The organism is Methylobacterium sp. 88A (assembly GCF_000376345.1).
In the GTDB taxonomy this organism is placed as follows: Bacteria; Pseudomonadota; Alphaproteobacteria; order Rhizobiales; family Beijerinckiaceae; genus Methylobacterium; species Methylobacterium bullatum.
Genome location: NZ_AQVT01000001.1, coordinates 3316427 through 3431060, shown reverse-complemented (window position 1 = coordinate 3431060; position 114634 = coordinate 3316427). Strand labels below are relative to the sequence as shown.

The window sequence follows — 114634 nt, the reverse complement described above, 5'->3', positions numbered from 1 at the left end:
CGGCTTTCGTCTTCGGGTCGGCCTTGGCCGTGAGCCGGATCCTGATCGGCGGTGGTGCGTCCGCCCCGTCATGGGGCCGCCGCCTCGGGATCTGTCTCTTCCGCTGCGGAACGGGCTTTCTCGCCCTGTGGTTCGCCTTCGCGGTGATCGGGCAGGCCCATCCGGCGGGTTTCGGGCCATGGCCCCGCCGCGCAATGTCGGCCGGCGAGGCAGGGATGGGGATGTCTCTGGTTCTCGCCGCGTTTCTGCCTCATGCCATACTGGTCTGGCTGGCGCTTCGTGACAGATCGCGTCGGAAGAAACCCGATACACTCTCCGTCGCGGATTGATCCGGTGACAGAGTGGCCGAAAAGATAGTTTACATATGAACGAACGCGGCACCAAGCCGCTGCGCGGATAACAATCTGCCGCGCACATCAGAGGGAGGATCGAGATGATCCAAGGCACGGCCCCCGGACCGGTTTCCGTGCGCCCATGGCTCTCCATGTATCCGCCCGGCATACCCGCCGAGATCGACGTCGCGAGCCGGCGCACCCTCGTGGACATCCTGCGCCTCAGCACGACGGAATGTGCCGCCCGTCCGGCGATCCGCTGTTTCGGCAAGTCCATCACCTATGCCGAACTCGGCGCCTCCGCGGACGCGATCGCGGCCTGGCTAGTGGCCGAAGGGTTCGGCAAGGGCGACCGGATCGCCGTCATGATGCCGAACGTGCCGGCCTATCCGGCGGCGATCTACGGGATCCTCCTGGCCGGCTGCGTCGTGGTCAACGTCAACCCGCTCTATACCCCGCGCGAACTGACGGTTCAGATCAACGATTCGGGGGCTCGGGCGCTCTTCGTCCTCGAGAATTTCGCCCATACCGTCGCCAGTGCGGGCGCCGACATCGCCCTCGACCGTATCGTCGTCGCCGGACCGGGCGACGGGCTCGGCCTCAAGGGGCGGATCGTCGATCTCGTCTCGCGCCACATCAAGAAGGCGGTGCCTCCCTATCGTCTGCCCGAGGGTAAGACGCTGCGCTTCGAGACGGTCCTGCGCCGCGGCCGAAGCCTGCCGAAGGCGTCGGTGTCGGTCGGGCCGCAGGATCTCGCGTTCCTGCAATATACCGGGGGGACGACGGGCGCCGCCAAGGCCGCCATGCTGACCCATGCCAACGTCGTCGCCAACGTGGCTCAGTGCCGGGTCTGGTTCTCCGTGTCGGAAACCGACGGGGTCGACCGGGTGATGGTCACGGCCCTGCCGCTCTATCACATCTTCGCCCTCACCGGCTGCTTCTTCCTATTCATGAGCATCGGCGGATGCTGCCTGCTCATTCCCAATCCCCGCGACGTGGACGGGTTCGTGAAGACCCTGAAGGGCAACCGCTTCACCCATTTCTCCGGGGTGAACACGCTGTTCAACCTGCTCAACAACCATCCGAAGATCGCGGAGGTGGATTTCTCCAGGATCCATTTCGTCATCGCCGGCGGCATGGCCGTGCAGGCTCCCGTGGCGGCCAGGTGGAAGGCGATCACGGGCAAGTCCATCGTCGAGGGCTACGGGCTTTCCGAAACCTCGCCCGTGGTCTGCGTGAACGACCCTCGGGCGGATTGGACCGGCACGATCGGCTTCCCGGTTCCCTCCACCGATGTGGCGATCCGCGATGCCGAGGGCAGGGACGTCCTACCGGGCGAGCCCGGCGAGCTCTGCGTGCGCGGCCCGCAGGTCATGGCGGGCTACTGGAAGCGGCCGGACGAGACCGCGCGGGCGACGACCGGTGACGGCTATTTCCGCACCGGCGACGTGGCAATCCTCCAGGCGGACGGGCAGGTGCGTATCGTCGACCGGATGAAGGACATGATCCTGGTCTCGGGCTTCAACGTCTATCCGAACGAGGTGGAGGAGATCCTCGTCGGCCATCCCGGCGTGCTCGAATGCGCCGTGGTCGGCACGCCATGCGAGGAGACCGGCGAAATGGTCGTCGCGCATGTGGTGCTCAAGGACAGCAGCGTCGGCGTCGAGGCGCTGCGGACCTACGCGCGCCAGCAGCTCACCGGCTACAAGGTGCCGAGGCGCGTCGTCTTCCACGACGCGCTGCCGAAGACCAATGTCGGCAAGGTGCTGCGCCGGGCCCTGCGCGACGCGGCGCCGCGCCCCTAACGAACCCGCCGATGTAACCGGCGACGGCGTCTCGCCGAACGGTGACGATAGGCCCCGCTTGCACGGATGGGCGGCGGGGCCGATCTTCGCGGGACAAGGCCGCCCTGTGCGGCCATCCCCATCCTTGTTCGAGGACGCCACATGCACATCAAGCGCCATAGCGGCTGGGAAATGCCTGAGCGCCTCGCCACGCCCGAGAGCGTGTTCCTGAACCGCCGCGCCTTGCTCGGCGGCGCCGCCGGCCTCGCCGCGACGTCCCTCGTGGGCGTCGAGGGCGCCTTCGCCGCCGCCGACCCGACGAGCGGCCTCTACCCCGCCGCGCGCAACGAGGCCTATACGCTGGACCGTCCGCTGACGGCCGAGAAGTTCTCGGCAGATTACAACAACTTCTACGAGTTCGGTACGTCCAAGACCGTGCTGCCGGCTGCCAACGCCCTGAAGACCCGGCCCTGGACCCTCAAGATCGACGGCCTGGTCGAGAAGCCGTTCGAGATCGGGATCGACGATCTCGTCCGGAAGATGGGCCTGGAGGAACGCCTCTACCGCCACCGCTGCGTCGAGGCCTGGTCGATGTCGGTGCCCTGGACGGGCTTCCCGCTCTCGAAGCTCGTGGCCCTGGCAAAGCCGTCATCGGGCGCGAAGTACCTCCGCATGGAGACGTTCATGGACAAGTCCATGGCGCCGGGGCAGCGCTCGTTCCTGTACCCCTGGCCCTATGTGGAAGGACTGACGATGGAGGAGGCCAACAACGACCTCGCCTTCATCGCCACGGGCATCTACGGCAAGCCGCTCGCCAACCAGTTCGGTGCGCCGATCCGCCTCGCGGTGCCGTGGAAGTACGGCTTCAAATCGGTGAAGTCGATCGTGAAGCTGTCCTTCGTCGCCGAGCGGCCGAAGACCTTCTGGGAAGGCCTGCAGGCCTCGGAATACGGCTTCTGGGCCAATGTGAACCCGGCGGTCTCGCATCCCCGCTGGAGCCAGGCCTCGGAGCGCGTGCTCGGCACCGACCAGCGAGTGCCCACACTGATCTATAACGGCTACGGCGAGCAGGTGGCCGGGCTCTACAAGGGTCTCGAGAACGAGCGCCTGTTCGTCTGAGCGGGCTGCCGGTCAGTAGGTCCAGCGCTGGGCCTTGGCCACGAGGAAGTCGCGGAAAGCCTGCACCCGGGCGACGGAGCGCATCTCCTCGGCATAGACGAGGTAGCTTTCCATATGCGGCATCTCGACGTCGCGCAGCACCTGCATGAGGCCGGTCTGCCCCTCCACGGCGTAGTCGGGGAGGATGCCGATGCCGGCACCGGTCTCCATCGCGTTCTGCAGGGCCGCGATGTTGTTCACCGTGAAGTGAATCGTCCTCCGTTCCTGGCCTTCGCGGCCCACCGTCGAGAGCCAGTGGGTCGCCAGCAGGTAGGACGGCTCGTTGCCGCCGAAGGACACGAGGCGGTGGTTGTCGAGATCCGCGATCGCCTTGGGTTCGCCGAACCGCTTCACGTAATCGGCCGAGGCGAAGGCATGGTAGTGGACCGTGAACAGCCGCCGCTGGATCAGGTCGGGCTGGGCCGGGCGCCGCATCCGGACGGCGACGTCCGCTTCGCGCATGGCGAGATCGAGTTCCTCGTTGGTGAGGATGAGTTCGACGCGCACGTCGGGATAGAGGTCGAGGAACTCGGCGACGCGCTGGGCGAGCCACGAGGTGCCGAGGCCCGTCGTCGTCGTCACCTTGAGGTCGCCGCTCGGCCGCTCGCTCGTCTCCACGAGACGCGCCCTGGTGTTCTCCAGGCGCAGCTTCATGTCCCGCGCCGCCCGGAACAGCAGGTCGCCCTGCTCGGTCAGGATGAGGCCCCGCGCATGGCGGTGGAAGAGAGGGGCCTTCAACTCCCGCTCGAGGGCGCTGATCTGCCGGCTCACCGCCGATTGGCTCAGGCCGATATCGTCGCCGGCACGCGTGAAGCTGCCGGCTTCGGCGACGTTGAGGAAGATCCGGATCTTGTCCCAGTCCACGGCGTCCAACCCCCTCACGCAGCCCCGTGCCGATAGCCGGTCGCCCGATGCCGGACCCTGTACGGTCAGGCATCGGCCCTTGCCGTGTCTCGGCGTGCCCGGCCGCCGTTTCATTCGGTTCGGCCGGGCAACATGGGACGCGGAGCCGATGAAACTCGGCTCGTGCTGGTTTTAGGACAACGATCTTGCGATTAGGTTGATGCCCGACGCAAGGCGCCGAACAAAGATTTCCCTATTCCGCTGCAGCCTGCTGTGGGGTTTCGCCGAGTTCGAGGGCCGCGATGTACTTTTCGGCCTCCAGAGCCGCCATGCAGCCCATTCCTGCCGCGGTGATCGCCTGCCGGTAGACATCGTCAGCAACGTCGCCGGCGGCATAGACGCCGGGGATCGCCGTCTCCGTCGTGCCCGGCTTCGTCTCGATATAGCCGCCATGGCGCATGGCGAGCTGTCCCTCGAAAATCCCCGTCGCCGGCTGATGCCCGATGGCGACGAACACACCGTCCGCCTTGAGCTCCGTGATCGTGCCCGAGCGCACGTCCTTCAGGCGCAGATGCGTGACCGAAGGCGGTGACTGGGTGCCGCAGATCTCCTCGATCGCGTGATGCCAGACCACTTCGACGTTGGGATGCTTGAACAGGCGCTCCTGGAGGATGCGCTCCGCACGGAACTCGCCCCGGCGATGCACCACCGTGACCTTCGCGGCGAGGTTGGCGAGATAGAGCGCCTCCTCCACGGCGGTGTTGCCGCCGCCGACGACGACCACCTCCTTGCCGCGAAAGAAGAATCCGTCGCAGGTGGCGCAGGCCGAGACGCCGAAGCCCTGGAACTTGGCCTCGGAGGGAAGGCCCAGCCACTTCGCCTGCGCGCCGGTGGCGATGATGAGGGCGTCGCAGGTGTAGGTCTCGCCGGAATCCGCCTCCAGATGGAACGGCCGCGCCTGCAGATCGACCTTGGTGATGTACTCGGACACGATCTTGGTGCCCACATGCTCGGCCTGGAGCCGCATCTGCTCCATCAGCCACGGACCCTGGATCGGGTCGGCGAAGCCCGGATAATTCTCGACATCGGTGGTGATCATGAGCTGGCCGCCGGGCTGGAAGCCGGAGATCAGCAGCGGCTCGACCATGGCGCGGGCGGCATAGATCGCGGCGGTGTAGCCGGCGGGGCCTGAGCCGATGATGATGAGCTTGGAATGGTGGGGGGCCATGGTTCGGACGTCTCCTACGGCCGCGGCGCAGGTGCCAGCCCGGCGCGGTGCTCGACAAAGGCACGGGCCAGAGCTTCCGCGATGGCCGGTGTCGCGTCGAGGGGGGTGTAATGCAACTCTTCCAGACGACCGGTGAAGGGCTTCAGGGCGCCCGCCATCGCCAGTCCGGCAAAGAGCCGCCTGTGCCGGATGTAGGTCTTCGGGAGATCGAAGAGAAGCACCGGCGCACCGCTGCTCACCGCTTCTCCCACCATGTTGGCCGAATCCGACGTGACCACGATGGCGTCGGCGAGGGCGAGCAGGGAGACGTAGGGGTTCGCCCCCGAGCCGTCCCAGAAGAAGCCGCCCTTCTCCGCGACGAGGCGCTGGAGCGCCGTCCGCAGGGGCGGCGGCGTCCGGCGGGACACCGTAAGCATGAGCGACGATCCGCCATCGGCGAGTTTCGTCAATTTGGCGAGCAGCCGCTTCATGTCGGCGGAACGATAGCTGAGATGGCGGCTGTCGCCGCCGATCAGCACCGCGACGCGAGGCTTCGGCAGTTGCATCAGGCGCGGATCGGGGGAACGGCGCGCCGCCGCCAGCCGCGCCGCCGTCACCTGATGCGGCGCCGTCAGGGTCGTGAACACGTTCGGCCCGCGAAGGTCGTCGTAATCCGGCACCCAGATGAAATCCGCGGTGTCGTGCCCCGTCCGGGGATCCTTCAGGAAGGCGGTGAAGGTCCGGCCCTTCGACGCCTTGCGGATCGCGCGGAGATAGGGGACCGCGCGGCGTCCCGAGGCGATCACGATCTCGGGAAACGGGCCGGCCAGGGCGCCGCCGCGATGGCCGGGTCGGTCGCGCGGGTCGATCGGTCCCCACGGGGCGAGCCAGCCGAAGGGGGGACGGGGCGTGACGCGGTGGATCTCGAAATCGAGGCCGAGGGTCTCCGCGAGGCCGATACACTGGTTCTCGTCACCGGCTTTGCCATCGGTGACGATCCACGCTCCCACATGAGCGAGATCGGGGGCATGGCCGGTGCCGAGTTTCTCTCCAGCAGATCGCATCACGCCGGACGCTCCCGATATCGACATGGCGGCGTCAGTTCGACGGAAATGCCCGGCGCAGCCAGCCGGCATAATGCTGTGCGATCGCGGCGACGCGGCGACGTTCCGAATCCGGATCGTACCACGCCCCGCCCGAGCTCGACGGCAGCGCGGAGAGCTGCGGATGCCGGGCCAGCACCTCGCCGCGTCGACCGACGATCAGGGCTTCCCCGTCGAGATAATCGGATTGCGAGCCGCCGCCGAAGCCGCTGCGGCCTCCTTCGCTCCCGGTATAGGGCCGGAGCGACAGGCTCTTGATCCTCACCACCAGAACCGGTCCGGCGCCCCCGATCCTGTCCGCGAATTCGCGGTTCAGCGCGCCGAGGAGATCGTCACGCAAGGCTTCCGCCGGGGCGCCGCCGCCTTCCGCCAGGAGCGGTCCCACATCGACGCGGATCGCCGACAGCCGCGTGGCGCCGAAGGACGACAGACCCTCGGCCAGGGCAGGGGACGCCATGGCCAGGACGGCGACGAGGCCGATCCATGCCCGCCGCCAGCCCGTGACGGACCGGCGAAATACGGTCTGGCGCATGCTCGAAGCCTCGGGCGTCAAACGCCGTACTGGACCGCGACGACCTCATAGGACTTACCGCCGCCGGGGGTCGTCACCTCCACCGTGTCCCCGACGCCCTTGCCGATGAGGGCGCGGGCGATGGGGGAGGTGATCGAGACCAGCCCCGAACGGACATCCGCCTCAGGCTCGCCGACGAGCTGGTAGGTCTTCTCTTCCTCGGTATCCTCGTCAACGAGCTTCACCGTGGCGCCGAACTTGATCTTGGTGCCCGACAGCTTGGTGACGTCGATGACTTCGGCCCGGGCGATCATGCTCTCGAGTTCCATCACCCGCCCCTCGTTGTGGGACTGGGCCTCCTTGGCGGCATGATACTCGGCATTCTCCGAGAGGTCGCCGAGCGCCCGCGCTTCGGAGATGGCCTGGATGATGCGCTGACGCTCCACCTGCTGGCGATGCTTCAGCTCGGCTTCCAGCGCAGCGAACCCGCGCACCGTCATCGGAACCTTGTCTATCGTCATCGTCTCGCGCCACAATGAATAGGCCCGGTCGGGAGCGGGACGCTCCCTCCGGGCCAGAGTAAGATGGTCTTGAAGCTTGGCATCTGCCGTGTCCGTCAAGACGGACACCACATCAAATGTTAAGCCGCGAAGTATTCCTGCAAGGCGCGCACCTGGAGATCACCCTCGAGATAGGCCTTGATCCCCTCGGCCGCCGCCATCGCTCCGGCTAGAGTGGTGTAGTACGGCACTTTATGCAAGAGGGCCGCCCGGCGCAGGGAGCGCGAGTCCGCCAGGGCGCCTGCGCCTTCCGTCGTGTTGAACACGAGCTGGATGTCGCCGTTCTTGATCGAATCGACCACGTGCGGCCGGCCCTCCAGCACCTTGTTCACCCGCTCCGTCGGGACGCCGTTCTCCAGGAGGTAGCGCTGCGTCCCGCTGGTGGCGACGATGACGAAACCGGCCTCAGACAACTCCCGGATGGCCGGCAGGATGCGGGCCTTGTCGGCGTCACGGACCGAGACGAACACCGCGCCGCTCTTCGGCACGAGGGTGCCCGAGCCGAGCTGGCTCTTGGCGAAGGCGACGCCGAAGCTCGAATCGAGGCCGATGACCTCACCGGTGGAGCGCATCTCCGGTCCGAGCAGGACATCGACGCCGGGGAAACGGGCGAAGGGGAACACGGCTTCCTTGACGGCGATGTGGTCGAGGACCTTGGGCTCGAGCCCGAAACTCGCGAGCGGCTCACCCGCCATGACGCGCGCCGCGATCTTGGCGATGGGCTCGCCGATGACCTTGGCGACGAAGGGCACCGTGCGGGATGCCCGTGGGTTCACCTCCAGCACGTAGATCGCGCCGTCCTTGATGGCGTATTGCACGTTCATCAGGCCGCCGACCTGCAGGGCCAGCGCCATCGCCCTGGTCTGGCGTTCCAGCTCGGCGATGGTCTCCGGCGAGAGCGAGCGCGAGGGCAGCGAGCAGGCGGAATCGCCCGAATGGATGCCGGCCTCCTCGATGTGCTCCATGATGCCGGCGATGTAGACGTCCTTGCCGTCGCAGATGGCGTCCACGTCGATCTCGGTGGCATCCGAGAGATAGCGGTCGAACAGGAGCGGGTTCTTGCCCAGCACCGTGTTGATCTGGCCGGTCTTGTCGTTGGGGTAGCGCGATTTCACGTCCGACGGGATCAGGCTCGGCAGGGTGTCGAGGAGATAGTCGGCGAACTGGACCTCGTCGCGGATGATCGCCATGGCGCGGCCGCCTAGCACGTAGCTCGGGCGCACCACGAAGGGCAGGCCGAGATCGGAGGCCACGAGGCGGCTCTGCTCGACGGAATAGGCGATGCCGTTCTTCGGCTGCTTCATCCCGAGCTTGTCGAGGAGCCGCTTGAACTGGTCGCGGTCCTCGGCGAGGTCGATGGCGTCCGGTGAGGTGCCGAGGATCGGCACGCCGGCCGCTTCGAGGGCGCGGGCGAGCTTCAGCGGGGTCTGGCCGCCGAACTGGACGATGACGCCGTGCAGCGTGCCGGCCTGCCGCTCGGTCTCGATGATTTCGAGCACGTCCTCCTGCGTCAGCGGCTCGAAATAGAGCCGGTCGGAGGTGTCGTAGTCGGTGGAGACCGTCTCCGGGTTGCAGTTGACCATGATCGTCTCATAGCCGGCCTCGGTGAGCGCGAAGCAGGCGTGACAACAGCAATAGTCGAACTCGATGCCCTGGCCGATGCGGTTGGGGCCGCCGCCGAGGATGATGACCTTCTTGGCGTCGGTGGGCTGCGCCTCGTCGACCACGGCGCCGGCGAAGGGGGCCACGTAGGTGGAGTACATGTAGGCGGTGGGCGCCTTGAACTCGGCCGCGCAGGTGTCGATGCGCTTATACACCGGGCGGACGCCCAGCGCCCGGCGGGCGGCGCGGACGCTGTCCTCGTCGGTCTTGGCGAGCACCGCGAGGCGGGCATCCGAGAAGCCCGCCGCCTTGAGCTGGCGCAGGGCGCCGGGTGTGGTGGGGATGCCGTGGGCCTTGACCCGGTTCTCCAGGTCGATGATCGCCTGGAGTTGCTCCAGGAACCACGGATCGATCTTGCACGAGGCGTGGACCTCCTCGTGGCTGACGCCGAGGCGGAGCGCCTGTCCCACCTTCAGGAGACGGTCAGGGGTCGGTGTGCCCAGGGCCGCCTTGATGGCGTTGTGGTCGTCGCCCTTGCCGAGCCCCTCGATCTCGATCTCGTCGAGGCCGGTGAGGCCGGTCTCCAGGGAGCGCAGGGCCTTCTGCAGCGATTCGGCAAAGCAACGGCCGATGGCCATGGCCTCGCCCACCGACTTCATCGCCGTGGTCAGCGTCGGCTCGGCGCCGGGGAACTTCTCGAAGGCGAAGCGCGGGATCTTGGTGACGACGTAGTCGATGGTCGGCTCGAACGAGGCCGGGGTCGCGCCGCCGGTGATGTCGTTGGCGATCTCGTCGAGGGTGTATCCCACCGCGAGCTTGGCCGCGACCTTGGCGATGGGGAAGCCCGTGGCCTTGGAGGCCAGCGCCGACGAGCGCGACACGCGCGGGTTCATCTCGATGACGATCATCCGGCCGGTGGCCGGGTCGATGGCGAACTGCACGTTCGAGCCGCCGGTCTCCACGCCGATCTCACGCAGCACCGCGAGCGATGCGTCACGCATCACCTGATACTCTTTGTCCGTGAGCGTCAGGGCTGGGGCCACGGTGATGGAATCGCCGGTATGGACGCCCATCGGATCGATGTTCTCGATGGAGCAGACGATGATGCAGTTGTCGTGTCTATCGCGAACGACCTCCATCTCGTATTCCTTCCAACCGAGGACGCTCTCCTCGATCAGGACCTCGTTGGTGGGCGAGGCGTCGATGCCGCGCTCGACGATGTCGAGGAATTCTTCCCGGTTGTAGGCGATGCCGCCCCCGGTGCCGCCCATGGTGAAGGAGGGGCGGATGATGGCCGGGAGGCCGACCTCGGCCAGCGCGATCAGCGCCTGCCCGATGGCATGCTCGCCGTAGCGCTTGCGCCGGTCGGACTCGCCCGCATGCCACTTCTTCTCGAACGCCGCGAGGGCGGCCGGGCGGGCGGCCTCGTCGGTGGAGGTCTCGATCCGGGCGATCTCGGCGAGGTACTTCTCGCGATCCACCTTCTTGGCGGCGGACGCGTTGGCGACGGCCGATTTCGGCGTTTCCAGGCCGATCTTGGTCATCGCGTCGCGAAACAATTGCCGATCCTCGGCCTTGTCGATGGCCTCGGCCGTGGCGCCGATCATCTGGACGTCGAATTTTTCGAGGATGCCCAGCTTCTTGAGCGAAAGGGCGCAGTTCAAGGCCGTCTGGCCGCCCATGGTCGGCAGCAGGGCGAAGCCGCCGGGAAGGACGTGGCGCTCCTTCTCGATGATCTTGGCGACGATCTCCGGCGTGATCGGCTCGACATAGGTCGCATCCGCCATGTCCGGGTCGGTCATGATGGTCGCCGGGTTCGAATTGACCAGGACGATCCGGTAACCCTCCTCGCGCAGCGCCTTGCAGGCCTGCGTCCCGGAATAGTCGAACTCGCAGGCCTGCCCGATCACGATCGGACCGGCACCGATGATGAGGATCGTGGAGAGGTCGGTGCGTTTCGGCATCGGGCGCCTTGGCTTGCGGACGCGCGCATCCGTCAAGCGCGGCGCCACAATCTGGAGCGGGCCGGATATGGACGCGAGCGGCGTGAATGATCGTTAGCGCTCGCGTCTACACGCGGCGGGAGGGTTTTGGAAGAGCGCCGAGAGGCTTGGCGTCGATTGTGCCCGCCCCGGAGGGCCGCCGGTCCGCCGCCAAAGACAATCAAAATATAATAACTATAAATCTAAGAAGATACGAAATATTGCGCCCTCGATGGAGCCGTGTAATTGAGACGATCGGCGCCTTGTCGATCTCGAACAAGACTAAATCGAGGATAAGAATGATAAAGCTAGGAACGCTCGTGGGCACGCTGGCCCTGTGCATCGCCGCCGGCCCAGCCGCTTTCGCCGCCGAGATCACCGTGAAGACCCTCAACAGCGGGCCGGGTGGTATGATGGTCTTCGACCCTGCCTTCGTGAAGTTGGCGCCGGGCGACAGCATCAAGTTCGTCCCCCAGGACAAGGGGCACAATGCCGAGCTGATCAAGGGCATGGCGCCCGAGGGGGCGGAGACCTTCAAGACCGTCCTGGGCAAGGAGGAGGTCGTCAAGTTCGACAAGCCCGGGGTCTACGGCATCAAGTGCTCGCCGCATTACCTCATGGGCATGATCGCCGTGGTGGTGGTCGGCGACAAGCCGGAGAACCTCGAAGCGGCGAAGGCGGTGACGCACAACAAGCTCGCCGCCAAGCGGTTCGAGCCCCTGCTCGCCCAGGTTCAGTGACGTGAGAGAGGAGGCGGCGCCAAGCCGCCTCCGACCTCCCGCGTTGTGCCGTCAGAGGCCGATATAGAGGGCGGCCACCGCGCGATCGATGGAGAGATAGAACACGCCGAAGGCCACGGCGGCGGCGGCGGCGAATTCGAGGGCGACGTTGGGCAGGGTCTGCGAGCGGCGCAGGATCTCGCGGCCGAAGAACAGGCTGAGCCAGGCGACGGTGAGGACGACGGGCAGCACGAACAGGAAGGACCAGGTGCTCTCGACGGTCTGGGCGCCGCCGGTCGGGTCGATGAGCGCGCGGATGTTGCGGACCCAGGGGGCGTAGCAGGCCGAATACAGGGCGGTCATCCAGGCGAGGGCGACACCCACGCCGAGATGGAACGTGAAGACCCGATGCAGGCGCGAAAAATCATCGCGCGCGTCGTCGAACGTCATGTGGAAAACCCCGTGCTCATGGCAGCAGGACGATCGTCGCGGCGGCGTCACCGTGCCAATCGTCGTTGGCTTCGGGGAGTGCCGGTCAAAGCCGGGTTTTTTGTGACGGGCGCGGGAACCATTACGCGAATGCCCCGGCGGCGATCCGCCAGGGCTCGTTGGAACGCGCAAAATTGTGCCCGGCGCGGCGAGCGATACGGCCCTACGCGGCGGTGGTGGGGACCGTCTCCGCCTTGCCGCTGCGCATCAGCGCCACGAACCGCTCGAACAGGTAGTGGCTGTCGCGCGGGCCCGGCGAGGCTTCCGGGTGGTGCTGAACCGAGAAGGCCGGGCGGTCGGTGAGGGTGAGACCGCAATTCGAGCCGTCGAACAGCGAGATATGCGTCTCAACCGCCGTCTCGGGCAGGCTGGCCGGATCGACGGCGAAACCGTGGTTCATCGAGACGATCTCGACCTTCCCCGTGGTCTTGTCCTTCACCGGGTGGTTGGCCCCGTGATGGCCCTGAGCCATCTTCACGGTGCGTCCGCCGAGCGCCAGGCCCATGAGCTGGTGTCCGAGGCAGATGCCGAAGGTCGGCACCTTCTCGTCCAGAAGCTCGCGGATCACCGGGACTGCGTATTCGCCGGTGGCGGCCGGATCGCCGGGACCGTTCGACAGGAAGACGCCGTCGGGCTTCATCGCCATGATCGCGGCGGCGGAGGTGGTGGCGGGCACGACGGTGACATCGCAGCCGGCCTCGGCGAGCAGGCGCAGGATGTTGCGCTTCACCCCGTAATCGATGGCGACGACCTTGAGGCCCTCGCCGATCTGGCGGCTGCCGTAGCCGCCCTTCACAGCCCAGGTCGTCTGCGACCAGTCGGACGTCTCGCGGCTCGTGACGGGCGGGACGAGGTCGAGACCCTCCATCGGGGCGAGGGCGGCGGCGCGTGCCTTGAGTGCCTCGCGGTCGAACCGGCCCTCCGGATCGTTGGCGATGACGGCGTTGGGCATGCCGTGGTCGCGGATGAGGGCGGTGAGCGCCCGCGTGTCGATCCCGGTGATGCCGACGATGCCGCGCGCTTTCAGCCATGCGTCGAGATGGCTCGACGAGCGCCAGCTCGACGGGTTGGTGACGGCCGAGGCGATGACCGCGCCGCGCACGCCGGAGGCGGGGGCCGCGTCGAGGCTCTCCAGGTCTTCGTCGTTGGTGCCGGTATTGCCGATATGCGGAAAGGTGAAGGTGACGATCTGGCCGGCATAGGAGGGGTCGGTGAGGATCTCCTGGTAGCCGGTCATCGCCGTATTGAAGCAGACCTCGCCATCGGCGGCCCCGGTCTGGCCGATGCCGAATCCTTCGAGGACGGTGCCGTCGGCCAGCACGAGGAGGGCTGTCGCGACGGGCTCGGCCCAGGGTGCGGGCGTGGAGGAGGATTGCGCCGGGGCGCCTTCGTCTTGCAGCATCGTCGCGATCTCGCTTATGTCCGGCCGACCCATCGACGCCGGTGCGACGGCGCGTGCGGGTGGCGCATTGTGCGGCGCTCATAACGAGCGGGCCGTGATGGGGTCAATGTGGCCCCTGTTCCCGACCGGCTCAACCACCTCGGTCGGCCGATCACAGCAATTCGCAGACCATCCGGGCGCAGAGCCCAGCTATGACATTCCGCAAAGACGATTTTCAGGAGACGACCATGCTGCGCGCGCGCCTCACCACCGAGATGAAGGAGGCCATGAAGGCCGGCGACAAGGCCAAACTCGCCACCGTGCGGATGATCCAGGCCGCCTTGAAGGACAAGGACATCGAGGCCCGTGGCCTCGGCAAGGAGCCGGCCTCCGAGGAGGAAATCCTCGCCCTGCTGCAGAAGATGATCAAGCAGCGCAACGAATCGGCCGGCGTCTACGACCAGGGCGGTCGCCCCGAGCTCGCCGAGACCGAGCGGGCCGAGGCCGCGATCATCGCGGGCTACCTGCCCCAGCAGATGGACGAGGCCGAGACCCGCGCCGCCATCGAGGCCGCCGTGGCCGAGACCGGCGCGGCCGGCCCGAAGGACATGGGCAAGGTCATCGCCGCCCTGAAGGGCAAGTTCGCCGGCCGGATGGATTTCGGCAGAGCGAGCGGTCTGGTCAAGGACGTGCTCAACGCCAAGGCTTGAAGACTTGCGCCGATCGGACCGGACGGTGACGAGGCCCACTCGTCACGGTCCGGTCCGAGGCATGCGCGATGGATGCGTCGAAGCGTTCGGGACTCCTTAAACGCTGTAGGCTAGACTGCCGGCCTGCAAAGGTCTGGTTCACCCGTGCGTTACCCACCCCACATCCTCGAAGAGATCAGGGCGCGGCTTCCCGCTTCCGACGTGGTCGGGCGGCGCGTGCGGCTGAAGAAGGCCGGCCGCGAGTGGCGCGGCCTGTCGCCGTTCAATTCGGAGAAGACCCCGTCCTTCTACGTCAACGACCAGAAGCAGTTCTATCACTGCTTTTCGTCCGGCAAGCACGGTGACGTCTTCACCTTCCTGATGGAGACCGAGGGCCTCAGCTTTCCCGAGGCGGTGGAGCGCCTGGCCGGGGAGGCGGGGGTGACCCTGCCCGCGCCCAGCGCCGATGCGCGGGAGATGGAGACGAAGCGCACCGGCGCTTTCGAGGTCATGGAACTGGCGGCCGCCTATTACGAGGACCAGCTCAAGGGTCGCCTCGGCACCAGCGCCCGCGCCTATCTCGACCGGCGCGAACTCGGCCCCGAGGTCCGCTCGCGTTTCCGGCTCGGCTACGCCACGTCGGAGCGCTACGGACTGCGCGACCACTTGGCCGCCAAGGACGTGGACAAGGAGCTGATGGCCGAACTCGGCCTGCTCGTCAGCGGCGACGACATCGCCGTCCCCTTCGACAAGTTCCGCGACAGGGTGATGTTTCCCATCACCGACAGCCGGGGCCGGGTCATCGCCTTCGGCGGGCGCGCGATGCAGGCCGACGCCAAGGCGAAGTACATGAATTCGCCGGAGACCCCGCTCTTCCACAAGGGGCAGGTGCTCTACAACCTGCATGGCGCCCGCAAGGCCGCCCATGATCGCGGGACGATCATCGCCGTGGAAGGCTATGTCGACGTCATCGCCATGACCATGGCCGGACACCCGAACGCCGTCGCCGGCCTCGGCACGGCCTTGACGGAGGAACAGCTGGCGCTGCTCTGGCGCCATGCCGACGAGCCGATCCTGTGTTTCGACGGCGACGGCGCCGGCCAGCGCGCGGCGTTCAAGGCCCTCGACGTGGCGCTGCCGGGGCTGACGCCGGGCAAGTCGCTTCGTTTCGCCCTCCTGCCGGAAGGGCAGGACCCCGACGACCTGCTCCGCTCGGCCGGCGCCTCGGCCATCGACCGGGTGCTCGACGGAGCCCGCCCCCTCGTGGAGGTGTTGTGGTCGCGCGCCACCGAATCGACGCCGACGGATACGCCCGAACGCAAGGCCGGCCTCGCCAAGAGCCTGCGCGAGATGGTCGCCTCGATCCGCGACGAGACGGTGCGGCGGTTCTACAAGGACGAGATCGAGGGACGCCTGCGCGCCCTTTCTCCCGGAGGCGGTGGCGGTGGCCAGCGCCGGACCGGCTACGAGCCCCGGAGCGGAGGAGGCTCGACGTTCCAGCGCAAGCCGAGGCCGGGAGACCCGCCGCCCTCGCCGCGAATCACCACGAAGTTCAATCCGCTCTTCGCCGGGTCGACGAACTCCGGCGGGACGGCTATGTTCAGGGATCGCGAGGCGATGATCGTCTCCAGTCTCCTCGCCCACCCGGAATTGTTGGGGATAGAAGCCGAGGATCTGGCGGCTCTGGAACTCGACGATCCCGACGCGCAGGCGCTGCGGTCCCTCCTGCTGGACCAGGCGGCGGACGCCGATCAGCCCGATGTGGAGGTTCTGGAGAGCCGATTGCGGAGGGCGGGGCTCGATGGCGCGGCCACGCGTCTTGCGACCCATGTTCGTCCGGGAGACCGCTGGACACTCGATTCGCATGCGGATCGGATGCGTCTGGAAGACGCATTGCGTCAGGCCGTGATCTTGCACCGGAAGTCTGGCGCGCTAAATAGCGAACTTCGCGCTGCCGAGAGAGCACTGGCCGAGGAGGGATCCGAGGCCAACTTCGCTTGGCTATGTGACGTCAAGGAACGTATGGCCGTGGTCGCAGGGGCGGAGGCGGACGCCGAAGTGCCAGAATCGGACGATACGGCGGCCGCGTAACCGCGACGAACCGGAATTTAGGGTGCCGCTCGCGGCACATGGTTAACAGTCGGTCAAGCGTAGCGATTGTAGACCGGGACATGAGATATCGACGCGGTCGCATCGTGCGCGCCGCACATCAAAGAGAATGGCGGCGTGGACGACGCGGAGTGAGCCGAACGCTCCCGCTCAACGCGACCAGGGCAACAATAGGCGGACCATGGCGACGAAGGCAACGGAACGGGACGAAACGGATGCTGCTCCTGAGCAACAGACGGACGGACCGCTCCTCGATCTGACCGATGCCTCGGTCAAGCGGATGGTGAAGCTCGCCAAGAAGCGCGGCTACATCACCTACGAGGAGATCAACGAGGTTCTGCCCGAGGGCCAGTCCGATCCGGACCAGCTCGAGGACGTGCTGTCGCAGCTCTCCGAGATGGGCATCAACGTCGTCGAGGCGGAAGAGACCGAGGATGCCGGTGGCGAGAAGCCGGCCAACGGCGAAGCCTCCGACGACGACGAGGCCGCCGAGGGGACGGAAGTCGCCGAGATCGCGCCGACCAAACCCCTCGCCGTGCGCGAGACCACGGCCAAGGAGCCCACCGACCGGACCGACGATCCGGTGCGGATGTACCTGCGCGAGATGGGCTCGGTGGAGCTTCTCTCCCGTGAGGGCGAAATCGCCATCGCCAAGCGCATCGAGGCCGGCCGCGAAGCCATGATCGCGGGCCTCTGCGAGAGCCCGCTGACGTTCCAGGCCATCATCATCTGGCGCGACGAGCTCGTCGACGGCCGCGTGCTCCTGCGCGACATCATCGATCTCGAAGCCACCTATGCCGGCCCGGACGCCAAGAACGCGCCGCAACTCACCGAGGGTGAGGACGGCGACGAGGCCGAGGCGGAGGCACCGATCCCCGCCGAGGGCGGCGACGACGAAGACGACATGGAGAACAACGTCTCGCTCGCGGCGATGGAAGCTGAGATCAAGCCGCGCGTTCTCGAGACGTTCGACAACATCGCCAACAACTACAAGAAACTGCGCAAGCTCCAGAACGAGCATGCCGACCTGAAGGCCGGCGGCGGCACGCAGACCTCCGCCCAGAGCCAGAAGCAGTCCGATTTCAAGGACACCGTCGTCGCCGACGTGAAGTCGCTGTCCCTGAACTCGAACCGCATCGAGGCGCTGGTCGAGCAGCTCTACGACATCAACAAGCGCCTCATCAGCCATGAGGGCCGCCTCATGCGCTATGCCGAGAGCCACGGCGTCGCCCGCGACGAGTTCCTGCGCCACTACCAGGGCTGGGAGCTCGATCCGAACTGGATGGAGCGTGTCGGCAAGCTCGGCGGCAAGGGCTGGAAGAACCTCGTCGAGAAGGGCGCCAAGCAGGTCGCCGACCTGCGCGAGCAGATCCTGACGCTCGCCTCCGAGACCGGTCTCGAGATCGGCGAGTACCGCAAGATCGTCAACATGGTCCAGAAGGGCGAGCGCGAAGCCCGTCAGGCCAAGAAGGAGATGATCGAGGCCAATCTCCGCCTCGTGATCTCCATCGCCAAGAAATACACCAACCGCGGCCTGCAGTTCCTGGACCTGATCCAGGAGGGCAATATCGGCCTGATGAAGGCCGTCGATAAGTTCGAGTATCGCCGGGGCTACAAGTTCTCGACCTACGCGACCTGGTGGATCCGGCAGGCGATTACCCGCTCCATCGCCGATCAGGCGCGCACCATCCGCATTCCTGTGCACATGATCGAGACGATCAACAAGATCGTCCGGACATCGCGCCAGATGCTGCATGAAATCGGCCGCGAGCCGACTCCCGAGGAGCTGGCCGAGAAGCTGGCCATGCCTCTGGAGAAGGTCCGAAAGGTCCTGAAGATCGCCAAGGAGCCGATCTCCCTCGAAACGCCCATCGGCGACGAGGAGGATTCGCATCTCGGCGATTTCATCGAGGACAAGAACGTCGTTCTGCCGATCGATGCGGCGATCCAGTCGAACCTGCGCGAGACCACCACTCGCGTGCTGGCCTCGCTGACGCCGCGCGAGGAGCGCGTGCTGCGGATGCGCTTCGGCATCGGCATGAACACCGACCACACCCTCGAAGAGGTCGGTCAGCAATTCTCGGTGACCCGCGAGCGTATCCGCCAGATCGAGGCGAAGGCGCTGCGCAAGCTCAAGCACCCGAGCCGTTCGCGCAAGCTGCGGAGCTTCCTCGACAATTGAGGGCGGACCGGCCCTCTCCTTCGTGACGAGGGACTGTCTATCTGAAACGACAATGGCGCACCGAAGGGTGCGCCATTGTCGTTTCAGCTCACGTCTTCACGCCAGGGGAGGCTACACGTCGCCCCCGATCCCTCATTGGTTCCCTGCCCGGGCCGGATCGAAGCCGCGCTTGCGCGAATAGATGCTTTCGGCGTCGGGCATGACGGCGCCCGCCACGGGGGTCACGCGCCCGGCGACGCGCTGCTTCTGTCGAGACCCATCCGTCCTGCAACCCGTGCAGAGAGAGGCGATGGCCCGTTCCCCGCGACGGGCGATCCGCTCGTTGAAGACCGTCTGACGCCGGCTGCTGGCTTCGTTGGACTCCGAAAAGCTCGACGTCGTCGGAATGCCGGCTTCGTCCCGCGATGCGGGGGGAGCCTGCACGGGTGTGTTGGCGGCGGGAAGCAGGACGGGACCGGCCTGCGCGGCCCCGGCAAGCGCCATGGCGATCACGAGGGCGACGGCACGGGGTGAGATAGGCATGGGTGGTTCCGATGACGGGGGATAGAATCTCGGCGTCATGATGAGCCGGTATTGGTCATTTTCACCTTATCATGGCACCAATGGGACGATATTGACCGTCGGACCTGGTGACTAACGTGGCGGCACCCGTTGCCGCCCGCGCCCCTCCGACCCACTTTGGCATCATGCTCGATCTTGGCCCGCCTCATCCCTCGCCGACTGCCGAAGCGGATGGGTCGGAGGCGAACGACGTGCCGTTCGGGTCCCTGCAGGAATGTGTCGCCCTGAGGGATTGGCTCCTGATCGAAGGGGCGCGCCTGCCGCAGGCGGACGACCTCCTGGCGGGGATGTCCGAGCGGCTGATCGCCCTCGGCGTTCCCGTCCACCGGGCATCCACCGCCATCGACACGCTTCATTCCGAGTATTCCGGGGTCGGTCGATTCTGGACCCCCGAGAGCGGATCGACCGTGCGCCTGTTTCCGCACGGGGAAGCGTCCGACAAGGCGTATCACGACAGTCCGTTCTTCACCGTTCATGAGACCGGCGAATGGCTGATGGTCGACCTGAACGACGCGGATGATCTGCGATACTCGATCATCGGCGATCTCAAGGCTGGGGGCTACACGCATTACATCGTGGCGCCGCTGTTCTTCACCAACGGCTCGCGTAACGGCATCACCTTCGCGACCCGCGCCCCGGACGGATTCCGCGATGAGGACATCGCCATACTTCGGTTCGTCATGCCGACCCTGGCTGCGGTGATGGAGATGCGGATCGTCAACAAGACGCTGGATCAGGTCCTGCGCATCTATGTGGGCGACGAGCCGCACCGGGCGATCCTGTCCGGCGACATCCGTCGCGGGCAGGTCAAGCGCATCCGCTCGGCCATCCTGTTCGCCGACATGCGAGACTACACCCAGATCTCCGCCGACATGACGCCCGAGGAAGCCGTCGACCTCCTCAACATCTTCTTCGATTGCCTGGTGCCGGCGGTGGAGCGGGAGGGCGGCGAGGTTCTGAAATATCTCGGCGACGGGCTGCTGGCGATCTTCCGCGAGCGCGGCGACGATCTCGGCGGAGCCGCCAAGGGCGCGCTCATCGCCGCCCGTTCCGCCCTCTCCGCCCTCGACGAGGCGAATGCCACCGGGCGTTTCGCGCAGCCCGTCGTTGCCGGCATCGCGCTCCACCACGGGGAGGCGGCCTACGGCAATGTCGGCTCCGGCGCGCGCCTCGACTTCACCGTCATCGGCCGCGACGTGAATCTGGCGAGCCGCCTCGCACGCCTGAACAAGGTCCTCGGCGAACCGCTCCTCATGTCGAAGCCCTTCGTCGATTTCCTCTGGGACGAATCGGAATCCCTCGGCGAGCACGCGCTCGACGGGTTCGCCGAATCGATGGGCGTCTACCGGCCGGGGCGGACACCGGCGGCACTCTGACACCGGCTGGCATATCAAACGGCGTCGGCGGGGATTGACCGGAGCGTGGTCCTTGCCCACATCTGGGATGTTCCAGGGAGATCCCCGTCAAGGGGCTGAGAAACCGATGAGCGTGGACCTCGTGTTCGCGCGGCGCGGAAATCCTTCGAACCTGAACCGGCTCATACCGGCGTAGGGATTGGACCGTGGGTTTTCTGTTCAAGGAAGCCCGGCACGCTTCGGATCGGAAGCTGAAGGACACCAATCTCTGCGGATCATCGCGGAGGTTTCCCTTGGACGTCTCAGCCACCCCGAATACCCTATCGCGCCGGTCCACCGGTCTCGTCGTCGACGGCAACGCACTGCCCGCGCGAAGCGACGTCGTGATCGTCGGCGCCGGTTTGATCGGCCTGTCCGCGGCATGGCGCCTGGCTCGGGCGGGTCTCACCGTCACGGTGATCGAGCGTGACACCGTGGGCGCCGGGGCGAGTCTCGCGGCCACGGGGATGCTCGCGCCTGCGGCGGAACACGAGCCGGGCTCCGATCCGCTGCTTCCCCTGGCCCTCATGAGCTTGGCGCGCTGGCCGGGCTTTCGCGATGAACTCCAGGCCGCCTCCGGTATCGGCATCGATTACCGGGAGGAGGGAACCCTCGTCCTCGCCATCGGCCGCGACGAGGTGGACCGCCTGCGCTTTCGGCACGACCTCCAGATCCGCTCCGGCCTCACCGCCCGCTGGCTGTCGGGGACGGAAGTCCGTGCCCGTGAGCCGGCCCTTCGCCCTTCGGTCACCGCCGGCCTGTTCTGCGCGGAGGATCATCAGGTCGACCCGCCCCTCGTCATGGCGGCGCTCACCCGCGCGGCCCAGGCGGCCGGAGTGACCATCGTCGAGCGATGTCCGGCGGAAGCGCTGGATTGGGAGGGGGGGCGCGTCCGGGGCGTCGCGACGCCGCGCGGAACCGCATCGGCCGGGACCGTGATTCTCGCGGCGGGCGCATGGAGCGGGGAGGCCGGCCTCCTGCCGGAGGACCTCGCCCTGCCGGTTCGGCCGATCCGCGGCCAGTCGCTGGCGCTGAAGACCACGGCCCGGACGGGCAATCTCTCGCACATGGTGTGGACCGAACAGGTCCACATGGCCCCGAAGGCCGATGGCCATCTCATCGTGGGGGCCACGGTGGAGGATTGCGGCTTCGTTCCGGGCGTCACCGCCGGCGGTCTCTACGCGCTCCTCGAAGGGGCGCGACGTGTCTTGCCCGGCATCGAGGAGATGGAAGTCGAGGCGGTCTGGAGCGGGTTCCGGCCGACCTCGGACGACGATGCGCCGATCATCGACACCCTGGCGCCCGGCCTCGTGGCGGCCACCGGCCATCACCGCAACGGATACCTTCTGGCTCCCGCCACGGCCGACGCCGTCTGTGCCCTTCTCACCACCGGCGCACTGCCCGATTTCGCGCGCGGCTTCGGTCTCGCCCGGTTCCGGCGGCCCGCGCGGGCCGAGAGGAGGGCTTTCGCATGAGGCTCACCATCAACGGGCACCCGCGCGAGGTCGAGGCGGCGGACCTGTGGGCCCTCTTCCGGGTCGAGGCGGAGGAGACGGGGATCGAGAGCCCGCAGGGCATCGCCATCGCGCTGAACGGCACCGTCATCCGCCGTCGCGACTGGGAGACGACCCCGGTGGCCGAGGGCGACAAGGTCGAGATCGTGCGCGCCATGCAGGGCGGATAGTCGAGGGATCGGGATCATGAACGGACATACGATCGAAGCCGCTGCCGACGACGCGCTGGTCATCGCCGGCGTGAGCTTGGGCTCCCGCCTCTTCATCGGCACGGCGGGATATCCCACGCAGAGCATCATGGTCGATGCGGTGGAAGCCTCCGGGGCGGAGGTCGTCACCGCCTCCATCCGTCGCGTTTCCCTCCAGGGCCATGGCTCGGATACGGTGCGGCGCCTGAAGGGGTATCGCTTCCTGCCCAACACCGCCGGCTGCGAGACCGCCCGCGACGCGATCATGACAGCCGAACTGGCCCGCGAGGCCCTCGACACCAACTGGATCAAGGTCGAGGTCATCGGCGACCGCGAAACGCTCTATCCGGACGTGGCCGAGTTGCTGGAAGCCTGTCGCCACCTCGTCGATGACGGGTTCGTCGTGCTGCCCTATTGCAACGACGATCCCGTCGTGTGCCAGCGGCTCGCCGATATCGGCTGCGCGGCGGTGATGCCGATGGGGTCGCTCATCGGGTCGGGGATGGGGGTCGCCAACCCCGCCAATCTCGAATTGATCTGTCGCCGCGCCAGCGTGCCGGTCATCGTGGATGCGGGGATCGGCACCGCCTCCGACGCGGTCGTGGCCATGGAACTCGGCGCCGCCGGCTGCCTCCTCAACACTGCCGTCGCCAAGGCCGACGACCCCGTCCGCATGGCCCGCGCCATGCGCCACGCCGTCGAAGCCGGCCGGCTCGCCCATCTCGCCGGCCGCATCCCCAAGCGGGGACGCGCCGAACCGTCGAGCCCACAGCTCGGACTCGTCGGTTCGTGACGCGTAACCCGTCGGGGCTCCTTCTGGTCACCGACCGGGCCGGGAGCCCGATGGGCTTGGTCGGGAGGATCGAGGCGGCGCTGGCGGGTGGGGCCCGCTGGATCTGGTTCAGGGACCGCGACCTCGACGCAGTCTCACGCCGTGTCCTCGCCGAAGAGCTGATGGGGCCGGTGCGGGAGGTGGGGGCAGGGCTCATCGTCGGGGGGGATGTGGCCCTCGCCCGCGCCATCGGTGCCGATGGGGTGCATCTCGGCGGAGGGGCAATGCCCCCGGACATCGCGGCGGCACGGCGGGATCTTCCGCCCGGATGCCTTCTCGGAATCTCGGCCCATTCACCCGTGGAGGTGATCCGGGCCGCCGAAGCGGGCGTGGATTACGCCACCCTCAGCCCCATCTTCGCGACCCGAAGCAAGCCGGGATATGGGCCGGCCCTCGGCCCGGACGTCTTGGAGCGCGGTCCCGGACCGACAATTCCGGTCTTCGCCCTCGGAGGCGTCACGCCGGCGAATGCGGGAGCGTGCCGCGACGCCGGGTTTTCCGGAATCGCCGTCATGGGCGGGGTCATGGTGGCGGCGGATTCACGAGCGGCGGTGCGCGCCTATCTCGATGCCTGGGAGATCCGGAGCTGAGCAGGCCTCGCAAAGAAGCTCGCCGGTCCCGCGGTACTGGAACCGGCGAACTCCTGGGATTTGTACGAAGCGAACGGGCTCAGTGCCCAGCGGGGCCGTAAGGGGGGCGTGGGATGGCCCGGTGCGCTGCGCGCAGGGCCGCGGACCAACGCTCGCGCAGATCGTGGAAGTAGGATTCTCCCGCCTCGATCCGATGGCTCACTTCGAGGTCGAGCGCATTGCGACGGGCCACGGCGATATCGATGGGCAAACCCACGCCGAGATTCGACCGCATGGTCGAATCCATGGAGACGAGGCTCACTTTCAGGGCATCGTAGAGGTCGGTCTCGAACTTCACGGCCCGATCGAGGATGGGTTTGCCGTATTTGTGCTCACCGATCTGCAGGAACGGCGCATCGGTGCTGCACTCGATGAAATTGCCCGCCGAATAGATCAGGAACAGACGCATGGGCTCGTTGCCGATCTGACCGCCGAATAGCAGCGAGATCGAGAACCGGAGATTGGCCGCCTCGAACCCGGCCTTCTCGATGGCGCGGACGCGACGGATCGCCTTGCCGATGAGCTGGGCGGCCTGGAACATCGTCGTGGTTTCGGTGAGCTTCAGCGTCGGCTCACCGTCGTCGCCGGCAACACCCTCGGCGAGCATGCTGAGCACCGATTGGGTCACGGAGAGGTTGCCGGCCGATGCCAGCATCATCACGCGCTCGCCGGGGACGTTGAAGTGATGCAGCTTGCGGTAGGTCGAGATGTCGTCGAGGCCCGCATTGGTGCGGGTATCGGCAACCATCACGAGCCCTTCCTCGACAAGGAGCCCGACGCAATAGGTCATGATACCGATACCCCTGATGGCCCGAGATTCTCAGGCCATTCCTGATGCTGTGACGGGCTAGACCTGGACGGTCGCCTGAGCCTGTTCGACGCGAAGCTTTACTTCGAGTGTTTCAGTCCCGCCACCCATCCGGCTGCCTCTGATCGGGGCCGCACCCAAATAATCCAGCCCGATGGCGACGCGGATATGCGCCTCCGTCGTAGCGATACCATTGGCCGGGTCGAAACCGACCCATCCCAGACCGGGCACCAGAGCTTCCGCCCAAGCATGCCCCGATCCCTGGTCCTCCTCGCTGTCGGCGTGGAAGAAATAGCCGGAGACGTAGCGGGCGGGAATCTCCAGATGCCGCGCTGCGGCGATGAAAATATGGGCAAGATCCTGGCAGACGCCCTTTCCGGCGGCGAAGGATTGCGCGGCGGTGGTGCTGGCGCTGGCCGGACCCGGCTCGAAGGCGACCGTGTCGAAGACGGCGGCGAGGAGACGGTGAAGGCAGGGAAGAACCGAGGAATCACCCTCGTCGACCACGCTCTTGGCGAAAGCCTGAAGCTCGCCATTGGCCGTCGCGAGATCGGAATCGCGCAGGTAGAACACGTCGGGCAGGCGTTCCACGGTGCCGCGGACGATGCCGTGCATCTCGTTGGTGTCGACTTCGCCGGTCACCCGGATCGTCAGGGCGTCGGCCGGCTCGTCGGCCGTGAACCAGTGGGTGACGTTGCCGAATCCGTCCTCGCGCTCGCTGATCCGCCCATCCACCGAGGGCTCGATCCGCCAGCGGCGGACATATTGCCCGTCATGGTCGCGCGGTCGAAGGCGGAGGAGCTGGATGAGACCCCGTGCCGGCTGCTCGTAGGTGTAGTTGGTCTCATGGAAGACGCGGATGCGCATGGACGTCTCTTGTAGAACTCGGGATTCGACGGAACCCTACACCAGATATTGCTCGATGACCGCCGCGCCGAGACGATTGTTCTCGACGATGAAGGCCGTCACGAACTCGTGCAGACCCGACCGGAACACCCGGTCGATGTTCTCGCCTTCCAGGCGTGCGAGGGTGTTGCTCGCCAGGCGCTGGCTCGCGCCGCGGCGGCCATAGGCGTCGGCGATGAGATCGAGATGCTCCACCAGCATGCCGTAGCAATTGGTCAGGGAGCGCGGCATCTGCCGGTTGAGGATCAGCAGGTCGGCCACCAGCAGCGGTTTGACGCTCTCGCGATAGACCCAGTGATAGGCGTTGAAGGCCGAGACCTCGCGCAGGATCGTGGTCCACTGGAAATAATCGAGGCTGCCGCCGACCTTCTCCGTGGCCGGCAGCAGGATGCGATATTTCACGTCGAGAATGCGGGCGGTGTTGTCGGCCCGCTCGATGGCGGTGCCGAGCCGCGTGAACCAGTAGGCGTCGTTGCGCAGCATGGTGCGGTAGGCCGAGCCGTCGAAGGCGAGGGACACGCCCTTCACCCATTCGAGGAAGCGGCTGAACTCGTCGCGATTGAGGTCGCGGCCTTCGTAGTTCCGCAGTTCGAGCCAGGCACCGTTGATCGCGTCCCACATCTCCGTGGTCAGGGCGGTGCGGACGGAGCGGGCATTCTCGCGCGCGGTCTCGATGCAGGAGCGGATCGAGGACGGGTTGTGGGGCGAGAAGGCCAGGAAGTTGCACACCGTCGCTTCGTTGACGCTGTCATAGAGCGGCTTGAACACCTCCGGGTCGCCCGCGGAGGCCAGGGCCGACGCCCACTCGTTGGTCTCGCCGCCACCATAGCTCGAGGGGAGGGCGGCGAGCCGATGGGCCGCATCGAGGATGCGGGCGACGAACTCGGCCCGCTCGGCGTAGCGCGAGAGCCAGTACAGATTGTCGGCGGTCCGGGACAGCATGGGCTTCCGTTAAGGCGATGGGCGAGAAAACGATCCACCCCGCTTCCGGGGTGGGCTTTGGCGTAGCGTCAGGCGTCCAGCACCCAGGTATCCTTGGTGCCCCCGCCCTGGCTGGAATTGACGACGAGCGACCCTTCCTTCAGGGCGACGCGGGTCAGGCCGCCCGGAACGATCCGGATCTCGTCGGAGCCGCATAGCACGAAGGGCCGCAGATCGACGTGGCGCGGCGCGACGCCGGACGCGACGAAGGTCGGGCAGGTGGACAGCGCCAGGGTCGGCTGGGCGATGAACCCGTCCGGCGCGTGGCGCAGCTTGCGGCTGAAATCCTCGATCTCCCGCTTGGTGGCGTGCGGGCCCACCAGCATGCCGTAGCCGCCCGATCCGTTGACTTCCTTCACGACGAGGTCGGCGAGGTTGTCCATCACGTAGGAGAAGGCCTCCTTCTCGCGGCAGCGATAGGTCGGCACGTTGTGCAGGATCGGCTCCTCGCCGGTGAAGAACTTCACGATCTCCGGCATGTAGCTGTAGACGGCCTTGTCGTCGGCGATGCCGGTGCCGACCGCGTTGGCGAGGGTCACGGTGCCGCGCTCGTAGGCGTTCATCAGGCCGGGCACGCCGAGCACCGAATCGGGCCGGAACACCAGGGGGTCGAGGAAGTCGTCGTCGAGGCGGCGATAGATCACGTCGACCCGGCGCGGGCCTTCCGTGGTGCGCATGTAGACCACGTCGTCCTTGGTGAAGAGATCGGAGGCCTCCACCAGATCGACGCCGAGCTTGTCGGCCAGGAACGAGTGTTCGTAGAACGCGGAATTGTAGCGTCCCGGGGTGAGCAGCACGACGGAGGGGTCGCGCGTCGCCGTCTGCGGGGCGAGACTGCGCAGGGTGGCCAGGAGCGCGTCGGGATAGTTCTCCACCGGCGCCACGCGATGGCGCGAGAACAGTTCCGGGAAGAGCCGCAGCATCACCTCCCGGTTCTCCAGCATGTAGGAGACGCCGGACGGCGTGCGGGCATTGTCCTCCAGCACGAAGAAGTCGTTCTCGCCGGTGCGGACGATGTCGATGCCGGCGATGTGGACGTAGAGGTCGTGCGGGACTTTGAAGGCCCGCATCTCCATCCGGTAATGCGGGTTGCGATAGACCAGATCGGCTGGAATGATTCCGGCCTTGATGCATTCCTGGGCGCCATAGATGTCGCTGAGGAAGGCATTGATCGCGGTGACGCGCTGCTTCAGCCCCCGCTCGAGGAAGCTCCATTCCGGCTTCGTGATCACCCGTGGGATGATGTCGAAGGGAATCAGCCGCTCGGTGGATTCGTTGGCGCCGTAGACGGCGAAGGTGATGCCGATGCGCCGGAACAGCATCTCGGCCTGGCTGCGCCGCGTGTTGAAGTGCTCGGGCGGCGTCGTCTCGAGCCACGATTTCAGGCTGTCATAGGCTTCGCGAACCGAGGCATCGCCCAGGGCGGCTCCCGGTATCCCATTCATTTCGTCGAACGCAGCGAGCGCCATTCGCGCCTCCCCTTTTATCCCGGCGTCTTCGCAAGAGGCGCGCCACCGGGACGATGTGCGCTTCGCAGCAGACCGATGGTGTCGTCCGATCGCCGCGAAGCGAACGATCCGCCGCGATCCGATCGTCAGAGTAGCACGTTCACATCAGCTTCAACCCCTTCAGGCTCGCGTGTCCATCCCGGCCGAGGATGACGTGGTCGTGGACGACGATCCCCAGCGGGTCGAGGATCGCCACGATCTCCCGCGTCATCCTGATGTCGGCCGCCGAGGGCGCCGGATCGCCGGAAGGGTGGTTGTGCGCGAGGATGATGGCGGTGGCCGAGAGTTCGAGGGCGCGTCGGGCCACCTCCCTCGGATAGACCGGGGTGTGATCGACGGTGCCGCGTCCCTGGACCTCGTCGGCGATGAGGTGGTTGCGCTTGTCGAGGAACAGCACGCGGAACTGCTCGCGCGGCGAGAACGCCATGGTGGCCCGGCAATATTCGAGGAGCGCCGCCCAGGAGGAGAGCAGGGGCCGCGCGGCGATGGCGCCCCGCGCCAGGCGATGGCCCGCCGCCTCGATGAGCTTGAGATCGGCGACGACGCCCTGGCTGACGCCTTCCACCTCCGCGAGGCGGTTCGGCTCCGCGCTCACCACTTCGGCGAAACTGCCGAAGCGGCGGATCAGGGCCTTGGCCAGGGGCTTCACGTCCCGTCGCGGGATGGCGCGGAAGAGGACGAGTTCGAGGAGTTCGTAATCCGGCAGGGCATCCGCCCCGGCCTGGGCGAAGCGCGCCCGCAGCCGGTCGCGGTGCCCGAGATAATGGGGGGCGTCCGGGGCCGCCTCGCCGGCGGGCGCTTCGAGGGGGAGGCGCGGCATCGTCTTGCCTCCGGATCCCGGCATCGTCAGGCGGAGGGGGCGATCGGCTGATGCAGGCCCTTGGGCGAGAACGTGAAGACCTCGACCCCCGTCTCCGTCACCGCCACCGTGTGCTCGAACTGCGCCGAGAGCGAGCGATCCCGCGTCACGGCGGTCCAGCCGTCGGAGAGCACCTTCACCGCCGGGCGGCCGAGATTGATCATGGGCTCGACCGTGAAGAACTGCCCCGGCTCGAAGGCCACGTCGTAGCTCGGCTCGACATAGTGCAGGATGGTCGGCGCATCGTGATAGATGCGCCCGAGGCCGTGCCCGCAGAAATCGCGCACCACGGAGCAGCGCTCGGCTTCGGCATAGGCCTGGATCGCACGGCCGATATCCGTGGTGGAGCCGCCCGGCTTGATCGCGGCGATGCCCCGCATGAGGCATTCGTGGGTGATCTCGCACAGGCGTGCCGCCTTGCGCGGCACTTCGCCGACATAGGCCATGCGGCTGCTGTCGCCGTGCCAGCCGTCGACGATGAGGCAGATGTCGAGATTGACGATGTCGCCGTCGCGCAGGGGCTTGTCGTTGGGGATGCCGTGGCAGACCACGTGGTTGATCGAGGTGCAGATCGACTTCGGGTAGCCGCGATAGAGCAGCGATGCCGGGTAGGCGCCGTTGTCCATGGCGAATTCGTAGGCGAGGCGGTCCAGCGCCTCCGTGGTCACGCCGGGGGCGGTGGCCTCCATCAGCACGTCGAGGGCCTCCGCCGTGAGGCGGCCGGCCTTGCGCATGCCCTCGAACCCTTCGGGACCGTGAATCGGCGGCCGAGGCGCGCGGCGACCGCCTTCGACGACGGCCTGTTCGTTCTGGGTCATGGGGAACGTGGTTTCGTAAGAGCGGCTGAGAGACATCCCTCTCTAAGGCGGCATGCGCGGGAGGCCAAGCCTCGACGAGGCGGGCTTTTTGCTGGGCTTGGGGAATCCTCGGCGCTAGGCTTGAGGGCGACGAGCGGGTAGAGAATGGCCCGGACGGAGCAATGGTGCCCGGGCGGGGCTCGGCCCCGGCGGGACGGAGGCAGGATCGGGCGATGGCTGACAAGGCGGTGCCGCATTTCCACAACGACCTCGGAGTTGCCCTGATCGAAGTGGGCTCCAAGGAGTTCATGTGCATCGGCGCCAAGCCGCCCTTCGATCATCCGCATGTCTTCCTCGACATGGGGACCGACGACGAGATCATCTGCCAGTATTGCTCGACGCTCTACCGCTACCGCCCCGGCCTGAAGGCCGGCACGGCCGATCCGGCCGCCGCCGTCTGGGACGACAACGGCGCGAAGGCCGCCTGATCGCACACGATTCGCGAGGGCGAGATCCGCAGGTGTCCGACGGTTCCCATGGGTCCCGAGCCCCTCACACCGCCTCCGGCCTCGCCGTCGCCATCGTCGGCGCGGGCATAGGAGGCCTGACGGCCGCCCTCGCCCTCGATGCCGCCGGGCATGAGGTGACGCTCGTCGAGCGCCGGACCGGGTTCAGCGAGGTCGGCGCCGGCCTGCAGCTCTCCCCGAATGCCAGCCGCGTGCTGATCTCCCTCGGCCTCGGCGCCGCCCTGCGCCGGGCGGCGAGCGAGCCGCCACGGGTGGTGGTGCGTGCCCTCGGGTCGGGGCGCGAGATCGGCGGCGTCGAACTCGGGGCCGAACTGCGCGGCCGCCACGGCGCGCCCTATTACGTCATCCACAGGGCCGACCTGCAGACGCTCCTGCTCGATGCCGTGCGCAGCCGGCCGGGAATCCGCCTGATGATGGGGCGGGACGTCAGGGGGCTCGCCGAATCGGACACCTCCGTCGAACTGACCCTGGAAAGCGGCCAGGGCTCGCGATCCGAGACGCTGACCGTGGACCTCGTGGTGGGGGCCGACGGCGTGCGCTCCACCTTGCGCGGCCATTTCGACGGCCGGCGGTTGCGGTCCTGCGGCGAGGCCGCCTGGCGCGCCACGATCCCGCGCGATGCCGCGCCACCGGAATTGCAGGGCGACGAGACCGGCCTGTGGCTCGGGCGCCGCCGGCACGTGGTGCATTACCCGATCCAGGGCGGGCGGAGCATCAACATCGTGGCCGTGGTGCCCGAACGCCTCGGCAGCGAGGATTGGGGCCAGCTCGGCGAACCCGCCGTCCTGCGCGCGCAGTTCCCGGACGCGACCCCGGTTCTGGCCGAACTCCTGACCGCGCCGGATTCCTGGCTGGTCTGGTCGCTGGTCGACCGGCCGACGGCGCGGCCCATGGCGCGGGGCCGGGTGGCCCTCATCGGGGACGCGGCCCATCCGGTCCTGCCGTTCCTGGCGCAGGGGGCGGCGCTGGCCATCGAGGACGCCGCCGTCTTCGCCCTGACCCTGCGGGCCGACGACGTGGCGGCGTCGCTGGCGGCCTATGCCGGCTTGCGCGCCCCCCGCACCCGGCGCGTGCAATCGGCCGCGCGTGGCAACGGCCGGACCTACCATGCGGGCGGGCTCGTCGGTTTTGCCCGCAACCTCGTCATGCGCCGCCTCGGCCCCGCCGGGATGGGCCGCCGCTACGACTGGCTCTACGGTTGGGCGCCTTGATCTCGGAGCCTCGCCTCGTTACCGCTGATCCCGCAATGCGGACGTGGCGAAACCGGTAGACGCACGAGACTTAAAATCTTGCGGCTGAAAGGCTGTGCGGGTTCGAGTCCCGCCGTCCGCACCATCGCCCGCACCGAACCGCGATGGCCTGAAACGTGCTGAGCCGATCCGGTCATTGATCGTATCGCGCGGCGACCGATCTATCGCCTGCGACACGAGCCCTCTACGTTCCTGACAGCAGGTGGCTTCGCATCAGCGAGGGAAGGATCTGCCATGACCGAGCTTCACCCGGAAGTCGCAGCCGTCACCGAGCGCGTGGTGACGCGCTCCAAGGCGAGCCGGCGCACCTATCTCGACTTGATCGCCCGCGAACGCGATGGCGGCGTGCACCGGCCGATGCTCAATTGCGGCAACCTCGCCCATGGCTTCGCGGCCTCCGGCGAGGACAAGCCGGCGATCAAGGCCGGCCGGGGCATGAATATCGGCATCGTCACCGCCTATAACGACATGCTGTCGGCGCATCAGCCTTACGGCCGCTACCCGGAGCAGATGAAGCTGTTCGCCCGCGAGGTCGGTGCCACGGCCCAGGTGGCGGGCGGTGTCCCGGCCATGTGCGACGGCGTCACGCAAGGCCAGCGCGGCATGGAACTGTCGCTGTTCTCGCGCGACACCATCGCGCTCTCCACGGCGGTGGGGCTCAGCCACGGCATGTTCGACGGGGCGGCCCTGCTCGGCATCTGCGACAAGATCGTGCCGGGCCTGCTCATCGGGGCGCTGCGCTTCGGGCACCTGCCGCAGATCCTGATCCCGGCCGGACCGATGCCCTCGGGCCTCGCCAACAAGGAGAAGCAGCGCATCCGCCAGCTCTATGCCGAGGGCAAGGTCGGCCGCGACGAGCTGCTGGAATCGGAATCCGCCGCCTATCACGGGGCGGGGACCTGCACCTTCTACGGCACCGCAAATTCCAACCAGATGATGATGGACGTGATGGGCCTGCACATGCCCGGCGCCTCCTTCATCAATCCCGGCACGAAGCTGCGCCAGGCGGTGACCCGCGCGGCCGTCCACCGGCTCACGGAGATCGGTGCCGCCGGCAACGATTACCGCCCCCTCGGGCGCTGCGTCGACGAGAAGGCCATCGTCAACGCGATCATCGGCCTCCTGGCCACCGGCGGCTCCACCAACCATGCCATCCACCTGCCGGCCATCGCCAGGGCCGCCGGGATCATCGTCGACTGGGAGGATTTCGACAGGCTCTCGGCGGTCATCCCGCAGGTGGCCAAGGTCTATCCCAACGGCTCCGGGGACGTGAACCACTTCCACGCCGCCGGCGGCATGTCCTACGTCATCGCCAGCCTGATCGACGCGGGCCTGCTGCACGACGACATCCTCACCGTGGCCGGCCGGCGCCTGCGCGACCACGCCCGCGACCCGAAGCTCATCGAGGACGCACTGGTGTTCGAGGACGCGCCCGCTTCCTCCCATGACGAGAGCATCCTGCGCGGCCCCGCCAACGCCTTCCAGCCGGATGGCGGGATGCGGCTGGTGAAAGGCAATCTCGGCCGGGCCACCTTCAAGACCAGCGCCGTCGATCCCTCGCGCTGGACGGTGGAGGCACCGGCACGGGTGTTCGACGACCAGGACGATGTCATGGCTGCCTTCAAGGCGGGCGAACTGGAGCGGGACGTGGTCGTCGTCGTGCGTTTCCAGGGGCCGAAAGCCAACGGAATGCCCGAATTGCACAAACTGACGCCTCAGCTCGGCGTCCTGCAGGATCGCGGCTTCCGCGTCGCCCTCGTCACCGACGGGCGGATGTCCGGCGCCTCTGGAAAGGTACCGGCGGCGATCCATCTGAGCCCGGAGGCCCTCGGCGGCGGTCCGCTCGGCAAGCTGCGCGACGGCGACATCGTCCGCCTCAGCGCTGAGGACGGAACGCTCCAGGCCCTCGTCGACCCGGCGGAATGGGAGGCGCGGGAGGGCGCCACCCCGCCGCCGCCGGCTTTCGGGACTGGGCGCGAGCTCTTCGCCTTCATGCGCCACGGGGCGGACGGGGCAGAGCAGGGCGCGTCCGCGATGCTCAGCGCCGCCGGATTGTAGGACGGTCTTATTGCAGGGTTGTCTTCCGGCCCCTCGGCTCGCGCGTGTCTCCGAGATGGGAAGCAAGGCGCGGGTCCCCCCTTGGAAGGAGAGGGCGCCTGTCGAGAGCGCTCGATCCGGGACAACCGAACGGACACCGCCTCCCTTTCACGACCCAGAGGACGATTTCATGACCACCATCGACGCGCTGATGCGCTCCGTTCCCGTGATCCCCGTCCTCGTGATCGAGGACACCGCCCATGCCGAGCCGATCGCCAGGGCGCTGGTGGATGGCGGCCTGACGGCCCTGGAGGTCACCCTGCGGACCCCCGCTGCCCTGGAGGTGATCCGCATCATGGCGCAAGTGGAGGGGGCCGTCGTCGGCGCGGGCACCGTGCTCAACGAGCGGGATCTCGACGCGGCGATGGAGGCGGGCGCGCAGTTCATCGTCAGCCCCGGTCTCACCGACCCGCTGACGAAGGCCGCCATCGCTCGCGGCATCCCGTTCCTGCCGGGCGTCGCCAATGCCGCCGACATCATGCGCGGCCTCGACCACGGGCTCGACCGGTTCAAGTTCTTTCCCGCCGAGGCGGCCGGGGGCGTCAAGGCCCTGAAGGCCCTCACCGGCCCGTTCGGGCAGGTCCGCTTCTGCCCGACCGGCGGGATCACCGAGGCGACCGCACCGGATTGGCTGAAGATCGCGCAGGTTCTCTGCGTCGGCGGCAGCTGGGTCGTCCCGGCCGGCGAGCCGCAGCCGGAAGCCATCCGCCGGGCGGCGAGGGTCGCGTCGGGCCTGCGCCCGCATTGACCCGCCGTATCGATCCGACGGAGCCTCGGCTCCGCGACGGCGGCGCCCGCCGATTCGCGGCCGGTCCCGTCGAAGGGTGCTTGCGCGGCTAAGAAAAGGGAATAACCTCCTCTCGGATCGACATCACGAAGGACTTGATCTTCGAGGTCGAAGCACCGCCGAAAGTTCGCGCTCACCCCGTATTTGAGGTGATGGGCCGGTCGATCGGATCACCGGGCGTCACGACTTCGCGATGCGACGGTGCAAGGCATGAGGCATGTCGAGTGTGGCATGTGTCATGCAAGACCTAGACAACGTTTCTGCCGGTGAGGAAGTGCGATGCAGTCCAGGCTGACGACTTACATCTTCATCGGCATGCTTCTGGGCATCGCGGTCGGGTATCTCTGTAACATCACATGGCCGGACCCTCAGACGTCCAAGGAAATCTCCGGCTATATCGCCCTTGTCAGTGACGTGTTCCTGCGCCTGATCAAGATGATCATCGCGCCGCTGGTCTTCTCGACCCTCGTCGTCGGCATCGCGCATATGGGCGACACCGCCTCCGTCGGCCGCGTCGGCGGCAAGGCGATGCTGTGGTTCGTCGGCGCGTCCCTGTGCTCGCTGCTGCTCGGCCTGGTGATGGTCAACATCCTGCGGCCCGGCGATGCCCTGAACCTGCCGCTGCCGGATGCCGGCGCGACCACCAACCTCAAGGCCGCGTCGCTCTCGCTCAAGGAATTCGTCACCCATCTGGTGCCGAAGAGCCCCGTGGAGGCGATGGCCAACAACGAAATCCTGCAGATCGTCGTGTTCTCGATCTTCTTCGGCGTGGCCCTCGCGGCTTTGGGGGAGAAGGGCAAGCTCCTGGCCGAGGGCATCGAGGGCCTCGCCGACGTGATGCTGAAGATCACCGGCTACGTCATGGGTTTCGCCCCCGTCGCGGTGTTCGCGGCCATCGCGGCGACGATCACCACGCAGGGCATCGGCGTCCTCGTGACCTACGGCAAGTTCATGGTGGAGTTCTACTTCAGCCTCGCCATGCTGTGGTGCCTGCTGGCCTTCGCCGGCTTCCTGCTGGTCGGAAAGCAGATGCGGCGGCTCCTCAACCTGATCAAGGAGCCGTTCCTCCTCGCCTTTTCCACCGCATCGAGCGAGGCGGCCTATCCGAAGACCCTGCAGAATCTCGAGCGCTTCGGCGTGCCCAACAAGATCACCTCGTTCGTCCTACCGATGGGGTATTCGTTCAATCTCGACGGCTCGATGATGTACTGCACCTTCGCGGTGATGTTCATCGCACAGGCCTACAACATCCCGCTGACCCTCGGGCAGCAGATGACCATGCTGTTGCTGCTGATGGTGACGTCGAAGGGCATGGCCGGCGTGCCCCGCGCCTCGCTGGTGGTGATCTCCGCCACGCTCTCGACCTTCCACATCCCGGAGGCCGGCCTCCTCCTCATCATCGGCATCGACCAGTTCCTCGACATGGGCCGCTCGGCCACCAACGTCCTGGGCAACAGCGTCGCAACCGTCGCCGTGGCGAAATGGGAGGGGCAGCTGGAACTGACCGACCAGAGCCTCGACCGGGACGTGTCGCCCTTGGCCGAGCCGGCCTGAACCGCCGGCGGCATCGCTCGCCGCCGATCGCAACCCCTATGGCATGACGGGACACGGACAATGCACGCGAAAGGCATGAGGGCAGTGGCCGCCGGGGCCCTGGTGCTCGCCTTGAGCGCCGCGCCCGCTTCCGCCGTCGATGTCCTCACCGGCACGCTGAAGAAGATTGGCGAATCGCGGGCCGTCACCCTCGGCTATCGCGAAAACTCGCTGCCCTTCTCGTTCAAGGACGCGGCCGGGCATCCGGTGGGATACGCGATCGATCTCTGCCTGGAGGTGGTCGATGCCATCGGCAAGGAGATCGGCCGCACCGATCTCACCGTGCGCTACGAGCCCGTCACCCCGGAGACCCGGATCGCGGCGGTCACCTCGGGCAAGATCGACCTCGAATGCGGGTCGACCACGGCGAATGCGGAGCGCCGCAAGCTCGTGGCGTTCTCGCCCATCACCTATTTCAGCGCCACCAAGCTCCTGGTGAAGCGCGGCGCGCCCATCGGCTCCTATCGCGACCTCTCCGGCAAGACCGTCGCGGTCACCGCCGGCACCACCAACGAGGCGGCCCTGCGCGCGCTGGTGGCGCGGTCGAACCTCTCCGCCACCATCGTCACGGGCCGCGACCACGCCGAATCCTTCGCCATGGTCAGGGACGGCCGGGCCGACGCGCTGGGGCTCGACGATGTCCTGCTCTATGGACTCATCGCGGCGGCCGGCCCGGACGGGGCGTCCTACACCGTGCTGGCGGACAAGCTGTCCTTCGAGCCCTACGGCTTGATGTTCCGCAAGGACGACCTGCAATTCGCTGGCGTCGTGAACGCCGCCTTCGAGCGTCTGGCCGAGTCGCGCGAGCTGCGCTGGATCTACGAGCGCTGGTTCCTCAAACGGCTGCCGAACGGCGAGCGCCTGAATGTCCCCATGTCCGATGAGCTGAGAACGAATTTCCAGGTCATCGGGCTTCAGGACTGAGCCGATGTCAGGATTGCCGGCCCACGGCGCTTGACGGCTCCGCCGCCGCATGTGGCTTCGGCGGTGCCGCCGCAAGCGTGGCGTGAGGGAGAATACCGATGGCGACGGACACGCAGAATCCCACCGAGGCGCCGGCCGAGAACATCGCCGTCGCCACCGTGCGGACCGTCGAGATGGAGGGCGCGCGGACGCGGACCGAGCACGATCTTCTCGGCTATGGTGAAGTGCCCGCCGGCGCCTATTGGGGGATCCACACCAAGCGCGCGGTCGCCAACTTCCCCATCACCGGCGTGCCGGTGGGGCACTTTCCCGAATTCGTCAGAAGCCTCGCCCTGGTGAAGCAGGCGGCCGCCCGCGCCAACCGGCGGCTGGGCTACCTTTCCGCCGACAAGGCCGATGCCATCGACCGTGCCTGCACCCTCGTCGCCACCGAGCCGCGCTTTGCCGAATCGTTCGTGGTCGACGCGATCCAGGGCGGGGCCGGCACGTCGACCAACATGAACGCCAACGAGGTCATCGCCAACGTCGCCCTGGAACTGATGGGACACCCGCTGGGGCATTACGCGGCGCTCCACCCCAACGACGACGTCAACATGGCGCAATCCACCAACGACGCCTATCCGACCGCCCTGCGCCTCGCCGTCATGTTCGCGACCCAGCCCCTCATCAAGGCCCTCGACGACCTCGCCTACGCCTTCAAGGGCAAGGCCGTGGAATTCGCCGATGTCCTCAAGATGGGCCGCACCCAGCTGATGGATGCGGTGCCGATGACCCTGGGTCAGGAATTCGACGGGTTCCACGCCACCATGAAGGAGGATGTGGCCCGGCTGAACGAGATCGTCGGGCTGTTCCGCGAGGTCAATCTAGGTGCCACCGCCATCGGCACCGGCATCAATGCGGACCCGCGCTATGCGTCCCTGGCGGTGGAGGAGCTGTCGCGCATCTCCGGGCACCCGATGGTGCTCGCCTCGAACCTGATCGAGGCGACGTCCGATCTCGGCGCGTTCGTGCTGTTCTCGGGCGTGCTGAAGCGCGTGGCGGTGAAGCTCTCCAAGATCTGCAACGATTTGCGCCTGCTCTCGAGCGGGCCGCGCACCGGCTTCGGCGAGATCCGGCTCCCAGCCGTCCAGGCCGGTTCCTCGATCATGCCGGGCAAAGTCAATCCGGTGATACCGGAGGTGGTCAATCAGGTCGCCTTCCTGGTGATCGGCCACGACCTCACCGTGACTCTCTGCGCCGAGGGCGGGCAACTCCAGCTCAATGCGTTCGAGCCGACCATCGGATATTGCGTTCTCAGCTCCCTGCGCATGCTCACCGCCGCGGTGGATACCCTCACGAAACGCTGCATCGAAGGGATCGAGGCGGATCGCGAACGATGCCGCTCCCTCGTCCATGGTTCCATCGGCCTCGTGACCGCCCTGGTGCCGGCCTTGGGGTACGAGGCGTGCTCCAGGGTGGCCCAGCGTGCCCTGGCGGAGAATCGCCCGGTGGCCGACATCGTGCTGGAGGAAGGGCTTCTGACGGAGAGCCAGCTGGATCACCTGCTCGAACTCGAAGCGATGACCCGTCCGTCCCGTGTGAGGCGCAACAATCCGGGGGCCTGACGGCCATCGCCGAGAAAATGACCCATCCCTCCGGCGCCGGTGCGTGGGCCGGCGCCGGACCGGGCCAATGTCCGACTCATGACGGTCCCGTGACGGTGCGAAGCACAAAAACTAAGCAAAGGGTGCGCTGGCGGGAACAACTGATCTCAATAGCGCCGCAGGATGCATTGGTTTTCTTCTCCGAGCCCCCGCTCTGCACATCAATCGGTCCCGGCGATGACATGGTTTGCCGCCTGACGAACGTTGCAGCGCCGCCACAGCAGTTCAGAACCGATGTGGCATTCGCGATTCCGAGTTGCTCGCAGGAACCCGCTCGCACAGAGTGAATACGCACTGGGGAAACCCCGGGGCACGGTCGGAACGGGGCACTTAAGTCCTGCCGGCTAACAAATAAAGGCAAACGAACGCCGGTCTATGCCGGGTTGAAGTTGCCTGTCCCTCGGGTCTCGAAGCTTTTGGAGATATCAATGAAGCTCTTGAAGAGCTCACTCCTCGGTACCGCCGCAGCCTTTGCGTCGGTCGCTGGAGCGCATGCCGCCGACCTTCCCGTGAAGAAGGCCGTGCCGATCGAATACGTCCGTGTCTGCTCCGCCTACGGCGCCGGCTTCTTCTACATCCCCGGAACGGATACCTGCATCCGTCTCTCGGGCCGCGCCCGCCTCGACATCGGCTACCAGCCGACGGACAGCCGCTCCGGGTCCAACGGCGACACGACCGGCTATATCGGTCTCGCCCGCATCAACGTCGATGCCCGCACCCAGACGGCTTACGGCACCCTGCGCGCCTTCACCCGCATCCAGTTCGCCTCGCGCACCAGCGCCACCGGCGGCCTCCGCTCCGGCACCCAGGAGCGCATCGGCTCCGCCTTCGGTGCAACCGGCCAGGACCAGTTCGGCCGCGCCCAGCAGTTCGTGAATACCGACAAGGCGTTCATCCAGTTCGCCGGCCTCACCGCCGGTCGCGCCTCCTCGTTCTTCGACTTTTACGCCCACGACTTCGAGTTCGCCGGCGCGACCCTGAACTCGGACGTCCAGTCCACCAACCTCTTGGCCTACTCGGCCAAGTTCGGTGAAGGTTTCTCGGCCACGATCTCGCTCGAAGACCCGACCTTCCGTCGCAACACGATCTATTCGCAGAACTACGCTTCCGGTACTGCGACTGCTCCGTCGCCCGTGTTCCTTGGCAACGCTCTGGTCACGCCGGCGGGTGCTCTCTTCGGCACGGTCCAGCCGATCTATGGCAACCTCGACGTGGCTCAGCGTAACCGCATGCCCGACTTCGTCGGTGTTCTGCGTTACGATGCGGCTTGGGGTTCCGCTCAGATCTCGGCGGCTGTCAAGGAGATCAATGCTGGCAACTTTGTCAGCGGATCGTACCTCGTCAACGGCGGGACGCCCGCCGCGACGACCGTCATCGCTGGCGCGTCCGCTCTGACAGGGGCCCGTCCTGCGAACGAGTATGGCTGGGCTGTGCAAGGCGGTGTGAAGATCAACACCCCGTTCATCGCTCCCGGCGATACCCTTTACCTGCAGGGTGCCTATGGCGAGGGTGCGACCCTCTACACGGGCTACTCGTCCTACAACGGTTCCTACGCCTCCTTCGCAAGCACCATCAACGGCGCTGCCTTCGACCCCTACATGTCGGACGCGACGCTCAACCCCGCCACGGGCAAGATCGAGACCTCCACCAGCTTCACCGTGGTTGGCTCTTTCCTGCACTACTGGTCGCCTGAATGGCGTTCCGCCGTGTTCGGCAGCTACGGCGAGATGTCGTTTGCTCGTGGCGCTCGTGAGGCGAATGCCGTTGCTTTCCAGACTGTCAGCTCGACCGCTCAGTTCACCGGTCGGCCTGGAGTGGCGGGTGATCCTTCCTTCTCAGTCAGCCCGGTTCTGCGTGACACCTACCAGATCGTCGCCGGCGCAAGCCTGATCTGGTCGCCGGTGAAGGACCTCGATATCGGTGTCGAGGGCTTCTACACCAAGGTCGGCGTCCAGAACGGCCGTGTCGTGGATCGCACCCAGTCGAGCGGCAACGTCAACGCTGCGAGCATCGCCTCCGGCGCCGTTCGCACCGTGACCGCGGACGACACCTACCAGGTGCGTATGCGCGTCCAGCGCGACTTCTAAGCATTGATGGTGGGCGGGATCGGAGCCATCTCCGATCCCGCAAGATCATTCAAGATGTTCTGGAAAAGGCCCGGCTGCATAGCCGGGCCTTTTTCATGTGTTGTGCCGGTGCGCGTGCCTCTGGTCTTCCCCGACCCGGTACAATTTCAAATGCGGGGCATTGTATCACCAAAATGGATAAAGGTCGCGCGCGCGGCACGCCGATTGCTATAACATCGTCGAGCGGTTGACATCTCCGGTGACGCCTCATTCACCGATTGCGATGGGCGAGACCGCTGCTACGTTGAACCTCACGTGCCGGTCGTCCGATCGGCGAGAACCCCTCCGGGAGCCAGCCTTCACATGCATTTTGGTCATCACAGGTCCGCCGCTCTGTCGGCGGCGGTCGTCCTCGCATCGGCAATGGGCATCACGCTCGGCGCATCCGGTGCCCGTGCCCAGGAACTGACCGGTACCCTCAAGAAGATCAAAGAGACCGGCGAAATCACCATCGGCTATCGCGACGCTTCGGTCCCGTTCTCCTACCTCGACGGCGACCAGAAGCCGGTCGGCTACGCCTTCGAGATCTGTAAGAAGATCGCCGAGGCGGTGAAGACCAACCTGAAGCTGACGAAGCTCGAGGTGAAGCTCAATCCCGTCACCTCCGCCACCCGCATCCCGCTGATCGCCAACGGCACCGTCGATCTCGAATGCGGCTCGACCACCAACAACGTCGACCGCCAGAAGCAGGTCGCCTTCACCAACACCCACTTCCTCACCGCCACCCGCTACGTGGCGAAGAAATCGGCCAAGCTCGACACGATCGAGGATCTCAAGGGCAAGACCGTCGTCTCCACCTCGGGCACCACAAACATCCGCCAGATCAACGAGGCCAATACCGCGCGCAACCTCGGCCTGACGATCCTGCCCGCCAAGGATCACGCCGAAGCCTTCCTCATGGTCGAGACCGGCCGCGCCGCCGCCTTCGTGATGGACGACGTGCTCCTCGCCTCCCTGGCCGCCAGCTCCAAGGAGCCGGGTGCCTATGCGATCTCCAGCGAGGCCCTGTCGAAGCCCGAGCCCTACGGCATCATGCTCCGCAAGGACGACGCGCCGTTCAAGGCCGTGGTCGATGAGGCGACGGCCAAGCTCTACAAGAGCCCCGAGGGCAAGGCCCTGTACGACACCTGGTTCACCAGGCCGATCCCGCCTCGCGGCATCAACCTCAGCCTTCCCATGAGTGAGCCCATGAAGAAGGCCTTCGAGTCGCCGAGCGACAGCGCCGACCCGGCCGCCTACTAAGCCGCCGCATCGGAGCAGACGACAGGCGATGAACTATAACTGGAACTGGCGGATCTTCTTCGAACCGTCGCCGGAAGGCACCGGCACCTATGCCGACATGCTTCTCTCCGGCCTCTCCTGGACGATCGCCACGGCGCTCTGTTCCTGGATCATCGCCTTCTCCCTCGGCTCGCTCATCGGGGTGCTGCGCACCCTTCCGAGCCGGGGGGCCCAACGGGTCGGCACCACCTATGTGGAGCTGTTCCGCAACATCCCGCTCCTCGTGCAGATGTTCCTCTGGTTCTACGTAGTGCCGGAGATCCTGCCCGGCTCCTGGGGGACCTGGCTGAAACAGCTGCCGAACTCGTCATTCTACACGGCGGTCCTCTGCCTCGGCTTCTTCACGGCCTCCCGCGTCGCCGAGCAGGTCCGCACCGGCATCGAGACCTTGCCGCGCGGCCAGCGCATGGCCGGGACGGCTCTGGGCCTCACCACGTGGCAGACCTATCGCTACGTGCTGCTGCCCAACGCCTACCGGGTGATCCTGCCGCCGCTGACCTCCGAGTTCCTGAACAACCTCAAGAACACCTCGGTGGCGCTCACCATCGGCCTGCTCGAACTCACCGCGCGGGCGCGCTCGATGCAGGAATTCTCCTCGCAGGTCTTCGAATCCTTCACGGCGGCGACGGTCATCTATCTCGGCATCAGCCTGATCGTGGTGACGCTGTCGAGCAAACTCGAGACGCGCATCGCCGTCCCGGGATCGCGCTGATGACGGCGCGCTCCCTCCCCCCATCCTTCGCGACCGTCAGACGGGACTAGAGGACCGATGTTCACGGATTTCGACTTCGGAGTCGTCCTCTCATCCTTGCCGTACCTGTTCGGGACGGGAATGGTGTTCACGCTGACGCTCACCGCGCTCGCCGCCTCGGGCGGCATCATCCTCGGCACCATCATCGCGATGATGCGTCTCTCCGGGATCACCGCCCTGGCGCTCCCGGCCAAGATCTACGTGAACTTCATGAGGTCGCTGCCGCTCGTGCTGGTGATCTTCTGGTTCTACTTCCTCGTTCCCTATATCGGCCAATGGATGACGGGCGCGTCGCGGCCGATCTCGGTGGGCGCCTTCACCTCGGCCCTCGTCACCTTCACCCTGTTCGAGGCGGCGTTCTTCTCCGAGATCATGCGCGCCGGCATCCAGGCGATCCCGAAGGGGCAGACGGCGGCGGCGCAGGCCATCGGCCTGACCTACGGCCAGACCATGCGGACGGTGATCCTGCCGCAGGCCTTCCGCAACATGCTGCCGCTGCTGCTGACCCAGACCATCGTGCTCTTCCAGGACACGTCCCTGGTCTACGTCATCTCGCTCACCGACTTCCTCGGCGCCGCCTCGAAGGTCGCCCAGCGCGATGGTCGTCTCGTGGAGATGTATCTGTTCGCCGCGGCCGTCTACCTGGTGATCTGCATCACCGCCTCGACCCTCGTCCGGCGTCTTCAGCGCCGCGTCGCCATCATCCGCTAAGCTCTCGAGGATCCGTCATGTCCGCCATCGATCCCCAGGCTTCGACGAAGCCGATGATCGCCATCGACAACATCAGCAAGTGGTATGGCCCGGTCCAGGTTCTCAACGGCTGTACGACGCAGGTCACCAAGGGCGAGGTGGTCGTCGTGTGCGGCCCCTCCGGGTCGGGCAAGTCGACCCTCATCAAGACGGTCAACGCCCTGGAGCCGATCCAGAAGGGGGCGATCACCGTCGACGGCATCGGCGTCCAGGCCAAGGGCACCAACCTGCCCAAGCTGCGCGCCCGCGTCGGCATGGTGTTCCAGCATTTCGAGCTGTTCCCCCACCTGTCGATCATCGACAACCTGATGCTCGGCCAGTGCAAGGTGCTGGGACGGGCCAAGGACGATGCCCATGACCGCGGCCTGAAGCTCCTCGGGCGGGTCGGCCTCTCGGCGCATTCGCACAAATATCCGGGCCAGCTTTCCGGCGGTCAGCAGCAGCGCGTCGCCATCGCCCGCGCCCTGTCGATGAACCCCATCGTCATGCTGTTCGACGAGCCGACTTCGGCCCTCGACCCGGAGATGGTCGGCGAGGTCCTCGACGTGATGATCGAGCTCGCCCGCGAAGGCATGACGATGATGGTCGTCACCCACGAGATGGGCTTTGCCCGCAAGGTGGCCAACCGCGTGGTGTTCATGGATCGCGGCGAGATCGTCGAGGACGCCACCAAGGACGACTTCTTCGACAAGCCGCGTTCCGAGCGCGCGCAGACCTTCCTGTCGAAGATCCTGGCGCACTGATACCAAACCGGGGGCGAGGGCAATCCATGCTCTCGCCCCTGGAACCCCATGGCTACCGGCTCAGGCATAGCCCGGCGTGGCCTCCGCCCGCCGCCGAATCGTTGCCGCGATCGCGTCCAGGCGCTCGCCGCCGACGAATGCCCGGACGGCCAGGAAGTAGGTTTCCTCGCCCAGCGGCAGGTAATCGAGCGCGAACCGCTCCGCGATGGCGCGGGTGCCCATTCCCACATCGGCCGCCCCTGACGCGATCAGGGCCGCGACGGCCTGATGCGTGAACTCCTCCGTCTCGTAGCCGCGAATGTCGCCCCCGCCGATGCCGGCCTCGGCGCAGAGCCGGTCGAACCAGATCCGCGTCCCCGCACCGAGCTGCCGGTTGACGAAGCGGATGCCGCCCGTGGTCAGGTCCGTGATGGCGGAGACGGCGAAAGGATTGCCCCGCTGCAGCATCAGGCCCTGTTCGCGCCGCAGGATCGGGCGTGTGAGGAGGGCCGGGTCGGCGAGGATGTCGGCGAAGACCGAGCCCGGATCGGGCGTGGCCGCGCCGAAATGGAACCCCGCCCCATCGGCCCGCCCGGCCTTCAACTGCGAGAGGGCGTCCATGCTCCCCGCGATGGTCACCGCGATGCCGCCTATCTCGCGCAGAGCGTCGAGCAGGACCGAATCGTGGCTGACCGCGAAGGTCAGGGGGCCGGTGGCACGCCCGATCAGACCGGCGAGCGTCGCCTCCAACCGCTTTTCTTCTCGATCAATGATCTCTCCGCTCGCCCGTGATGCGTCGCCGAGCGCCTGATGGAAGGCGGCACCGAAGGGCGTCAGAACGCTGCCGTGCCCCTTGGTCTTTCGGATGACGGGCTGCCCGAGCGTGTCCTCAAGGATCTGGAAGCGGCCCCAAGCCGAGCGATAGGACAGGTCGAGCCGCGCCGCGGCACCCTGCAGCGACCCTTCCGTGGCGACGGCGTCCAGAAGCGCCAGGGTGGGGGCGAAGGCGAGTTGCCGGCCCGCCGCCGCGATGGTCCCGTCGAGGATCAATCCCACCTTCATAGGCAATCCGTTTCCTATTGAACTGGCAGGGAGAGGGATAGCATGAGGGGGCGAGAGTGCCTCACACAACTCCCCGTCCCGGTCGGCTCATTCTCGAAGCACCACGGCGCAGCGGGAGTTTTGCGAGAGACATTCGCCGCGCACAGCACCGGGGCCATGTTCCAGACCCTTGAGGAGACGTTCAGACGGCTCACCGCCCTCGATCCGGAGGTGGTCGCCATTGCCGGCCTGTCGCTGCGGGTGAGCCTGTCGGCGGTAGGGCTCGGTACCCTCGTCGGCGTGCCCCTCGGCGCCCTCGTCGCCGTGTCGGCATGTCCGGGGCGAAGGCTGGTCACCGGATGCCTCAACGCGGCGATGGGCCTGCCGCCGGTGGTCATCGGCCTCGTCCTCTATCTTCTCCTGTCGCGGTCCGGTCCGCTTGGGTGGCTGGGCCTCCTGTTCACGCCGGGCGCGATGATCGCAGCGCAGACGGTGCTCGTCGTCCCGCTCATCGCGGCCCTCGCACGCCAGATCGTCGCCGACGCGGAGGAGCATCTCGGCGAGCAGCTTCGCTCCCTCGGCCTCGGACCCGCCCGGCGGGCCGCGATCCTGATCTACGATACGCGCTTCTCCCTGGTGACGGCGGTCCTCGCCGCCTTCGGCCGCGCCATCTCTGAGATCGGGGCAGTCCTGGTCGTGGGCGGCAATATCGATGGGCACACCCGCACCATGACGACGGCGATCTCCCTGGAGACGCAGAAGGGCGACCTGCCCCTCGCCTTGGCCCTCGGCCTCGTCCTCATCGCCATCGTCCTCGTCGTCAGCGCGACCGCCTCGCTGCTCCGCTCCCATGCCATGCGGGCCTACGGATGAGCGCGGCGCTTCCCATCGTCATCGACAGTTTGCGCTACCGGGTGGGAGACATGCCCATCCTCAACGGCATCGACATGTCGGTGACGTCCTCCGGCATCACGGCGATTATCGGCGCGAACGGCGCCGGCAAGAGCGTGCTCCTGCGCCTCATCGACGGATTGCTGGCCCCGACGGGCGGGACGATCCGCATCGGGCCATCCGACCGTCCTCCTCCGAGCACCGCCTTCGTGTTCCAGCGGCCCGGCCTCGTCCGTGCGAGTGCCGCCGCCAACGTGGCCCTGGCTCTCGCGCCGCTCGGCCTCGGCGCGGGCGAGCGGGCTGAACGGGTGCGGGCCGCGCTCCGGCATGTGGGGCTCTCCGAGCGGGCCGGCGCTCCGGCCACCCGCCTGTCGGGGGGCGAGCAGCAGCGCCTCGCCCTCGCGCGGGCCTGGGCGCGGGCGCCCGATCTCCTCCTGCTCGACGAGCCCACCGCCAATCTCGATCCGGCCTCGTCCCACGTCATCGAGGATCTCGTGGCGTCGATGGCGGTGGCCGGCACGAAGGTCGTCCTCGTCTCGCACAATCTCGGTCAGGTCATGCGTCTGGCCGAGGATGTGGTCGTCCTCGCCGCCGGCCTCGCCGTCGAGCACGGGCCCGTGCGCACCACCCTGTCATCCCCCCGTTCGCCGCAGGCGCGGGCCTATCTCACCGGAGAAATGCCATGGACTTCCTTCGCCGCTCTCTCCTGAGCTTCGGCCTCATCGTCGCCGTCTCCGGATTGTCGTCCGCGCCGGGTGCCGCCGAGCCCGCCGAGACCATCACGGTGGCCTCGACCACCTCCACCGAGCAATCGGGCCTGTTCAAGGAGTTGCTGCCCAAGTTCACGCAGGCCAGCGGCATCGGCGTGAAGGTGGTGGCCCTCGGCACTGGGCAGGCCCTCGACGCGGCCCGACGCGGGGATGCCGAGGTGGCCCTCGTCCACGACACCGCCGCCGAAGAGAAATTCGTCGGCGAGGGGTGGAGCACGAAGCGCTATCCCGTGATGTACAACGACTTCGTCATCGTCGGCCCGAAGGACGATCCGGCCCGCGTCGCTGGCGCCAGCGTCGTCGAGGCCCTGCGCAAGATCGCCGCCGCCAAGGCGCTCTTCGTCTCGCGCGGCGACCGCTCGGGCACCCACAGCGCCGAGCTGCGCTACTGGAAGGAGGCCGGCCTCGATCTCGGCGCCGTGCGCGGCGATTGGTACAAGGATGTGGGCCAGGGGATGGGGCCGGCGCTCAACACCGCCTCGGCCGCCAATGCCTACGTCCTCAGCGACCGGGGCACGTGGCTGTCGTTCAAGAACCGGGGCGACCTCAAGATCCTGGTGGAAGGCGACAAGCGCCTCTTCAACCAATACGGCGTGATGGTCGTGAACCCGGAAAAACATCCGCAGGTGAAGGCGAAGGCGGCGCAGGCCTTCGTGGATTGGCTCGTCTCCGCCCCGGGCCAGGCGGCCATCGCGGCCTACCGGATCAACGGGGAGCAGCTCTTCTTTCCCAATGCGGAAGCCCAATGACGGCCGGTCCCCGACGAACGGGCGCGCTGCGCCGCCCTTGACACCTTCCGCGTGCCGCGCACCTTCCTTGGTCAATCGCGCCGTTGCAGATGCGGCGGCTGGCCTCGGGAGGGCCGTGTCATGATGGGTTTGGGTTTCAGAGGGTTGTCCATCGTCGCCGTGACGGCGGCGATGGCGATGGTTCCGGCAATCGCCTCGGCCGAGTCGGCGGGCAAGCCGGCCAATATCTGCAAGGAACTCACGGCGTTCCTGCATCCGCCGGCTCAGCCGGCCGCGTCCGGTTCGGCGACGGCCCAGACGAGCACGGCCGTCACCGCTCCGGGTTCGGGCTCGCAGAAACCCTCCGGCAGTGAGACGCAGAAGGATTCGGGCCTGAGCGGTCCCACGGCCTCCAACGGTCCCGGTGCCTCCGGTCCCCAGGGGGCGACCCAGAACGCCGCGGCCCCCTCGGGCGCGTCGGCCCAGGCCCCAGCCCCCGCGGCCGCCCCCGCCGCTCCGTCCGCGCCACCGCCGAAGACGCCGAGTGCCGCCTTCATCGAACAGGGCGATGCCGCGGCCGGCGCCAACGACATCGCCGGGTGCCAGCGGGTCGCCCGAATGATCCGCCGCGACGGCGTCGTCATGCCGTCACCGCTCATGTCGCTGGCCGCCCTCGATCTGAAGTATCTCGAAGCGGCGCGGTAGGTCCGATCTCATCTCGACGACGAGAAACGGCCCCTTGCGAGGGGCCGTTTTCATTTCGTCGCCGCGCTCGGAGCCTGTTCGATCGACCTTGGCAGATGCTCAAGCCAGCGTCGATCATCCGCCAATGTCGATCATCCCAGCCGATCACCTCATCCTGAGGTGCCCGCGTCAGCGGGCCTCGAAGGAGGCCTCCAGTTGTCGCGCGATCCCTGGAGCCCTCCTTCGAGGCCGCTACGCGGCACCTCAGGATGAGGTGAAGGCTTGGAACAACAGATCAAAAACTGCCTTTTAACGACGGCCCTGATCGCCGATCGGCTCGGGCGATGCGGTCGCCCGTTTCCAGATGAACGCCACGGCGACGACGAGCACGGCGCAGAGCGCGGCGGCGGCCTGGTGCGCGTGGGGCACGGAGGCCACGTGTTCGGCGATGTAGGGATCGGTGACGATCATCTCGCCGGCGATCCAGCCGAGAAGCGCGGCGCCCGCCCAGATGACGAGGGGAAACCGCTTCAGCAGCGTCGTGATGAGGGAGGCGCCCGCCACGATCAGCGGGATCGACAGCAGCAGGCCGAAGACGAACAGTGAGACTTCGCCTTTCGCCACGGCGGCGATGGCGACCACGTTGTCGAGACTCATGACGGCGTCGGCGATGGCGATGGTCCGCACCGCCTTCCACAGGGTCGCGCTGTCCTTCACCGCGTGACCTTCCTCGTCTTCACCGAGGGCGAGCTTCACCGCGATCCAGAGGAGCAGGAGCCCGCCGCCGATCCGCAGGAACGGCACCGCCAGCAGATAGGTGATGACGACGGCAAACAGGATGCGCAGCCCCACGGCCGTCCCCGCGCCGAGGAGGATGCCGGTCCGGCGTTGCTCGGGGGGCAGGGATCGGCAGGCCATGGCGATGACGACCGCGTTGTCGCCGGAGAGGAGCAGGTCGATCCAGACGATCTGCAGCACCGAGACGAGGAAGTGCGAGTCGAGAAAGTCCATCGGCGCTTTCGGTCGGGTCGGAGTGGCAAATGGAGACAGGTGAGCGGCCCCCCGCTCGAAAGCGGATCGACCTCGGCCATGACCCGGCACATCGTGCCGGAGCCCGCGCAATGCAAGCGTCGGTCACGCTCTGCGCGATGGCGACGGGAGATTCCCTATCGGTACAGCACGACGTGCGGATAGACCTCGATCGTGTCGCCGGGCTCGATCGCGGTCACCTCGTCGTGGAGCGCCGCCAGCCCGTCGCTGCCCGTGAGCGAGGTGAGGAGGCCGGCGCCGTCACGGGGGAACTTCACCGCCTCCAACCCGCCATCGGCGACGCGCCTCAGGCTGACGCGCACGAACTCGCGCCGGCCGGCCTTCTTGCGATAGGCGAAGGTGGAGCGAACCGGGATCGCGAGGGGTGCGTCGAGACGTTCGCCGCCCAGGCGCGCCAGCAGGGGGCGCACCACGAAGAGCAGGGTCACGTAGGCGGCCACGGGATTGCCCGGCAACCCGACGAAGGGCGTACCCCGCACGACGCCCATGGCCACCGGACGGCCCGGCTTGATGCCGAGACGCCAGAACACCAGGCTGCCGACACTCTCCACCGCCGGTTTCACGTGGTCCTCCTCGCCGGTGGAGACCCCGCCGGAGGTGAGGAGGAGATCGTGGGCGGACGCGGCCTCGGCGAGGTGGGCTGCGAGAACAGCCCGGTCGTCGCGCAGGATTCCGAGGTCGCTCACCTCGGCGCCGAGGCGCTTCAGCAGGGCGACCAGCATCACCCGGTTGGAATCGTGGATCGCCCCCGGTGCCAGGACGGCGCCCGGTTCGGCCAGTTCGTCGCCGGTGGAGAACACCGCCACTTTGAGACGGCGGCGGACGGCCAGGGACGAGCGGCCGGTGGCGGCGGCCAAGGCCACGTCCTGCGGCGAGAGGCGCCGCCCGGCGGTGACGATGGTGCCGCCCTTGGGTACGTCCTCGCCGGCGAGCCGGCGGTTCGCCCCGCGCTTCAGGCCTGGAGGCAGGACGATGCCGGTCCCCTCCAGCGTCACGTCCTCCTGCATGAAGACCGTGTCGGCGCCGTCCGGCATCCGCGCGCCGGTGAAGATGCGGACCGCGCTCGGGCCGCCCGCCATCGTCAGTCCGGCTTGGCCGGCGGCGACCCGGCCTTCGACGATCATCCGCATCTCAGCCGAAGGGGCGAGGTCGGCATGGCGCACGGCGTAGCCGTCCACCGCCGAATTGTCGAAGGGCGGCAGGTCGATCCCGGCGGTCACGTCCTCCGCCGCGACGCGTCCGTCCGCCTCGTGCAGCGGCACGGTCTCGATCCCGGCCAGGACGGGAAGCCGCTCCGCGATCAGCGCGAGGGCGTCGTCGACGCTCATCAATCGTCCGCCGAAGGCGAAGCAATCGTCAGTCAGCTGCGCCATGGCCTTCGATCCTGTTCAGGATGGCATCGACCGGTTCCGCCAGGGACGCGACGAGATCGGCGATGGCCGCCACGTCGTCGAGATCGACCACGGGGATCCCCGCATCAGGGAACGCCCGGTCGCTGGCGATGGCGACGATGTTCTCGTCCTGCGGATGAAGCGGCGGACGGCCGTTGGCGTTCCGATGGATTTCGATCTTTGGATGGCCCTCGCGCTTGAAGCCCTCCACCAGCACGAGATCGCAGGGGCCGAGACGTCGCAGCAACTCGGCGAGGCTCGCCTCCTGGCCGTCGCGCACCTCGTGCATCTGCACCCACCGGACGGCGGACGAGATCAGCACCTCCGACGCGCCCGCCTGGCGATGCCGGTACGAATCCTTGCCCGGCTGATCCACGTCGAAGGCGTGATGCGCGTGCTTGATGGTGGAGACCGTCAGCCCACGGGCGATCAGCGCGGGGATGAGCTTGGCGAGCAGGGTGGTCTTGCCCGCCCCGCTCCAGCCGGCAAGGCCCATCACCCGCATCGCGTGCTCCGTCATGGCAGGGTCCGCGTGCGGGGAAAGCCGAGCTCGGCCAGCGCCGAATCGGTCTCCGGCTCGCCGAGGAGAGAGAGGAAGGCGGCAAGAGCCGGTTCCCGCGCCCGGTCCCCGGCATAGGCGAAATCGTAGCGCTCGTCGGTGAGCGGCAGAAAGCCGAGGCCGTAGGCGCGGGCGACGCTCTCGATGGCGACACCCCAATCCGCCCGGCCCTGGGCCACGGCGGCGGCCACGGCGTTGTGCGAACGGGGCTGGTTCCAGAACCCCGACGGCCGGGCGCCGTTCAGCACCCCGTCGATGAGGAGCCGCGTCCCCGATCCGGTGTTGCGGTTCACCATGATCGCGTCCGGGTCGCGGACCAGGGCCGAGACTACCTCCGCCGCGTCGCGCCCCGCGAACCGGGCATCGCCGGGGCGGAACACGACGCCCTGCATCCGCCCCCAGCCTTCCGCGAGGAGCAAGCCCGGCGTGAGGAAGGGCGTGTTGTAGCGGCCGGTCTCGGGGTCGAGGAGATGCATCGCGGCGATGTCGCATTCGCCCCGCTTGAGGGAGGCGAGGCCCCCCGAGGACCCGACCCAGATGGTGCGGGCGCGGATGCCGCGCTCGGCCAGGCGTCCGACGACGGCGTCGAGGCCGATGCAATGGCTGCCCACGATGGTGAGATCGGGCGCGCGGGTGCCGGCCCCGATCCGCGACAGGCTCACCCGCTCGCCGGCCTCCATCCCCGCCCGCGCGGCGGGAATCGCGAAGAAGCCGTCGGCCTGGGAGAAGGCCGTCACCGAGCCGGAGCCCTTGGAGAGCGGGACCGCGACGGGAGCGTCCCGCCCATGGGTGAGCGACGCCATGACGAATTCCATCCGCCCGCGTTCGGAGGCGATGCGCTGGGGAAGGACAGCCTCGACGCTGTCCTCCTCCCGTGGGGGAAGCCCCGCCAGCGACCGGACGAGCGGCACCACGAAGTCGTGGAAGGTGAACATCGCGGAGGTCGGGAAGCCCGGCAGCACGACGATGGCCTTGTCCTGCGCCTTGGCGAGGCAGAGGGGCTTGCCGGGCTTGAGCGCGACCCCGTGGACGAGGATACCGGGCTCGCCGAGGCGCGAGAGGATGCGGTGCGAGACGTCGCCCGCCCCCTTCGAGGTCCCCCCGGACAGGACGACGACGTCGCAATCCGACACGGCCGCGCGGATCGCGGCTTCGAGCGCCGTCTCGTCATCCGCGACGATGCCGAAGGGCACGGGGTCGCCGCCATTCTCGGCGACCGAGGCGGCGATGATGGCCCCGTTCGAATCGTAGATGCCGGCGGCCGGCAGGGGCTGGCCCGGAGCCACAAGCTCGTCGCCGGTGGAGAGCACGGCGATCCTCGGCCGGCGCACCACCTCGACCGCGGCGAGGCCGCAGGCGGCGAGCATGCCGATTTCCCGCGCGGTGATCACGGTGCCTTTGCGCAGGACCGTCTCGCCGCGCGCCATGTCGGAGCCGGCATAGCCGACGAACTGCCCGGGTGCCGCCACCCGGTCGAGATCGATGGCGAGCGGTCCTTCGCCGGATGCGATGCCGGTGGCCTCCACCATCACCGCCGCGTCGGCCCCGCGCGGCATCACGCCGCCGGTGGCGATGGCCGTCGCCGTGCCGGGCAGGACGACGAGCCGGGGCGCGACGCCGCAGGCGAGGATCTCGTGGTTGAGGCCGAGCCGGCGCGGCTCGGCCTGGCTCGCGCCCATCGTGTCGGAGGCGCGGAGGGCAAAGCCGTCGACGAGGGCGCGGTCGAAGGGAGGCACGTCGATGGGCGAGGCGACATCGCCCGCCAAGGCGCGTCCGAGGCAGGCGGCCAGCGGCACGCTCTCCGCCGGCAGCGCCGCATGCGGGATCGCCGCGCGAAACCGTGCGACGGCCTCGTCCCGGCCGACCACCTGGAGGAACTGCTCCTGGCGTGCCGCGCGCGACAGCCTCGCCAGGAAATCCTCTTTCGTCTCAACTCCGTCGGGGCGGTTCACAGGGGCACGATCTCGATCCACTCGCCTTCAGGGTAGCCTTCCCGCTCCGGCGGCACCAGAACCGCGCCCTCGGCGAGGATCAGGCGACGCAGCGGCAGATCCCCGCCGCCGATGGGCTCCACCCCCTCCCGCGTCCTCCGCACGAAGACGACTTCGCTCATGCCGACGGTCGAGGCGATCTTCCGGGTCAGGTGGCCTTTGACGCCCTCGGGCGGACTCGCTCCCGAGAGACGGGCCAGCAAGGGCCGCCCGAGGGCGAGGAGTGTCGCGAGGGCCGCGTCCGGCCGGCCGGGCAGCAGCAGGATCGGAACCGCCCCGATCCGCCCGAAGCCGGCGCTCTCCCCCGGATGAAGGGCGATCCCGTGCGCGTCGAGGCGGCCCGTTCGGGCGAGGGCCTCCGCACTGTGATCGGCGCGGCCGAACCCGGTGCCGCCGACGACGAACACCGCGTCGGCCCCATCGACCCGCAGCGCGGCGATGATGGAGTCCACGTCGCGGGCGGAGTCGCTCGACGTGACGCGGCCCCCCGCCGCCGCGACCCAATCGGCAACCGCCGAGGCGGACCCGCGACCGATCCCGACGATGTGGATATGGGGGCTTCGGACCACGACCGTCTCGATCCCGGCGCCAAGGAGGGCAAGGGCACGGAGCGGCGTCAACCGCTCGCCGGCCCGCGCCAGCACGTCCCCGCGCGCGACCTCCTGACCGACGCGGGAGATGCCCTCGCCCTGCGCCGCATCGGCGACGATGTCCCCGTCGGCGCCGACCGCGTCCGGCATCAACACGGTGTCGGTGCCCGGCGGCAGCGCGTCGCCATCCTCCACCCATGGGGGCGGTCCTCGCAGAGTGACGGGTGCGTAGGGGGAGGCGCCGGTCACATCCCCGGCGGCCACGGCCCAACCGTCCCGACGCGCACGCGGCTCGGCGGGACGATCGGTGGGGGCCACCCCATCCTCGGCCAGGACGAAGCCGATTCCGTCCCGGACGGGCACGAGGATGGGGGCGACGGGCGCGACTGCGAGAAGTCGCGCCGAGGCCTCGTCTAGGGGCATCGAGGCCGAAGTGGCGGACCGGATCGACATGCACCGAGACGGATGCTGCATCGCGGGCGGGTGAGCAACCCCGCCCGTGGCGGATCAGCCGAGCGGTGGCCGGCGGGGAAGACGCGATGCGTTGCCCCGGCTAAAAGGCGGTCTGATCGGATGTCTGAGCTTATGCTCATGCCGAAGGCGACCGGCTGCCGAAGTCTGTCATCCAATCAGACGACCTCATCCTGAGGTGCCGGAGCGTAGCGGAGGCCTCGAAGGAGCCCTCCAGTACGCTCGGTGGTTTCTGGAGCCCTCCTTCGAGGCCGCTCCGCGGCACCTCAGGATGAGGTGAAGACTTGGACGGACAACTCGAACGGGCCTGATGTTCAGCATCCTTGGCCCTGCAGGAGAGCGACGGCGTGGCGCAGGCATCCGTGTTGTCCGTTCGACCTCGATCCTCGCGGGCCGCGATCCGCCATGCCTGGTCGGTCTGCGCGGCGCTCCTCATCCTCTCCGTTCCCCTTCCGGCCTCGGCCCAGTTGCGCGGGCACGGGGGGCCGGTGCGGGCGCTGGCCATCGCGGCGGACGGACGCATGGCGATCTCCGGCGGGTTCGATCAATCGGCCATCCTGTGGGGAATCGACCAGGGGTCGGCCCTGGCGATCCTGCGGTTCCACGATGGCGCGGTGAATGCCGTCGCCGCCCTCGACGGGGGCCGCTTCGTCACGGCGAGCGAGGATGGGCGCATCGCCCTGTGGCAGGGCGGGCGCCCCGAGCCTGTGGAGGTCTTCGCCGACCATTCCGGACCCATCGTGGCCCTCGCTGTCTCGGCCGACGGGACGCGCCTCGCTTCCGCATCCTGGGACGGCACCGCGCAGATACGGCTCCTCGCCGGCGGAAAGGTGCGGGTGCTGCGGGGCCATGCCGGCAACGTCAACGCCGTCGCTTTCCTGGCAGATGGCCGGCTCGTGACGGGAGGCTACGACGCCACGCTTCGGGTCTGGCCCCTCGCCGAGACCGACGAGCCGCCGCGCGTCGTTCAACTGCCGTCACCGATCAACGCCCTGGCCGTGACGCCGGACGGCGAGATCGCCGCCGCCGGGGCGGACAGCGTGGTGCGCTTCCTGTCCGAGGATGGGGCTATCCGCGCGTCGGTGGACCTCGCCACCAACCCCGTCATCGGGCTCGCCGTGTCGCCGGACGGGCGACGGGTGGCCGCCGCCACGGTGGCGGGCACCGTGGCCCTGATCGACAAAAGCGCTGCCAAGGTGGCGTTCAGCCTCGTCGGCCCCGGACTTCCGGTCTGGTCTCTCGCCTTCCGGCCCGATGGAACCGAGTTGCTGACCGGAGGCGGCGATCGGCTGGTGCGCCGCTGGGATGCCAGGACCGGCGAGCCGATAGGGCCGCTGTCGATGGCGCGGCCGGCGGATTCATTGGCCGCCTACAAGGGCGATCACGGGGCCGAGGTATTCCGGGCCTGCGTCGCCTGCCACGCCCTGACGCCGGAGGAGGGCCACCGCGCCGGCCCCACCCTGAGCGGCGTGTTCGGCCGCCGCATCGCCACCGCCGACGGCTACAATTTCTCGCAGGCCCTGAAGAGCCTCGACATCGTCTGGGATGCGCGGACCATCTCGAAGCTCTTCGAGGTCGGCCCGTCCCGCTACACCCCCGGCACCAAGATGCCCGAGCAGACGATCAACGACCCGGACGACCGCGAGGCCCTGATGCGCTTCCTCGAAAAGGCGACGAAGACGCAGTGATCCATGCAGGCTTCGCTGCGTCTCTCGAAACTCCAGGTCATCGCCCGGAACGCGACGGCGCAGTGGAAGCCTCGCGAAACCATTTTGCGTTGTTTGTCCAATGTCTTACCTCATCCTGAGGTGCCGCGTAACTGCCTCGAAGGAGGCCTCCAGAACCCACCGGGCGAACTGGAGGGCTCCTTCGAGGCCCGCTGACGCGGGCGCCTCAGGATGAGGTGACAGGATGGGATGATCCACTCTTACAGAATCATCCCCCGAGCGATACGATCAGACAGCGTGTCAAGCGCCGCCGTTCCCGCCCGTCTCCCGCGCGCGAAAATAATCCTCGGAGGTTCGCGGCTTCGAGCGCTCGGGCGCCGTGTGCGGGTCGAAGGCCTCGTTGACGACGACTTCGACTCGGCAGGTGTCGCACATCATCAGGGTGCGGATCCTGGCCTCGCCGGCGCTGCCCTTGAACATCCAGTGGCGGCCCTGAAGCTTCTCGATGACCCGCTCGATGCTGCTGCGCGTGCCGAAGGGTTTGCCGCAGGAGACGCAATCGAACGGCTCCTCCTCCTTGACGATGCGGCGCGGCTGGCTCCAGGCGGCGAAATCGACCTGCGGCTTCAGGGTGATGACGTTCTCCGGGCAGGTGGCGGCGCAGAGCCCGCATTGTACGCAGAGGCTTTCCTCGAAGGCCAGCAGCGGCCGGTCCTGGCTGTCGCTGAGGGCGTGGGTCGGGCAGGTGCCGACGCAGGCGAGGCACAGGGTGCAATCCTCGCTGCGGAAATCGAGGCCGCCGAAGGGCGCTCCGGCCTCCAACGGGACGACGGCCACGGGGGCCGGGGCGGCCACATGCATCTCGCGGAAGGCGAATTGCAGCACGTTGCGCTTGGGGCCGACCGGCATGAAGGCAGCGGGAACCGGCGCGGCCGTGCCGAGGCTGCCGGACGACAGGGCGGCACCGAGCCGATCCGGATCGTCGGTCTCGATCAGGGAGACCACGGGCGTCCCATCGGTGGCACCGTAGCCCAATGCCCCGGCGAGCGTGTCGGCGAGGAGCGCCATCCTGCGCAGGGGCGCGATGTCGTGCTTGGGACGGTCGCGGACGAGGAGGCGGATACCCACGGCGCCGTAAGCGAGCAGCGCGGCGGCGGCCTCCGGGCCGAGCTGCGTGACCTCGTTGACGGAGACCGGCAGCACGTTGGCCGGCAGGCCGTCCCCGTATCGCGCCAGCGCCTCGATGAGGGGCTCGCCATGCTCCTCATCGTGGAAGAGGACGATGCCGTTGCGTCCCCCGGCCTCGTGATAGGCGCGCATCAGGATGCGCAGCCGCCGCATCAGCGCGTCGGCGGCAGGCAGGGCGTAGGCGGCCGCACCCGTGGGGCACACCGAGGCACAGGAGCCGCAGCCGGCGCAGATGTAAGGATCGATGGCCACATGATCGCCGGCGGGCGCGATGGCGCCGGTCGGGCAGACTTCGAGGCAGCGGGTGCAGCCGGTGATGCGCGATCGCGAATGGGCGCAGAGATCGGCCTGGAAATCGACGAAGCGCGCCTTCTCGAACTCGCCGACGAGATGGGAGATCGTGAAGATCGCCCGCTCCACGGCGGCCGGGTCGCGGGGATCGGCGCGGACATAGCCGCTGCGCAGGTCGTGTGCGGGAAACAGCGGCGTGCCGCCCGTCAGGTCGAGGACCACGTCGCAGGTGGAGGTGGCGCCGTCGCGCGACGGGCCGAAGGAGAGGGATTGGCGGGATGACGGGATCGGAACCGCGTAATCGTCGATGCGCAGGGAGAACGCTCCGAGATGGCCGCTCGCCGACACGACGCTGCCCTGCAGCACGGGAAATTCGTGGCGGCGCGGCACCGGCACGTCGCGGGGGCGGCTGAGCAGCACCGTCACGTCGAGATGATCGGCGAGGCGGCGTCCGGCCTCGATGGCGACCTCGTCGCTGCCATAGATGAGGGCGACGCCCTGGCTGACCATCGCGACGGTGCCCGGCGCCGGGGGGACCTCCGCTCCGGCGGCGAGGAGGGCGGCGATCTTCGGTCCGGCCGCGTCGGCCTCTGTCGACCAGCCCGCGGTCTCGCGGATGTTGGCATAGGTCACGCGTGCTTCCGCCCCGGACCCGGCGGCGATGTCGGTGAAGAGGGGAGCCTGGAGCGTGCACGAGACGGTGACGGGCGAGCCCTGCGCCAGGGCGTCCTCGAACCGGGCGATCTCCCGCCCGCACAGTTGATCGGCGGTCTCCAGGCGGCCGCCGCACGCCTTGCCGATCGCCGCTGCGTCGAGGGCGACGGTCTCATCGCAGGAGCACGCGAATACGATCCGGTCGGACAATGATTTACCCCGAACGTTTGGTCACAGCGGCGAGGGGACCAGCCCACTCGCGCTCAGGTTGGTGCATCGTATACTATAACGGCTCGAAACTAGGACCCGACATACGGGCGCAGGTAGAACCGAAACGCATGGCGCCGAGCCCCGACGACCCGGACCTGATCCTGCCGCCCGTCTTCTCCCTCGTCGTCATGGACGGGCGGGGGAGCGCGTTCGACGAAGCCCTCGGTGCGGCCGCATCGGGTGACGCCACCGGGCGCCTCGTCTGGCGACGCAGCGCCGAGCTGCTCGATTTCGCCGTGATCCTGGAGCCGGACGAGCCCCTCGCCACGGCGCGCCGCGCCTTCTTCGCCGGCATGGTGGCGCTTGCCGAGGCCATCGGCGCCCATGGGCCGCCCGAGATCCCGGTGACGTTCGACTGGCCCGACACTCTCCGCTTCGATGGCGCGCGCCTCGGTGGCGGGCGTCTCGGATGGCCCTCCACCTGCGGCGAGGGAGAGGTGCCCGACTGGCTCGTCTTCTCCGCCACGATCATCGCCTCGAAGGCGCAGGCCGGCGATCCCGGCCTGACGCCGGATTCGACCTCCCTCGAAAACGAGGGCTTCGCCGTCGAGGACGGGAACGGGGCCATCGTCGAAAGTTTCGCCCGTCATCTCATGAAAACCTTCGCCGTCTGGGACGAGGACGGGTTCGAGGCCATCGAACGGCGCTACCTCCGGCGGCTCGCCGATGGCGGTCCATCGGCTCGGATCGAGCGGATCGACGCGAACGGCGAAGTCCTCGCCGATGGCGGTCGAAGGCACCCTCTCGTGGCGGTCCTAACGGGGGTCGCGTGGCGCAATCCACTCACCGGTGAGCCGCTCCTGTGAGCGCATCGTCGAACATCCTCCTCGCCGTGCTCGCGGCCCTCCTGGTCCCGCCGGGCGGGCTTCGGGCCGAGGATGCCCCGAGGGGCATGGCCATCGAGGCCAAGGGCATACCCGGCCCCTATGGCGAGCGGCTGACCATCGACGACAAGGGCATCACCCTGATATTTCCCAACGATATCATGACGTTACGCATCGGAGGCCGTCTTCACCTCGATTTCGGTGTGGCGGGCATCCGCCAATCGGGCTTCGGTGATCCCTTCAGCGACACCATCGCCGTGCGCCGTTCGTGGATCGAGACTACCTTGAGCCTCGGCAAGGATGTCGGCCTCGGTTTCCAGTACGATTTCGCTGATCCGGTGACGCCGATCAACGATGCGGTCGTGGTCTATCGCGGCGTACCGGACATGCTGTTCAGTATCGGCAACGAGAAAGAACCGTTGGGTCTCGATCAACTCGCCTCCAACAACAATATCCTCTTCACCGAGCGGGCCTTGTCCGACGCTTTCGTGCCGGCCAGAAACTTCGGTTTCGCCGTCGGAAGACATGGCAAGGACTGGAGCGTCGTCACCGGAGTTTTCGGCGGCAACGCCAATACCGGCATCGGCACCGAAGGTATCGCCTCGACGAGCCGCGTCACCTATGCGCCGATCAACGACGACCACCGGACCCTGCATGTCGGTCTCGCCGGCAGCTACCGCGACCTGCCCCGCGACGAGAGCCCGCTCTCCCTGTCCAGCCGGTCGGAGGCGTTCCTCTATACCAGACGCTTCGTCGATACCGGCGACATCCGCGATGCCGCCAGCATCGCCCGCCTCGGCGCCGAGCTGGCCTACCGCTCCGGTCCGCTGCTGGTGAGCGCGGAATACACACGGACCGAGATCGGCCGTTTCGACGGCGCTAAGCCACTGAATTTTCAGGGAGGATACGTTCAGGCGAGCTGGGTGCTGAACGGCGACAACCGGGCCTATCGCATGGCTCCCGACTTCAACGGGACGAGCTACGCGGTCTTCGGCGGCGTCAAGGTCGCCGAGGCCCAGCGCATCACCCGCGGCGGCTTCGGCGTGTTCGAACTCGGACTGCGGTTCTCGGCCATCGATCTCGACGACGGCGGCATACGCGGCGGCATCGAGCGGGACGGCACGGTGGGACTATCGTGGTATCCCGACACCAACATCCGCATCATGGCCGATTACGTCCGGTCGCACACGTCCCCCTCCGCGCTCCAGAATGGGCGGACCATCGATGCCGATACGTTCATCGGCCGGTTCCAACTGTACTGGTGAACCCGTGCCGACCTTGTCCGCGAGCAATTGCGGACGCCCCGCACCAGATACCGGCCTTGAACGCCACGATCATCGCCGTCCTCCGGAACGCGAGTTCGAGAAGCGGCGACAGGATGGGCCTCGGAATTGTCGATGAGCAGTCTCAAACTACCACGGACCATTCGCCTCGACCCGTCGGATACCTTCGTGTTCGCTCAGGCCGCCGAGCCCGGCGAATGGGCGGTGGCCGGGTCATTCCTGTTCTGGGATGCCAATGTCCCGTTGCTCGAGGGCAAGGAGCGGACGGCGTTCCGCTCGGGATTCCTCGGCGTGACGTCCCTGGGATTCTCCACCCTCGTCGTGGTGAGCGAGGCGAGTCCGACCGAGCGGGACGCGGCCGTGGAGCATCTGGCGCGTCATCTCTGCGAGCGCCTCGGCGCGCCGAGCCTCGACGTGGCCCGCGTCGCGGCGGCGGAGGAGATCGAGTTCGCCGGCTCCCTGTGCCAGCCCGCCATCGGCAGCGTGATCGCCCTGCACAGGACCTTCGAGGACGGCGAGATCCGGGAGGCGTTCCGCACCCTGCACCAGCGCGGGCCCGGTCTGGCCGGAGCCGACAAGCTTCACGCCCATGCGCGGGCCTTCACCTTCGTGGAGACCGACGACGAACCCGAGAAGCGGGCGGACCTTATCGGCATGGCGACCACACCAGGATCGAAAGGCGAAGGACGATGACCGAGTTCTGGGTCTCCAGCGGCCACCATCTCGCCGGCCGCACGGAGGGGGGCGGCCTCGCCGTCACCGACGACTTGATCCTCGCCTATCTCGCCCGGCCCGAACTGGTGCCGCCCGAGGAGGCCTGCATGGCAGAGCGGGCGCTCCACCGCAGCCTCGTGACGTCACCGCGCCGGGCGGTCTCCCCCGGTGAGGTTGCCGCGATGGCGGATGCCGATGCGCGCGAGAACTGGACCATGATGCTCGCCTTCCGCGATCGGCTGACGGCCGCGCGCTCTGTGGAGGCGGCCTATCTCGACCTCGTTCGCGGCGGCCTGAACGGCACGCCGCCAATCTTCCTCAACCAATTGGCGCATCTCATCCTGCGCAACGCCCTCGACGGCTGCGACGACCCCTACACCCTTCGAGCCGGCGAGCTTTTCTTCCGGCCGCAGCGCGTCTCCTTCGTCGACGGCGCTGCCTTGCTGGCCGATGCCGAGGTGATCGAGGCGCGGGAGACCGGGGCTGCGCAATCGCCCCTCGTCGCCATGCTCGGCAAGGAAGCCGCGAACGAACTCGACGTGCTCACGGACGAGACCGCCTGGACCTATTGGAGCCGCTCCGACGCGTTCACCATGGCGCTCAACCTCGGAAGCAACCCGAAGAGCCGCGACGGACTCGCCCGCGCCATCGAGGCTTGGATCCGCCACCTTTTGCACCTGGAGGCGAAGGCGGAGCCGATCGCGTCCATGGACGATCCGGACTGGCGCTGGTTCGTCGGGCTCGACGCACAGGCGACCCGGATCGGCAACGCCCTCTGGAACGGCGAGACTCTGGACGAGGCGAGCCGCATGCGCATCCTGGCCCTGTTCCGCCTCACCTTCGCCGATGACCGGCGGATCGACCCGCGTGCCGCCGGCCGGCCGGTCTATCTCCTGATGGCCATGGACCCCGACAAGCGCCTCTTTCTCAAACCTCACAACCTCGTGGCGGGATTGCCGATCATCGACGGTGCGGAGGCCGCATGACCGAACAGAACACGACCCAAGCCGCGACACCGCCCGACGACCGATTCGAGGTCGGCATCATCGTTGCCAAGCGGGCCTTGAAGAGCCGCTGGGCGAGTCATGCCTGGCTGCCGGTCTCGGCCCTTCCCGACATCCCGGCCGCTTCGCCCTGGACCCTGCTCTCGGCGACGCCCGAGGAAGAAACCTTTTATGCCGGCGCCTATGAGGTCTCGCTCCATCCCGCCGAGACGTCGCATTACCGCGACAACCTGATCTCTGGCCGGCCCTCGCTCTGGGTCGCCCTGCGACAGGTCGCGGAGGGAAACTACGAGGTCGCGAACGTGACGGCCGATCCCTACGAGGGCGAATCCATGGCTGAGGGCATCGGCGAAGTGGTCGAGGCTGTGCCCATGCCGCTGGAGGTCCAGGCCAAGGTCCTGGCCTTCTTCGAGGCCTTCCACGTCGAACAGGTCTTCCACAAGCGCAAGCGCGACAGGGCCGATCCAGAGGCCCTGGCCCGCCAGGGCACCGGTACGCGCAGGCGGGGGGACGAGGGATGAGCGGCGGCGATTTCCTTTCCCGCTGGTCGAAGCGCAAGCGCGCCGTCGTCCGGAAAACTGCGCCCGCGCGCGATTTGGCCGCGAGCGAGGAGGACGGAAGCGAGCGGGTATCCCGCCCGGAGGAGCTTGCCGAAGGCGAAACCCTGCCGCCGGAGGAACTTGCCAAGCTGCCCTCCCTGGATAGTCTGACGGCTGAGACCGACCTGACCCAGTTCCTCCGGGCGGGCGTGCCGATGGTGATGCGCAAAGCGGCCCTGCGCCGGATGTGGTCCGTCGACACCAACATCCGTGACTATGTCAGCGAGGCACGGGAATACGCCTATGACTGGAATGCGGTGGGCGGTGTGCCGGGAAACGGCCCACTTTTGCCCACAGATGACATCAACGCCATGCTGCGGGACATTTTCGATGGGAGTCCCGTCGAAGAAGCGGAGCGCGAGCCGACGACCGCCGAGGCCGAACCGATCGAAGCGGAGTGGCCTGGAGAGGAATCTGTCGCCGCGACAAGCGACCACGAAATTGAATCCGTGGGTGCAGAAAAACAACTCGTCGCGTTGCCCCAAAACCAGCCGAGCTTAGCCGTTCCGCCGGCGATTCCTTCTCCCGCGGACGCGGCTATGCCGAAACCGCGACGACATGGCCGTGCCGTCCCGCTTTGAGCGATTAAAAACTACGTTGCGCACGTCCCAATCCGGGCTATTGTGGAGAAAGTGAATTCACTTCGCCCGCGATCGGGTCGCGGCTTGAGGATGGTATGCGTTCGGTGGAGTTGTTGCGCGAGGACGAGGCGAAGCTCGCTTCCGGCGCGCCCGGCATGACGCAGCCGGTCGCCGATGACGTCGATCTCCTGCGCGCCCATCTCTACGATGTTCTCGCGGCCCTCATCGGCCGAGCGCCCTCCGACGATATTTTGTCGCTTCTCGCGGCCTCAGCAGGTGACGGTAGCCCCCTCGGCAAGGCGTGTTCTTCGCTGGCGGGCGAAGCGGCCGGCGCGGACCTCGCGAAGGTCGGGCGGGAGTATTTCGATCTGTTCGTGGGCGTTGGGCGCGGCGAGGTCGTGCCGCACGCCTCCTACTACCTCACCGGCTTTCTCAACGAGCGCCCGCTTGCCCGAATCCGGCAGGATCTAGCCCGGCTCGGCATCGAGGCCACCGGCGGCATGAGCGAGCCGGAAGACCATGTGGCGATGCTTCTGGAGACTATGGCGGGTCTCGTCTCCGGCCGGTTCGAGACCGACCTCGGCGAGGACCGCATCTTTTTCGAGCGGCATCTAAAGCCCTGGGTCGGGCGTTTGTTCGACGATGTGGCCGCAAATCCCCGTTCGTCTTTCTACCGCGCCGCGGGCGACCTCGGCCGGACATTCATCGATATCGAGGCCCAGGCCTACGCGCTCGACGCGTGAGGCGGGGACCATGAGACATCGGTCGCATTCAGGAGTGACGAGCATGCGGGACGATCGAAAGGACGAGATGGGACGGCGCCATTTCTTCCGCGCCCTCGGCGGCGGATCGGTGGCGGCCGCCGCCGCGATTACGGCCCAGCCAATGATCGCGACGCCCGCGCAGGCCTACGATCCCGGCGAGGATGAGACGAAGGCCCGCTATCGCGAGTCTGACCACGTGAAAGCGTTCTACCGGACCAACGGCTACGAGACCCTGAAGAAGAATTGAGGGCGCCATGCTGATCAAGCGCAAGACCGGCGGCCCGGGCCGCACCTTCCATCCGGCCGTGGCCATCGGCGACACGCCAAGGGCCATCGACCGTCGCGCCTTCCTGCGCAATTCCGGCCTCGTCGCCGGAGGGCTCGCGGCCGCCGGCTCGATCCAACTCGGCTCCGTACGTAAGGCGCAGGCGGCGGGGTCGTCCGCGATCGGTCCCGACGTGACGATCAAGAAGAACATCTGCACCCACTGCTCGGTGGGCTGCACAGTGACGGCCGAGGTCGTGAACGGCGTTTGGGTCGGCCAGGAGCCGTCCTTCAGTAGCCCAATTAACCGGGGTACGCATTGCGCCAAGGGCGCTGCGATCCGCGAACTCGTCTCCAGCGACCGCCGCCTGAAATACCCGATGAAGATGGTCGACGGGCAATGGACCCGCATCTCATGGGACCAGGCGATCGACGAGATCGGCGACAAGATTACCGGCCTCCGCGATAAGTACGGCCCGGATTCCGTATACTGGCTCGGCTCGGCCAAGTTCACCAACGAGGCGGCCTACATCTTCCGCAAGTTCGGCGCCTTCTGGGGCACCAACTCGGTCGATCATCAGGCGCGCATCTGTCATTCCACCACGGTGGCCGGCGTCGCCAACACCTGGGGCTACGGCGCACAGACTAATTCCTACAACGACATCCGCAATGCCAAGACCATGATCATTCTCGGCGGCAACCCTGCCGAGGCGCATCCGGTCTCCCTCCAGCATCTGCTCTCCGGCAAGGAGATCAATCGCGCGAACATGATCGTCATCGATCCGCGCTTCACGCGGACGGCGGCCCACGCGACGGAATATGTCCGAATCCGCTCCGGTACCGATATCCCGGTGGTCTGGGGCATTCTCTGGCACATCTTCCAGAATGGCTGGGAGGACAAGGAGTTCATCAGCCAGCGCGTCTACGCCATGGACGACGTCCGCAAGGAAGTCGCCAAGTGGAACCCGGAGGAGGTCGAGCGCGTATCGGGCGTGCCCGGCGAGCAATTGCGGCGCGTGGCCGAGACCTTCGCCAAGGAGAAGCCCGCGACCCTGATCTGGTGCATGGGGGCGACGCAGCACACCGTGGGCACCGCCAACGTTCGCGCGCTCTGCATCCTGTGTCTGGCCACCGGCAATGTCGGCAAGCCGGGCACGGGCGCCAACATCTTCCGCGGCCATACCAACGTGCAGGGGGCCACCGATATGGGCCTCGATGTAACGTCGTTGCCGCTCTATTACGGCCTCGTCGAAGGAGCCTGGAAGCATTGGGCTCGCGTATGGGACGTGGAGTACGACTGGCTGCAGTCGCGCTTCGACGAGGTGCCGGCCAAGGCCGGCCGCAAGGCCCGCACGCGCAAGGAGAGCATGGAATCGCCCGGCATCACCTCGACGCGGTGGTTCGATGGCGTGAACCTTCCAGAGGACCAGGTCGACCAGCGCACGGGCATCAAGGCGATGATGGTGTTCGGGCATGGCGGCAACACCGTCACCCGGCTGCCCGAGGCGGTGAAGGGGCTGGCCAAGCTCGACCTGCTCGTGGTCGCCGACCCGCACCCCACCACCTTCGCCGCTCTCGATGCGCGGCGCGACAACACCTATCTCCTGCCAATCTGCACCTCCCTGGAGATGGACGGCAGCCGCACGGCCTCGAACCGTTCGCTGCAATGGGGTGAGCAGATCGTGAAGCCGGCCTTCGAGTCGAAGAACGATTACGAGGTGGTCTATCGCCTCGCCGCCAAGCTCGGCCTTGCCGACAAGATGTTTAAGAACATCAAGGTCGTGAACAGTGTCCCCGAGGCCGAGGACATCCTGCGGGAAATCAACCGCGGCGGCTGGTCGACGGGCTATTGCGGCCAGAGCCCGGAGCGCCTGAAGGCGCATATGCGCAACCAGGCGAAGTTCGATCTGGTGACGCTGCGGGCGCCAAAGGACGACCCTGAAGTAGGCGGCGATTACTATGGCCTGCCCTGGCCATGCTGGGGCAAGCCCGAGCTCAAGCACCCAGGAACGCACATCCTTTACAACACCAACCTCCACATCAAGGAGGGCGGCGGCACGTTCCGGGCGCGGTTCGGCACCGAGCGCAACGGCGTCACCCTGCTCGCCGAGGATTCCTTCGCCAAGGGTTCGGAACTGACCGACGGCTACCCCGAATTCACCATGGCGGTTTTCAAGAAGCTGGGCTGGGACAAGGACCTCACGGCCGACGAGATGGCGAGCATCACCAAGACCGGTGGGGCCAACATCGATGCGGTGAGCTGGGCGACCGACCTGTCGGGCGGCATCCAGCGCGTCTGCCTCGACCGTGGCGTCACGCCCTACGGCAACGGCAAGGCCCGGGCGAATGCCTGGAACCTGCCGGACCCGGTTCCGGTGCACCGCGAGCCGATCTACACGCCGCGTCCCGACCTAGTGGCGAAATACCCGACGCGCCCCGACGAGCGTCAGTTGCGCATGCCCAACATCGGCTTCTCGGTGCAGAAGGCGGCGGTGGATCGCGGCATCGCCAAGGATTTCCCGATCATCCTCACGTCCGGCCGTCTCGTGGAATACGAGGGCGGCGGCGAGGAAACGCGGTCGAACCCGTGGCTCGCCGAGCTGCAGCAGGACATGTTTGTCGAGATCAACACCGGTGACGCCACCGACCGGGGCATCAAGGACGGTCAGTTCGTCTGGGTCTCTGGCCCTGAGAACAATGCAAAGGCCAAGGTGAAGGCGCTGGTGACGGACCGGGTCGGCAAGGGCGTCGCCTTCATGCCGTTCCACTTCTCAGGCTGGTACCAGGGCGACGACATGCGGAAATTCTATCCGCACGGCACCGACCCCGTCGTACTGGGCGAGAGCTCCAACAATACGACCACCTACGGCTTCGATCCTGTGACGGGCATGCAGGAGACGAAGTGCACCCTGTGTCAGATCCGGGCCGTTTGAGGAACAATCGCCATGGCTCGCATGAAATTCCTCTGCGACGCGGACCGCTGCATCGAGTGCAACGCCTGCGTCACCGCCTGCAAGAACGAACATGAGGTGCCGTGGGGCATCAACCGCCGGCGCGTCGTCACGCTCAATGACGGCAAGCCTGGCGAGCGCTCGGTTTCCATGGCCTGCATGCACTGCACCGACGCGCCCTGCGCGGCGGTGTGCCCGGTGAACTGCTTCTACACCACGGCCGACGCGGTGGTGTTGCATTCCAAGGACATCTGCATCGGCTGCGGCTACTGCTTCTACGCATGTCCCTTCGGCGCGCCGCAATATCCGAAGGTCGGCAATTTCGGCTCGCGCGGCAAGATGGACAAGTGCACCTACTGCGCGGGTGGCCCCGAATCTGATTTCTCGACCATCGAATACGAGAAATACGGTTCGAACCGTCTCGCCGAAGGCAAGCTGCCGCTCTGCGCCGAGATGTGCTCCACCAAGGCGTTGCTGGCGGGCGACGGTGAGATGATCGCTCAGATCTACAAGCAGCGCGTTATCAAGCGCGGCTACGGCTCCGGCGCATGGGGCTGGAAGACCGCCTATCGCGAAACCGTCGCCATCTAGGCGACGGACTGGACTGCCGGGGCCGAGACTTCAGGAAGGAAACGCCGATGCGGCGGACACTGACGACTTTCAGGACGCTGGTCGCAGCGACCATCCTCACGGCGGCTGTCGGGGCCTCGTCGACCTCCTTCGCGCAGCAGACGCGCGACGGACTGAACCCGACCGGGCAGAACCCGACGGCGGAATCCGTCAACGAGGAGTTCCTGTTCAAGCAGGACCCGAAGATCACCGGCCGCATCAGCATCCCCGACGGGAAGGCGGCGCACCTGATCCAGCCCGCCGGCCGCGACTATCGCGATTTCCGGGAACGTTGGCTGCCCTGGCTCAGCGCGCTCGCCGTACTCGGCGCCGTCGCCCTTCTCGGCCTGTTCTACTTCTTGCGGGGCCGTATCCTGATGGAGCCCGGTCCAGATACCGGCCGCAAGATCCTGCGCTTCAACGGGTTCGAGCGGTTCGCGCATTGGATGACGTCGAGCTGCTTCATCATCCTGGCCCTGTCCGGCCTGAACTACATCTTTGGCAAGCGCCTACTGATGCCACTCATCGGCGCGGATGCGTTCGGCGTGGTGGCGCAATACGCCAAGTTCAGCCACATCTACCTCGCGTGGCCGTTCATGATCGGTGTTGCCCTGATGCTGGTGCTCTGGCTGAAGGACAACATCCCGAACAAGATCGATATCGACTGGATCAAGGCCTTCGGCGGTTTCGTCGGCGACAAGCATCCCAGCGCCGGCCGCTTCAACGCAGGCCAGAAGATGGTGTTCTGGATGGTGATCGGCTTCGGCTCGGCCATGAGCGGCACCGGCCTGATGATGATCTTCCCCTTCGCCCTCACCGACATCACCGGAATGCAGCTGATGCAGGTGATTCACGCTCTCATCGGCATCGCGTTCATCGCCGGCATCCTTGCCCATATCTACATCGGTACCCTCGGCATGGAGGGTGCTTACGACGCCATGGGCAGTGGCAAGGTCGATCTCGGCTGGGCCAAAGTCCACCATGATCTCTGGGTCGAGGAAGAACAGGCCAAGACCGCGAGCGGCCCGCAGCTCGGGCGCCATCAGGTGCCTGCCGAGTAACCTATTGAACCTATACAGGCGTTCGGCGACCGGAGCCGGCATGTCGAGGATCGGACAACGTCCATGAAAGCCTTCATCATCGCTCTCGTCGTCGCCGTCGCCCTCGGCACGCTGGCAGCCATGCTCCTCAACCAGCAGCAGCGCTTCGCGTATCAGGTTTTCTCGACTTCCGGCGCGCGGGTCTCCGACCCGGCGGGCCACAGCAACCTCGTCGGACCGAACTGGAACGGGATCACGCCCGATCCGGAGAAGCCTTCGAAATCCTGAACCTTACGTCGCCGATCCACTCAACGGATTGCCCTCGTCCCAGCCATAGCCGAGCGTCTCGAACCGCATGGATCGGGCATCGACCATGAGCAACCGACCAACCAGCGGCTCGCCGAAATCCGCCACCGCGCGGATCACCTCCATCGCCATCAGAGATCCCATCACCCCGGCAAGGGCACCCAGCACGCCGGCTTCCGCACAGGCGGGTACGCTGCCGGGCGGTGGTGGGTTCGGAAACAAGCAGCGATAGGTCGGATTGGGGCGGCCGTCCGACCTAGTCTCATGGGCACGGATCGTCGTCAGTGTGCCATCGAATTGCCCCAGGGCGGCCGTGACGAGAGGACGCCTCGCGTGGAAACAGGCATCGGAGACGGCGTAGCGGGTCGCGAAATTGTCCGATCCGTCGGCGACAACGTCGTACTTGCGAATGAGGTCGACGGCATTGTCCCGGTCGATCCGCATGTGATGCGGTTCGATCCGCACATACGGGTTGAGACGCGCCACGGCGTCGGTTGCGCTGTCGATTTTCGTGCGGCCGATATCGGGGGTGCCGTGGATCACCTGCCGCTGCAGGTTCGAGAGCGAGACCGTGTCGTCGTCGGCGATGCCAATCGTGCCGATGCCGGCCGCTGCCAGATACTGGATCAGTGGCGCGCCGAGCCCGCCGGCGCCGATGACGAGCACCCGCGCCGCCTGCAAACGCGCTTGTCCCGGTCCTCCGACCTCGCGCAGGACGAGGTGGCGGGCGTAGCGTTCGACTTCGTCGCTGGAGAAGGCCATCTCGGTGAGATAACCCCTGCGGCGAGGCGCTGAAAGGCCATCGGGACGGTATTTGCGTCTCGGTACCGTGCCGCTTATTCGCGACAGCGGAATGTCCCATCTCGACGAGACGATGCCCGTGTCCTCTCCCGTTATCGCCGATCACTCGCCGCTGGCCCTCGCCCAGGCCCTCATCCGCTGCCCGTCGGTGACGCCGGAGGAGGGCGGTGCCCTGCAATGGCTCGGCCACGTCTTGGAGGAAGCGGGTTTCACCGTCGAGCGCCCGCGCTTCTCGGAGCCGGGAACGCCCGACATCGACAATCTCTACGCGCGGATCGGGACAGGCAGCCCCTATCTCCTTTTCGCGGGCCATACCGACGTCGTCCCGCCCGGTGCCGTTGATGCGTGGCGCCACGGGCCGTTCGACGGCGCGGTATCGGACGGCATGCTCTACGGCCGCGGCGCGGTCGACATGAAGGGCGGCATCGCTTGCATGCTCTCGGCAGCGCTCGCTTTCGTCGCCGAGCGGGGAGGGGCGTTCAACGGCTCCATCGGGTTCCTCATCACCGGAGACGAGGAGGGGCCAGCCATCAACGGCACGGTGAAGCTCCTCGAATGGGCGAAGGCGCGCGGCGAGCGTTTCGACCATTGCCTTCTCGGCGAGCCCACCAACCCGGCGCGCCTCGGCGAGATGATCAAGATCGGTCGGCGCGGGTCTCTCACCGGCAAGCTCGTCGTCCATGGCCGCCAGGGCCACGTGGCGTATCCCCAAAAGGCGGAGAATCCCATCCCCGGCCTGCTGCGCCTCGCCTCCGCCCTTCTCGCCGAGCCGCTCGATGGCGGCACCGCGCATTTCGATGCGTCGAACCTCGAGTTCACCACCATCGACGTCGGCAATCCGGCCACCAACGTCATCCCGGCCGATGCCCGCGCCACCTTTAACATTCGCTTCAACGAGGGTTGGACGGCGGAGACACTGGGTGCCGAGATCCAACGGCGGCTGGAGGCGGCCGCCGGCAACGCCGTCCGGTTCACCCTGGACCTTCAGCCTTCGAACTCGCCCGCCTTCCTCACCGCGCCGGACGGGTTCACGGACCTCGTGGTCGAAGCGATCGAGACCGAGACCGGGCTACGGCCGGTCCTGTCCACCACCGGAGGCACGTCGGATGCCCGTTTCATCAAGGATGCCTGCCCGGTCATCGAGTTCGGCCTCGTGGGCGAGACCATGCACCAGACCGACGAATGCGTAGCTATCGCCGATCTCGATCGGCTGACCGCGATCTACAGGCGGGTGGTGTCGGCTTACTTTTCGGGGCGTTCGCCGTCCGGCCCGTAATCCACCCCCACGAAGGTCAGTCCCTTGGCAGGCGCCATCGGGCCGCAGCGGGCGCGGTCGCGGCTCGCCAGGATGTCGGCGACCTCGGCGATGCCGAAACGGCCGCAGCCGGCCATCATAAGCGTTCCGACCATGGCGCGGACCTGATGGTGCAGGAACGAGCGCGCCGAGGTCGAGATCACGATCTCCTCGAACAGGCCCATCGTCACCGTAGCTACGTCGAGCTGTTCGAGAGTGCGGATCGGGCTGTTCGCCTGACATTCGGCGGCACGAAAGGCGGTGAAGTCGTGGCGACCGAGGAGACCTTGCGCGGCCCTGTGCATCACCTCGGCATCGAGTGGCCACGGCACGTGCCAGACATGGTCGCGCGTCATGGCGGGGGGGCTGCGCCGGTTGAAGATACGATAGCGGTAATGCCGGCGGATCGCGGAGTGCCGCGCATCGAAACCCGCTCCGACCCGCTCGGCGCTGACGATGGCGACCGGAAGCGGTCGGAGATGGGCGTTCAGGGCGTCGCGCACCGTATCCGTGCGCCATTCCTTGCTCAGGTCGAGATGAGCGACTTGATGGATGGCGTGAACGCCGGCATCCGTCCGACCGGCGCAGGTCAGGCGCAGATCCTCCCCCGTGAAGCGTTTCACGGCATCCTCGATGGCGCCCTGAACGGTTACGTCTTCGGCCTGCCGCTGCCATCCGCAGAATGGAGCGCCGTCATACTCGATAACGAGTTTGTAGCGGGGCATCAGCGACGGCCCCCGGTCTCTGAGTTCACGGGAAGCGCGTTCCCGGCGCGAGATGCGCACCACGCACGAAGTCCGCACCCGTGACGATGCCGCCCTTGCCGGCCCGGCGCAACTCGGTGAGCTGTACCGCGTCCTTAGCGCAGGCAATGACTCCGGCCGCATCGAGCAGAGTGCCGGGCGCGCTCTGTCCCTCCGTTGGCATGGCGCGTAGTACCTTTACGCGTTCCGGCCCCTTACCGAGATCGGTTTCGAAGAAGGCGCCGGGGAAGGGCGAGAGCCCGTTGATGTGGTTCGCCACCTCGCGCGCCGGCTTGGACCAATCGATGCGCGCCTCCTCGTTGGTGATCTTGCGCGCGTAGACGAGCCCCTCTTCGGACTGGCGCGTAAGGGGGAGGGGCTCGTGTTCCAGTTGGCTGAGGGCTCGGCTCATGAGCGCCGCGCCAATGGGCATCAGCGCATCGTGCAGGTCTCCCGCGCTCATACCGGGGGCGATGGCGACCCGCTCTTCCAGGGCTACGGGGCCGGTGTCGAGGCCCGCCTCCATGCGCATGATGCCCACGCCACTCTCCGTATCCCCCGCCATGATAGCGCGCTGGATCGGTGCAGCCCCACGCCAGCGTGGCAGCAGGGAGGCGTGAAGGTTCAGGCACCCGTGGCGCGGCACGTCGAGGATCGCCTGCGGCAGCAGCATCCCATAGGCGACCACGACGGCGACATCGCATCCGTGTGACCGGAAGAGCGTGAGCGCGTCCGGCGATTTCAGGGTGGCGGGGGTGTGAACCGGCAGGCCGAGCCCGTCCGCCAGCGCATGGACGGGGGACGGTCGTAACGCCATGCCTCGCCCGGACCGTGCCGGCGCGCGGGTATAGACCGCGGCGATATCGTGACCGTCTTCCGCCAGGCGCGCCAGGGTCGCCACGGCGAAATCGGGCGTCCCCATGAAGACGAGCTTCATCGCGCGCGCTCTCTGCTGAAGGATGGGATCAGACGTCCTCGCCGCGCTTGGCCGCCTTAACGAACTTCTTGATGACGCGGTCGCGCTTCAGCTTCGACAGGTGATCGATGAAGAGCACGCCGTCGAGATGATCGATCTCGTGCTGGATGCAGGTGGCAAGGAGCCCGTCCGCCTCGATCTCGCGGGATTCCCCCGAAAGGTCGCGAAAGCGCACGCGCACGCGGTCGGGCCGTTCCACTTCCCCGTAATATTCGGGGATCGACAGGCAGCCCTCGTCGTAGACGCGCTTCTCCTCCGAAGCCCAGACGATCTCCGGGTCGATGAAGATCTGCGGCTGCCGCGCGTTCTCGTCCTTAGAGGTGTCGATCGTGACGACACGCTTGGTCACGCCGACCTGGATGGCGGCGAGGCCGACGCCCGGGGCATCGTACATCGTCTCCAGCATGTCGGCGGCGAGGGTGCGGATCTCGTCGTCGATGGTACCGACGGGGGTCGACACCTGACGCAGGCGGGCGTCTGGCAGGATGACGAGGGGGCGGATGGTCATGACTCGGCCGGATCTGTCGATGAGAAGGGTCCGGCTCCCCGTCTCTCGGGTCCGCCGTGCCGGACCCGCAGATACGGTTTGGCGGATGGTCGGTCAAATCGATGGGAAAACAATTCAGAAGGCCGTCCGGCTTCGGATGGCCGCCGAGAGTGTGCCCTCGTCGAGATAGTCGAGCTCACCCCCCACCGGCACGCCATGGGCGAGGCGGGTCACTTTCAGACCGTGATGCGCCAGGGATTCGGTGACGTAATGCGCGGTGGTCTGGCCATCGACCGTGGCGTTCAGAGCCAGAATGATCTCCCGGACATCGCCATTCCCAGCCCGGTCCACCAGGCTCGCGAGATTGAGATGCTCCGGCCGGACGCCATCGAGGGCGGAGAGCACGCCGCCGAGAACGTGATAGCGCGCCGTCACCGCGCCCGAACGCTCCAGGGCCCAGAGATCGGACACATCCTCGACCACGACCAGGATGGAGGGATCGCGCGATGCGTCGCGGCAGATGGTGCATGGGTCGCTCGTATCGACGTTGCCGCATTCCTGGCACACGACGATGCGCTCGGAAGCAACTTTCATCGCGTCCGCCAGCGGAGCGAGCAGAGTGTCACGCTTTTTAATGAGATGAAGCGCCGCGCGCCGGGCCGAGCGCGGGCCGAGCCCCGGCATGCGGGCGAGGAGCTGGATCAGGCGTTCGATTTCGGGGCCGGCAACGGCTTGGGCCATACGGGTTCCGTCAGACGGCCATCGCCGTCCTCGTTAAATGGGGTCGGATTCGATTGCCTTGTAGTCGGGAATTGCCACCGCCGCATGCGTTGCGACGCCGCTCCGGGCATTCTCGGGATACCCCTTTGTTTCTCTGACAGATCTTTCCGTTCGTCTTCGAAACCGTTGCCGTCTCAATTGACCGGTGGGCGCCGGAGAATAAGCAGGTCCGTTCGATAGAGTGGTGAACCTGTGCGCGGCGGACCTGAACGACCGCGTGGACGCTCCATCGAACAGTCCGGAAGACGAATGGGAGATTCCGGCCAAGCCAGACCTCAAAGCGATCAGGTGTTCGAGGAGTAGCGGACGTGACATATTTCGGCGAGTTCAACGCCAGCCATGGACCCGAAGAAATCGGCCTGCGCAATCTGAAAGCGGTTCATTGGAACCTCGAAGCTCCTCGACTCTATGAGGAATCTCTGAGCCGTGGTGAATCGCAGCTCGCCCATGGCGGCGCCCTGGTGGCGACCACGGGCAGCCATACCGGTCGTTCGCCAAAGGACAAGTTCATCGTCCGCGACGCCGGCACCGAGAACGAGATCTGGTGGGAGAATAACGGTGCGATCACGCCGGAGCAGTTCGAGACGCTGTACCAGGACTTCCTGAGCCATGCCGAGGGGCGCGAGCTCTTCGCCCAGGACCTTTATGGCGGTGCGGATCCGGCCCACCGCGTCCAGGCGCGGGTCTTCACCGAACTCGCCTGGCACTCGCTCTTCATCCGCAACCTGCTGATCCGGCCCGAGCGTTCGGCGCTCGCCGATTACGTCCCCGGTCTGACGATCATCGATTTTCCGAGCTTCCAGGCCGAACCGCACCGCCATGGCTGCCGCTCGAAGACCGTCATCGCCATCGACTTCACCCGGAAGATCGTCCTCATCGGCGGCAGCGCCTATGCCGGCGAGATGAAGAAGTCGGTCTTCACCTACCTGAACTACGTCCTGCCCGGCGCGGGCGTGATGCCGATGCATTGCTCGGCCAACGCAGCCCTGGATGCCGAGGGGGACTCGGCCCTGTTCTTCGGCCTCTCGGGCACCGGCAAGACCACACTCTCGAACAATTCCTCGCGGCAACTCCTCGGCGACGACGAGCATGGCTGGAGCAAGGACGGCATCTTCAACTTCGAAGGCGGGTGCTACGCGAAGACCATCCGTCTCTCCCGCAACGCCGAGCCCGAGATCTACGCCACGACCGAGCGTTTCGGCACGGTGATGGAGAACGTGGTGATCGACCCGCTGTCGCGTCGCCCCGATTTCGACGATGCGTCGCTCACCGAGAACACCCGCTGCGCCTACCCGCTCGACTTCATCGCCAATGCCAGCGCGACGGGCCGGGCCGCGCACCCGAAGAACATCGTTATGCTCACCTGCGATGCCTTCGGGGTGATGCCGCCCATCGCCAAGCTGACGGGCGCTGAGGCGATGTACCATTTCCTCTCCGGTTACACCGCCAAGGTCGCCGGCACGGAGCGCGGCCTGACCGCGCCGGAAGCGACGTTTTCGACCTGCTTCGGTGCACCGTTCATGCCGCGCCATCCGAGCGTCTACGGCAACCTGCTGCGCAACCTCATCGCCCATCACGAGGTCGATTGCTGGCTCGTGAACACTGGCTGGACCGGTGGCGGCGTAGGCACCGGACGTCGCATGCCGATCCGGGTGACACGGCGACTGCTCGCGGCCGCCTTGGATGGATCGCTGTCGAAAGCGGAGTTCCGCCGCGATCCGTATTTCGGCTTCGCCGTCCCGGCTTTCGTTCCGGGTGTCGAGCCGCATATCCTTCAGCCGGTGAAGACTTGGGTCAACAAAGTCGCTTTCGCCGAGACGGCGACACGGCTGGTGACGATGTTCAAGGACAACTTCAAGCGCTTCGAAGACCACGTTGATGCAGACGTGCGTGCCGCCGAGCCCGTGCAGGTCATCGCCGCCTGACGGCAGATCATCGCCCGATCCCGGCGCGAGCCCGGATCGGGGACTTTCTAGGCCGAAGGAAGCTTCAGAAAAGCTTCATACCGGGCGGGATCGGTAGCCCCTTGGTCAACTCGGCCATGCGCTCGGCCGCAACGCCTTCGGCCTTGCTGCGCGCATCGTTGACTGCGGCCACAATCAAATCTTCGAGGATTTCGCGCTCGTCGGGAATCAACAGGCTCGGGTCGAGAGTGACGCCCTTGACGAGCCCTTTCGCCGTCATCGTCACCGTAACGGCCCCGCCGCCGGAGGCGCCCTTCACCTCGACAAGGTCGAGCTCATTTTGAAGGCTCGCCATCTTCTCCTGCATGGCCTGGGCCTGCTTCATGATTCCCATGAGGTCGCGCATGGCGTGAGATGTCCGAAAGAGTTGCGAGGAACGTGATCTAGGGTGGCGCCTGAAGGAACGCTACGCTTCGTCGTCCGGTTCGTCGCCGACTGAGATTTCCGGACCGGCGAGGTCGACGCTTTCGGCGATCTCGACGGGAGGGGCCTTGTCCCGAACATCGACGATCTGAGCGCCCGGAAAGCGTGCCAGGACCTCCCGCACCAGGGGGTGGGCGGCGGCATTCTCATGGCGTGATTCGAGAGCGGCGCGGGCCTTGTAGGCGAGGGTCGGCTCGCCTGCCTCCTTCGAGAGGGCAACGATCCAGCGCTGCCCCGTCCAGGCGTCCAGGGACCGGGCGAGATCGTTGGCGAGACTCTGGCGACCGCCGTCGGCGAGACGGAATTCGATCCGGCCCTCCTCGAAACGGACGAGATGGACCTCCCGTTCGAGGGCCATCTTGAGGCCGATATCGCGTCGCTCGTCGGCCATCGCCACGACATCCTCGAACCGAGCAAGACGCGGCCCGGCCGAAACGGCGGGAACTTGCGGAACGGGTGACGGTACGAGGGCCGCCCGCACGCCGCCGCTAGCGGCCAGGGTCAGAGCCGGTCGTGGCGGCGGCTCCACCGATGCCGGGGGCGAGGGCTGGGGCGGAGGGGGGGCGCTGATGGGAGCGGGCGGGGAGGCGGAGGGTGCCGCTTGCGTCTGAGGCGATGCCAGAGCCTCGGTCCTCAGTTGCCTCAGCGCCTCGTCCGGCGTCGGGAGATCGGCGGCATAGGCGAGGCGCACGAGCGCCATCTCTGTGGCGGCCAGCGGTCTTGCAGCGACCTGGACCTCGGGGATGGCCTTCAGAAGTATCTGCCACGCCCGTGACAGGGCGCGCACCGAGAGCTTGGCCGCGAATGCGCCGCCCCGGCCGCGCTCGTCGGCGCTGAGCGTTGGGTCCGCGGCGGCGGCCTCGGGCACAAGCTTCAGGCGAGTGACGAGATGGGTGAAGCTCGCGAGATCCGACAGGATCACCGCCGGGTCGGCACCGGCCTCGTACTGGCCACGCACTTCCGCGAAGCTCGCCGGAACGTCGCCGCGCATCACCGCCTCGAAGAGGTCGACGATCCGCCCCCTGTCGGCGAGGCCGAGCATGTCGCGCACGCTCGCCCCGGTCACGAGACCAGCCCCATGGGCAATGGCCTGATCGAGGAGAGAGAGCGCATCGCGCACGGAGCCTTCGGCGGCGCGGGTGATCGCCGCCAGGGCTTCCGGCTCTGCCTCGACATTCTCGGCCGCACAGATCCGGGCGAGATGCGCGACCATGGTGTCGGCCTCGACCCGGCGCAGATCGAAGCGCTGGCAGCGTGACAGGATCGTCACCGGGACCTTGCGGATCTCGGTGGTGGCGAAGACGAACTTGGCGTGGGGCGGCGGCTCTTCGAGGGTCTTCAGGAAGGCGTTGAACGCCTTCTCCGAGAGCATATGCACCTCGTCTACGATGTAGACCTTGTAGCGGGCCGAGACCGGCGAGTAACGAATGCCGTCGATTATGCCGCGCACGTCGTCGATGCCGGTATGCGAGGCGGCATCCATCTCCAGCACGTCCATGTGCCGGGATTCCATGATCGCCTGACAATGCCGGCCGAGCTCCGGCATGGCGATGGTAGGGCCGGTATCGGGATGGCCGTCGCGGACATAGTTGAGGCCCCGTGCGAGAATGCGGGCCGTCGTCGTCTTCCCGACGCCGCGTACGCCGGTGAGCATCCACGCCTGTGGAATGCGGTTGGCCGCGAACGCATTGGCAAGCGTGCGCACCATGGCACCCTGGCCGATCAGGTCGTCGAAATTCTGAGGGCGGTACTTGCGGGCGAGAACCCGATAGGGCGTCACCGCCGGCACGGGCTCGGGCAAGCCCGGCAGGCCAGGAAGATCGCTCGGTGTGCCGGAAGTCGCGTCCATGCCGCCTTGCGTGGTTCGAACGGCCCCGGGTCGGGGGAATGCCGCCACGCGGGGCCTCGGACAGGTCGATCGGTGAGGACCGACGAAGGTGGGAGGCTGGACGAAGACCCGCTCGGTCTCGTTAGGGCTGCTTCCTTCCGGACCTGACCCGGTTGGCGAGTGAAACGTCCCTCGCCAACCTCCCAAGCGCTATATGGCCGGCGCTTCGGCGTAACGCAAGCGCGTCACGAGGCCGGACCTCTATTCGGCTTCGCGGGTGGTGATGGCGAAGGTCTTGGGGTCGAGCTCGAGGTCGAACTGCTTGCCATTGGCATCGATGGCATCGTCCACGTCGATCTCATGATCCTCGACCTCGATCTTCTTCCACTTCACGAAGCCTTCCTTCTTCAAGGTCGCCTCGATCTTGGTGAGTTCCTCGGGCGTCGGTGCCCTGTCGGCGAAGGCGGTACCGGTCAGGGCGAAACCGAGGGCAATGGCTGCGAGGCCGGCGGTCTTGATCAACATGGACATCTCCTTGGGTGGAAATCAGACGGTTGCGAACGGTACAGCCCTGCCGGAGTTCCATGACAATTCCGCAAGGGCGCACGCGCTGGTTGTCACGGGCGCCGGCTCGCCATAACCTTGGCCTTAACCTCAGAGGCTCGAAACCATGGTCACCCGCGTCGCCACCGTTGCCTTCGAGGGAATCGAGGCGCGTGCCGTCGACGTGCAGGTGCAGATCGCTCCCGGCGCCGTAGTTTTCATGGTGGTTGGTCTGGCCGACAAGGCCGTGGCGGAATCGCGGGAGCGCGTCCGCTCGGCCCTGATCGCATCGGGACTTGCGCTTCCGGCAAAGCGCATCACCGTCAACCTCGCTCCGGCGGACTTGCCGAAGGAGGGATCGCATTACGATCTACCCATCGCGCTCGCGGTGATGGCCGCCATTGGCGCGATCCCGCCCGATGCGCTCGCCGGATATTGCGTCCTCGGCGAGCTGGCCCTGGACGGCACGATCACAGCGGTGAACGGCGTCTTGCCCGCCGCCATGGCGGCGAATTCGCGGGGGCTCGGTCTGATCTGCCCGGCCGCGACGGGGCCCGAAGCGGCATGGGCCGGTGGCGACATGGACGTTCTGGCCCCGCGCTCACTGATCCAGCTCGCGAACCATTTCAAGGGCAGTCAGGTCATGGCACGCCCGGAGCCGGCCGTGGCCACGACCACGGGACGGCTGCCGGACCTTCGCGACATCAAGGGCCAGGAGGGAGCCAAACGTGCCCTGGAGATCGCCGCCGCCGGAGGCCACAATCTTCTGATGAATGGCCCGCCCGGTGCGGGTAAATCGATGCTCGCGGCCCGGCTTCCCTCCATCCTGCCGCCGCTCGGGCCCCGCGAGCTCCTCGAAGTCTCGATGATCCAGTCGGTGGCCGGTGAGTTGAAAGGCGGAGCTCTGTCGAACCGTCGGCCGTTCCGGCAACCTCACCATTCGGCGTCGATGGCTGCCCTCGTAGGGGGGGGTATCAATGCCCGCCCCGGCGAGGCCTCACTGGCGCATGGCGGCGTGCTGTTCCTCGACGAGCTTCCCGAGTTCACACCGCAGGTGCTCGATTCCCTGCGCCAGCCGATGGAAACCGGCGAGGTCATGATAGCCCGCGCCAATCACCGGGTGACGTACCCCGCGCGGTTCCAGCTGATTGCCGCCATGAATCCCTGTCGGTGCGGTCAGGCCCTGGAGCCGGGCTATGCCTGCCGGCGCGGACCCAACGACCGCTGCGTCGCCCAATATGGCGCGCGGATATCAGGGCCACTCCTCGATCGCATCGACTTGCGGATCGAAGTCGGTGCCGTCACGGCGGCCGATCTGATCTTGCCTACTCCGGCCGAAGGCTCGGCGGAGGCAGCGGCACGCGTCGCCTCGGCAAGGGCGCTGCAGGCCGCACGTTTCGCGGCGCACGGCCTGACCGGCGTCGTCACGAACGCGACCTGTCCGGTGCCGCTGATCGAGGAGATGGCGGCGCCTGATGCAGACGGTACGGCTCTGATCCGCAACGCGGCGGAGACGATGCGTCTCTCGGCACGAGGCTTCCACCGCGTATTGCGCGTGGCACGAACCTTGGCGGATCTCGACGGCGAAGAGCAGGTGCGCCGCCTCCACCTCGCCGAGGCCCTGTCCTATCGCGGCCGGGTCGAGCGACCCGTAGCCGCTTGAGCCCGACCGTCGCGCCTATCGTCCGTAGATGTCCTCGACGCGGATGATGTCGTCCTCACCGGTATAGGATCCGACTTGGACCTCGATGAGTTCGAGGGGGATCTTGCCCGGATTGGTGAGACGATGCATCGAACCGATGGGCAGGTACACGGCCTCGTTCTCGTGAACCAGCACGACGCGATCGTCCACGGTGACCTCGGCGGTCCCGCGAACCACGACCCAATGCTCGGCCCGGTGGAAATGCTTCTGCAGCGAGAGCCGCCCGCCCGGCGTCACCATGATGCGCTTCACCTGGAAGCGCTCGCCGATATCGATGCGCTGGTACCAACCCCAGGGGCGGAACATCCGACGATGCGCATCCGCCTCGGGATGGGCCTTTTCGCGCAACTGCGTGACCAGTTCCTTCACGAGGCCGGCTTTCGCCTTCGAGGTCACGAGGACGGCGTCCGGGGTCGAGACCACGACGACATCGTCGAGACCCACCACGGCAGTGAGATGCTCGCCTTCGCTATGCACGAGGCTACCGCGGGTCTCGACGAGTTCCACGCGACCGCGCACGGCGTTACCCAACGCATCACGGGGCAACACGTCCCAGACCGCGTCCCAGGTGCCGACATCGGACCAGGGGAAGGACACCGGCAAGACTCCGGCGCGATCGGTCCGCTCCATCACGGCATAATCGATCGAGGTCTTCGGCGCGCTTGCGAAGGCGGTAGCATCCAGGCGCAGGAAATCGAGATCGGTCGTCGCCCCATCGAGAGCGGCGCGGGTGGCGGCCAGGATTTCTGGAGCATAGGTCTCCAGCTCGGCCAGCATGACGTCGGCCCGGAACAGGAAGTAGCCGCTGTTCCATAAGGCGCCATCGGCGATCAGGCTTTCCGCTCCGTGACGGTTGGGCTTCTCCACGAAGCGACCGACCTCATACGCGCCTTCGACCCCGTCGATCGATGCGCCCTTGCGGATATAGCCATAGGCAGTGGACGGTGCGGTGGGCTCGATCCCCAGCGTCATGATCCGACCGGCCTGCGCGCCAACAGCGGCGGCGCGCGCAGCATCCACGAAGGCAGCCGTGTCGCCGATGACGTGATCGGCGGCCAGGATGAGCACTACCGCTTCCGGGTCGCGCCGGGCGGCATGGAGGGCGGCGACCGCGACGGCCGCGGCTGAGTCGCGCCGCTCGGGCTCGAGAACGATGTCCGCCTGGACTTCGGCCTGAAGCAGCTGTTCGGCTACGATGAAGCGGGCGTCGCTGCTGGTGATGATCGTCGGCCGCGAGAAGGCGGTTCCATCCGCGACGCGACGGGCCGTGTCCTGGAAGGTCGAACTATCGGCATTCACGAGCGGCGTGAACTGCTTCGGCATGCTCTCGCGGGAGGCGGGCCACAATCGCGTACCGGAGCCACCGCATAGGATGACCGGATGGATGAGGGCGGAAAATCCTGAGGCCATCGGCGTCAACTCACAATTTCAGGTTCAGTACGATGCCGGGAAATACGATCTTGCTGCGCCGCAACCAACCCGTTGCGGGGCAAAATATGCGACGGACGCGATTAGGGCAGGAGGTGAGCGTCCGGCAATGGCCTCGAAGTTATCTTCATGAATTCCGATGCAGCAATACGGTCATCCTACTCGGCGGCCTGCCGCGCGCTGTAGCCAAGCCTGCCGCTTAATTCCTCGATCAGCTTCACGGCTGCTTCAGCAATGACCGTGCCGGGCGGAAAGATCGCTGATGCGCCAGCGGCATAGAGCGCCGGATAGTCACCCGGGGGGATCACGCCGCCGATCACGATCATCACGTCGCCGCGTCCCTGTTCAGTCAGCGCCGCCTTCAATTCGGGCACCAGCGTCAGGTGGCCGGCGGCGAGAGACGAAACGCCGACGATGTGGACGTCGTTCTCCACAGCTTGTCGTGCGGCTTCGGCCGGAGTGGCGAAGAGTGGGCCGATATCGACGTCGAAACCGAGATCGGCGAAGGCCGACGCAATGACCTTCTGGCCACGGTCGTGCCCGTCCTGGCCCATCTTGGCGACGAGGATGCGCGGGCGCCGCCCGTCATTCTCCTCGAAGGTCTCCACGAGCTGACGAACGGTCTCGACCACCGGCGACATGCCACCTACCTCTCGCTTGTAGACACCCGAGATCGAGCGGATCTCGGCGCGATGCCGGCCCCAGGCCTTCTCCAGGGCGTCGGAAATCTCTCCCACCGTGGCCTTCGCGCGGGCAGCCTCGACACCTAGCGCCAGGAGATTGCCCTCTCCCTGGGCGGCTGCGGTCAGTGCCGCCAGCGCGGCATCGACATCGGCCTGATTGCGCTCGGCGCGCAGCCGCTTGAGCTTGTCGATCTGCAGCATACGGACATTGCCGTTGTCGACGCGCATCAACTCGATGGCGCGATCGTCCTCGGGCTTGAATTTGTTGACACCGACGATGGTCTGACGGCCGGAATCGATCCGCGCCTGGGCGCGGGCCGCCGCTTCCTCAATGCGCAGTTTGGGGATGCCGGCCTCGATGGCCTTTGCCATACCGCCCAATTCCTCGACTTCGCGCAGGTGCTCCCAGGCGCGGGCGACGATGTCCTGGGTGAGCTTCTCCACATAGTAGGAGCCGCCCCACGGGTCGACGATGCGCGTCGTGCCGCTCTCCTGCTGCAGGAAAAGCTGGGTGTTGCGGGCGATGCGAGCCGAGAAGTCGGTGGGGAGCGCGAGTGCTTCGTCGAGGGCGTTGGTGTGAAGCGACTGGGTGCCGCCCTGCGTCGCGGCCATCGCCTCGATGCACGTGCGGGTGACGTTGTTGAACACGTCCTGTGCGGTCAGAGACCAGCCCGATGTCTGGCTGTGGGTGCGCAGGGGGAGGGATTTATCCGTCTTCGGCTCGAACTCCTTCACGAGCTTGGCCCAGATCAGGCGCGCCGCCCGCATCTTGGCGATCTCCATGAAGAAGTTCGTCGAGATCGCCCAGAAGAACGACAGTCGCGGGGCAAACTTGTCGATGGTGAGCCCGGCGGCGAGACCCGCCTTGATGTACTCGACGCCGTCGGCGAGCGTGTAGGCGAGTTCGAGGTCGTTCGTCGCCCCGGCTTCCTGCATGTGGTAGCCGGAGATCGAGATCGAATTGAACTTCGGCATATGGGCAGAGGTGTAGGCGAAGATATCACCGATGATCCGCATCGAGCCCGCCGGCGGGTAGATGTACGTGTTGCGGACCATGAACTCCTTGAGAATGTCGTTCTGGATCGTGCCCGCGAGTTTCTCGGGCGGCACGCCCTGCTCTTCGGCCGCCACGATGTAGAGGGCGAGGATCGGCAGCACCGCGCCGTTCATCGTCATCGACACGGTCATCTCGTCCAGCGGGATGCCCGAGAAGAGCGTCCGCATGTCGTAGATCGAATCGATCGCCACGCCGGCCATGCCGACATCGCCCGAGACACGCGGGTGATCGGAATCGTAGCCGCGGTGGGTAGCGAGATCGAAGGCGACCGACAGGCCCTTCTGTCCGGCGGCGAGGTTGCGCCGGTAGAATGCGTTCGAATCCTCGGCCGTGGAGAAGCCGGCATATTGCCGGATCGTCCAGGGCTGGGTCACGTACATGGTCGGGTAGGGGCCGCGCAGGTAGGGCGCCACACCCGGATAGGTATGGAGAAACTCGATCCCCTCGCGATCCTCCGGCCCGTATACGCCCTTCACCGGGATGCCCTCGGGCGTCATCCATGGCTCGCCCGCCGGCGGCACGGGCGCCGTGAAGGCATCTGCCGCGTATGGGACGTTCGCGAAATCGGGGATACGGGACGTCATGTGATCGAACTCGTGCGGCGGCGTTTGGGGAAGCATTATAGTGAAGCATCGGCTTCGGGCTATCCCTCTCAAATCCATTTTGAGAAACAGTGACGTCATCGGACCCGTCGGTCCGGGTTCGACGAGCGGGACAATCTCGTCACGGTCGGCGATATCGCGGTGCCGGGCCGGTGCGGCTTTCGAGCCATCCGAGACGCTCGTCGATCATCTCGCGCAGCCTGTCGCGTCGCCTCGAGGCGCTCCAGCAGGTATCGGGACAACTCGGCGCCTCGCCCTCGAAGGCACCCACCACGGCGAGAACGACGAGGACGAGCCCGAGGAGGAGACCGGCCACGACAGGCCAGGCGAAACAGAGCCCGACGAGCAGGGCTAGCCCGCCCTTGAGCAAGAGGGAGCCGGCGAGCTTCAGCTTCACCAAGGCGGCGAAGCTGGCGCCGCCGCCGAGAGCCCCACGGACACCGCGCATGGCCACGGCGCGTACGCGGCGGCGTTCGAGCAGAACCTGAAGCCGGGCGAGGTTCCGCCGCACGCGGCGCGTTTCGGGATCGGTTTCGTCGGACAACGTGTGGATCGTCAAACGGTCGGTCCCTCGCGCGATCGATAAGGCCGAGCCTCGATGTGGGCCTGGTCTCCATTCGGGTAAAGGGAGACCGCAAAAGCTTCGGGACAGCCACCGTGACAGACATTCCGACCGCCAGCGCGGCCCGCCTATGGCGCCCCATTGCCCGGTTCGTCGCCATCGAGGCGCGGGTCGGCGCCTGGGCTCTGGCACGTGGACCTCTGGTGGCCGGGGTCTACGAGTTCCTGCGTTTCGGCATCAAGCAGGGATGGGCCTGCCTGTTCGGCGGATTGCTGTGCGCCCTCCTGATCGGCAGCTACCTGTTCTATCCCGCCCAGGTCACGCTGAGCCGATACGACATGCTGACCCTCTCGGCCGTGATGATCCAGGTCGCCCTTCTCGCCCTGCGCATGGAGACCTGGGAGGAGGCGAAGGTGATCGCGCTCTTCCATGTGGTCGGCACGGTGATGGAGATCTTCAAGACCGCCGTTGGGTCATGGATCTACCCGGAGGCCAGCCTGCTCCGCATCGCCGGCGTGCCGCTCTTCACGGGCTTCATGTATGCGAGCATCGGCTCCTACATCGCCCGGGTGTGGCGCCTGTTCGATTTCCGCTTCACCCACCATCCCGGCACCGGTGCGACGCTTCTGCTGGCCACGGCGATCTACCTTAACTTTTTCACGCACCACTACGTAACGGACATCCGCCTCGGGTTGTTCGCGGCGACGGCCCTGCTGTTCGGCCGAACCTGGGTGCATTTCAAGGTCTGGCGGGTACACCGGCGGATGCCGCTTCTCCTGGGCTTCCTGCTCGTCGCCCTGTTCATCTGGCTCGCCGAGAACATCGGTACCGGAACGCGGGTCTGGCTCTATCCGAACCAGGTATCGACCTGGGCGATGGTTTCCTGGCCGAAGCTTGGTTCCTGGTACCTCCTGATGATCGTTTCCTACGTTCTGGTCTCCCTCGTGAACAAGCCGGAGGTTTATCGGGACGGCGAGATCGAACGGGGAAATTACAAACAATAGCGACTGGCTTTCTTCAGTGTTTGGCAAGATCGGGCGGGCTAAGCCCGTCTGAGCCATGAGGAACCCCGTTCATGAGTGATTCCATCGCCGGCCTCGCGCAGTCGATCGTCTCGAACCAGAGCGCTGCGACGCGCGAGTCGATGCAGACGACCTTCATACGCAAGCAAGGTGAGAGTGATCGGGCCATCGCCCAGCTCTTGCAGCAATCCGCCGATCAACAGAAGGCCATTCTTCCCGAAGGCCAAGGCGCAGTCGTGGACCGGCAGGTCTGAGCCCCGGTTACCTCCGGTGGGAGAGGCCGGATGAGCGCCCGCATTGGGGCAGGTCATCCGGCAGGATGAGTCGTGCGTGTCGCCAGGGGCCGAAAACGTAACGAACAGCCCGGCTCGGTTCACGACAGATCGGGACGTCCGCCGTGCGGCGCGGTCGGTTCCGCGCCGGCGGCTGGGTCTTCCTGGCCTCGTCAGGAGGCCGCGAGAGGCCGCATCACCTCAGTTGAGATAGGTGCGGATCCAGTTCGGCGAGAGGATTTCGCCTTCCTCGGTGATGATCCACGGCTGCTTTGCCGGGTCGGTCAGGGCGCCTGCGGCGGCCTCGATCGCCTCGCGAAGGGTGCCGTAGCGCGCGGGCTGAGCCAGCGGCGCCGGGACGGGGGTGGTCCGCCAGATCGTTAGATCGGCGGGACGTTCGAGGGCTTCGGTTTCCATAGCGATGTTTTCCTTGAACCTGAGAGGGTCGTTCCCCGCGGGTCTGTGCTGCTGGGCCAGCATTCGGTGCAGCCAGCGCGGGACGTGTTTCCGTGAGAATGGAAGCATCTCTAGGGCAGCTTTGCGATCAATTTGGGCATTGCCATGATGAGTATGGCAGACCCGATCCTTTATCCCCCGCCTTAAACATCATGTTTTGAACACAAAGCTTGAGGCGGCTGCCCTGGGACGCCCTCTTTTTATGATGAAGAGTTGAGGGTGACAGTGCTGATTGAACTTGTAGCTTGAACCTTGGGACGGAACCGTGTGCCCGCGCACCCGGATCGTGCCGCCCGTGAAAACAGTTGAACGGAGATGGGTGACCGACCAGTTAATGCGACGGACGCAGTCCAGAATTTTTCCAAAGCTGTGAAAGGGATGTGACATGTCGGATCGCTTTGGCCGCATGGCGATCACGGCGGCCCTGGTGCTCATGGCGCTCTACGTCGGACAGCCCTATGTGGCGGCGCTCCTGTTCTCGGCTGAAACTCCTCGAGCGATCACGGCCCGGGGGGATCTGGCCCCATCCGAAACGTCCACCGCGACCTTGTTCGAGCGCGCGAGCCCGTCGGTCGTGCATGTCTTCGCCCAGGCCGCTGCCCAGGGGCGTTCCCTGATGAGCCCCGATTCCGAGGAGGGCGAAGGGGGCAACGGCGCGCAGACGGGCACGGGCTTCGTTTGGGATGCCGCCGGGCACGTGGTCACCAACAATCACGTAGTGGCGGGCGCGGCCCAAAGGGGTGGCTCGGTGTCCGTCCGCCTATCCTCGGGGGAGGTCCGCCCAGCGACGATCGTCGGGACCGCGCCGAGCTACGACCTCGCCGTGCTTCGCCTCGGCGGCACCGGTGTCGTTCCGCCGCCCCTGGCCATCGGTACCTCGGCGGATCTCAAGGTCGGGCAAGCGGCCTTCGCCATCGGCAACCCGTTCGGCCTCGACCATACCCTCACGACGGGCGTCATCAGCGCTCTTCGTCGCCGCCTCCCGACGGGGGAGGGGAGGGAGTTGTCCGGCGTGATCCAGACCGACGCCGCGATCAATCCCGGCAATTCCGGGGGGCCGCTCCTCGATTCCGCGGGGCGACTCGTGGGCGTCAACACGGCGATCTATTCTCCCTCGGGTGCCAGCGCCGGCATCGGCTTCGCGATCCCCGTGGACGTGGTGAACCGGGTCGTGCCCGAACTCATCCGCAACGGCCGCACCCGCAATCCGGGCATCGGCATCATCGCCGGTCAGGAAGCGACCGCCGCGCGTCTCGGGATCGACGGCGTCGTGGTCCTGCGGGTCCTGCGCGGATCGCCGGCCGCCGAGGCCGGATTGCGCGGTGTCGATGTCCAGACCGGTACGATCGGCGATGTCATCGTCGGAGCCGGCGGTCAGCCGGTGCACCGCCTCGCCGATCTCACCGCCGCGATGGAGGCGGCGGGCATCGGCAAGGCCGTCGATCTCGCCGTCGAGCGGGACGGCCGCATCCGCAAGGTGAAGGTCATCACGGCGGATGTGGCCGAGACGCGGCAATAAGGCTTTCCCAGGCCGGGCTGTCATAAAGGCCGTTTCCGGTGCAGTAGGGTTGAAACCGCGCCGAACGACAACACGCAAGACACCGCAATGACGACGAAGGCCCGCCTGTTCCGATCCCTCGTCTGCGTCGCGCTCGTGCTCGGCGTGATGCCGGCCGGAGCGAGGGACGCGTCGCGGCGCCTATGCCCCGACGATGCTCCCGAGGGGGTTCGCATCCCGCCGCGCGACACGTGTCCGGATCGCAGCGCCGAGGACGTGGGAGCGCAGGGCGGCTTCCACCGGATCGGCGATGTCCAGGTCAGGATCGGCGGACGGGTCACGCTCGACCACGACATGCGCCGATGACCATCCTTGCCGCCCTCGCGGCCCTGTTCGTCCTGTGGTGGTACGCCAAGACCGCCAAGCCCCACCTCGTCCGGCGCATGGGTCGGCTGATCACGCCGCGACTGGCGAGACGGATCGGCGGCTATGTCTTGCTCGCCCTGGCCGGCGTGGCTGCGGTTCGTGGTCGGATCGAACTCGCGATCCTGTTCGGGGGCGTCGCGTTCTGGTTCCTCGACGGTGTCGACGCCGTGGTCGCCCGGCTTCGCGGCCTGTTCAGGCGCGCATCCGTCTCGCGGCCCACGATCGTGCTGTTCGAGGTGATGCCCGATGGGCGGACCGCTGACGGGATCGTCCAGATCGGTCCCTATGCCGGGCGGCGCCTGTCGCAGCTTCCTGAAGCGGCGCTGATGCAGATCCTCGCCGTCTGCCGCAAGGCTGACCGCATCGCCGCGCGCCGTTTACAGACGTATCTCGACGGCAGAACGGCCGCCGGGCGTGAAGACGCTGAGAGAGATTCCGACGCGCGGTCGCGCCGTCCGCCGGATCCAGGGGCGATGACGCAAGAGGAGGCCCACCAGATCCTGGGGCTTCAGAGCGGGGCGACCCTGCAGCAGATCCGCACGGCTCATCGCACGCTGATGAAACGGTGGCATCCCGACCAGGGCGGAACGGTCGAGGGGGCTTCGCGCATCAACGCGGCCCGAGACAGGCTTGTGAGCCGACATCGCTGATACTCCACGCGCGTTGCCAGAAAAATGCTCGATCGGACCCGGCCGGCGAACAGCCGACTGGGTTCGGCGAGGACGCAAATGGCGTCGTCACCGATGTCAGGAGGGCTTCCAGCTTCTGAAAAGCTAAGCCGTCGCGATGGCGGGTTTCAGCTTCGCGTGGCGAAGCAGTTGAAGCCGTTGCGCTTCAGGGTCGAGCAGGCGTCCTGCGCGGCTTCCTGTTCGCTGAAGCCCGAGAACCGAGCCCGGTAGAGGGTGGCGCCGCCATGATCGACCCTGACCGTGTAGGGCGAGGCCTTGGACAGGGCGCTTCCGGCCCGGCTGCGCGCCTCGGAAAGCATCGACTTCGCCTTGTCTTCGTCGTCCATGGCGCCGAGTTGGATCACCCAGGCGGTAGGCGTGACGCGGCTCGTGGACGCTGACTTCGGGGCGGGCTCGGGCCGGGCGCCATCGACCGATGCGAGACGTGCATCCGACTTGCCGCTGGGCGAAGCCTTGGTTCCGGGGAAAGCGGCGGGTGCGCTGCTCGGTGCATAGGCCTGAGCCGAGGCCGGGAGAGCGCCGCTCCGCCACTTGGCACCGGCACTTCCAGGGGTCGTGGTCTGGCGCGGGCTGATGTCGAGAGGTTGGGTCGAGGCGGTGGTCTCCACCTCGATCTCCTCGTCGTCGGCCGAGGCGACCTGAGTGCGCGTCCGCGACGTGGCGTCCGCCACCACGGCCGGGCGGCCACGCTCGGCGACTTCCGTCACCGCCGGTGCCTGGCGGTTGCCGGCATAGGCGCGCGGCAGGTTCGCCCGGACGAGATCGGCCATGATGCGGTCGCGGCTGGCACCGGACTTTCCGCCGAGCACGATCGCCACGATCTGGCGGTCGTCGGACTTGGCGGCGGTCATCAGGTTGAAGCCGGAATCGCGGGTGTAGCCGGTCTTGATGCCGTCCACGCCTTCGACATTGCCCAGGAGCCGGTTGTGGTTGCCGATGACCCGGCCGCGGAAGGCGAAGGAGCGGGTCTGGAAGTACTTGTAGTAGCGCGGAAACCGGTCCTGGATCGCCCGGGCGAGGATGGTCAGGTCGCGCGCCGTGGTGATCTGGTCCGCATCGGGCAGGCCCGAGGCGTTGGCGTAGTTGGTCCGGGACATTCCCAGGGCCTGTGCCTTGCGGGTCATCATCTCGGCGAATTTCGGCTCCGAGCCGGCAATGTTCTCGCCGATGGCGCAGGCCACGTCATTGGCGGATTTCGTCACGATCGCCTTGATCGCGTCCTCCACCTCAATCGTCGAGCCGGGCCGGAGACCGAGCTTGGACGGCGGCCGGGCGGCGGCGAATGCCGAGATGGTCAGGGGCGAGTCGAGGTTGAAACGGCCACGCTCGAGCTGTTCGAACAGCATGTAGAGCGTCATCACCTTCGTGATCGACGCCGGGTGGCGGAGGGAATCCTCATTGACCGCATGCAGGGTGCGGCCCGTCTTCACATCGACCACCATGGCGGCGTAGGGCGGGTTGTAGCCCCCGCCACCGCCCCGGTGATGGTGCCCACGACGCGCATCGGCGGGCGAGGCGATGGCCGTGAGAACAGCTGCGGCCGTAATCAGGGCCGGCAGTCCATGGGTCGTCCGGGAGCGACTCGGAACGCTACGCATCGCGACGGGGTGTCCTCGACAACCAACCCTGAGGTCGGCTTGCACTGCATCATCACTGCAAGGCCGGCGAACGTGCCGCCGTGCCCTCGCAACATCTGTCAATCAGGCTAGGTCGACGCGGTTACGGCCCGGTTAATGCCACGGCATCAATTTGCTCGCTTTCGCTGCGGTGCAATATAAATCTTGACGACCCATGGTGCATTGCACATAAAGAAGGCGTTGGTCGATTCCGCGGGTCGGGGAACCGGCCTTGTCGACATCCGGCCCCAGAGGAATGCCCGCAAGGGTATCTCGCATCCCATGACTTTCCAGCCCTTCGACAAGATCCCCGCTTTCGACAAGTCCGGCTTCGATTCGGCGATGAAGAGCGTGTCGCTCGTCGCCCGGACGAACCAGACCGTCGGCACCGAGATGGCGGACTTCACCAAGCAGTCCTTCGAGCATGGCACCGCCACGATGAAGAAGCTGTCTGAGGCGAAGACCCCTCAGAGCGCCATGGAAATCCAGGCCGAGTTCATGAAGGCGTCCTACGAGCGCATGGTCGCTCAAGCGAAGCTGGTCGGCGGCCTGTATGCCGAGCTCGCCAAGGAGATCGGCAAGCCGCTCGAGGGCCTGACCAAGATCAAGCTTCCCGCTACCAACTGAGCGTCCGTCCGGCGTTGGAGCCGGCGACGACAAGAATGATATGCCAAAGGGTGATCGAGCGACGGCTCGGTCGCCCTTTTTCGTGCGTCATCGCACCTTCCTGCGGCATTGCCGGGTAAAGTCCGCCCGGCGGCAGGCGTTCACCGCGCCACGTACCGGACAAGTGCGCGCAGGCGACTGGCGAAGTCGGGAAACGGCCTATAGATTGATGGTGAAGCAGGCGCGCGGCGCCAGCGTGCAGTCGGGAAGCCGGTGGGGTCTCACAATCCGCGTCCGGGCTTCTCTGCCACAAATGGGGTCGATGCTATTCCGATGTCCGACGACCCGATGCGTTGTCTGGTCTCCCTCAATACGGATCACAGCGGCGCCGCCACGACCGCTGGGCTTGATGGCGCGATCCCTGACGATCCTTCGACTCCGCGCGCAGCCGATCCCATTGGACCGGGCGGTAATGACGATGGTCGCTCGGGGACTGCGATCATCACTCGGACCAAACCCAAGACGAAACGGCCGAGCCTGTACCGCGTACTCCTTCTCAACGACGATTACACGCCGATGGAGTTCGTCGTGCACGTAGTCGAGAAATTTTTCAACAAATCACAGGCCGATGCCTACCAGATCATGATGCACGTGCATCAGAATGGCGTCGGCGAGTGCGGGATCTTTACCTATGAGGTGGCGGAGACCAAGGTGACGCAGGTCATGGACTTCGCGCGCAAACACCAACATCCTCTCCAGTGCGTCATGGAAAAAAAATAGGCACTTCACACGAGGACCCGCTTTTGCCCAGCTTCTCTCGCAGCCTAGAACAAGCTCTCCACCGCGCCCTGGCGCTCGCCGGCGAGCGTCGGCACGAATATGCGACGCTGGAGCATCTGCTCCTCGCCCTGGTGGACGACCAGGACGCCGCGGCCGTCATGCGCGCCTGCAACGTCGAGGTCGACACGCTGAAACGCAGCCTCGTCGAGTATGTGGACACCGAACTCGCCAACCTGATCGGCGATGGGCGCCAGGATGCCAAGCCGACGGCGGGTTTCCAGCGGGTGATCCAGCGCGCGGTGATCCACGTCCAGTCCTCCGGCCGGGAAGAAGTGACCGGGGCCAACGTGCTCGTGGCGATCTTCGCCGAGCGCGAGAGCCATGCCGCCTATTTCCTGCAGGAGCAGGACATGACCCGCTACGACGCGGTCAACTACATCAGCCATGGCATCGCCAAGCGCCCCGGCGCGTCCGAGCCGAAGCCCGTCCGTGGCGCGGAGGAGGAGCCTTCCACCGAGCGTCCGAGCGGCGAGGAGACGGAGAACCGCACCAAGAAGAAGGGCGATGCGCTTGAGGCTTACTGCGTCAATCTCAACAAGAAGGCACGCGATGGCCGGATCGATCCGCTGATCGGTCGTGAGAGCGAGGTCCAGCGCACCATCCAGATCCTGTGCCGCCGTCAGAAGAACAATCCGCTGCTCGTGGGCGACCCGGGTGTCGGCAAGACCGCCATTGCCGAAGGACTGGCGCGCAAGATCATCAACAAGGAAGTGCCGGAAGTTCTCATCGACGCAACGGTGTTCTCCCTCGACATGGGCACCCTGCTCGCAGGCACGCGCTATCGTGGCGACTTCGAGGAGCGGCTCAAGCAGGTGATGAAGGAGATCGAGGCGCACCCGAACGCGGTGCTCTTCATTGACGAGATCCACACCGTCATCGGCGCCGGCGCGACTTCCGGCGGTGCGATGGACGCGTCGAACTTGCTCAAGCCCGCTTTGGCCAACGGCTCGCTCCGCTGCATCGGCTCGACCACCTATAAGGAGTACCGTCAGTACTTCGAAAAGGACCGCGCCCTGGTGCGCCGGTTTCAGAAGATCGACGTCAACGAGCCGTCGATCCCGGACGCCATCGAGATCGTGAAGGGTCTCAAGCCCTATTTCGAGGAATTTCACAAACTCAAATACACGACCGAGGCCGTGAAAGCCGCCGTCGAGTTGTCTGCGCGCTACATCAACGACCGCAAGTTGCCGGACAAGGCGATCGACGTGATCGACGAGACCGGCGCGTCGCAGATGCTCGTACCGGAAGCTCGCCGCAAGCGGACGATTGGGGTGAAGGAAATCGAAGCGACCATCGCGACGATGGCACGTATCCCGGCAAAGACCGTCTCGAAGGACGATGCGGCGGTTCTCAAGAACCTCACTGAGAACCTGAAGCGCGTTGTCTACGGGCAGACGGATGCCATCGAGGCTCTCACCTCGGCGATCAAGTTGGCGCGCGCCGGCTTGCGCGATCCGGACAAGCCGATCGGCTCGTACCTGTTCGCCGGGCCCACCGGTGTCGGCAAGACGGAAGCGGCCAAGCAGCTCGCTTCGTCACTCGGCATCGAGATGATCCGTTTCGACATGTCGGAATACATGGAGCGCCACACGGTCAGCCGTCTCATCGGCGCTCCGCCCGGCTATGTCGGCTTCGATCAGGGCGGGTTGCTCACTGACGGGATCGACCAGCATCCGCATTGCGTGCTGCTGCTGGACGAGATCGAGAAGGCCCATCCCGACCTCTTCAACATCCTGTTGCAGGTGATGGACCACGGCAAGCTCACCGACCACAACGGCAAGCAGGTGGATTTCCGCAACGTCATCATCATCATGACGACGAATGCGGGCGCATCGGACATGGCGAAGTCGGCCTACGGCTTCACCCAGGCCAAGCGCACGGGAGACGACGTCGAGGCGATCAACAAGCTCTTCGCGCCGGAATTCCGGAACCGCCTCGACTCGATCATCTCGTTCGGACATCTGCCGAAGGACGTGGTGGCCAAGGTTGTCGACAAGTTCGTGCTCCAGCTCGAGGCGCAGCTGGCCGACCGCAACGTGACCATCGAACTCTCGGACGAGGCGCGCGAGTGGTTGACCGAGAACGGTTACGACGAGGCGATGGGTGCCCGGCCCATGGCACGCCTGATCCAGACCACGATCAAGACGCCGCTCGCCGATGAGGTCCTGTTCGGACGCCTCAAGGATGGCGGCGCGGTTCGGGTTGTGCTGAAGAAGGCCGAGGAAGGTGTGACGCTGGCGCAGAAAGACGCGCTGGCCTTCGAGTTCCCGGCCGGACCCGTGACACCGAAACCGGAGAAGGACGTGACCAATGCCGGCGGCAAGCGCAAGCGCAGCCGGGCCAAGGCCGCTCCGCGAAAGAAGGAAGAGGCGAAGAAGGACGACAAGGGTGGTTCGGGCGGTGTCCGCACGGTACCGAAAGTTCCTCTCGTCCGGGCCTGATCGCACCGAAGCTCTGCCGAACGGGGCGCGTCTTCCTTACGAGGAAGGCGCGCCCCGTTCGGCGTTCGGGCTGAAAATGCGCGGTCCTGCTGTCGACATGCGCGGGCTCGGTCGCTAGCTAGCGCCTTTGAGTAAATGCATCAGCGCACGTTCGGCCGTGACACCTTCGAGGGGCTCGCCGAGCAACGTCATAGACTTCGATTTCCCGTCACGGCTCAAGCCGGTGCGGGAAAGGTTGGAGTGGGATCGTTGAAGCCACTCGCGTTAACAGGGGAGTATCCATGAGCGATCTGCAAGAGGGCCCCCTGACACCGCTCTCCAGCCAGGGCACCCATGTCGCGGCCCGCCCGCAGAAACTAACCCGGCGCGAAGAGCGTCGTCGTCGTCGTGTACGCCGGCGCCGGGGAGAGGAAATCCTGGGTTGGATCCTCGTTCCGATCATCTGCTACGGAATTTATTGGGGGATCAGCGCCGGATTCGATGTGCTCGGAACGACTCCGGGCACGGTCTGGGACCAGTTGATGCAGGTCAAGCAGATGCTCGAGAAGAAGGCTTGACCCTTATCGGGTGAGAGCATGGAGCGAGAACAGGCGCTCGGCATCGGTCCAACTCTTCGCAACCCTCCATCCTGCCTGCGCCGCAAGGGCGCGGAAGCCGTCGATCGTGTACTTGTAGCTGTTCTCGGTGTGGATCGTCTCTCCCCCCGCGAAGCTGAAGCGGCGGCCCGCGAGCGACACGTCCTGGGCGCGCAAGCTCACGAGATGCATCTCGATCCGCGACTCCTCGGGTGCGAAATAGGCCCGGTGGGCGAAGGCCGATCGGTCGAAATCCGCTCCGAGTTCGCGGTTGATCCGATCGAGCAGGTTGAGGTTGAACCTCGCCGTCACGCCGGCTGCATCGTCATAGGCCGCATCGAGCACCGCCTTGTCCTTCACGAGATCGACGCCGACAATCAGGGATGCCCCACGCCCCAGGACCCGCCCGAAATGGGCGAGGAGATGGGCAGCCTGAGGCGGCTCGAAATTGCCGATGGTCGAGCCTGGGAAGAACCCTGCCACGGCGCCATCGGAGAGCCCATCGGGCAGGGTGAAGGGCCGGGTGAAATCCGCCGCGACCGGCTGAATCGACAGGTGTGGGAAGTCCCGCGACAGGGTTTCGGCTTCGCTTCGTAGGAAGTTCTCCGAAACGTCAACCGGAACGTAGGCGGCCAAATCCGTGAGATGGACGAGAAGCCGCCGGACCTTCACCGTCGAGCCGCTACCGAATTCCACGAGGTTCGCTCGTGACGGAAGAAGCGATGCGATGTCCGGCCCCGACGCATCGAGGATGCCGATTTCCGTGCGAGTCGGATAATATTCCGACTGTCGGGTAATCGCCTCGAACAGGTCGGAGCCGATCTCGTCGTAGAAATACTTCGCCGGAATGAATTTCTGCGCCGCCGAGAGCCCCACGAGGACGTCGTCGAGGAACTGTTGCTCCGGAGTGACGGAGGAGACGGGGGTGGCGTCCGTGAAGACGGGGTTGATGGTCACGGGCAAGTCTCCGAAGAACGCCGAAGGACGTAAGGTTTCGCGGGAGAGGGAAACGGAGATCAGTCGCGATAGTTCGACAGCCGCAGCCCCGTGAACTGCCAGCGCTGGTGCGGATAGAAGAAATTGCGATAGCCGATCCGGGCATGACCTTCGGAGGTGGCCACGGAAGAGCCGCGCAGGACGAACTGGTTCGACATGAACTTTCCGTTGTATTCGCCAAGCGCACCGGACACCGGCCTGTAGCCCGGGTAGGACAAATAGGCAGAACGGGTCCATTGCCAGACGAGGCCGAAGGCGTCGTCGAGCAGACCCTCCTTCGCGGCGATCTCCCATTCGAACTCGGTGGGCAGATCGCGCCCCGCCCATCGGGCAAAGGCATCCGCCTCGAAATAGCTCACGTGGGTGACGGGCAGGGCCGGGTCGATACTGGCCTGTCCGGCGAGGGTCATGCTCGACCATTGCCCGGCTTCATTGCGCTGCCAGTAGCCGGGGGCCTCCCAGCCCTCCGCCTGCACCGCGAGCCAGCCATCCGAGAGCCAGAGTTCGGGCCGCGCGTAGCCGCCATCCTCGATGAAGGCGAGCCATTGCGCGTTGGTGACGAGGCCCCTGTCGATCCGACACGGTAGGATCAGCGTCTCATGGCGTGGGGATTCGTTATCGAACGAGAATCCGTCGCCCTGATGCCCGATCTTCTCGACCCTCCCATCCAACTCGGCGGTTCCGCCCCGCGATACAGGACGAGGAAAACGCCATCCGGCATCGTAGACGGGGCTCAGGGGGTTCTGCGCGAAGGCATGGAGGATGTCGGTGAGGAGCAACTCCTGATGCTGCTGCTCATGATAAAGGCCGATCTCCAGGATCGACAGCACCGTGTCGAGGGTCGCCTCGGTCGAATCCGCCAGGAGGCCCTCCACTGCACGGTCCACATGGGCGCGGTAACCGGCGACCTCGTCCGCGGTCGGCCGTGTGATGAGACCGCGCATGATTCTCGGCTGGCGGGGGCCTGCGGCGACGTAATAGGAGTTGAAGAGGTAGTGCAGCCGCTCGTCGTAGATGCGGTAGCCGGGCACGTGATCGTGCAGGAGGAACTGCTCGAAGAACCACGTGGTATGCGCCCGGTGCCACTTCGTCGGACTGGCATCGGCCATGGACTGGATCTGTTGGTCCTCCGGCGATAGCGGCGCGGCGCGGCGCTCTGTCTCGTCGCGCACGGCGCGGAAGGCCCTGATCCAGGCCGCGCGATCCACCGGCCTTTCCAAGACGTTTGGCGGCGGGAATGCCGCGCTTTCCGTCTGACGATGCGAGGTCTCGCGGATTGCCGCCGTCGCTGCCATGTCGATCACTCCACTCGCATCCATGATGCGGAAATATGGCCCCGCCGCCATTCGGCAACGGCCATTCGCCTGCGCCCATCGACGCGGCGCGCATGGACGAAAAATGCCGGGCCTTTTTCATGCCTCAGTGACACGGCCTTAACCCTGCCGGCCCGACACTCCTCCATCCACGCACAGTGTCCAGGCAAGGCTCGTATGCGGATCGATCTGATGGCAGGAGTGATGACGGCGGCCCTGGCGGCTGAAATCCGGCCGACCCCAACCATTCTCGTGTTCGATTCCGGTCTTGGAGGCCTCACCGTTCTCGAACAGGTGAGGCGCGCCCGGCCCGACGCGCGTTACGTCTATGCCGCCGACGACGCCGCCTTTCCCTACGGGCGTCTATCGGAATCCATCCTCGTCGCCCGCGTCCTGGCGGTGATGGAGAGACTTCTCCTACGCCACGGCCCCGATCTCGTCGTGATCGCCTGCAACACGGCGTCGACCCTGGTGCTTCCTGCACTCCGGGCGCGCTTTTCGACACCGTTCGTCGGCGTCGTGCCGCCGATCAAGCCGGCGGCGGAGGCGACACGCTCGCGCAGGATCAGCCTCCTGGCGACGCCTGGCACTGTGGCGCGGCCCTATACCCACGACCTCATCGAGACTTATGCGGGCGCCTGTGCGGTCACCCTGGTCGGATCGCCGAATCTGGCGGCCTATGCCGAGGCCGAACTCGCGGGCCGCCCGGTCGACGACGCGTTGATCGCCGCCGAGATCGCCCCATGCTTCGTCGAGAGCGAGGACGGGCGACGTACGGACGTGGTCTGCCTCGCCTGTACCCATTATCCCCTGCTGCTCACGCGATTCCAGCGCCTCGCCCCCTGGGAGGTGACCTGGATCGATCCGGCCCCGGCCATCGCCCGCCGGGTCACGCAGCTTCTCGGTCCATCCCGGCGCAAGCCTCTGGACGACATCCCTCCGGGGCTGACGGCCTTCACCAGCGGTGCCAGCATCACGCCCTCCCTGCGTCGCTCTCTCGATGCCAGGGGCGTCGGCGATGTCGCCGTGGAGATGATGCCGCTCGCTCTGCAATAGATGCGTTGCCGCCTCGGCATTGACCTCCGGGCCTCTCTCGCCTATGCAGCGCTCAGTTACGGGGCTCCGAGAGGGGCCCCGCAGCTTTTTCAAGCGCACCCGTGAGCGGCAATGTCCGCTCTGTCGTTCCGCTTCGGCCCCGGGCCGCTTCGGAAAGAGGAGGGCGCGTTCCTCGACCAATCTCACTCGCTGAGAGGAACCGCGATGTCAAAACGTATTCAGGCGAAGCACAAGCTCGATCGCCGTATGGGCCAGAACATCTGGGGCCGCCCGAAGAGCCCCGTCAATCGCCGCGAGTACGGCCCCGGCCAGCATGGCCAGCGCCGCAAGGGCAAGATGTCCGACTTCGGCACGCAGCTGCGCGCCAAGCAGAAGCTCAAGGGCTACTACGCCAACATCACCGAGAAGCAGTTCCGCCGCTACTACGCCGAGGCGATCCGCCTGCGCGGCGATTCGAGCGAGAACCTGATCGGCTTGCTGGAGCGTCGCCTCGACGCCGTGGTGTACCGCGCCAAGTTCGTGCCGACCCCGTTCGCTGCCCGCCAGTTCGTGAACCACGGCCACGTCAAGGTGAATGGCCGTCGCGTGAACATCGCCAGCTTCCTCGTGAAGCCGGGCGACGTGATCGAGGTGAAGGATTCGTCGAAGCAGCTCGAGATCGTCGTCGTCGCCTCGCAGCTCGCCGAGCGTGACGTGCCGGACTACATCGAGGTGGATCACGCCAAGATGACCGCTCGCGTCACCCGCGTGCCGAGCCTCAGCGAAGTTCCCTACCCGGTCCAGATGGAACCGAACCTCGTGATCGAGTTCTATTCGCGCTGATCCCACCGGATCATCACCGAGACGAAAAAGGCCGCCCGAGAGGGCGGCCTTTTTGTTTGCCCGATTGATCAATGATCGATCAGGCCTCGCTCTTCGGACGGCTCATGTCGTGGGGAGGGCCACAAAAAAAGCGGGGAAGCCTATCTGGCCACCCCGCCTTCGGTTCATTGCTGCTGCACCAGATCATGTCGCTCCGTGACGTTCGCTTCGAAAGCGAGGTCGGATACGGCGGACTGCCTGAATGAACGCCTCAGCCGCGCTGGCCGATGGGCACGTATTCGCGCTTGTCCGGGCCGATATAGAGCTGGCGTGGGCGGCCGATCTTCTGCGAGGGATCCTCGATCATCTCGGCCCATTGGGCGATCCAGCCCGTGGTGCGGGCGAGCGCGAAGAGCACGGTGAACATCGAGGTCGGGAAGCCCATCGCCTTGAGGGTGATGCCGGAATAGAAATCGATGTTCGGGTAGAGCTTCTTTTCGATGAAGTATTCGTCCTTCAAGGCGATCTGCTCGAGCTGAACGGCGACTTCCAGCAGCGGATCGTCCTTGATGCCAAGCTGGCTGAGGACCTCATGCGTCGTCTTCTGCATGATGCGGGCGCGCGGATCGTAGTTCTTGTAGACGCGGTGACCGAAGCCCATCAGACGGAACGGGTCGTTCTTGTCCTTGGCCTTGGCGACGTATTTCACCACGTTATCGGGCGTGCCGATCTCTTCCAGCATCTTGAGCGCCGCCTCGTTGGCGCCGCCATGCGCAGGCCCCCACAGGCAGGCGATGCCGGCGGCGATACAGGCGAAGGGGTTGGCGCCCGACGAGCCGGCCAGACGCACGGTGGAGGTCGAGGCGTTCTGCTCGTGATCGGCGTGGAGGATGAAGATCCGGTCCAATGCGCGCGCATAGATCGGGTTGACGACGAACTCCTCGCAGGGAACCGCGAAGCACATCCGCAGAAAGTTCGAGGTGTAATCGAGGTCGTTCTTCGGGTAGACGAAGGGCTGACCGATGGAATACTTGTAAGCCATCGCCGCGAGCGTCGGCATCTTGGCGATCATGCGCAGGCTGGCGATCATGCGCTGCTTGTCGTCCGAGATGTCGGTCGAGTCGTGATAGAAGGCCGACAGCGCGCCGACGCAGGCGACCATGATCGCCATCGGGTGGGCGTCGCGGCGGAATCCCTGGAAGAAGCGGTTCATCTGGTCGTGCACCATGGTGTGGCGCGTAACCCGGTAGTCGAAATCCGCCTTCTGGGCGGGCGTCGGCAATTCACCGAACAGCATCAGGTAGCACGTCTCGAGGAAGTCGCCCTGCTCGGCGATCTGCTCGATCGGGTAGCCGCGATACAGGAGGACGCCGGCGTCGCCGTCGATATAGGTGATCTTCGATTCGCAGGACGCGGTGGAGGTGAACCCGGGATCGAAGGTGAACATGCCGGTCTTGGCGTGGAGCTTGCCGATGTCGATGACGTCGGGTCCGATCGTACCGGTCTTGATCGGAAGATCGACTTGGTTGTCGCCCACGGAGATCGTGCTGGTGGCGCTCATGGAGACGTGGACCCTTTCTTGGCAGAAGGCAGACCTTGGCAGAGGGTAGCGCCGGCCCGAATGGCGACATCCGCCACTTAGGACCGGCGCGCACGAACAGGCTTTTGCTGCAGGTGCTCACACACCTATCGGGTTAGCGGATCGGCACACCGCCTACAACCGATCCCCCTCGCCACTCGGCCGCGCAAGCGAAAACCGGGCCGATCTGTCACCCGTCGAGCGTCTGTGATCAGGTCGAGGATGCCTGATCTCCGAGGCGCCCCAGACACTCCTCGCGTCCGAGCACGGCCATGACGTCGAAGACCGGCGGAGAGGTCGCGCGCCCCGTGAGCGCGGCCCGCAATGGCTGGGCGATCAGGCCGAGCTTGAGCGCGTTTTCCTCGGCAAAGCGGCGCACCGCGCCCTCCGTGCTGGCCGCGTTCCATTCCGGCAGGTCGGCGAGGGCCGGCAGGATCGCCGCGAGACGCTGGCGAGCTTCCTCGCTCAAGAGGGCCTTCGCCTTGTCGTCGAGGCCGAGGGGACGCGACGCGGTGAGGTAATAGGCGCTGTCGAGGAGGTCCACGAGGGTCTTGGCGCGCTCCTTGAGACCGGGCATCGCCGCGCCGAGCTTGGCACGAAGCTCGGGCGACAAGGCGGTGGGCAATCCGCGATCGGGAGCGAGCACCGGAAGGATCGTCTCGATCGCATCGATCAGCACGGCATCGTCCGCCCCGCGAATGTAGAGCCCGTTGAGATTCTCGAGCTTCGCGAAATCGAATCGGGCAGCCGAGCGGCCGATCGACTTCAGCTCGAAGGCGGCGATCATCTCCTCGGTCGAGAACACCTCCTGATCGCCATGGCTCCAGCCCAGGCGGACGAGGTAGTTGCGCAAGGCCGAGGGCAGGTAGCCGAGGTCGCGATAGGCGTCGACACCGAGTGCCCCGTGACGCTTCGATAGTTTGGCGCCGTCAGCCCCGTGGATCAGCGGGATATGCGCCATGATCGGCGCGGACCAGCCGAGCGCGTCGTAGATCTGTCCCTGCCGGGCGGCGTTGGTGAGGTGGTCGTCACCGCGAATCACGTGGGTCACGCCCATGTCGTGATCGTCGACGACGACGGCGAGCATGTAGGTGGGGTTACCGTCGGAGCGCAGCAGGACGAGATCGTCGAGATCCTTGTTGGCCCAGGTCACGCGGCCCTGGACCTGATCTTCCACCACCGTTTCGCCGTCGGACGGAGCGCGTAGGCGGATCACCGGCTTCACGCCGGCCGGTGCCTCGGTCTGATCGCGGTCGCGCCAGCGGCCATCGTAACGCATGGGGCGGCCTTCGGCCCGCGCGGCCTCGCGCATGGCGGTGAGCTCGTCCGGCGTCGCATAGCAGTGATAGGCGTTGCCCGAGGCGAGCAGGCTTTCCGCGACCTGGCGGTGCCGATCCGCGCGGGCGAACTGGTATACGACGTCTCCGTCCCAATCCAGGCCGAGCCAGCGCAACCCTTCGAGGATCGCGTCGATGGCGCCCTGGGTGGAGCGCTCCCGGTCGGTATCCTCGATCCTCAGCAGCATGCGACCGCCGAAATGGCGGGCATAGAGCCAGTTGAAGAGCGCCGTGCGCGCTCCCCCGATATGCAGGTACCCCGTGGGGGAGGGGGCAAAACGCGTAACGACGGGTGACGACATCGGGCGGCTAAACTTGTGCGTGAAGGTGGGAGGGCGGATCGACCGGCCCGGATCGGCGCATGTAGCATGCGTTTGCGGTGACGTTAAGAAAACGTGGCGCCGAGTCGCGAGGCGGAGGCGGTGCCGCTCGTGCGGGCTCTCTCCAAAAGGGTGAGCCCTGAGGGAGACGCAGCGGCAGATGGCCCAGGCCAGCGCGCGAGCAAAGGGCGCGACGTTTGCGGGCCTGGCCCGTCCGCGATCCCCGTCGGCTATGGTAGAGGCGGCAAAACGCTGGTTCGCCGGCGGGCTCGCGGAGGAATCCGAACAGCGCCGCCTGTTTCCCTGGCTCGCCGTCGCATTCGGCCTCGGCATTCTCGTCTGTTTCACCGCCACCCACGGCGAGCCATCGCTGGCGGCACCGCTCCTCGTGGCGCTCGCCCTCTCGGCCGCCGTACCGTTCCTCGGTTCAAGGCCCGTCGCCCTCGCTCTGGTTCTCGGACTCGCCGCGTCCTTCCTCGGCTTCTCGGCCGCTGTGTTGCGCCTGCGGATCGTGGCGGCGCCCGTCCTGGCCCGGACGACCATCGCGCCGCTCACCGGCCTTGTGGAAGCCCTCGACGAGCGGGAGGTCGGTGCGCGGCTCATCGTCCTCGTGGAGAGTTTCGGCACCCTGACGCCGGATCGCCGGCCGACGCGGGTTCGCGTGTCCTACAAAAAGGCGCTCACCCTGAAGCCCGGCGATTACATCTCGGCGACGGCGCGGCTCCTGCCCCCGCCCGAGGCGGCCCGGCCCGGCGGATACGATTTCGCGCGCGATGCCTACTTTCGCGGGATCGGCGCCGTTGGCTCCCTCGTGGGCAAGATCGAGGTGAAGCCTCCGCCGAGACCCTTGCCCTGGCAGGTCTCGCTCGCCGCTGCCGTGGACGATGCGCGCAACGCGCTGACCCGCCGGATCACCGATGCCAATGGCGGGCAGGCCGGCGCGGTGGCCGCGGCCCTGGTGACGGGCAAGCGCGGCCTCATCAATGCCGAGACCAACGATGTCCTGCGCGCGGCGGGGATCTACCACGTGGTCTCGATTTCCGGGCTCCACATGGTACTCGCTGCCGGAGTGGTGTTCTGGCTCGTTCGCGCGCTCCTCGCCCTCGTCCCGGGCCTCGCCCTCATCTGGCCGATCAAGAAGATCGCCGCCGGTTTCGCCATGGTCGGCGTCACCGCCTATTGCGTCTTCTCGGGCTGGGACATCGCCGCCGAGCGATCGCTCATCATGACCCTCGTGATGCTGGGCGCGATCCTCGTAGATCGTCCCGCGCTCAGCATGCGCAACCTCGCCCTGGCCGCGCTGATCGCCCTCGCGCGCGAGCCCGACGGGCTACTCGGCCCGAGCTTCCAAATGTCCTTCGGCGCGGTGGCCGGCCTCATCGCCTGCGCGGGCACGCTCAATCGCTGGATGCCGCCACGCGAAGGCGCCAGCCTCTTGGCCCGCGCATGGCGGTTCCTCGCCGTCGCGGTCCTCGGCACCCTGGCGACGACCATGGTCGCCCAGATCGCGACGGCGCCGTTCGCGACCTATCATTTCCAGACCGTCCAGCCGTTCGGCATCGTCGGCAACGCGCTGACCTTGCCCCTCGTATCTCTGGCGGTGATGCCGGCGGCGGTGCTCGGGATCCTCGCCTACCCCTTTGCCCTCGATCAGCCGGTCTGGTGGGCGATGGGGCTCGCGGTACGGGGGATGCTCACGATCTCCGGGTGGATCAGCGGGTTTGGCCACGCCACCCTCGTCGTGCCGGCCTATGGCAGCACGGCCCTCTGCCTGCTGGCCCTCGCCCTGCTCCTGCTGACACTCCCCGTGTCGGGGCTGCGCTGGATCGGACTCGCTCCGGCCGCCCTCGGCATCGCCCTCGCCGCCACGCCACCGCGCTACGACCTCTATATCGACCGGGAGGGTGGGGGCGCGGCCCTGCGCGACCCTGACGGCCGGCTGGCAATCCTCGGAAACCCGCCCGCCTTCGTCCTCGAACAATGGCTCAAGGCGGACGGCGATTCTCGGAAGGCCGGTGCCGTATCCGCCTCCACGAAAGGCCGTTGCGATGCGGTCGGCTGCACCGCAGGGACGGAGACGCGGCGCATCGTGGCGCTTGTCAAGGACAAGCGGGCCTTTGCCGAGGATTGTGAGAGGGCAAGCATCATCATAGCCCGCCGCGACGCTCCCAAAGGATGCCGCGCCGGCCTCATCGTCGATCGGGCGTTCCTGGCGGAGCGAGGGGCGACGGCCGTTCGCTTCGGGCCGGATGGTCCTGTCGCGACATCGGCACGCGCGCCGAACGTCCGGCCTCCGTGGCGGCGGGTCATGGCCGATGCCTCGCCTGTACCCTCGACACCGGCCGAGACCGCGAAACTACAGGATCCCGAGATCGACGAAGGCGACCCATTGCCGGACACGCCCTCGGACCGGCCTCAGTAGCGGCGGACGAGGCTGACCAGGCGACCCTGGATCTGTACGCGGTCGGGACCCAGCACCCTCGTCTCATAGGCGGGGTTGGCGGCCTCCAGGGCGATGGAGGAACCGCGACGACGCAGGCGTTTCAGAGTGGCTTCCTCATCATCGATCAGGGCCACGATGATGTCCCCCGTATTCGCGGTGTCCTGCTTCTTGATCACCACCAGATCGCCGTCGAGAATACCCGCTTCGATCATCGAATCGCCGCGCACCTCGAGGGCATAATGCTCGCCCCCCGACAGGAGGTCGGGAGACAACGTGACCGAGTGACTTTGGTTCTGGATCGCCGAGATCGGTGTACCGGCCGCGATCCGACCCATGACCGGGATGGTGATGGCCCGTCCGCTCTCGTCCTGAGCCTGGGTCGTAGGCGGACGCATAGATGGCGTCGCCTTGGACCGTCCGCCTTCGACGACGCTGGGCGTAAAGCGGCGGACTTCGCCGGCGGGAGCCGGCTTCGGCGCGGGGGCGCCGGTCAGGCTTTCGGGCATCCGGATCACCTCGATCGCCCTGGCCCTATTCGGCAGGCGCCGCAGGAACCCACGCTCTTCGAGGGCCGTGATCAGCCGGTGAATGCCCGATTTCGACTTGAGATCGAGCGCGTCCTTCATCTCGTCGAACGAGGGCGGGACACCACTCTCCTGCATCCGTTGCTGAATGAATTGGAGAAGATCCAGCTGCTTACGCGTCAACATACAGATCACTCTTCCACTGAAGCCAATGGCCGCGACTAACGCCGCTGAAACAAAACACGAACATGGTAGACGTTCTGGAAGTGTTCTGCAAGGGTTCCGTTAACGCGGTGGTAGAGTTTGTTCCTGGGCGGACATTCGCTGGCATCCCGGCGCCGGAGCCCGGCTGGCGGTTCGCGCCTCGCAAGTCGGCTCCATCCCGACGACATCCCACCCCGCGAGCTGATCGCCTCGGCGTGGTCGTTCAATAGCGACGGTGCCACCGGTCGCTGGCTTCGCCGCAGAATCGGGGATTCGTTTCGATCACTGTGACGGATCGGCGAGCCAATACAGGCGCTTCGATCCGACCGAAGCCGGATGTCCCGTCTCGTTCGCCGACATTGGCGGTCGCAGCGACCAGAAACCGGCGACGATGCCGTTCAGTCGAGATAGTCGCCGTACTTCTCGACATGGCTGGCCAGGCCGAGGCCGTGCTCGCGCACCAGGCGTTCGGCAAGTTCCGCGTCGCGCGCCTCCAGCGCCTTGATGATCGCCACGTGTTCCTTGATCGAGTTGGCGGCACGGTCGCCCTGGCGCATGGCCGTGTTGCGGATGCCGCGAACGTGCATGAGCAGATTGCTGGTGATGTCCTTGATGACGTCGCACTGGCCCAGCGAAATGATCTTCTGGTGGAAGCGGATATTGGCTTCCGAATACTCGTCGAGATGATCCGACGGACGACCCTCGTAGAATTCCGGGAAATGCTCGCGCAGGCAGTGCAACTGCTCGTCTGTGGCTCGCTCGCAGGCGAGGCGAGCGGCCATGCTCTCCAGGGCCGACCAGGCCTGGATCATGCTGACGATCTCCTTCTTCGACTTCTTGATCACGAAGACGCCGCGCCGGGCCTCGAACCGTACGAAACCTTCCTGCTCGAGTACCGTCAGCGCTTCGCGCACCGGGGTGCGGCTCACTCCCAGGTTGAGAGACAGCTTCCTCTCGTCGAGCCTCACCTCCTCGCGCTGATTATAGATGTTCATATTCGTGATTGCTTCCTTGAGCGCGTCGTAGGCCAATGCACGCAAGCTCGAAGTCGCAACGATCGGCTTTACTTGAAACGTATCCGTCTTGACCATTTTCGACACCTAGAATGATTTCAACTCGCACACAGGGTCGAGCACACTTGGTGTGAAGCATGCCAAACCCGCGTTCGAAATACAAGGAACGCTTCGGGGCAAAGAAATCCTTCAACACAAGAATAGTGGCATCTCTTGTCCTAGCAATCCGGAGGACATGCATTCGGTCGTTGGAGCCGCGGCGATGCCGCACTCGCCATCGTCTCGTTCGTTTGAGTGCCGCGCAATCGCTGAAGCCCGACCAAACCGGCAAGATCATGCAAAATGGTTTGACAGTTGGTATTTGGTATGCCACCAATTGTCGAGAGATGCGGAGGGTGATCCGACTGTAAGGCGGCCTGAGCGAGGTCGTGATGAGGCTTCGGCGGATTGGCGGTGGCATCCCAGCACGCTGTCGACGTAGGGACACGCATTATAACGCATTACGTTCCTTAGCCCTTCGGTCGGGAGGTTTACGGACGGTCTTCAAGATAAGCATGAGCTTTCTGCTTGAGGAGGTCATAATTTTTTCGGTCTGACTTAAGAAAAATACGGTTTCGCCGAGACGTGCGGCCGTGGACGCCCCCGCCGCCCCACGATGGGGACGTCACCTCATCGGCTCGTCTGCCCAGCGGGTCGCAAATCATAACAAAACAGCAAAGAACCAGGGAGAGAACACGATGTCCGCTTTGGCCCAGAGAATCGCTGTCGACGTTTCGGCGGAGCCTGAGCTCACCGATGGCTTTCATCTCGTCATCGATGCGTTGAAGCTCAACGATATTCATACGATCTACGGTGTTCCCGGTATTCCGATCACCGATCTCGGTCGTCTTGCCCAGGCTGCGGGCATGCGTGTCATCTCCTTCCGCCATGAGCAGCATGCCGGCAATGCGGCCGCCATCGCGGGCTTCCTCACGAAGAAGCCCGGCATCTGCCTCACGGTTTCGGCCCCCGGCTTCCTCAACGGTCTGACGGCGCTCGCCAACGCCACCACCAATTGCTTCCCGATGATCCTCATCTCCGGCTCGTCCGAGCGCGAGATCGTCGACCTGCAGCAGGGCGATTACGAAGAAATGGACCAGCTCGCCATCGCCAAGCCCCTCTGCAAAGCCGCCTTCCGCGTGCTTCATGCCGCCGATATCGGCATCGCCGTCGCCCGTGCCATCCGTGCGGCTGTGTCCGGCCGACCCGGCGGTGTCTATCTCGATCTGCCCGCCAAACTGTTCAGCCAGGTGATGGAGGCCGAGGCCGGCGCCAAATCCCTGGTCAAGGTCATCGATGCGGCCCCGGCCCAGCTGCCGGCCCCCTCGGCGATCAAGCGCGCACTCGATGTCCTGAAGAGCGCCAAACGCCCCCTCATCGTTCTCGGCAAGGGGGCAGCTTATGCGCAGGCCGATGACGAGGTCCGGGCTCTCGTGGAAACCAGTGGCATCCCCTACGTGCCCATGAGCATGGCCAAGGGCCTCCTGCCCGACACCCATCCACAATCGGCGGGTGCCGCCCGTTCGCTCGTCCTCAAGGAGGCCGACGTCGTCCTGCTGGTGGGCGCGCGTCTCAACTGGCTGCTCTCCCACGGCAAGGGCAAGACCTGGGGCGCCCCCGGCTCCAAGAAGTTCATCCAGATCGACATCGAGCCGAAAGAGATGGACTCCAATGTCGAGATCGTGGCCCCCATCGTCGGTGATATCGGCTCCTGCGTCTCAGCGCTCCTCGACGGCATGAAGGGTGACTGGCAGGCCCCGCCGACATCCTGGACCGATGCCATCTCCGCCAAGAAGGAGGAGAACCTCGCCAAGATGGCGTCGAAGCTGCGCAAGAACTCGACGCCGATGGACTTCCACGGCGCGCTCGGCGCACTGAAGACCATCATCGCCGAGCGGCCCGACGCAATCCTCGTCAACGAGGGCGCCAATACCCTCGATCTGGCGCGTGGCATCATCGACATGTACCAGCCGCGCAAGCGTCTCGATGTCGGCACCTGGGGCATCATGGGGATCGGCATGGGCTTCGCCATCGCCGCCGCCGTGGAAACGGGCAAGCCCGTCCTCGCCGTCGAGGGCGACAGCGCCTTCGGCTTCTCCGGCATGGAGGTGGAGACCATCTGCCGTTACAACCTGCCGGTCTGCATCGTCGTGTTCAACAACAACGGCATCTATCGCGGCACCGATACGGACCCGACCGGCCGCGACCCCGGCACGACCGTCTTCGTCCGGGATTCCCGTTACGACAAGATGATGGAAGCCTTCGGCGGCGACGGCGTCAACGCGACCACGCCGGACGAGCTCTCCCAGGCCGTCAACGCCGCGATGGACTCGGGCCGCCCGACCCTCATCAACGCGGTGATCGACCCCGAAGCCGGCACCGAGAGCGGCAATATCGGCAGCCTCAACCCGCAGAGCGCAGTGAAAAAGAAGAAGTAGGCCATCGGTCCATCCGGCCGCTCCCGCGTCAGCGACGCTGGGGCGGTCGGTGCCCATATCCGCCGAACGCCCTTCAACGCGGAAGAGTCCTATGAATGCCCTCGAAGGCGTGAAGATCCTCGACTTCACCCATGTCCAATCCGGCCCGACCTGTACCCAGCTCCTGGCCTGGTTCGGCGCGGACGTGATCAAGGTCGAGCGTCCGGGCGTTGGCGACGCGACACGCCAGCAGCTTCAGGATATTCCCGATGTGGACAGCCTCTATTTCACGATGCTGAACCACAACAAGCGGTCGATCACCCTCGACACCAAGAACCCGAAGGGGATCGAGGTGATGTGGCGTCTGGTGAAGGAGTGCGACGTTCTCGTGGAGAACTTCGCGCCCGGCGCTCTCGCCCGGATGGGCCTGACCTGGGAGGCGATCCACCAAGCCAACCCCCGCATGATCCTCGCCTCGGTCAAGGGGTTCGGACCGGGAGCTTACGAGAATTGCAAGGTCTACGAGAACGTAGCCCAATGCGTGGGAGGTGCCGCCTCCACCACCGGGTTCCGCACCGATATCCCGATGGTATCCGGCGCTCAGATCGGAGATTCCGGCACCGGCCTTCATCTAGCCCTCGGCATCGTCACGGCGCTCTATCAGCGGACCCATTCGGGCCTTGGTCAGAGGGTCGATTGCGCCATGCAGGATGGCGTCCTCAACCTCTGCCGGGTCAAGCTGCGCGACCAGCAGCGACTGGAGCGCGGTCCGCTCGAGGAATACAGCCAGTACGGGGAGGGGATCGGTTTCGGCGATTCCGTGCCGCGCGCGGGCAACGATTCCGGTGGCGGGCAGCCGGGTCGTATCCTGAAGTGCAAGGGATGGGAGACCGATCCCAACGCCTACATCTACTTCATCGCACAAGGCGCGGTCTGGGAGCCGATCTGCGACGTCATCGGCGAGCCGACCTGGAAGACCCATCCCGATTACGCGACGCCGAAAGCGCGCCTGCCGCATCTGAACGAAATCTTCACGCGGGTCGAAGCCTGGACGATGTCGAAGACCAAGTTCGAGGCGATGGAAACGCTTAACGCGCTTCACGTCCCCTGCGGCCCGATCCTTTCGATGAAGGAGATCGCGGAGGACGAGTCGCTGCGAAAATCCGGCACGGTGGTCGAGGTCGACCATCCGGAGCGTGGGAAATACTTGACCGTGGGAAACCCGATCCGACTTTCGGCGAGTCAGGTCGAGGTCAAGCGCTCGCCCCTGCTGGGCGAGCATACCGACGAGATCCTGCGCGACGTCCTCGGCTATTCCGAGAACGACAGGCTCAAGATCTCGGAATCAGGGGCGATCGGCGCAGTCCAGAGGATCGCCGCCGAATGATCTGCTCCTGAACGAAGCGCGAGCCGATTGTCTCAACATCCCGACTCGCGTGCACGACGTGAAACTCCTCCCGACTCAGCGCGGTGTCGGCCTCGGGTCCGATGCCGCGCTCTTTCGTTCAGGGGCAGTCGATCAGGCAATGCCGGTGAAGCGTCCGGCCGAACCGCCCACGTAACCGCGGCTCTCGGAACCGGTCTTGTCGGGGCGCACCGACAGGAGATCGGCGGCTTTCACCACGAGAACGACCTGAAGAGCGATCATGCAGAGAACGGCGGCGAAGATGGTGACGAGCATGGTGGGCTCCCGATGGCGCGTTGCAACATCGTGATGCCATGGTGCGGCGCAAACTGATATATCACATTCCTTCGACCAGGCATGTCCCAGACGCATGCTGAAGTTGGTTGCAGCCGGGAGCCGGCGTCGGGCGCATCCGCGAAAGGCACTTTCTCATGTGATCGCGGGACTGAGAGGCATTCGCCGGCCGACAGTCAGGACCAGGCCGCGTCGCCCCATCGGCCCAGCGTGTGGGTGTCCTCCGGTCGAAGCCATTCTCCTGGTTCCGCGATGGCCGGACACTGGTCCGCTACGCCCATAAGGGCCAAGGCTGCGTGCAGGTCAGGGTCCTCGGCCGCGCGTGAGACGGCGTCCGCGGAGAGATGGGACAGGCGGCTGCTTTCGAGCCGCGCATAGACCCGCCCCGTTCCGTGATCGGCGAATCGGATCGTCGTCATCCGGCGAACGCAATCGCGCAGGAAGCTCATGTTCTGTTGAGCTTCCATCGAGCCGGCGGCGGCATAGACCTCGTCGGCCGACCGCGCGGAGACCTCGATCTTGCGGTATCTATCGATATCGAAAATGAATTTCATGTCGAGAATGGTCATCGCGCCGTTGATGCCGAAGGCAACGGTTCTCGGCCGCTCACCCTCCGGCACGCTGTTGTCGAGGAACTCGAAATGGACCTGCTTGTCCGTTCTCAGCGCCCAGGTGAAAAACAGGCGCGGCATGCCGGTATAGGCTTCGACATTGTGGGCGAGCAGATCCTCCACCGCCTTGTAGCGGCCGAACTGCTCGCCGCGCTTCCAAGCCCGCTCGACCGTCGCCTCCGGCGGCGTGATCATGAACTGCATGTAGACGCTGTGACCGAATCGGGTGAGGAGCTGGCTGCCGCTCTCGGCGCCGGCATCGACGGTGAAGCTGTCGAAACGAAACCGGTCTATGAGGAGATGCGAAATGCGGCCTTCGGCGGCCTTCACCGCCATATGCCGGTCGAGCTTGCGATCGATGATCTCGACCTCTCGCCCTGTCAGGGTCCCGGCATAGCGCCGGGCCGGGCCGAGGCTGTCGTAATCGAGCAGAAACTTGCGCCAGACGTCGGGCGTGATCACCGCGAAATCCGATTCATCGAGCCCGAGCCGCCCGGCAAGCGCCCGCTGATAGGGCCGGATCGTGCTCTTGCCCGATGCCGAGGCACCCTTGACGTTCATGACTACCGGCCGGATCTGGGCCTTCAACACATGGTAGCTTTGGCTGGCGACGACATCGCGAACCCATGGCTCGATCAGCTGTCCGATCCGGGTGCTGCCATGCTGGTTCGAAACGAGCGTGCAGGCGAGACGTGAGAGAAGCGCCTTGTCGCGGATGAGGAAACCGCGCCGGCTGACGATGCTCGTCACCACCTGTCGCAATGCCGCACAGGCCGCCGCTTCGATGGGTTCAGGCGATGCCACGCATCGGGCTTGCCATGCGTCGAGATGCAGGAGTGCAGACTGCTCCGGTGTGAGAGTTTCCTCCCGGCACCATGCGGGTTCGGGCGAGCCGAGGATCGTCTGCCACAAGGATGCCCGTGTCCTGACCCGTTTCTCCGGACCTTTCGACAGGAACATCGCGGAGAGTTCCCGCTCGAGGACCTGCGTCGCATCGCTTCGAATGCGGTCGAGCAGGTCGGAGATCTCATCCTCATGGGACGCTACCCCGTCGCGCAGGATGGTGCCGACCATGGCGCGGAAATTCACTCCGAGATCGCCATAGGTCCGGCCGACCGGAACCGACAGGTCGGCCATGACACGGATGAGAACTTCGTGGACGACGAGGCGCTCTGCCCGGAACCGGACCAGTTGCATCAGCGGAAGCCCGCTAACGTCCATCATCTCGCGAGCGTCCGCGAGGGTGGTCTCGACATTGTCGGGCCGGTAGATCGTCTCCAGGGCGAGGAACGCCCTGGGCAGGTTCGATTCGAGACCCGGATTCCAAGGGCCGTATTCTTCCCGTGGCCTCGGCTCAGCCAGATCCGCGATTCTGCTCTCCGGGATGGACATGACCGACCGCTCCGAGATTCAGCACCTTCGCTGGCGGCCGGGCGTCGTCGTCAAGAAATCCAGCTCGCCTGAACTTACGCGACAGCTGCCTCGTCAATGGCCTCGAGACGCAGCTGATAGCGGTCCCCCCAGAGGACTCCCGCCTTCTCGTACCAATCCGCGTCGAAGAACAGCTTGGCGCAGAACTCGCTCTGCCAGATACAGACGGCGATGACCCTGGAATCGATCACTTTCACATGTCGGCTGATAAGACCGCGTGTGATGCCAGCCGAGGGACACATGTCCATGCTGGTCATCCCATTGGGAGATTCACCACCGAAGATGACGGGACATTCAAGAATGGCCAAGTAACGCATCGCTGCTAACCCTGTTGTCCACGAGATGCGCAGGGCCGGTCTGTTGCCGACCGGCACGATCCCGTAGCGTCTCCCTGCCTCGATACCCAGTCTGGATCGCGCCTCGTTCGAAGGCCGAAATGCCTGGGCACCTTGGATAAATTTTGAATGCAAAACGGGTGTGGGTCAATGATCATGCGCAGGATATCTTGTCCTGCGGTTGCGATACGTTTGTTTTGCACTGCAATACTACAATGCGAAGATCGATTGCGCATAACCTAGTCTGCGGCACCGGGGGCTACAATTGTGGGTTGGTTACGATCCCGGCACTGAATACGCGTTCATGCTCCGGCCTCGGCCGGTCCACCGCCTGCGGACATCTCATCGACGCAGTTCCAGATGCTCTGGACCTCTGTGAGGACGAAACCATCCGTCACCGCGAGATGATCGGTTTTGTGGGCGCAGAACTGCTTCAGCCTGTCGGCACGGGACATTCCGACGTCGACGGAGGTGAAATCCTCTTTCGCCAGCATCCAAACGAGGTTGTCCAGCGCTTCGAGACCGCGCGCCGCCATGGCGCGGAAGATCTCACGCTCGGTGACGATCCCGATGATGGCTCCATCTGTCGGACGATCACCGTCGATCACGACGAGGGCCTCGACTCCAGGACTGCGCAGCAACTGCAATGCGTCCCTCGCCGACCGATCCATGCGGATATACTGGAGTCGGGCCGCGCCATTGCCGGTCCACTGGCTGGCTTCCATGGCGTCGCCTCCCTCAGGGATCGCTTGTTGGAGGACGACTCTGGTATGCAGAATACCTATTGTCAACGGAAGAAATAGAACTATGGTGCCGGTGCCTGGACCGGGAAGAGCGCCACCCTCGATTCCACCGATGGGTGTCGCCTGAGAACCGTGGCGTGGGGAATCCCCAGGGGCAGGATCCAGGCGTCGGACGGACCCACCGCACGGATCTTCGTTTCCAGCT

103 protein-coding genes, 1 tRNA gene, 1 other RNA gene and 1 riboswitch (1 of these 106 only partly in view) are annotated in these 114634 nt (G+C 66.4%); of the genes, 59 read left to right on the top strand and 46 right to left on the bottom strand.

The features are described 5' to 3' along the window. The 3 genes from A3OM_RS0116430 to msrP all read left to right on the top strand — a co-directional run. Nucleotides 1–329 carry the 3' end of a hypothetical protein gene (locus A3OM_RS0116430; RefSeq protein ID WP_043764820.1) on the top strand. It extends 373 nt beyond the left edge of the window, so 329 of the gene's 702 nt are visible here — the last part of the coding sequence; its start codon lies beyond the left edge, outside the window; it ends in the stop codon at nt 327–329. A gap of 104 nt (nt 330–433) precedes the next feature. Then, nucleotides 434–2137 (top strand): long-chain-fatty-acid--CoA ligase, encoded by a 1704-nt coding sequence (locus A3OM_RS0116425; protein ID WP_018044859.1) that lies wholly within the window; start codon nt 434–436, stop codon nt 2135–2137. Between the two features lie 141 nt (nt 2138–2278). Continuing rightward, nucleotides 2279–3235 carry a protein-methionine-sulfoxide reductase catalytic subunit MsrP gene (msrP, locus tag A3OM_RS0116420; RefSeq protein ID WP_018044858.1) on the top strand — a complete coding sequence of 319 codons (957 nt, stop codon included), beginning with the start codon at nt 2279–2281 and terminating at the stop codon, nt 3233–3235. A 12-nt stretch (nt 3236–3247) separates the two neighbouring features. Here the strand turns inward: msrP and A3OM_RS0116415 are convergent, their stop codons facing one another. From A3OM_RS0116415 to carB, 6 genes are all read right to left on the bottom strand, one after another. Further along, nucleotides 3248–4138 carry a LysR family transcriptional regulator gene (locus A3OM_RS0116415; RefSeq protein ID WP_026176123.1) on the bottom strand — a complete coding sequence of 297 codons (891 nt, stop codon included), beginning with the start codon at nt 4136–4138 and terminating at the stop codon, nt 3248–3250. A gap of 232 nt (nt 4139–4370) precedes the next feature. Then, nucleotides 4371–5345: a thioredoxin-disulfide reductase gene (gene trxB / locus A3OM_RS0116410; protein ID WP_018044856.1), complete on the bottom strand. Its 975-nt coding sequence runs from the start codon at nt 5343–5345 to the stop codon at nt 4371–4373. A gap of 14 nt (nt 5346–5359) precedes the next feature. Beyond that, the gene (locus A3OM_RS0116405) at nt 5360–6388 is read right to left on the bottom strand and encodes a mitochondrial fission ELM1 family protein (protein ID WP_018044855.1); all 1029 of its coding nucleotides are present in this window, start codon (nt 6386–6388) and stop codon (nt 5360–5362) included. Nucleotides 6389–6422: 34 nt separating this feature from the next. Next, a complete protein-coding gene (locus A3OM_RS0116400; RefSeq protein ID WP_018044854.1) occupies nt 6423–6959 on the bottom strand; it encodes a hypothetical protein in 537 nt (178 codons plus the stop codon). Nucleotides 6960–6976: 17 nt separating this feature from the next. After that, complete coding sequence (greA, locus tag A3OM_RS0116395) at nt 6977–7453, bottom strand: transcription elongation factor GreA (protein WP_187273304.1); 477 nt, start codon at nt 7451–7453, stop codon at nt 6977–6979. Nucleotides 7454–7578: 125 nt separating this feature from the next. Then, nucleotides 7579–11064 carry a carbamoyl-phosphate synthase large subunit gene (gene carB, locus A3OM_RS0116390; protein ID WP_018044852.1) on the bottom strand — a complete coding sequence of 1162 codons (3486 nt, stop codon included), beginning with the start codon at nt 11062–11064 and terminating at the stop codon, nt 7579–7581. Nucleotides 11065–11381: 317 nt separating this feature from the next. Here carB and A3OM_RS0116385 point away from each other — a divergent pair, with 317 nt between their 5' ends. Next, nucleotides 11382–11822 carry a pseudoazurin gene (locus tag A3OM_RS0116385; RefSeq protein WP_026176119.1) on the top strand — a complete coding sequence of 147 codons (441 nt, stop codon included), beginning with the start codon at nt 11382–11384 and terminating at the stop codon, nt 11820–11822. Nucleotides 11823–11873: 51 nt separating this feature from the next. Here the strand turns inward: A3OM_RS0116385 and A3OM_RS0116380 are convergent, their stop codons facing one another. Together A3OM_RS0116380 and carA are read right to left on the bottom strand one after the other, a co-directional pair. After that, nucleotides 11874–12251 carry a hypothetical protein gene (locus A3OM_RS0116380; RefSeq protein ID WP_018044850.1) on the bottom strand — a complete coding sequence of 126 codons (378 nt, stop codon included), beginning with the start codon at nt 12249–12251 and terminating at the stop codon, nt 11874–11876. A 202-nt stretch (nt 12252–12453) separates the two neighbouring features. Continuing rightward, nucleotides 12454–13692, bottom strand: a complete 1239-nt coding sequence (carA, locus tag A3OM_RS0116375) for a glutamine-hydrolyzing carbamoyl-phosphate synthase small subunit (protein ID WP_018044849.1) — start codon at nt 13690–13692, stop codon at nt 12454–12456. A 227-nt stretch (nt 13693–13919) separates the two neighbouring features. Between carA and A3OM_RS0116370 the strand changes: the two genes are divergently transcribed. From A3OM_RS0116370 to rpoD, 3 genes are all read left to right on the top strand, one after another. Beyond that, nucleotides 13920–14381, top strand: coding sequence for a GatB/YqeY domain-containing protein (locus tag A3OM_RS0116370; RefSeq protein ID WP_026176118.1), 462 nt, complete (start codon nt 13920–13922; stop codon nt 14379–14381). 144 nt (nt 14382–14525) lie between these two features. Then, entirely contained in the window at nt 14526–16451 is a 1926-nt protein-coding gene (gene dnaG, locus A3OM_RS0116365) for a DNA primase (protein WP_026176117.1), read from the top strand. Nucleotides 16452–16650: 199 nt separating this feature from the next. After that, nucleotides 16651–18651 (top strand): RNA polymerase sigma factor RpoD, encoded by a 2001-nt coding sequence (gene rpoD, locus A3OM_RS0116360; protein ID WP_018044846.1) that lies wholly within the window; start codon nt 16651–16653, stop codon nt 18649–18651. A 132-nt stretch (nt 18652–18783) separates the two neighbouring features. On the opposite strand, the gene A3OM_RS0116355 is transcribed toward rpoD, so the two are convergent. Then, the gene (locus A3OM_RS0116355) at nt 18784–19173 is read right to left on the bottom strand and encodes a hypothetical protein (protein WP_018044845.1); all 390 of its coding nucleotides are present in this window, start codon (nt 19171–19173) and stop codon (nt 18784–18786) included. 164 nt (nt 19174–19337) lie between these two features. On the opposite strand from A3OM_RS0116355, the gene A3OM_RS0116350 reads away from it, so the two are divergent. The 5 genes from A3OM_RS0116350 (at nt 19338) to A3OM_RS0116330 (ending at nt 23730) form a co-directional block, all read left to right on the top strand. After that, nucleotides 19338–20588 carry an adenylate/guanylate cyclase domain-containing protein gene (locus A3OM_RS0116350; protein ID WP_018044844.1) on the top strand — a complete coding sequence of 417 codons (1251 nt, stop codon included), beginning with the start codon at nt 19338–19340 and terminating at the stop codon, nt 20586–20588. A gap of 65 nt (nt 20589–20653) precedes the next feature. Beyond that, a riboswitch (TPP riboswitch) is annotated at nt 20654–20784 on the top strand. Nucleotides 20785–20860: 76 nt separating this feature from the next. After that, entirely contained in the window at nt 20861–22081 is a 1221-nt protein-coding gene (gene thiO / locus A3OM_RS0116345) for a glycine oxidase ThiO (RefSeq protein ID WP_081612747.1), read from the top strand. Continuing rightward, on the top strand, nt 22078–22290 hold the full coding sequence (gene thiS / locus A3OM_RS0116340; RefSeq protein WP_018044842.1) for a sulfur carrier protein ThiS: 213 nt from the start codon (nt 22078–22080) through the stop codon (nt 22288–22290). The genes thiO and thiS overlap by 4 nt, the downstream gene beginning before the upstream one ends. Before the next feature lie 16 nt (nt 22291–22306). Further along, the gene (locus A3OM_RS0116335; RefSeq protein WP_018044841.1) at nt 22307–23101 is read left to right on the top strand and encodes a thiazole synthase; all 795 of its coding nucleotides are present in this window, start codon (nt 22307–22309) and stop codon (nt 23099–23101) included. Continuing rightward, a complete protein-coding gene (locus tag A3OM_RS0116330) occupies nt 23098–23730 on the top strand; it encodes a thiamine phosphate synthase (protein ID WP_026176116.1) in 633 nt (210 codons plus the stop codon). The genes A3OM_RS0116335 and A3OM_RS0116330 overlap by 4 nt, the downstream gene beginning before the upstream one ends. Before the next feature lie 79 nt (nt 23731–23809). On the opposite strand, the gene A3OM_RS0116325 is transcribed toward A3OM_RS0116330, so the two are convergent. From A3OM_RS0116325 to map, 6 genes are all read right to left on the bottom strand, one after another. Next, the gene (locus tag A3OM_RS0116325; RefSeq protein WP_018044839.1) at nt 23810–24559 is read right to left on the bottom strand and encodes a peptidase; all 750 of its coding nucleotides are present in this window, start codon (nt 24557–24559) and stop codon (nt 23810–23812) included. A 57-nt stretch (nt 24560–24616) separates the two neighbouring features. Further along, entirely contained in the window at nt 24617–25444 is an 828-nt protein-coding gene (locus A3OM_RS0116320; RefSeq protein WP_018044838.1) for a transglutaminase family protein, read from the bottom strand. 36 nt (nt 25445–25480) lie between these two features. Beyond that, nucleotides 25481–26425 carry an alpha-E domain-containing protein gene (locus tag A3OM_RS0116315; RefSeq protein WP_018044837.1) on the bottom strand — a complete coding sequence of 315 codons (945 nt, stop codon included), beginning with the start codon at nt 26423–26425 and terminating at the stop codon, nt 25481–25483. Nucleotides 26426–26493: 68 nt separating this feature from the next. Further along, complete coding sequence (locus A3OM_RS0116310) at nt 26494–27933, bottom strand: circularly permuted type 2 ATP-grasp protein (RefSeq protein WP_018044836.1); 1440 nt, start codon at nt 27931–27933, stop codon at nt 26494–26496. Nucleotides 27934–28072: 139 nt separating this feature from the next. Next, nucleotides 28073–28792 carry a DNA repair protein RadC gene (gene radC, locus A3OM_RS0116305; RefSeq protein ID WP_026176115.1) on the bottom strand — a complete coding sequence of 240 codons (720 nt, stop codon included), beginning with the start codon at nt 28790–28792 and terminating at the stop codon, nt 28073–28075. A gap of 26 nt (nt 28793–28818) precedes the next feature. Then, nucleotides 28819–29649 carry a type I methionyl aminopeptidase gene (gene map / locus A3OM_RS0116300; protein ID WP_018044834.1) on the bottom strand — a complete coding sequence of 277 codons (831 nt, stop codon included), beginning with the start codon at nt 29647–29649 and terminating at the stop codon, nt 28819–28821. A gap of 212 nt (nt 29650–29861) precedes the next feature. On the opposite strand from map, the gene A3OM_RS0116295 reads away from it, so the two are divergent. The 13 genes from A3OM_RS0116295 to A3OM_RS0116230 all read left to right on the top strand — a co-directional run bounded on the left by A3OM_RS0116295 (nt 29862) and on the right by A3OM_RS0116230 (nt 44100). After that, nucleotides 29862–30116, top strand: coding sequence for a zinc-finger domain-containing protein (locus tag A3OM_RS0116295; protein WP_018044833.1), 255 nt, complete (start codon nt 29862–29864; stop codon nt 30114–30116). Between the two features lie 32 nt (nt 30117–30148). Further along, a complete protein-coding gene (locus A3OM_RS0116290) occupies nt 30149–31366 on the top strand; it encodes an FAD-dependent monooxygenase (RefSeq protein WP_018044832.1) in 1218 nt (405 codons plus the stop codon). Nucleotides 31367–31403: 37 nt separating this feature from the next. Beyond that, nucleotides 31404–31490 (top strand) — tRNA-Leu (locus A3OM_RS0116285). 149 nt (nt 31491–31639) lie between these two features. Further along, entirely contained in the window at nt 31640–33463 is a 1824-nt protein-coding gene (gene edd / locus A3OM_RS0116280; protein ID WP_018044831.1) for a phosphogluconate dehydratase, read from the top strand. A gap of 169 nt (nt 33464–33632) precedes the next feature. After that, nucleotides 33633–34250 (top strand): bifunctional 4-hydroxy-2-oxoglutarate aldolase/2-dehydro-3-deoxy-phosphogluconate aldolase, encoded by a 618-nt coding sequence (eda, locus tag A3OM_RS0116275; protein WP_018044830.1) that lies wholly within the window; start codon nt 33633–33635, stop codon nt 34248–34250. A 318-nt stretch (nt 34251–34568) separates the two neighbouring features. After that, the gene (locus A3OM_RS0116270) at nt 34569–35843 is read left to right on the top strand and encodes a dicarboxylate/amino acid:cation symporter (RefSeq protein WP_018044829.1); all 1275 of its coding nucleotides are present in this window, start codon (nt 34569–34571) and stop codon (nt 35841–35843) included. Between the two features lie 60 nt (nt 35844–35903). After that, entirely contained in the window at nt 35904–36806 is a 903-nt protein-coding gene (locus A3OM_RS0116265) for an amino acid ABC transporter substrate-binding protein (protein WP_026176113.1), read from the top strand. Between the two features lie 98 nt (nt 36807–36904). After that, complete coding sequence (locus A3OM_RS0116260; protein WP_018044827.1) at nt 36905–38410, top strand: aspartate ammonia-lyase; 1506 nt, start codon at nt 36905–36907, stop codon at nt 38408–38410. 467 nt (nt 38411–38877) lie between these two features. Then, nucleotides 38878–40536: a porin gene (locus tag A3OM_RS0116255; protein WP_018044826.1), complete on the top strand. Its 1659-nt coding sequence runs from the start codon at nt 38878–38880 to the stop codon at nt 40534–40536. Nucleotides 40537–40938: 402 nt separating this feature from the next. Next, the gene (locus tag A3OM_RS0116245) at nt 40939–41817 is read left to right on the top strand and encodes an amino acid ABC transporter substrate-binding protein (protein ID WP_085984277.1); all 879 of its coding nucleotides are present in this window, start codon (nt 40939–40941) and stop codon (nt 41815–41817) included. A 28-nt stretch (nt 41818–41845) separates the two neighbouring features. Then, a complete protein-coding gene (locus tag A3OM_RS0116240) occupies nt 41846–42568 on the top strand; it encodes an amino acid ABC transporter permease (RefSeq protein WP_018044824.1) in 723 nt (240 codons plus the stop codon). 57 nt (nt 42569–42625) lie between these two features. Further along, the gene (locus A3OM_RS0116235) at nt 42626–43318 is read left to right on the top strand and encodes an ABC transporter permease subunit (RefSeq protein WP_018044823.1); all 693 of its coding nucleotides are present in this window, start codon (nt 42626–42628) and stop codon (nt 43316–43318) included. A 53-nt stretch (nt 43319–43371) separates the two neighbouring features. Further along, nucleotides 43372–44100 (top strand): amino acid ABC transporter ATP-binding protein, encoded by a 729-nt coding sequence (locus A3OM_RS0116230; protein WP_198290855.1) that lies wholly within the window; start codon nt 43372–43374, stop codon nt 44098–44100. Nucleotides 44101–44160: 60 nt separating this feature from the next. On the opposite strand, the gene A3OM_RS0116225 is transcribed toward A3OM_RS0116230, so the two are convergent. Continuing rightward, nucleotides 44161–45141 (bottom strand): substrate-binding domain-containing protein, encoded by a 981-nt coding sequence (locus A3OM_RS0116225; protein ID WP_018044821.1) that lies wholly within the window; start codon nt 45139–45141, stop codon nt 44161–44163. Nucleotides 45142–45297: 156 nt separating this feature from the next. Between A3OM_RS0116225 and A3OM_RS0116220 the strand changes: the two genes are divergently transcribed. The 4 genes from A3OM_RS0116220 (at nt 45298) to A3OM_RS0116205 (ending at nt 48214) form a co-directional block, all read left to right on the top strand. Then, nucleotides 45298–45993: an ABC transporter permease gene (locus A3OM_RS0116220; RefSeq protein WP_018044820.1), complete on the top strand. Its 696-nt coding sequence runs from the start codon at nt 45298–45300 to the stop codon at nt 45991–45993. After that, a complete protein-coding gene (locus A3OM_RS0116215; protein ID WP_018044819.1) occupies nt 45990–46721 on the top strand; it encodes an ATP-binding cassette domain-containing protein in 732 nt (243 codons plus the stop codon). Before A3OM_RS0116220 ends, A3OM_RS0116215 begins: the two co-directional genes overlap by 4 nt. After that, nucleotides 46694–47530 carry a substrate-binding domain-containing protein gene (locus A3OM_RS0116210; protein ID WP_018044818.1) on the top strand — a complete coding sequence of 279 codons (837 nt, stop codon included), beginning with the start codon at nt 46694–46696 and terminating at the stop codon, nt 47528–47530. Before A3OM_RS0116215 ends, A3OM_RS0116210 begins: the two co-directional genes overlap by 28 nt. Before the next feature lie 120 nt (nt 47531–47650). Further along, nucleotides 47651–48214 (top strand): hypothetical protein, encoded by a 564-nt coding sequence (locus A3OM_RS0116205; RefSeq protein WP_244479004.1) that lies wholly within the window; start codon nt 47651–47653, stop codon nt 48212–48214. A gap of 288 nt (nt 48215–48502) precedes the next feature. On the opposite strand, the gene A3OM_RS0116200 is transcribed toward A3OM_RS0116205, so the two are convergent. From A3OM_RS0116200 to A3OM_RS0116180, 5 genes are all read right to left on the bottom strand, one after another. Beyond that, nucleotides 48503–49204, bottom strand: coding sequence for a TerC family protein (locus A3OM_RS0116200; protein WP_018044816.1), 702 nt, complete (start codon nt 49202–49204; stop codon nt 48503–48505). A gap of 155 nt (nt 49205–49359) precedes the next feature. Beyond that, nucleotides 49360–50616: a gephyrin-like molybdotransferase Glp gene (gene glp, locus A3OM_RS0116195; RefSeq protein ID WP_018044815.1), complete on the bottom strand. Its 1257-nt coding sequence runs from the start codon at nt 50614–50616 to the stop codon at nt 49360–49362. After that, nucleotides 50600–51154: a molybdopterin-guanine dinucleotide biosynthesis protein B gene (gene mobB, locus A3OM_RS0116190; protein WP_018044814.1), complete on the bottom strand. Its 555-nt coding sequence runs from the start codon at nt 51152–51154 to the stop codon at nt 50600–50602. Before mobB ends, glp begins: the two co-directional genes overlap by 17 nt. Continuing rightward, on the bottom strand, nt 51151–53145 hold the full coding sequence (locus A3OM_RS0116185) for a molybdopterin biosynthesis protein (protein ID WP_018044813.1): 1995 nt from the start codon (nt 53143–53145) through the stop codon (nt 51151–51153). Before A3OM_RS0116185 ends, mobB begins: the two co-directional genes overlap by 4 nt. After that, on the bottom strand, nt 53142–54227 hold the full coding sequence (locus tag A3OM_RS0116180; protein WP_018044812.1) for a molybdopterin-binding protein: 1086 nt from the start codon (nt 54225–54227) through the stop codon (nt 53142–53144). Before A3OM_RS0116180 ends, A3OM_RS0116185 begins: the two co-directional genes overlap by 4 nt. Before the next feature lie 416 nt (nt 54228–54643). Here A3OM_RS0116180 and A3OM_RS0116175 point away from each other — a divergent pair, with 416 nt between their 5' ends. Further along, the gene (locus A3OM_RS0116175) at nt 54644–55933 is read left to right on the top strand and encodes a c-type cytochrome (protein WP_026176109.1); all 1290 of its coding nucleotides are present in this window, start codon (nt 54644–54646) and stop codon (nt 55931–55933) included. Between the two features lie 279 nt (nt 55934–56212). Here the strand turns inward: A3OM_RS0116175 and A3OM_RS0116170 are convergent, their stop codons facing one another. Further along, on the bottom strand, nt 56213–58255 hold the full coding sequence (locus A3OM_RS0116170) for a 4Fe-4S dicluster domain-containing protein (RefSeq protein WP_018044810.1): 2043 nt from the start codon (nt 58253–58255) through the stop codon (nt 56213–56215). 128 nt (nt 58256–58383) lie between these two features. Here A3OM_RS0116170 and A3OM_RS0116165 point away from each other — a divergent pair, with 128 nt between their 5' ends. The 12 genes from A3OM_RS0116165 (at nt 58384) to A3OM_RS0116110 (ending at nt 69236) form a co-directional block, all read left to right on the top strand. After that, nucleotides 58384–59121, top strand: a complete 738-nt coding sequence (locus A3OM_RS0116165; protein WP_018044809.1) for a biotin/lipoate--protein ligase family protein — start codon at nt 58384–58386, stop codon at nt 59119–59121. Next, a complete protein-coding gene (locus A3OM_RS24220; RefSeq protein ID WP_018044808.1) occupies nt 59118–60404 on the top strand; it encodes a porin in 1287 nt (428 codons plus the stop codon). Before A3OM_RS0116165 ends, A3OM_RS24220 begins: the two co-directional genes overlap by 4 nt. A 132-nt stretch (nt 60405–60536) precedes the next feature. Then, nucleotides 60537–61115 (top strand): DUF6505 family protein, encoded by a 579-nt coding sequence (locus A3OM_RS0116155; protein WP_018044807.1) that lies wholly within the window; start codon nt 60537–60539, stop codon nt 61113–61115. Next, nucleotides 61112–62122, top strand: a complete 1011-nt coding sequence (locus A3OM_RS0116150) for a DUF6352 family protein (protein WP_018044806.1) — start codon at nt 61112–61114, stop codon at nt 62120–62122. The genes A3OM_RS0116155 and A3OM_RS0116150 overlap by 4 nt, the downstream gene beginning before the upstream one ends. Further along, the gene (locus A3OM_RS0116145) at nt 62119–62661 is read left to right on the top strand and encodes a DUF3305 domain-containing protein (protein ID WP_018044805.1); all 543 of its coding nucleotides are present in this window, start codon (nt 62119–62121) and stop codon (nt 62659–62661) included. Before A3OM_RS0116150 ends, A3OM_RS0116145 begins: the two co-directional genes overlap by 4 nt. Further along, complete coding sequence (locus tag A3OM_RS0116140; protein WP_018044804.1) at nt 62658–63320, top strand: DUF3306 domain-containing protein; 663 nt, start codon at nt 62658–62660, stop codon at nt 63318–63320. The genes A3OM_RS0116145 and A3OM_RS0116140 overlap by 4 nt, the downstream gene beginning before the upstream one ends. A 104-nt stretch (nt 63321–63424) precedes the next feature. Beyond that, nucleotides 63425–64063 carry a molecular chaperone TorD family protein gene (locus tag A3OM_RS0116135; protein ID WP_244479005.1) on the top strand — a complete coding sequence of 213 codons (639 nt, stop codon included), beginning with the start codon at nt 63425–63427 and terminating at the stop codon, nt 64061–64063. Between the two features lie 43 nt (nt 64064–64106). Then, nucleotides 64107–64331 (top strand): hypothetical protein, encoded by a 225-nt coding sequence (locus tag A3OM_RS0116130; RefSeq protein ID WP_018044802.1) that lies wholly within the window; start codon nt 64107–64109, stop codon nt 64329–64331. 7 nt (nt 64332–64338) lie between these two features. After that, nucleotides 64339–67281: a formate dehydrogenase subunit alpha gene (locus A3OM_RS0116125; RefSeq protein ID WP_018044801.1), complete on the top strand. Its 2943-nt coding sequence runs from the start codon at nt 64339–64341 to the stop codon at nt 67279–67281. A gap of 12 nt (nt 67282–67293) precedes the next feature. Beyond that, nucleotides 67294–67890, top strand: a complete 597-nt coding sequence (fdh3B, locus tag A3OM_RS0116120) for a formate dehydrogenase FDH3 subunit beta (RefSeq protein WP_018044800.1) — start codon at nt 67294–67296, stop codon at nt 67888–67890. A 47-nt stretch (nt 67891–67937) separates the two neighbouring features. Next, nucleotides 67938–68969, top strand: a complete 1032-nt coding sequence (locus A3OM_RS0116115; RefSeq protein WP_018044799.1) for a formate dehydrogenase subunit gamma — start codon at nt 67938–67940, stop codon at nt 68967–68969. A gap of 63 nt (nt 68970–69032) precedes the next feature. Then, the gene (locus A3OM_RS0116110; protein ID WP_018044798.1) at nt 69033–69236 is read left to right on the top strand and encodes a hypothetical protein; all 204 of its coding nucleotides are present in this window, start codon (nt 69033–69035) and stop codon (nt 69234–69236) included. Between the two features lie 3 nt (nt 69237–69239). On the opposite strand, the gene moeB is transcribed toward A3OM_RS0116110, so the two are convergent. After that, on the bottom strand, nt 69240–70016 hold the full coding sequence (gene moeB / locus A3OM_RS0116105; protein ID WP_018044797.1) for a molybdopterin-synthase adenylyltransferase MoeB: 777 nt from the start codon (nt 70014–70016) through the stop codon (nt 69240–69242). A 91-nt stretch (nt 70017–70107) separates the two neighbouring features. On the opposite strand from moeB, the gene dapE reads away from it, so the two are divergent. Next, on the top strand, nt 70108–71331 hold the full coding sequence (gene dapE / locus A3OM_RS0116100) for a succinyl-diaminopimelate desuccinylase (RefSeq protein WP_018044796.1): 1224 nt from the start codon (nt 70108–70110) through the stop codon (nt 71329–71331). Here the strand turns inward: dapE and truA are convergent. The 4 genes from truA to recR all read right to left on the bottom strand — a co-directional run bounded on the left by truA (nt 71298) and on the right by recR (nt 74296). Then, the gene (gene truA / locus A3OM_RS0116095; protein WP_018044795.1) at nt 71298–72074 is read right to left on the bottom strand and encodes a tRNA pseudouridine(38-40) synthase TruA; all 777 of its coding nucleotides are present in this window, start codon (nt 72072–72074) and stop codon (nt 71298–71300) included. The two genes, dapE and truA, sit on opposite strands and share 34 nt — an antisense overlap. A 25-nt stretch (nt 72075–72099) precedes the next feature. Further along, nucleotides 72100–73029, bottom strand: a complete 930-nt coding sequence (gene fmt / locus A3OM_RS0116090) for a methionyl-tRNA formyltransferase (protein WP_018044794.1) — start codon at nt 73027–73029, stop codon at nt 72100–72102. A 28-nt stretch (nt 73030–73057) separates the two neighbouring features. After that, nucleotides 73058–73576: a peptide deformylase gene (locus A3OM_RS0116085; RefSeq protein WP_018044793.1), complete on the bottom strand. Its 519-nt coding sequence runs from the start codon at nt 73574–73576 to the stop codon at nt 73058–73060. A 114-nt stretch (nt 73577–73690) separates the two neighbouring features. Further along, complete coding sequence (gene recR / locus A3OM_RS0116080) at nt 73691–74296, bottom strand: recombination mediator RecR (RefSeq protein WP_018044792.1); 606 nt, start codon at nt 74294–74296, stop codon at nt 73691–73693. Between the two features lie 347 nt (nt 74297–74643). Between recR and A3OM_RS0116075 the strand changes: the two genes are divergently transcribed. Beyond that, a complete protein-coding gene (locus tag A3OM_RS0116075) occupies nt 74644–76260 on the top strand; it encodes a phosphoenolpyruvate carboxykinase (RefSeq protein WP_018044791.1) in 1617 nt (538 codons plus the stop codon). Nucleotides 76261–76324: 64 nt separating this feature from the next. Here A3OM_RS0116075 and A3OM_RS0116070 read toward each other — a convergent pair whose 3' ends face one another. The 4 genes from A3OM_RS0116070 to A3OM_RS0116060 form a co-directional block, all read right to left on the bottom strand. Next, the gene (locus A3OM_RS0116070) at nt 76325–76645 is read right to left on the bottom strand and encodes a YbaB/EbfC family nucleoid-associated protein (protein ID WP_018044790.1); all 321 of its coding nucleotides are present in this window, start codon (nt 76643–76645) and stop codon (nt 76325–76327) included. A gap of 60 nt (nt 76646–76705) precedes the next feature. Then, nucleotides 76706–78571, bottom strand: a complete 1866-nt coding sequence (locus tag A3OM_RS0116065) for a DNA polymerase III subunit gamma/tau (RefSeq protein WP_018044789.1) — start codon at nt 78569–78571, stop codon at nt 76706–76708. Between the two features lie 86 nt (nt 78572–78657). Continuing rightward, an RNA gene (gene ffs / locus A3OM_RS25380) (signal recognition particle sRNA small type) lies at nt 78658–78756 on the bottom strand. 55 nt (nt 78757–78811) lie between these two features. Next, nucleotides 78812–79075: a PepSY domain-containing protein gene (locus A3OM_RS0116060; RefSeq protein ID WP_018044788.1), complete on the bottom strand. Its 264-nt coding sequence runs from the start codon at nt 79073–79075 to the stop codon at nt 78812–78814. 145 nt (nt 79076–79220) lie between these two features. On the opposite strand from A3OM_RS0116060, the gene A3OM_RS0116055 reads away from it, so the two are divergent. Next, nucleotides 79221–80756 carry a YifB family Mg chelatase-like AAA ATPase gene (locus A3OM_RS0116055; protein ID WP_018044787.1) on the top strand — a complete coding sequence of 512 codons (1536 nt, stop codon included), beginning with the start codon at nt 79221–79223 and terminating at the stop codon, nt 80754–80756. Between the two features lie 15 nt (nt 80757–80771). Here A3OM_RS0116055 and A3OM_RS0116050 read toward each other — a convergent pair whose 3' ends face one another. From A3OM_RS0116050 to A3OM_RS0116040, 3 genes are all read right to left on the bottom strand, one after another. Beyond that, nucleotides 80772–82205, bottom strand: a complete 1434-nt coding sequence (locus tag A3OM_RS0116050) for a mannose-1-phosphate guanylyltransferase/mannose-6-phosphate isomerase (RefSeq protein ID WP_026176106.1) — start codon at nt 82203–82205, stop codon at nt 80772–80774. Between the two features lie 176 nt (nt 82206–82381). Beyond that, a complete protein-coding gene (gene scpA, locus A3OM_RS0116045) occupies nt 82382–84547 on the bottom strand; it encodes a methylmalonyl-CoA mutase (protein WP_026176105.1) in 2166 nt (721 codons plus the stop codon). A gap of 139 nt (nt 84548–84686) precedes the next feature. Next, nucleotides 84687–85109 carry a hypothetical protein gene (locus A3OM_RS0116040; RefSeq protein WP_043764814.1) on the bottom strand — a complete coding sequence of 141 codons (423 nt, stop codon included), beginning with the start codon at nt 85107–85109 and terminating at the stop codon, nt 84687–84689. A 113-nt stretch (nt 85110–85222) separates the two neighbouring features. Here A3OM_RS0116040 and A3OM_RS0116035 point away from each other — a divergent pair, with 113 nt between their 5' ends. Both A3OM_RS0116035 and A3OM_RS0116030 read left to right on the top strand, forming a co-directional pair. After that, nucleotides 85223–86131, top strand: a complete 909-nt coding sequence (locus tag A3OM_RS0116035; protein ID WP_051074422.1) for a DUF817 domain-containing protein — start codon at nt 85223–85225, stop codon at nt 86129–86131. A 71-nt stretch (nt 86132–86202) separates the two neighbouring features. Further along, entirely contained in the window at nt 86203–86403 is a 201-nt protein-coding gene (locus A3OM_RS0116030) for a hypothetical protein (protein WP_018044782.1), read from the top strand. A gap of 219 nt (nt 86404–86622) precedes the next feature. Here the strand turns inward: A3OM_RS0116030 and A3OM_RS0116025 are convergent, their stop codons facing one another. Next, nucleotides 86623–86838 carry a hypothetical protein gene (locus A3OM_RS0116025; RefSeq protein WP_018044781.1) on the bottom strand — a complete coding sequence of 72 codons (216 nt, stop codon included), beginning with the start codon at nt 86836–86838 and terminating at the stop codon, nt 86623–86625. A gap of 424 nt (nt 86839–87262) precedes the next feature. On the opposite strand from A3OM_RS0116025, the gene A3OM_RS0116020 reads away from it, so the two are divergent. From A3OM_RS0116020 to A3OM_RS0116010, 3 genes are all read left to right on the top strand, one after another. Beyond that, nucleotides 87263–88396 carry a trypsin-like peptidase domain-containing protein gene (locus tag A3OM_RS0116020; RefSeq protein ID WP_018044780.1) on the top strand — a complete coding sequence of 378 codons (1134 nt, stop codon included), beginning with the start codon at nt 87263–87265 and terminating at the stop codon, nt 88394–88396. 87 nt (nt 88397–88483) lie between these two features. Then, nucleotides 88484–88741 carry a hypothetical protein gene (locus A3OM_RS0116015; RefSeq protein ID WP_018044779.1) on the top strand — a complete coding sequence of 86 codons (258 nt, stop codon included), beginning with the start codon at nt 88484–88486 and terminating at the stop codon, nt 88739–88741. Next, on the top strand, nt 88738–89451 hold the full coding sequence (locus A3OM_RS0116010; RefSeq protein WP_018044778.1) for a DnaJ domain-containing protein: 714 nt from the start codon (nt 88738–88740) through the stop codon (nt 89449–89451). The genes A3OM_RS0116015 and A3OM_RS0116010 overlap by 4 nt, the downstream gene beginning before the upstream one ends. Nucleotides 89452–89597: 146 nt before the next feature. Here A3OM_RS0116010 and A3OM_RS0116005 read toward each other — a convergent pair whose 3' ends face one another. Continuing rightward, the gene (locus A3OM_RS0116005) at nt 89598–91088 is read right to left on the bottom strand and encodes an SPOR domain-containing protein (RefSeq protein ID WP_018044777.1); all 1491 of its coding nucleotides are present in this window, start codon (nt 91086–91088) and stop codon (nt 89598–89600) included. A 300-nt stretch (nt 91089–91388) separates the two neighbouring features. Between A3OM_RS0116005 and A3OM_RS24215 the strand changes: the two genes are divergently transcribed. From A3OM_RS24215 to A3OM_RS0115985, 4 genes are all read left to right on the top strand, one after another. Beyond that, entirely contained in the window at nt 91389–91733 is a 345-nt protein-coding gene (locus A3OM_RS24215) for a phasin family protein (RefSeq protein ID WP_051074421.1), read from the top strand. Nucleotides 91734–92045: 312 nt separating this feature from the next. Further along, nucleotides 92046–92492 carry an ATP-dependent Clp protease adapter ClpS gene (gene clpS, locus A3OM_RS0115995; RefSeq protein WP_018044775.1) on the top strand — a complete coding sequence of 149 codons (447 nt, stop codon included), beginning with the start codon at nt 92046–92048 and terminating at the stop codon, nt 92490–92492. A 23-nt stretch (nt 92493–92515) separates the two neighbouring features. Next, nucleotides 92516–94993: an ATP-dependent Clp protease ATP-binding subunit ClpA gene (gene clpA / locus A3OM_RS0115990; protein WP_018044774.1), complete on the top strand. Its 2478-nt coding sequence runs from the start codon at nt 92516–92518 to the stop codon at nt 94991–94993. A gap of 281 nt (nt 94994–95274) precedes the next feature. Beyond that, complete coding sequence (locus A3OM_RS0115985; RefSeq protein WP_018044773.1) at nt 95275–95550, top strand: hypothetical protein; 276 nt, start codon at nt 95275–95277, stop codon at nt 95548–95550. 3 nt (nt 95551–95553) lie between these two features. Here A3OM_RS0115985 and egtD read toward each other — a convergent pair whose 3' ends face one another. Together egtD and egtB are read right to left on the bottom strand one after the other, a co-directional pair. After that, nucleotides 95554–96519: an L-histidine N(alpha)-methyltransferase gene (gene egtD, locus A3OM_RS0115980; RefSeq protein WP_245257846.1), complete on the bottom strand. Its 966-nt coding sequence runs from the start codon at nt 96517–96519 to the stop codon at nt 95554–95556. A 65-nt stretch (nt 96520–96584) separates the two neighbouring features. Continuing rightward, nucleotides 96585–97859, bottom strand: coding sequence for an ergothioneine biosynthesis protein EgtB (gene egtB / locus A3OM_RS0115975; RefSeq protein WP_026176104.1), 1275 nt, complete (start codon nt 97857–97859; stop codon nt 96585–96587). Between the two features lie 195 nt (nt 97860–98054). Here egtB and murI point away from each other — a divergent pair, with 195 nt between their 5' ends. Both murI and rpsD read left to right on the top strand, forming a co-directional pair. After that, nucleotides 98055–98933, top strand: a complete 879-nt coding sequence (gene murI / locus A3OM_RS0115970) for a glutamate racemase (RefSeq protein ID WP_026176103.1) — start codon at nt 98055–98057, stop codon at nt 98931–98933. Between the two features lie 204 nt (nt 98934–99137). Beyond that, nucleotides 99138–99755 (top strand): 30S ribosomal protein S4, encoded by a 618-nt coding sequence (gene rpsD, locus A3OM_RS0115965; RefSeq protein WP_018044769.1) that lies wholly within the window; start codon nt 99138–99140, stop codon nt 99753–99755. Between the two features lie 250 nt (nt 99756–100005). On the opposite strand, the gene gltA is transcribed toward rpsD, so the two are convergent. Both gltA and gltX read right to left on the bottom strand, forming a co-directional pair. Next, a complete protein-coding gene (gene gltA, locus A3OM_RS0115960) occupies nt 100006–101295 on the bottom strand; it encodes a citrate synthase (protein ID WP_018044768.1) in 1290 nt (429 codons plus the stop codon). Nucleotides 101296–101524: 229 nt separating this feature from the next. After that, on the bottom strand, nt 101525–102952 hold the full coding sequence (gene gltX / locus A3OM_RS0115955) for a glutamate--tRNA ligase (protein WP_026176102.1): 1428 nt from the start codon (nt 102950–102952) through the stop codon (nt 101525–101527). Between the two features lie 178 nt (nt 102953–103130). Between gltX and A3OM_RS0115950 the strand changes: the two genes are divergently transcribed. Next, the gene (locus A3OM_RS0115950) at nt 103131–105392 is read left to right on the top strand and encodes a ComEC/Rec2 family competence protein (RefSeq protein WP_043764349.1); all 2262 of its coding nucleotides are present in this window, start codon (nt 103131–103133) and stop codon (nt 105390–105392) included. On the opposite strand, the gene lexA is transcribed toward A3OM_RS0115950, so the two are convergent. Beyond that, complete coding sequence (lexA, locus tag A3OM_RS0115945; RefSeq protein WP_018044765.1) at nt 105386–106123, bottom strand: transcriptional repressor LexA; 738 nt, start codon at nt 106121–106123, stop codon at nt 105386–105388. The genes A3OM_RS0115950 and lexA overlap by 7 nt on opposite strands. 416 nt (nt 106124–106539) lie before the next feature. Further along, nucleotides 106540–107232, bottom strand: a complete 693-nt coding sequence (locus A3OM_RS0115940; RefSeq protein ID WP_026176100.1) for a GntR family transcriptional regulator — start codon at nt 107230–107232, stop codon at nt 106540–106542. 659 nt (nt 107233–107891) lie between these two features. Here A3OM_RS0115940 and oxc point away from each other — a divergent pair. Both oxc and frc read left to right on the top strand, forming a co-directional pair. Then, nucleotides 107892–109631, top strand: coding sequence for an oxalyl-CoA decarboxylase (gene oxc, locus A3OM_RS0115935; RefSeq protein ID WP_026176099.1), 1740 nt, complete (start codon nt 107892–107894; stop codon nt 109629–109631). Between the two features lie 91 nt (nt 109632–109722). Then, the gene (gene frc, locus A3OM_RS0115930) at nt 109723–110997 is read left to right on the top strand and encodes a formyl-CoA transferase (protein ID WP_018044762.1); all 1275 of its coding nucleotides are present in this window, start codon (nt 109723–109725) and stop codon (nt 110995–110997) included. Nucleotides 110998–111129: 132 nt separating this feature from the next. On the opposite strand, the gene A3OM_RS26175 is transcribed toward frc, so the two are convergent. From A3OM_RS26175 to A3OM_RS0115910, 4 genes are all read right to left on the bottom strand, one after another. Next, nucleotides 111130–111291, bottom strand: a complete 162-nt coding sequence (locus A3OM_RS26175) for a hypothetical protein (RefSeq protein WP_018044761.1) — start codon at nt 111289–111291, stop codon at nt 111130–111132. Nucleotides 111292–111485: 194 nt separating this feature from the next. Next, nucleotides 111486–113312 carry a hypothetical protein gene (locus A3OM_RS0115920; protein ID WP_018044760.1) on the bottom strand — a complete coding sequence of 609 codons (1827 nt, stop codon included), beginning with the start codon at nt 113310–113312 and terminating at the stop codon, nt 111486–111488. Between the two features lie 74 nt (nt 113313–113386). Next, the gene (locus A3OM_RS26410; RefSeq protein WP_244474580.1) at nt 113387–113542 is read right to left on the bottom strand and encodes a hypothetical protein; all 156 of its coding nucleotides are present in this window, start codon (nt 113540–113542) and stop codon (nt 113387–113389) included. Nucleotides 113543–113988: 446 nt separating this feature from the next. After that, the gene (locus tag A3OM_RS0115910; RefSeq protein ID WP_018044758.1) at nt 113989–114411 is read right to left on the bottom strand and encodes a CBS domain-containing protein; all 423 of its coding nucleotides are present in this window, start codon (nt 114409–114411) and stop codon (nt 113989–113991) included. Nucleotides 114412–114634 lie beyond the last annotated feature (223 nt).

Coding starts and splice junctions, on each gene's coding strand:
- fdh3B (WP_018044800.1), top strand. CDS start 67,294: ATGGCTCGCATGAAATTCCTCTGCGACGCGGACCGCTGCATCGAGTGC.
- glp (WP_018044815.1), bottom strand. CDS start 50,616: ATGGCGCAGCTGACTGACGATTGCTTCGCCTTCGGCGGACGATTGATG.
- A3OM_RS0116030 (WP_018044782.1), top strand. CDS start 86,203: ATGAGTGATTCCATCGCCGGCCTCGCGCAGTCGATCGTCTCGAACCAG.
- A3OM_RS0116150 (WP_018044806.1), top strand. CDS start 61,112: ATGACCGAGTTCTGGGTCTCCAGCGGCCACCATCTCGCCGGCCGCACG.
- edd (WP_018044831.1), top strand. CDS start 31,640: ATGACCGAGCTTCACCCGGAAGTCGCAGCCGTCACCGAGCGCGTGGTG.
- A3OM_RS0116370 (WP_026176118.1), top strand. CDS start 13,920: ATGCTGCGCGCGCGCCTCACCACCGAGATGAAGGAGGCCATGAAGGCC.
- A3OM_RS0116215 (WP_018044819.1), top strand. CDS start 45,990: ATGAGCGCGGCGCTTCCCATCGTCATCGACAGTTTGCGCTACCGGGTG.
- egtB (WP_026176104.1), bottom strand. CDS start 97,859: ATGGCAGCGACGGCGGCAATCCGCGAGACCTCGCATCGTCAGACGGAA.
- A3OM_RS0116065 (WP_018044789.1), bottom strand. CDS start 78,571: ATGGACGCGACTTCCGGCACACCGAGCGATCTTCCTGGCCTGCCGGGC.
- carB (WP_018044852.1), bottom strand. CDS start 11,064: ATGCCGAAACGCACCGACCTCTCCACGATCCTCATCATCGGTGCCGGT.
- dapE (WP_018044796.1), top strand. CDS start 70,108: ATGTCCCATCTCGACGAGACGATGCCCGTGTCCTCTCCCGTTATCGCC.
- radC (WP_026176115.1), bottom strand. CDS start 28,792: ATGCCGCGCCTCCCCCTCGAAGCGCCCGCCGGCGAGGCGGCCCCGGAC.
- trxB (WP_018044856.1), bottom strand. CDS start 5,345: ATGGCCCCCCACCATTCCAAGCTCATCATCATCGGCTCAGGCCCCGCC.
- A3OM_RS0116225 (WP_018044821.1), bottom strand. CDS start 45,141: ATGAAGGTGGGATTGATCCTCGACGGGACCATCGCGGCGGCGGGCCGG.
- A3OM_RS0116020 (WP_018044780.1), top strand. CDS start 87,263: ATGTCGGATCGCTTTGGCCGCATGGCGATCACGGCGGCCCTGGTGCTC.
- A3OM_RS0116125 (WP_018044801.1), top strand. CDS start 64,339: ATGCTGATCAAGCGCAAGACCGGCGGCCCGGGCCGCACCTTCCATCCG.
- rpsD (WP_018044769.1), top strand. CDS start 99,138: ATGTCAAAACGTATTCAGGCGAAGCACAAGCTCGATCGCCGTATGGGC.
- A3OM_RS0115950 (WP_043764349.1), top strand. CDS start 103,131: ATGGCCCAGGCCAGCGCGCGAGCAAAGGGCGCGACGTTTGCGGGCCTG.
- mobB (WP_018044814.1), bottom strand. CDS start 51,154: ATGACGGAGCACGCGATGCGGGTGATGGGCCTTGCCGGCTGGAGCGGG.
- A3OM_RS0116050 (WP_026176106.1), bottom strand. CDS start 82,205: ATGGCCTCAGGATTTTCCGCCCTCATCCATCCGGTCATCCTATGCGGT.
- A3OM_RS0116425 (WP_018044859.1), top strand. CDS start 434: ATGATCCAAGGCACGGCCCCCGGACCGGTTTCCGTGCGCCCATGGCTC.
- A3OM_RS0116010 (WP_018044778.1), top strand. CDS start 88,738: ATGACCATCCTTGCCGCCCTCGCGGCCCTGTTCGTCCTGTGGTGGTAC.
- A3OM_RS0116315 (WP_018044837.1), bottom strand. CDS start 26,425: ATGCTGTCCCGGACCGCCGACAATCTGTACTGGCTCTCGCGCTACGCC.
- A3OM_RS0116115 (WP_018044799.1), top strand. CDS start 67,938: ATGCGGCGGACACTGACGACTTTCAGGACGCTGGTCGCAGCGACCATC.
- A3OM_RS0116180 (WP_018044812.1), bottom strand. CDS start 54,227: ATGTCGATCCGGTCCGCCACTTCGGCCTCGATGCCCCTAGACGAGGCC.
- A3OM_RS0116210 (WP_018044818.1), top strand. CDS start 46,694: ATGGACTTCCTTCGCCGCTCTCTCCTGAGCTTCGGCCTCATCGTCGCC.
- A3OM_RS0116270 (WP_018044829.1), top strand. CDS start 34,569: ATGCAGTCCAGGCTGACGACTTACATCTTCATCGGCATGCTTCTGGGC.
- map (WP_018044834.1), bottom strand. CDS start 29,649: ATGACCCAGAACGAACAGGCCGTCGTCGAAGGCGGTCGCCGCGCGCCT.
- A3OM_RS0116220 (WP_018044820.1), top strand. CDS start 45,298: ATGTTCCAGACCCTTGAGGAGACGTTCAGACGGCTCACCGCCCTCGAT.
- lexA (WP_018044765.1), bottom strand. CDS start 106,123: ATGTTGACGCGTAAGCAGCTGGATCTTCTCCAATTCATTCAGCAACGG.
- carA (WP_018044849.1), bottom strand. CDS start 13,692: ATGCTGCAAGACGAAGGCGCCCCGGCGCAATCCTCCTCCACGCCCGCA.
- A3OM_RS0116015 (WP_018044779.1), top strand. CDS start 88,484: ATGACGACGAAGGCCCGCCTGTTCCGATCCCTCGTCTGCGTCGCGCTC.
- A3OM_RS0116070 (WP_018044790.1), bottom strand. CDS start 76,645: ATGCGCGACCTCATGGGAATCATGAAGCAGGCCCAGGCCATGCAGGAG.
- A3OM_RS24215 (WP_051074421.1), top strand. CDS start 91,389: ATGACTTTCCAGCCCTTCGACAAGATCCCCGCTTTCGACAAGTCCGGC.
- A3OM_RS0116335 (WP_018044841.1), top strand. CDS start 22,307: ATGAACGGACATACGATCGAAGCCGCTGCCGACGACGCGCTGGTCATC.
- A3OM_RS0116025 (WP_018044781.1), bottom strand. CDS start 86,838: ATGGAAACCGAAGCCCTCGAACGTCCCGCCGATCTAACGATCTGGCGG.
- A3OM_RS0115985 (WP_018044773.1), top strand. CDS start 95,275: ATGAGCGATCTGCAAGAGGGCCCCCTGACACCGCTCTCCAGCCAGGGC.
- A3OM_RS0116155 (WP_018044807.1), top strand. CDS start 60,537: ATGAGCAGTCTCAAACTACCACGGACCATTCGCCTCGACCCGTCGGAT.
- A3OM_RS0116205 (WP_244479004.1), top strand. CDS start 47,651: ATGATGGGTTTGGGTTTCAGAGGGTTGTCCATCGTCGCCGTGACGGCG.
- A3OM_RS0116140 (WP_018044804.1), top strand. CDS start 62,658: ATGAGCGGCGGCGATTTCCTTTCCCGCTGGTCGAAGCGCAAGCGCGCC.
- truA (WP_018044795.1), bottom strand. CDS start 72,074: ATGCCCCGCTACAAACTCGTTATCGAGTATGACGGCGCTCCATTCTGC.
- A3OM_RS0116110 (WP_018044798.1), top strand. CDS start 69,033: ATGAAAGCCTTCATCATCGCTCTCGTCGTCGCCGTCGCCCTCGGCACG.
- thiS (WP_018044842.1), top strand. CDS start 22,078: ATGAGGCTCACCATCAACGGGCACCCGCGCGAGGTCGAGGCGGCGGAC.
- A3OM_RS0116380 (WP_018044850.1), bottom strand. CDS start 12,251: ATGACGTTCGACGACGCGCGCGATGATTTTTCGCGCCTGCATCGGGTC.
- murI (WP_026176103.1), top strand. CDS start 98,055: ATGCGGATCGATCTGATGGCAGGAGTGATGACGGCGGCCCTGGCGGCT.
- A3OM_RS0116130 (WP_018044802.1), top strand. CDS start 64,107: ATGCGGGACGATCGAAAGGACGAGATGGGACGGCGCCATTTCTTCCGC.
- A3OM_RS0116260 (WP_018044827.1), top strand. CDS start 36,905: ATGGCGACGGACACGCAGAATCCCACCGAGGCGCCGGCCGAGAACATC.
- rpoD (WP_018044846.1), top strand. CDS start 16,651: ATGGCGACGAAGGCAACGGAACGGGACGAAACGGATGCTGCTCCTGAG.
- A3OM_RS0115910 (WP_018044758.1), bottom strand. CDS start 114,411: ATGGAAGCCAGCCAGTGGACCGGCAATGGCGCGGCCCGACTCCAGTAT.
- fmt (WP_018044794.1), bottom strand. CDS start 73,029: ATGAAGCTCGTCTTCATGGGGACGCCCGATTTCGCCGTGGCGACCCTG.
- scpA (WP_026176105.1), bottom strand. CDS start 84,547: ATGACGTCCCGTATCCCCGATTTCGCGAACGTCCCATACGCGGCAGAT.
- A3OM_RS0116165 (WP_018044809.1), top strand. CDS start 58,384: ATGGCGCCGAGCCCCGACGACCCGGACCTGATCCTGCCGCCCGTCTTC.
- A3OM_RS0116200 (WP_018044816.1), bottom strand. CDS start 49,204: ATGGACTTTCTCGACTCGCACTTCCTCGTCTCGGTGCTGCAGATCGTC.
- frc (WP_018044762.1), top strand. CDS start 109,723: ATGAATGCCCTCGAAGGCGTGAAGATCCTCGACTTCACCCATGTCCAA.
- A3OM_RS0116235 (WP_018044823.1), top strand. CDS start 42,626: ATGTTCACGGATTTCGACTTCGGAGTCGTCCTCTCATCCTTGCCGTAC.
- A3OM_RS0116145 (WP_018044805.1), top strand. CDS start 62,119: ATGACCGAACAGAACACGACCCAAGCCGCGACACCGCCCGACGACCGA.
- A3OM_RS0116405 (WP_018044855.1), bottom strand. CDS start 6,388: ATGCGATCTGCTGGAGAGAAACTCGGCACCGGCCATGCCCCCGATCTC.
- A3OM_RS0116385 (WP_026176119.1), top strand. CDS start 11,382: ATGATAAAGCTAGGAACGCTCGTGGGCACGCTGGCCCTGTGCATCGCC.
- moeB (WP_018044797.1), bottom strand. CDS start 70,016: ATGGCCTTCTCCAGCGACGAAGTCGAACGCTACGCCCGCCACCTCGTC.
- msrP (WP_018044858.1), top strand. CDS start 2,279: ATGCACATCAAGCGCCATAGCGGCTGGGAAATGCCTGAGCGCCTCGCC.
- A3OM_RS0116320 (WP_018044838.1), bottom strand. CDS start 25,444: ATGCGCATCCGCGTCTTCCATGAGACCAACTACACCTACGAGCAGCCG.
- gltX (WP_026176102.1), bottom strand. CDS start 102,952: ATGTCGTCACCCGTCGTTACGCGTTTTGCCCCCTCCCCCACGGGGTAC.
- gltA (WP_018044768.1), bottom strand. CDS start 101,295: ATGAGCGCCACCAGCACGATCTCCGTGGGCGACAACCAAGTCGATCTT.
- A3OM_RS0116005 (WP_018044777.1), bottom strand. CDS start 91,088: ATGCGTAGCGTTCCGAGTCGCTCCCGGACGACCCATGGACTGCCGGCC.
- A3OM_RS0116060 (WP_018044788.1), bottom strand. CDS start 79,075: ATGTTGATCAAGACCGCCGGCCTCGCAGCCATTGCCCTCGGTTTCGCC.
- A3OM_RS0115920 (WP_018044760.1), bottom strand. CDS start 113,312: ATGTCCATCCCGGAGAGCAGAATCGCGGATCTGGCTGAGCCGAGGCCA.
- A3OM_RS0116310 (WP_018044836.1), bottom strand. CDS start 27,933: ATGGCGCTCGCTGCGTTCGACGAAATGAATGGGATACCGGGAGCCGCC.
- clpS (WP_018044775.1), top strand. CDS start 92,046: ATGTCCGACGACCCGATGCGTTGTCTGGTCTCCCTCAATACGGATCAC.
- A3OM_RS0116355 (WP_018044845.1), bottom strand. CDS start 19,173: ATGCCTATCTCACCCCGTGCCGTCGCCCTCGTGATCGCCATGGCGCTT.
- A3OM_RS0116230 (WP_198290855.1), top strand. CDS start 43,372: ATGATCGCCATCGACAACATCAGCAAGTGGTATGGCCCGGTCCAGGTT.
- recR (WP_018044792.1), bottom strand. CDS start 74,296: ATGGCCCAAGCCGTTGCCGGCCCCGAAATCGAACGCCTGATCCAGCTC.
- A3OM_RS0116400 (WP_018044854.1), bottom strand. CDS start 6,959: ATGCGCCAGACCGTATTTCGCCGGTCCGTCACGGGCTGGCGGCGGGCA.
- A3OM_RS0116325 (WP_018044839.1), bottom strand. CDS start 24,559: ATGACCTATTGCGTCGGGCTCCTTGTCGAGGAAGGGCTCGTGATGGTT.
- oxc (WP_026176099.1), top strand. CDS start 107,892: ATGTCCGCTTTGGCCCAGAGAATCGCTGTCGACGTTTCGGCGGAGCCT.
- A3OM_RS0116295 (WP_018044833.1), top strand. CDS start 29,862: ATGGCTGACAAGGCGGTGCCGCATTTCCACAACGACCTCGGAGTTGCC.
- A3OM_RS0116265 (WP_026176113.1), top strand. CDS start 35,904: ATGCACGCGAAAGGCATGAGGGCAGTGGCCGCCGGGGCCCTGGTGCTC.
- eda (WP_018044830.1), top strand. CDS start 33,633: ATGACCACCATCGACGCGCTGATGCGCTCCGTTCCCGTGATCCCCGTC.
- A3OM_RS0116245 (WP_085984277.1), top strand. CDS start 40,939: ATGGGCATCACGCTCGGCGCATCCGGTGCCCGTGCCCAGGAACTGACC.
- A3OM_RS0116085 (WP_018044793.1), bottom strand. CDS start 73,576: ATGACCATCCGCCCCCTCGTCATCCTGCCAGACGCCCGCCTGCGTCAG.
- A3OM_RS0116255 (WP_018044826.1), top strand. CDS start 38,878: ATGAAGCTCTTGAAGAGCTCACTCCTCGGTACCGCCGCAGCCTTTGCG.
- A3OM_RS0116055 (WP_018044787.1), top strand. CDS start 79,221: ATGGTCACCCGCGTCGCCACCGTTGCCTTCGAGGGAATCGAGGCGCGT.
- A3OM_RS0116350 (WP_018044844.1), top strand. CDS start 19,338: ATGCTCGATCTTGGCCCGCCTCATCCCTCGCCGACTGCCGAAGCGGAT.
- A3OM_RS0115940 (WP_026176100.1), bottom strand. CDS start 107,232: ATGGTCAAGACGGATACGTTTCAAGTAAAGCCGATCGTTGCGACTTCG.
- A3OM_RS0116240 (WP_018044824.1), top strand. CDS start 41,846: ATGAACTATAACTGGAACTGGCGGATCTTCTTCGAACCGTCGCCGGAA.
- A3OM_RS26175 (WP_018044761.1), bottom strand. CDS start 111,291: ATGCTCGTCACCATCTTCGCCGCCGTTCTCTGCATGATCGCTCTTCAG.